We start from the raw sequence: 115,343 nt of genomic DNA on the forward strand, positions 1-115,343 counted from the left end.
ATTGCAGCAGCGTATTCTGGATTTACGTTCTATGGCTTAGGTATATCAGCTTCTATTCCGATATTGATTTCAACACCTGATCATTTCCTGGAAGATGCAATGGGTCTTGTTACACTTTCAGAAACGATTTTCAGTTTGCCGATGATTTTAACAACCATTGTTTTGTTGATTACGCTGCCGTTATTTAATACATTGCTCCATCCGAAGGATCCGAAAAACGTAGTGGAGATTGATCGGGCCCTTTATGCTGATAAGCCCAAACCAAAACTGGCTTTACTCGAAGACGACACCCTAGCAAGTAAACTGAATAACAGCAAAATCTTAGCATATACAATTAGTGCATTAGGTTTTATCTATATTGGTATTTACTTCTTGCAAGGCAATACGTTAAACTTAAACATTTTAAACTTTATCATTCTATTTCTGGGTATGGCACTGCTTGGCACGCCAGCTCGATACATTGAGCATTTAGCAGATGGCATTAAAACAATCTCTGGTATTATTCTTCAATTCCCATTCTATGCCGGTATTATGGCGATTATGGCGGCTTCAGGATTAGTGGATACAATATCAAAAGTATTCGTGGATATCTCGAATGAACAAACATTGCCATTCTGGGGATTAATCAGTTCATTCTTTATTAACTTCTTCGCTCCTTCTGCAGGCGGGCATTGGGCAGTTCAAGGCCCATTCATGATTGAAGCGGCAAAAGAATTAGGCTCGTCGATTGCAGAAACATCGATGTCAGTTATGTTAGGCAACGCCTGGAATGACTTAGTACAGCCATTCTGGATACTGCCGGCACTTGCATTATCGCGATTAAAGTTAAAAGATATCATGGGCTTCCTTGTCATGATTATGTTCTATGTAGGGATCGTTTACATTATTGCAACTTTAGCTTGGGCATATTTCTTCTAAAGGCAAAGCCTTTGTTTTCGGACAAAGGCTTTTTCCGTTTTCAACAAGCAGATTCTAGGGTCAGCTTCAGCACTCAGTCCCTCCAAAGTGCTTCGGTGCAGGTACGAAAAAAGGCCGCCCTTTCGTCATTTTTATATGACTTTTAGGACAGCCTTTTTTATTCGGTGTTTTGTTTTATATTAATGCCTTATAGCTAATAGGTCTTCCTAATTCGGAAAAGGTTCGGACTGAGTTCATTCAAAGCAATAGCGGCCAGTATGATGGTGATGCCAAACCACTGAAGCGGCGACACAACTTCTGACAGAATAAGACTGGCCGACAGGATGGCGATCGGCAATTCGATGGACGTTAATATATTGGCCACTCCACCTGACACCAAAGGGGCTCCAGCTGCAAAAAATAAGGGCGGCAGGACTGCTCCGAACAGTGAAACGCCAACAGCCGTTGCAAACAAGTCTTTCTCCAATGGCAGTACAGTTGGCATGTCACCCATGAATAGGACAAGCACTAAAATGGTTGAGCCTGTCACCATCAAAGAACTGCGTGTCCACGGATCCACATTTACAGCCACCTTGCCACTGCAAAAAATAAATCCGGCATAGGTGAATGCGGATAGAATTCCAAAAATAAACCCTTTAAGCGGCAATCCATGTATGTCGCCATTTACAAAATTCGAAGCAAAAAAGACCCCGAGTAAGATCAAAAGAATGGACAGTATGGTTACAGGAGCAGGTTTTATTTTACTGAAGATCCATTCCAAAATAATCCCGATCCACACGAATTGAAACATTAAAATAATAGCCAACGAAGCCGGCAAATACTGCATGGAACCGTAATAAAAAATACTTGTTAAGCCGATAAAACAGCCGGTCATCATAATTTGAAGAACATTCTTCTTATGGAGCCCTTTAAAACTGGAACGTTTAAGGAGCGTGAAAGACCACAATAAAAAGAAAGAAATCACCATTTGAACGATATTGATTTGGCCAAGTGAATAGCCGTGGCTAAATCCGATTTTGGCAAATATTGGAGTAAAACCAAAAAAAGACGCACCTATTAATATATATAAAACACCTTTATTAAAATTCATCAGACAACCTCCTTCGTGCCAAGGCACAACTAGATTATCATATCATAAATAAGCGGAAGATTAACCGTTCCTCCGGCAGATAATGTGAAAGAATAAACGATGCCTCATGGAGCAATCTTTAATGCAAAGCAAAAGGACTGTTGAAAGGAAATTAATTCCTCTCAACAGTCCTTACTTTTCTTTATACCAAAACAGGCACTTCACTTCTAATGAGGTGGTCGAACGCACTCAATGAGGCAGTGGCGCCGGATCCCATCGAAATGATGATTTGTTTATACGGGCTGTTTGTGCAGTCGCCTGCAGCAAACACGCCAGGTACACTTGTTGCTCCGCGCTGATCGATCACAATCTCGCCGAATTTATTGCGTTCAACGCTGTCGCCCAACCAGTCTGTATTCGGAACAAGACCGATTTGGACAAATACACCGGAGAGTTCAACATGTTTTACGTCTCCTGTTTCACGCTCAACATAAGAAATGCCGTTCACTTTGTCAGTTCCTGTGATTTCCTGCGTTTGGGCATTGGTTACGACCGTTACGTTCGGCAGGCTGCGCAGGCGGTCTTGCAGGACCGAATCTGCTTTCAGCTCTGAATTGTATTCAAGAACGGTAACGTGGTTCACAATGTTCGCCAGGTCGATGGCTGCTTCGACGCCGGAGTTGCCGCCGCCAATAACGGCTACATCTTTGCCGGCAAATAATGGACCATCACAGTGTGGGCAGTAAGCTACCCCTTTGTTCTTGAATTCAGCTTCGCCAGGCACTCCGACGTTGCGCCAGCGGGCACCTGTCGAAAGAATGACAGTTTTGCCTTTTACAACAGCGCCGTTTTCAAGTTCAATTTCGATGTAATCTTTCTTTTCTAAACGCTTGGCACGCTGCAGATTCATCACATCGATGTTGTACTCTTTCACGTGTTCTTCCAGACTTGCTGCGAACTTAGGCCCTTCCGTGTGCTTGACGCTGATAAAGTTTTCAATGCTCATCGTATCCAAAACTTGACCGCCAAAGCGTTCAGCGACAATACCCGTCCGAATGCCTTTGCGTGCTGCATAGATTGCCGCACTTGCACCGGCTGGTCCTCCGCCGACTACAAGAACCTCATAGGGCTCTTTGTCCGCAAATTCAGACGCATCTGGAGCACTGCCCAATTTAGCAAGCAATTCTTCCAATGACATCCGTCCGCTGGAGAAAGATTCCCCGTTTAGGAACACAGTCGGAACTGCCATGATGTCTTTGCTTTCGACCTCTTCTTTAAATGCCGCACCGTCAATCATGGTATGCGAGATATTCGGATTGAGGACACTCATCAAGTTCAGTCCTTGGACAACTTCCGGGCAGTTTTGGCAGCTTAAGCTAATGTAAGAGTCAAAATGGTATGTGCCTTCAATGCTCTTGATTTGGTCAATCACTTTCTGCTCGACTTTCGGAGCCCGCCCGCTAACTTGCAAGAGAGCAAGCACTAAAGAAGTAAATTCATGGCCAAGAGGGATGCCCGCAAATGTGATTCCGGTATCTTCTCCGACACGATTTACGCTAAAGCTCGGTGTTCTTTCCAACTCCGTGTGCTCAACTTTAATGTTGGCAGACATGCTGGATAGTTCATCTACTAGAGCCAACATATCACGGGAAACATCGTCTCTTCCTGCACTGACTTTAAGCAGCACATCGCCTTCAAGCAGTTGTAGATATTGTCCTAATTGTGCTTTTATATCTGCATCTAGTATCATTGTCAGAACTCCTTATATTTTCCCTACAAGGTCAAGGCTTGGCTTAAGTGTTGCGCCGCCTTCTTCCCATTTTGCAGGGCAAACTTCTCCTGGATTGTTGCGAACATATTGTGCTGCTTTAATCTTGCCGACAAGCGTGCTTGCATCGCGGCCAATGCCGTCTGCGTTGATTTCTGCTGCTTGGACAATACCTTCTGGATCGATGATGAATGTACCGCGTTGTGCCAAACCTGCTTCTTCGTCAAGAACATCGAAGCTGCGAGTAATTCTTTGTGAAGGGTCGCCAATCATAACGTATTCGATCGTGCTGATCGCATCTGAATGATCGTGCCATGCTTTATGAGTGAAGTGAGTATCCGTTGAAACAGAATACACTTCAACTCCTAGACTTTTCAAAGTAGCGTATTGCTTTTGAAGGTCCTCAAGTTCAGTAGGGCAAACGAATGTAAAGTCTGCAGGGTAGAAGCAAACAACACTCCATTGTCCTTTCAAGTTTTCCTCAGTAACTTCGATAAACTCACCGCTTCCAGCGTTGTAAGCTGAAGTTTTAAATGGTTGGATTTCTTTTCCGATCAATGACATATAAAATACCTCCTAGATGTTTTTTAGAATGATTATAGTCAGTGATTCAAAAAAATATTAATCAAAGCGTTTCACCTTAATTAATATAATTATTTAACTATAATGATTCTAATCATACTTCTATTGTTATATGAAATGGATTTTTTGTCAAAGGTAACCCCTTATTTAAGTTATTCTCTATAGATTCCTATAAAATCAATGCTTCAAGCCATAATTCATTAGACATGATTTTAGTGGAAGGCAGAAATATTGAGACCAAATCAATATTTCTTAATAATATTAATTTTCAATATTCTTGTGCATTTCTCAATCAAAGAGCATTAACTGATAGAAGGTCCACTGCGGGATACAAAGATGAGAACCTTGTAAAGCACAACAAGCAAACAAGGACACGGCTCCAAGTGCCGTATCCCTGTTCTTTGCCGCCGTTTATAAATGCAGTCCTGTCCATTGCCAATAAGAAAAATAAAACAGCATCATCACACCGATATAAAGAGGCATTAAAATGGCACTTAGCTTCAACAGGGTTCCGGCATCGTATGAGTTTCCTTCATCCTCGTAAAAGAGCAGCAACGCTTTTGAGCTGACAGGAAACGTCACGCAATAATTCATGCCGATCAAACTTAAAAACACGACGGTTGAAGGGTTTACTCCGATAGCTTCGCTGAACAACAGGAACCCCGGAATAAAGACGATGGCACGTGTGGTATGGGATGTAATATACAAATGGCTTGTCACCGATACGAGCAGAATGACCAAGACAATCTGCCAATCCGGGGCATCTGTGAACAAATTCAGAAAGGCCAGCATTTCTTTTTCCAGCCATTTGACGACTCCTGTTTCCACCAGTATTTTTCCAAGTGCGGCAGCTGCAGCGACAAATACAATCAAATTCCATGATACGGATTTCATGCCTTGTTTCCAGCTGATAATCCCGTAGGTCGGTGCCATCACTAAGATGGCACCGACCATCGCAACAAAAGCAATATCATAGCCATGTATACTTTCAGTCATCCAAAAGGCGATTAACGATATCAGCAAGATCAAGGTCTTTTTTTCTGTCCGATTCATCTGCTTTTTCAAGGAGGATGTTTCAGCGGAGGGAGAGTCCTTCAGCATTTTCCCATCATTTTTCGGCCAGAGAGCCCATTTCACAACTAAAAAGGAAACAAGCGTCATCACCAATGCGAAGGGGAGGCCCCATACAAACCATTGGATAAAGGAAATGGATTGATGAAAGGTGCTTTCAAGCAAGCCGATCCCGATCAAATGAGAACCTGCTCCGATAAGAGTAGCGGAAGTGCTCATTAAAATGATGATGGGCGCTAAAAGAACCAAAACATTTTGTTCTTTTTCCGTATACTTTTGGCGCAATTGATTGATAATCGGCATGGCTAACGCTGCCCGTCCGGAAGTTGAAGGGATGAAAAACACCGAGGCGAATAAAACAGAACTTACTCCGGCGAGTACATGTCCTTTTTCCTTTGATTTGCTCAAGAGTATCTGGATTAATCTTTGGGCTAATCCAGACTCTTTAACGGCATTGCCGATGATAAAAGAGCCAATCATCAACCAGACCACTTCTTCTGATAGGGATTCGTATAACAGTTCTGGTTCTGCCCCATTCATAATGATGATAAATGCAATGAGTGAGATGGCAACAAACCCAGCCGGTATTTTCGTGGCAATCCATAAGACCATCGCGGACAAGAAGGCGAATAAAGCAATCTTTGAACGATAGTCCAGGTCAGCGATCAAGACAATGCCTACGATGAAAAGAATATGTATGACAACGAGAACAAACGGCTTTGGATATGAACGAATCATCGATCGAAAGGAATAATCTTTAATTTGTTTTTCTAATCCCGAAATCATATTAGATGGACACCTTCTTTAATGCGCCTTTGTTTGCCATCCCCCAGCCAATGGCAACTTTACGCAGTGCGGAATAAGTGCTTTCCTCAATCCATTCCGGTGCATTTTCCATAGCCATTTCCAAGGAAACAGGCTTTTGGATAATGCAGCTATAGGCGTCTATGCCCGCCTGGTAGTTCAGGGCAGCGCCTTCTCCAATGGTGCCGGTGATGGCAATAACAGGGATATGGCTCGTTTTGGCAATCCGTGCCACTTTCGATGGGATTTTTCCGTTCGGAGTCTGGAAGTCCAAACTGCCTTCTGCCGTAAAGACAATATCCGCTGTCGAAATTTCTTCCTCGATATTGATAAAGTCCATGATGATATCAAAGCGGGGATGTAAGATGGCATTCGTAAAGGCTATCAGGCCGGCACCCAACCCGCCGGATGCACCGCTGCCTGGCAATGTGCGAACATCCAATCCAGTTCCTTTCTGAATGACTCCCGCATAATTTTCTAATGCGGATGACAAAGCTTCAACCTGCTCTGAAGTTGCCCCTTTTTGAGGCCCAAATACTCTGGCTACTCCTTTTTCTCCGCATAAGATGTTCTGCCAGTTGCAAGCCACATCTATGGATACATTCTTTAAACGGCTATCTATATTGGCAGTGGTAAGAGAATCTACTTCCAGTAAATCCTCGCCGCCTTTGATATGGACCCTTTGCTGTTCGTTATTAAAAAATTGAACTCCTAATGCTTCTGCCATTCCGGCTCCGCCATCTGAAGTGCCCGAATCCCCGCAGCCAATTAAGATATGGTCTACACCGAAATCAAGAGCAGCCACAATTAATTCTCCTACTCCGTAAGTAGTGGTTTTTAACGGATTTCTTTTATGGCGAGGCACAAGTTTCAGTCCTGCTACTGCTGCCATCTCAATAACAGCTATCCGTTTTCCATTCTCTCTGTAAAGGCCGAAATGACTGCTGATTTTCTGGCCAACGGGCCCTGTCACTTTTTTATTGATGATAGTGCCGCCTTTTATGTTGATGATTGTCTTAACAAACCCTTCGCCGCCATCAATCATAGGAATCACAACAGCGTTGATCGACGGATCAAAACGCCTTACGCCCTGTTCCATCGCTACCGCAACTTCTTCCGCATCCAAACATTCTTTAAAACCTGAAGGTACAATTACAATTTTCATCTCTAAACTCCTCCTCGAACTCTGATACTTTCTAAGTTACCTCCCGAATATTAGAAGAAGATGAGAGAGTCATGAGAATTTAAGTAGAAATAAGGAAAATATTAGAAAGACAGAAATTAGTAATTGCGAAAGGCCAATGCGTTACATCAATTTAACTGGCTGACGGCAAAAAACCTCATTTAGAGAGGATAGAATTTATATCCAAACTAAATGAGGTTTTTATTTTAATGCAAAAAAACGGATTTCTTCATCGGTACTTTTACCAAATACAAAACAGGGAAGTGGAGGCTCTACTTTCTATTATTCATAAAAGTATAAAACTGATTCAGAAATCCATTCTTATGATTCGTAATGGGTGCTGCCTAAAATATGCAAGCAGAAATCCAGGTCTGCTTGAAGATGGTTTTCCATCAGCCGTTTCGCTGCCTGGCTGTCCCTTGCTTTAATCGCTTCATAAATCTCTTCGTGCTCTTCGATTAAATGTGGACGCCGGTGCAGAACCACAGTCTTACGGAATAGATAGATGATGGACTGCATGCGGTTAATGATGTCGATGATTTGTGAATTGCCGCTTGCCTGGACAATAATTTCATGAAAACGTTCATTTGCCTTCATAACTTCTTCAGTTGTTCCTTCTCGCCCTACTTGAATGCAATGAGAAAGTGCATCTAACTCCCTTTCAGGTAAATAGATGGCTGCCGACTGGCTTGAAAAACCTTCCAGAAGAATCCTCACTTGAAATAAGTTCCGCAAATCTTTCTCAGTCGGCTGGACAACTTTTTTATTTACAATAAGGCCTTCATATTCTAACTGCCTTAGAGCCTCGCGAATGGGTGTACGGCTGCAGCCCAGTTCTTGGGCAAGCTTTTCCTCGACAATTTTTGTGCCGCTCGGAATAATCCCATTCAGAATCCTGTCACGCATCATTTCATACGCTTGATGGGAAGCAGGCCGAGAATTTTTAATGCTCTGGTTCATTCGATCACCTCTATTTTCTGCAAAACCTAGCTCTCCTTAACGTATCAAAAAAACAATAAAAAAGATAGTTCCTGTAATGGCATAAATTAGTATACAGAATTTCTATTAATGTGTACGAATTAAATTATAATGTATACAAATTGATATTAAGTGTATACAAAAATTTAAAAAGAGTATACAATAATTCGATGTAAGGGCTTTCTATCGTCGATTTTTAATAAAAAACATATATGAGTTATTTTTATGGAATAAAACAGGCAACTATTTGAGGAGGAATTTATGATGAAGAAAATAGGATTTATCGGTTTAGGAATCATGGGAAAACCAATGGCAGCAAATCTTTTGTCAAAAGGATATGAAGTAACGGTTAACGATCTTAACGAAGCAGCCGTTCAGTCTTTGGTGGAATTAGGCGCAAACCGTGCGGAATCTGCAAAAGTAATCGGAGAAAGCTGCGAAGTGGTCATTACGATGCTTCCTGCCAACAAACATGTGCAGCAAGTTGTTTTAGGAGAAAATGGTGTTCTTAGCGGAGCGAAACCAGGAACGGTCATTATCGATATGAGTTCCATAACTCCAGTAGTTTCAAAAGAAATTGCTGCATTGGCATTGGAAAAAGGTGTGGAAATGATGGATGCTCCTGTTAGTGGAGGAGAACCGAAGGCCATCGATGGAACTTTGGCAATCATGGTAGGCGGGAAAGAAGAAGTCTTTGAGCAAGTGAAAGATGTTCTTTACGCAATGGGCAGTGAAGTTACGTTGGTAGGCGGAAATGGCAGCGGGACGACAGCGAAATTAGCCAACCAAGTAATCGTTAATTTAAATATTGCCGCTATGTCTGAAGCATTGGTTTTAGCAAGCAAAGCGGGTATTGATGTGGAAAAAATGTACAAGGCTATCAGAGGCGGATTAGCAGGAAGTGCTGTACTTGACGCAAAAGCGCCATTGATTCTTGACCGCAATTTCGTGGCTGGCGGAAGAATTGATATCAACATGAAAGATATCACGAACGTCATTGATACGGCTCATGAAATCGGCGTGCCAATGCCGTTGTCAAGCCAATTGCTGGAAATCTTCCACGCATTGAAGGTTGATGGGAAAGCTGCAGATGATCATGGCGGAATTGTTCAATACTTTGAAAAACTGGCAAATGTTGAAGTAAGGAGAGGTTGAAAATGAGCGTGATTAAAAGTACGGATACAAGATTAGTTGACGATGTTTTCAAGGGAATTCCGGAAGTGGACAGAAATGCTGTAACGGAAATGCTGAAAAGCGAACTGGCTAATCTGAATAAAAAAATCATCGTGCTTGATGATGATCCTACTGGTGTACAAACCGTTCATAACATCTCCGTATACACGGATTGGTCGGTAGACAGTATTGAAAAAGGTTTCGCAGAGCAAAATGCAATGTTTTTCATCTTGACCAACTCCCGCGGGTTCACAGCAGCTGAAACAGAAAAAGCACATAAAGAAATTGCTGAAAATGCATTGGAAGCAGCAAAAAAGCACGGCAAAGATTTTATCATCATCAGCCGCGGAGACTCGACTTTGCGTGGCCATTACCCGCTCGAAACAGAGGTATTGAAAGAAACCGTCGAATCCGGTTCAAACCTCAAGTTTGACGGAGAAGTAATTGTTCCATTCTTTAAAGAAGGCGGCCGTTTCACTGTCGACAACATCCACTATGTGCAGAATGAAGACCATTTGGTGCCGGCTGGAGAAACGGAATTTGCGAAAGACCGGACGTTCGGCTATACGAAATCTCATTTAGGTGAATGGGCCGAGGAAAAATCAAATGGCAAATTCAAAGCTGAAAATGCTACTTATATCTCACTTGAAAGCTTAAGAGCGCTTGAAGTCGATAAGATTGCCGAACAATTGCTGGAAGTCAGTGATTTTAACAAAGTCATCGTTAACGCGGTAGACTACGTCGATATCGAAATTTTCACCATTGCACTCATCAAGGCGATGAAAGCCGGCAAACATTTCATGTTCAGAAGCGCAGCTGCTCTTACCAAAGTAATCGGAGGAGTCAGTGATAAAGGATTGCTTACGAGAGAAGAGCTGATCAAGGAAGAGTCTGGCAACGGCGGCCTGATAATTGTGGGTTCTCACGTTAAAAAGACAACGGAGCAGCTTGAGGAATTGAAGAAATGTGATTTTATTGAGTTTATCGAGTTTAATGTCCATCTCGTATTGGATCCGGAACAGTTTAAAGCTGAAACCAAACGGGTCATTGAAACATGTGAAAACCTTATCCGTTCAGGTAAAACAGTAGCCGTTTATACAAAACGGGAAAGAATGGATCTTGGCGAAGGCAAAAAAGAAGAGGAACTTATGCTGTCGGTCAGAATCTCTGACGCCGTGACCAGCATCGTTCAAACCTTGAGCGTAAGACCAAGCTATATTGTTGCGAAAGGCGGCATTACTTCAAGTGATATCGGAACAAAAGGCCTTCAAGTAAAAAGAGCAACTGTTGCTGGGCAGATTAAGCCGGGCATCCCTGTTTGGTTTACTGGAGAAGAAAGCAAATTCCCAGGTATTTCCTATATCATCTTCCCTGGAAATGTAGGAGCCAAAACGACCCTTAAAGAAACCGTTGAATTATTGGAGAAATAAGGGGATTACCAGGATCCGTTAAAATTTCATTCGTAAACGGCTGCATCCTAATTAAGGGGACAGCCGTATACAAAACGGAAAAAGTTTTGAAAACGAATACAATTGTCACCCCATTACATATAAACTAAGGAGCTCATCATGTTAGCGAATACAAAAGATATTTTACTGGATGCACAAAAAGGAAAATACGGCGTTGCAGCATTTAACGTATATAGCTTAGAAACGGTTCAAGCAGCGATAAAAGTGGCTGAAAAGGAAAACCAGCCCGTAATCATCGCTTTAGGGGAACGATACTTCCCGACAGTAGATGTGGAAGGATTTGCAGCAATGGTAAGGGCAATGGCAGAAAAAGCGAGTGTGCCGGTTTCCCTTCATTTGGATCACGCTTACGAGAAGCAATCAATCATCCGGGCGATCCGCTGTGGATTTTCATCAGTCATGTTTGATGGTTCAGCCTTTGACATCGAAAAAAATATGCGCCTGACAAAAGAGATTGTAGAAATTGCCCATATGGCGGGTGTATCAGTGGAAGCTGAAATTGGTTCTTTAGCGAAAGGGGCCTTCTCTGATGAAGAAGAAGGCGATGGGACACTTACGGACCCGGAAACCGCAAAGAAATTTGTTGAAGAAACAGGCGTAGACTTTTTAGCTGCTGCTATTGGAACGGTGCATGGCATGTATAAAGGAGAACCGAAAATCGACCTCGACCTGTTGGACAGAATCCGGCAAGTTGTGGACATTCCACTTGTCCTTCATGGGGGTTCAGGAACACCTGAAGAAAAAATTAGACAAGCCATACAATTGGGGATAGGCAAAATCAATGTCAATACCGAAGTATCCGTGGCTGCCGTTACCCATCTGCAAAAGTATTTTGAAAGCAAGGAAATCGCTCATCTCTCTTCTGTGATGGAAGGTATGCAGCAGTCTATGGAGCCTGTCATGACGAAATTTGTTAAGTTGTTTTCTGGAAAATAATATTAGTATGGGCGGGCAAAGTTTCCGCCTTGCTAGATTGCAGACACTTGAAGTCCTATGATATCCAATCTTTGCCATTGTTTCGCTGATGGCTTTCTAAAAGGAGTAAATAATATGCCGATAGTTTCAATTATGATAGGGGTTGCCCTATTGCTCGTATTGATGATGGTTTTCAAATTGAACGCCTTTATCGCTTTAATTCTTGTCGCTTTAGTTGTAGGTATACTGGAAGGAATGTCCCCGATTGACGCTATGGCATCTGTCCAAAGCGGTTTAGGCAGTACGCTTGGCAGTCTAACCATGATCATCATCTTTGGTGCAATACTCGGTAAGTTAATGACAGATTCGGGTGGAGCTCAAAGAATTGCCACAACACTTATTCGGGTATTTGGGAAGGACAGAGTTCAACTGGCTGCCGTTTTAACGGCATCTGTTACAGGGATTGCCCTCTTTTTCGAAACTGGTGTTGTCGTTCTGATTCCACTCGTATTTACAATTGCCGCTGCTGCGGGTGTACCTATTTTGTATGTGGGGATGCCGGTAATTGCCGCCCTTATCACAATGCATGGCTTTGTTCCGCCGCACCCTGGGCCAACGGCAATAGCGAGTGTATTTGATGCAAATATCGGTCAGACATTAATCTTGGGAATCATTATTGCGATTCCTGCAATTATTATTGCCGGACCTCTATTTACGAAGTTGTTTAAGAAAGAGGATTTGGAAGTTGAAATTCCAAAAGGATTATTTAATCCGAAAGAATTTACAGAAGAAGAAATGCCAGGATTTGCAACAAGTATTATTACTTCGTTGATGCCTGTAATCCTGATTGCATCACAAGTAATTGTAGAAATCTTTTGGCCAGAGTCGTCAGTTATGCCGTTCTTCGATTTCATCGGTAATCCGAACGTCGCCTTACTGATCTCTGTTCTTATTGCCTTCTTTACTTTTGGCCTCAACCGGGGCAAAAAAATGGAAGACGTCATGAAATCTCTGGCAGAGGCAGTCAGTGGAATTGCCTTGATTCTGCTTATCATCGCTGCAGGCGGTGCGTTCAAGCAAGTATTAATCGACAGCCATATTGATCAATACATTTCTGACATTATGATAGGATCGACATTATCTCCGTTGATTCTTACTTGGCTCATCGCTGCTATCCTAAGGGTTGCGGTAGGTTCTGCAACAGTGGCCGGAATGACCGCTGCGGGAATCGTAGCGCCTCTTATCGCGGCGACAGGAGCAAGTCCGGAACTAATGGTGTTAGCTGCTGGTGCGGGAAGTATCACCTTCTCTCATGTGAATGATGCAGGGTTTTGGATTTACAAAGAATACTTTAACCTGACCATCGGGCAAACGCTTAAAACTTGGTCTGTAATGGTGACTATAATTTCAGTCGTCGGCCTTGCCGGTGTATTGATTTTGGATCTTTTTGTAGGATAAAAAGATTGGAAATGGGAAGGCCAGCTTATTAAATTAAGCTGGCTTTTTTTTGTGTGGTTTAATTTGCATTTTGTTTTAATAAACATTTCCATTCGTTAATAATTAATCAAACGGCCATTATCATTCCACTGGCCGTACATTTTATTTTTTCTCGTATTTTCAATGAACTTATCCAGTTTTCTGTGGAAAACATCCGGTTCATTTTTATAACTTTGGATAGCATCAATCCGAATCTTCTTGTACAATTCCGGAAAATTGAGGAAGTTTTGATAAACTTGATCGTCTTCTTTTAGGCGAGCTTCGATTTCTTTGTCTATAGTAAAAGATTCGGGCCGCATATCAGGGAGAATCCTCAGCCCTTCTTCTTTCATCAAGCCTAATTTATCTAATCTCCGTACCCGCTCTTTGTTTAATTCTGTGAAGTTGCTGTTTTTCTTCCGCGGAGAAAGCCTTTGAGCTACTTCTGTATCTGATATTCTCTTCTTTGTGCTGTCAATCCAGCCAAAGCACAACGCCTCTTCAACGGCATCTAAATACTGGATGACTCCGGGTTGTTCAGTCATACTGACTATTACCCAGCAAAACTTTTCTGTCTTTGAATTTTCTTCAAACCAATCCCTTAGTTCCCGTCTGGTCTTAACCCGGATTAAATTCTCGATGTCCATTCTTCAACGTCTCCTTTCTAAATGGAATAGTTGCCCTTAGTATAACCCCTTGAATAGTTTGGTAGAAATACTGAATGAGAATGCCTTAGAACTGCCTGGCAGTGAAAGGGATTTTTAAGGTTCAGGTAATAAATTGCGCCTGATTATAAGTGAATTCTATAGGCAGGAGGCATAGGATGAAAGTTGAAAAGGAGATATCCAGCTGCAGAAAGATTATCCAACGGCATTTTGGTCAACGCTGCCAGCTCCGTGAATACAAAGTTCTCTTAAGAAAAACGGATTATTTCGTTGCAGACCTGACGCTTTCCAATCCATCTCAACGGGTGGTGATTAAACTGGCGGGATCGACTGCTCCCATATCGAGCCCTTTTGACCGAACCTTTGCGATTAACCAGCAAGTCCGGAAACAGTCGATGATTCCGACGTATGAAGCAATTGCATTTGGTATGTCGTATGAAACTGTTCCGTATCGTTACCTGCTGATGGCGCATGTTGAGGGGCAGTTGTGGCCAGAGGTTAAAAAGCAGGTGGCTCCGAAAGAGTTCCGAGCGGTTTATCGAGATTTTGGCCGTGCAGTCGCCCAGATTCACAGCATTCGATACAACTCTTTTGGAGAAATCGGCAGCAAAGGAGAAGTCATTGCCCTAGAAACCAATTATGCTTCCGCTTTATCAGAGCGAGCAACACTGCGTATCAGGAATCCGCGCCATCAAGAAGTGTTTTTGTCGCTTTTACAGCAAAATGAAGAGCTATTTAATGAAATCAGCTCGCCGCGATTAACACATGAAGATCTGAATCCTGGAAATATCCTTTTAACAAATCGCGACGGAAAATGGCAATTGGCAGCTATTGTTGATTTTGATAGCGCTTGGGCAGGTGGATTTGAGTCAGATTTAGCCCGCTTGGAATTATGGAGAGGAATGGTGGGGGAAGGCTTTTTTGAGGAATACCAAACCATCAACCCTATTCCGGTGGATTACCCGCAGCGCAGATTATTGCTTCAATTGCTTTGGTGTTTGGAATATGCAGATCCATCAGAGCAGCATTATCAAGATACGAAGAGAATTTGCGGCAAATTAGGCATCGCGCCTGTAGTTTTTAATGATGATTTTTAGCTGGGAATGGTAAATAAATACTGTTTGTTTTCTGTATATCAAGTCAATGAAAAGGGAAAGAGCACTACGGTAAGTGGAAAGTAAACAAAAAAGAGGAGGCGCAAAATCGTCCTCTCTTTTTTAGAGTCGAGAAATTCCTATGCTCTTTTATCATTGCGCTCCAGGGCGGACGCTTTCCGCGGGCGCGGCTTCAGTCTCCTCGTCGCTGAAAACACTGCTCCTGCATCGCTGCGCTAGCTTCGTCGCAAAGACTTGGCCTCACAGGTTTCGGCCAATGCCTTTCCTGCGGGGCCTTCAGCTCGCGCTGATTCCGCAGGAAGCGAATCGTGCAAAAATACTTTTGCACGGTTCGTTTGCGACGAAGCGCCTGGCGCTGCAGGAGCACATCTTTGCCCTTCACCGCCTTTCGCTACATTAAGATTCGGTTTCTTATCTTTAGCAGTTCTCTGCAATAGTGACTGCTTGAATAAGTTCTCTATTGTTTTTACCTGCTCTCTAGATATGGAGCCAAACAGCGAAGAAAACCGTACTGCTCCTGCAGTGCTGCGCACTTCGTCGCAAAGACTTGTCCTCGCAGGCGACGGCCAATGTCTTGCCTGCGGGGCAGCGTAGCGACGAAGCGGCTTGGCGCTCGCCCGCGGCAAGCGGAGCTGTTTGCTGGAATATCGGTTAAGGGATGATTCCTAATACAAATTTCAACTTTCTCGACAGCCTGAAGAAAGAGGGGCCATAAAAATCGGCCCCTCTTTCTTATTTTTATCTATTCAAGATTTTTTATGAGAAAAACGGAACATTCATCGTCGTTACAGCCGGTTTTGTTTCAACGATAACTTCGCCGTTCCGAATTGAGTAAAGCACAGGAGCCTGAGTCCGAATCGCTTCGTATTCGGATTCCGAATCGATGACAATCAGGTTCGCTTGATGGCCTTCTTTGACGCCATAGCCTTCAGTCATTCCCAAGGTTTTAGCGCCGTTTATTGTGATGAGATCAAGCGCCTTGACGATATGGGCGTGATCGGTCATATGGCAAGCGTGCAAACCGGTGTCAACGACCGACATCAAGTTGCCGTCTCCAAGCGGATACCAAGGATCCATGATTGAATCAAGGCCAAAACAGATATTGATGTCTTCTGCTACCATTTCTTTCACTCTTGTTAATCCGCGGCGGATTGGATGATTGTCGAATCTTCCTTGTAAATGCAAATTGGCTTTTGGCAATGCCACAAAGTTGATATTGGCCTTTTTCAAAGTTTGGAACAATTTATACGTATAGGCATTGCTGTAAGAAGCCATGGCGGTCGTATGGCTTGCTGTGACACGATGCCCAATGCCCAGTTTCAAGGCTTCACCTGCGAGCACTTCCAAATACCTTGATTGGTCATCATCAATTTCATCACAGTGAATATCGACCAATTTGTCGTATTTGACGGCCAATTCAAGCGCCTTAAACACCGACCGGACACCGTCTTCACGGGTCAACTCATAATGAGGGATTCCGCCAACGACATCGGCACCCATTTCGATGGCTTTAATAAGCAGTTCTTCGCCATCCGGTTTGGTGTATAAGCCTTCTTGAGGAAGGGCCACAATCTGCAAATCCATCCAAGGTTTGATTTCTTCTTTTACTTCCAATAAGGCTTCTAAGCCTTTTAGCGTCGGGTCGCTGACATCAACGTGCGTCCGTACATGCTGAATGCCATGTTTCAGCTGCATCTGAATCGCTTTCAAGGCACGCTTTTTGATATCATCTTTTGTTTCACTGACAATTTGCTTTCGCTCAGACCAAATTTCAATTCCTTCGAAAACAGAACCTGATTTGCTCCATCTTGGAGTTCCGGCCGTAAGCACATAGTCCAGATGAATATGCGGCTCTACATAAGGAGGCAGCACGATTTTTCCGTTCAAGTCGATGACTTGGCCATTAGTTGACTCCTGAGTGTTCGCTTCCTTTGTAATTGCTTTGATTTGGCCAGCTTGGATGTCGATATTCCATTTGCCTTCTTGGCCATAAAGTTTCGCATTTTTTAATAACACGTTAAAACCATCCTTTCGTAAAATTTTTTGGAGCAGTAAATAATTTGTTGCCTCATCAGCATCTTAACAAAATTCAGGGCTATGTGCAGGAGGGACCCTCTTTGGCTAATTTAAATTACCTCTTCGGTGCTAAGAAGGCATTTCAGTTGATTTGTGGAATATAAATAAGGAAAATCAATAATTTAATTAACAAACAAAATTCTTTCTTACACCCAATTCAATAAAGGAGGTCCACGATGGAGCAGCTTTATATAAAACAGAAGGTATTTAGCCTAAGCGGAAAATTTACGGTGAAGAATCAGCAGGAGCAGGACGTTTACTACGTGGAAGGCAGTTTTATGCAAATTCCGAAGACGTTTTCCATTATGAATACAACCAGGAATGAAGTTGCGCTTATTACTAAAAAGACGTTTAGTTTATTGCCGAAGTTTTTTGTAGAAGTGAACGGCCAAGAGGTGGTAACGATTGAGAAGGAGTTTTCATTCTTCAAAGCGCGTTACAGGATTGATGCAGCCGGGATTGAAGTGCAAGGAAACTGGTGGGATATGGATTTCCAAATATTGCGGCATGGCGAAGTGGTCGGCCAAGTGAGCAAGGAATGGTTCACGTGGGGCGATAGTTATCAGGTTCAAGTATTGGATGAAGAAATGGAAACCATCATTATTGCATTGGTCGTCGCCATTGATTGCGTAAAGGCGGATCAAGCTTCCGCTGCAGCAGCTTCGACGTAAAAGAAAGGCAGCTGATCCAATATGGAATTTGCACCAAAAAGTAGTGGAGAAAAATAAAAGGACGGCTCACATGCTGCTAATGCAGTGCGTGAACCGTCCTTTTTTCTCATCCTTAGCGGTGCTGATCAAATAAAATCGGATTTCCGTCAGGGTCTTCGATCATAAAGCTGGCGGGCCCTTGAGTGGTTTCATCGGCTTCACTGGCAAAATTTACACCGTTTGCCTTCAACTTTTTCTGAAGGTCACGGATGTCAGTAAAAACATCAAGGTTCTGCGCATTTTCGTCCCATCCCGGATTGAAAGTCAGGAGGTTCTTTTCAAACATCCCTTGGAATAACCCAATAACCGTCTGGCCGTTTTTCATAATAAGCCAGTTCTGGTCGATGTCGCCGCCGAATACCTCGAATTCAAGCTTTTCATAAAAATCTTTTGATGCGTGGATATCATTCACGTTCAGGCTGACTGAAAAATTACCCAATTGCATAGAATTGCCTCCGTTTCATTTAATGACTGCATTTCGTTTAAGAAAATGCGTTCTTTTTTGCGGACATGGTAGCGAGTGCCGTTTCATTGAAACCTTTGGCAATGAGCCACACAGCCAAGGTCATTTCAGTAGCGGCAACCGGCAATGCCAGAATGCCGCCCCAAAGAGAAACTTGTTCAAAGACATCGAACATCACTAACAAGGCACAAACAAAAACACATATTGCTCCTATTATACCTAAGATGGAGATAAACCTGGGTACGAGCTTCGTTTGATAAAAGATATAACTGTACATGATGGTGTTGACGCCTAAAAAGAAAAGCGGCCCAAGCATGAATGTCCAGTCATGGATGGCGATCAAAGATGTTCCGGCAGCTTCAAAAGAGGCGGTATCCGGAGAACCTGCTGCTATAAATGCCTGGCTCAAAGTCAGTAAAGCCAATACACTGATCAATCCGATCGTAATGACGACCGCTTCAAGAAACCGGAAGCACACATGCCACAACGCTATCGTTTCGTTATACTTTCTTAAAAATGGAAACATGGTCGTTGCCGTACCAACCGCTGAGATAACCAGGATCAATTCCATCAGCGCTCCTAATGCCACTTGATTGGCTTGTCTGGAACCTTCAACCAGGTAATCGGGATTGTTCAAAATCGGATTGTATAAAAGAACCCCTACTACCGCTGAAACAGCCGCAAGTAAAAACAGCACGCCTATGATTTTTGCCGCTCTTTTGTTTGAGAACATCTTTTCCCTCCTTTGATTAATGAATTCAACTCCATTTTACCTTTTGGAATTTAATTAGCTATACAATTTGACGGAAAATTCAAAAAAATAATTCAAAAAGAGATTTTAACGCAGATTGTTGAAGCAATCAATTGGAAATATAGTATGCGTTAAAATCACCTTTGATCCGATAATGAAAGAATGAGTTCTTAGAAACTAGAAACCATCGTCCGGACTTTACAAAAAGCAGGAGTTTGGGAGTGACTTTTCTGTTTTTTTAAGTCTTAGATACGGACTTTTTCCTTTAAATAGCTTATAATATTATATGTTTGAATGCGTAAATTATAGCTGTACACTGTGATATAGTTAGGATAAAGACAGAAAAGGTGTTTTTTTAGACCGCGTCCTGGTTCAATCAAGAAATCCGAACTGGAGCGTTTACATCCTATCTGCCAACAAAAGAGTAGAAAAGGAAGGGTATAATGGGCAACCTACAGAATAAGAAAGACATCATCTTGATCGGTGCTGGAGTCATGAGTGCGACTTTAGGGGCAATGATTAAAGAAGTGGCACCGGAATGGAATATCAAAGTGTTTGAAAAGCTTGAGCAAGCCGGAGCAGAAAGTTCCAACGAATGGAACAATGCTGGAACCGGACACGCTGCACTGTGTGAGCTTAACTATACACCGGAGCAAGCTGACGGCACTGTAGAAATCAAAAAAGCGATTAATATCAATGAACAATTCCAGCTTTCAAGACAGTTCTGGTCTTTTCTTGTAAAAAACAAACGAATCAGCAACCCCCAAGATTTTATCATGTCTCTCCCGCATATGAGTTTGGTGCAAGGGGAAGATAATGTAAACTTCTTAAGCAAACGTTTTGAAGCGCTTTCTAAAAATCCGTTATTCCACGGGATGGAGTATTCCGATAACCCAGAAAAATTGAAAGAATGGATCCCGTTAATTATGGAAGGCCGCACAGTAGATGAGCCAATTGCCGCAACAAAAATCGACTCAGGGACTGATGTAAACTTTGGTGCTTTAACCAAGATGCTGTTTGAACACTTGAAAGAGCAGAGTGTCGACATTAACTACAACCACAATGTTAAAGACATCAAACGCTCTGGCGACAATAAATGGGAAGTTAAAGTGCAAGATACGGCCAACAATAAAATTGAATACCATAGTGCTGACTTCGTGTTTATCGGCGGCGGCGGCGGAAGTCTGCCATTGCTTCAAAAAACAGGCATTCCGGAATCGAAGCATATCGGAGGATTCCCGGTAAGCGGGTTATTCCTTGTCTGCAAAGATCCGGAAATCGTTGAACAGCACCACGCGAAAGTATACGGCAAAGCGAAACTTGGCGCTCCGCCAATGTCTGTGCCGCATTTGGATACACGCTTTATAGACAATAAAAAGTCATTGCTGTTTGGACCATTTGCCGGATTCTCGCCGAAGTTCCTTAAAACAGGTTCAAATATGGACTTGCTTGGATCTGTAAAACCGAACAACGTTTTCACTATGCTTGCTGCAGGGGCGAAAGAAATGTCATTGACAAAATACCTCGTTCAGCAAGTTATGCTGTCAAATGAAAAACGCGTAGAAGAACTGCGTGAGTTCATCCCGACTGCCAAAGTTGAAGATTGGGATGTCGTAGTTGCCGGCCAGCGTGTACAGGTCATCAAAGATACTGACAAAGGCAAAGGGACCCTGCAGTTTGGTACGGAAATCGTAACAGCTGCTGACGGCTCAATCGCTGCATTACTGGGAGCATCTCCTGGTGCTTCAACAGCTGTCCATGCAATGCTTGAGATTTTCGAAAAATGCTTCCCTGAACAAGTCAAAGACTGGGAGCCGAAAATCAAAGAAATGATTCCTTCTTACGGCTTATCTTTAATGGGAAATCCGGAGCTTCTCCGGGACATCCATACTTCTACAGCCGAGGCGCTTCAATTAAACGAAGAACTTGCTTCTATGGCCAAAGAAAAAGTATTAAGCAAATAACCAAACAAAGAACCTTCAATCCTTACTGGAATGAAGGTTCTTTTTGGTTGCTGCTAAAGCAAATTCACATTGAAATATGAGGAGAATTGTTTTAATATTCAAGTTACATCGATGTGAAAACAATATAAGGAATAGACAAGGGAGGAACATAAATGATCAAACAAGTCGGCCAAATTATGCTGTATGTAAACAATCAGGACGAGGCAGTCAGATTCTGGACAGAAAAAGTAGGGTTTGAAGTGATTTCTGATGAAAGCAACGGAGAAATGAGATGGATAGAAATCGCACCGGAAAACGGCGCTGAAACCACAATTGTTCTGCACAACAAAGAACTAATCGCTCAAATGTCACCCGAATTGAATCTGGGTACTCCTTCTATAATGTTCTTCACAGAAAATCTCGATCAATTGTACAGCAAGCTGTCAGGGCAAAATATCACCGTCGGGGAAATTGTTGAAATGCCTTCAGGGAAAGTTTTCAACTTCGCCGATAGTGAAGAAAATTACTTTGCCGTGATGGAGAAAAGTAAGTGAAAAGGGGTTCAGGCATTTACTCAATTTGTTAAAAGCTGAGCAAATGCCTGAATTTTAATCGCCAAAACAGCGGCAAAGCATTTTCATGTCTTTAGGCTAGCACAAAGATGCGACAATCATCGTTGTTCATATGGAAGCAGTCAATACTGAATTTTATCGAAAGAAAAATTACAACACTTCGCGTATGAAAAAGGCAAGTCTTCCCGGGTGATGGCATTAACTGAAGGGAAGCTATACTTTTAAGAATGAAATTGGATCGTAATGGTTTTAAGATTTCACTTAAGTTGATGAAAAGACCCTCATGAGGGTCTTTTTTTGTTAGCTATTTCATTCTTTCGTCATCGTTAGTTTTTTAAAAACAGAAAAAATTACATTAAAATAAAACTGGCAGGTCCAATAAATTAATCAAAAAGATTGACGGTCCAAAATAGCCATGTTATGATTATCTCGAATTAAAGATAAACTAATTCAAGATAAACGAGGTGGACCAAATGGAATTGCCGAATCTTAACTTGAAAGCCTTGACCGTCCTAGTGAGGGCAACAGATGCCCTTCATGAGGTTATTAAAAAAGATGTTGCCCAATATGGGTTGAATCCAACCGAATTCTCGGTATTAGAGCTGCTGTACCACCAAGGAAGGCAGCCGATTCAGCTAATCGGGAAAAAGGTATTGATTGCAAGCAGCAGCATCACTTATGTTATCGACAAGCTGGAAGCAAAGAAGTACGTCGTTCGGAAAGCATGCCCCGAGGACCGGCGTGTGACTTTCGCGGAACTTACGAAGGAAGGCCGACACTTAATGGATGCCATATTCCCGGAGCACGAGAAAGCAATCAATGAGGTATTTCAAGGCATGGACCAATCGGAAGTGGAAGCTCTAATTGAAACCGTCAAAAAAGTAGGCTATCAAGCACAGAACGCCTAAACTTTTTTAATTATATATCTCGAATTAAAGATATTTTATAAAAGCTTTTATCGCTAAAATGCTATGTAAATGGAGCAGTAATAAAGAACTTTTAAGGAGGTGAAAGAATAAAATGGGATTTTTTAATAGATTATTCGGTACACAACAAGAGGAGGAAAAAACTATGACAAAACTAAACATCGGCATCATCTTGGGATCCACACGGGAAGGGCGCTTGAGCCCGCAGGTCGGAAACTGGGTTAAAGAACTGGCAGACAAACGCGGCGACGCGAACTACACGATCATCGACATCGCGGATTATAAATTGCCGCTATTGGGCGAAAACGGCGGCGACGCTACGGGTGCAGCCGCTTGGTCTCAAGCAGTTGCAGCACAAGACGGATTCGTCTTCATCGCTCAGGAATACAACCACTCGATCACGGGATCGCTGAAAAACGCACTCGATTACCTGCGCGCAGAGTGGAACAACAAAGCAGCTGGAATCGTGTCGTACGGTTCGGTCGGCGGTGCGCGGGCAGCAGAGCATCTGCGCGGCATCCTCGGGGAATTGTCGGTAGCGGATGTCCGCGTCCATCCGGCATTATCTTTATTCACGGATTTTGAAAACGGCGCGGAGCTGAAAGCGGCTCCGGTCCAGGCGGATTCGGTCAACCAGATGCTCGATCAGGTTATCCCATGGGCAACAGCCTTGAAAACAATCCGCTAATATTTTATCTACTTATATTAATCGCAACATGTGCGTGGGCACATGTTGTGCATTGATATAAATATAGGGACAGAGAAAGCAGATGATTTAGAAGGAATTTTGAGCAGAACTTCTTCAAATGAATTGAAGGTTATGCTGAAAGTTTACGCTAAACATTCTATATCGGTTTACTTTTAAAAAAGAAACGGGGCGTTCACCATGAAGAACATAGCAGGACACCATCATATTTCGATGATCACCAAAAAAGGCCAGCAAACCGATCATTTCTACCAAAAAGTGCTGGGGCTGCGCCGGGTGAAGAAAACGGTCAATCAGGAAGATACGCGCATGTACCATCTGTTTTACGGAGATCTGACAGGCAGCCCTGGCACCGAATTGTCGTTCTTTGAAATGCCGATGGCGGGCAAAACGAAACGCGGCACCAATGCCATTACACGCATCGGCCTGCTTGTTCCTTCCCATGACAGCTTGCTGTATTGGAAAAAACGGTTCGAACTGCTGGGTGTGGAACACGGGGAACTGACCGAGTATGCCGGCCGCGATGCCCTTCCTTTTGAAGATGGGGATGGCTTGCGGCTGATCCTATTGAATAATGACGGGGCGGATGTCCCTTCTTACTGGCAGACATGGGAAGATTCGATCGTTTCACCTGAACACCGGATTCTCGGAATGGGCGCAGTGGAAATGACGGTGCGGTCGCGGGAAAGCTTAGCGAATACCTTAACCGGTTTGTTCGGCTATGAACTCGCTTTACAAAAAGACCATACAGCCGTCTACCAATCGGTGAAAGGGCAGGCATTTGGCGAAATTGTCATTGTCGAACAAGATGGACCGAAGGAAAAACCGGGAAAAGGCAGTGTCCACCATGTGGCAATCCGCGTGAAAGATGGTGTGGAACTCAGAGAGTGGCACCAACGAATTCAAGATTTTGGTTTTCAAGTCATGAAAATCACCGACCGCTATTATTTTGAAAGCTTATATTTCCGGGAGGAAAACGGAATCTTATTTGAACTGGCGACGGATGGTCCTGGATTCACTGTGGATTCGACGATTGAATCGTTGGGAAAAGAGCTCGACTTGCCGCCGTTTTTAGAAGCCAGCCGTGTTGAAATCGAAGCGAATTTAGAACCGATTGAATAAAAAAGAAACGATTATTGAAAATTTATTAGCAAAGGAGCAATAACTTATGATTCCGATCAATTCAAAACAAAATACCGAACGAGACAATTACAAGCTGTTAATCGGCTCAATCATTCCGCGGCCAATTGCCTTTGTCACGACCCAATCGGAGTCAGGAGTCGTCAACGGGGCACCGTTCAGCTATTTCAATATCGTTTCCTCAAACCCGCCGATGATATCCGTAGCGATTCAACGGCCGACGGGCGAACTGAAAGATACAGCCCGGAACATTTACGATAACGGCGAATTTGTGGTGCATATCGTGGACGGTGAGAATGTAGCCAAGATCAACGAGACCGCAGCTTCCCTGCCTCCGATGGAAAGTGAAGTGGAAATGGCCAATCTGACATTGGTGCCGAGTACGGAAATTTCAGTTCCGGGTGTCCGGGAATCGAAAGTCCGCATGGAATGCCGCCTGGTGCAGGCGGTGCCGCTTGGCGGCGAAGGACCGGGCAGCGACTTGTTTATCGGTGAAATAGTCCAGTTCCATGTGGATGAAGCCATTTACGAAAACGGCCGCATCGACCCCCGAGGATTAGATGCCGTCAGCCGGTTGGCAGGAGCGAATTACGCCGCCATCGGTGAGATCTTTTCGATCGAGCGACCCAAATAAAAAGAAGAAAGAAGGAATAAATGATGGAACATATATTCAAAAAAGGATTTAACCCCGAAAAACCGGTCTTCCTGCTGTTGCACGGAACGGGCGGAAACGAGCAGTCGTTATTGTCACTGGCACCAATGATTGATGCAGAGGCATCCGTACTCAGCGTAAGAGGGAATGTCTCCGAACACGGCATGCCCCGTTTCTTCCGGCGTTTGAGTGAAGGCGTATTCGATGAAGAGGATTTGGTGTTCCGTACAAAAGAATTGAATGATTTTTTGGATGAAGCTGCGGTGAAATATGAATTCAACCGCTCGAACATTGTCGCCATCGGCTATTCGAATGGAGCGAATATTGCAGCCAGCCTGTTGTATCACTTTAAGGATGCGCTGAACGGTGCCATCCTGCACCATCCGATGGTGCCAAGACGCGGAATTGAGCTTCCGGACCTTACGGGCAAGCAAGTCTTAATCGCTGCCGGCACTAACGATCCAATTTGCCCGGTCCGGGAAGCGGAAGAACTTCAAGAAATGCTCGAAGCGGCACAGGCATCGGTTGACGTCCATTGGGAAAGCCATGGCCACCAGCTGACCGGCAGTGAAGTGGAAGCTGCAAGACAATGGTATCAGCAAAAATACTAAGTTTTATAGAAGAAACGCAAGGCAGAGCAAAATTAAAATTAATGGCGAAGCATTTCACAGCGAAGATAATTAAAAAAATTGGAGGAAAAAGAACATGATGGATACAGGTTTATTGATCATCCGTTTGGTGATCGGGTTGTTGTTTGCGGCTCATGGAGCTCAAAAGTTATTTGGCTGGTTTGGAGGATATGGATTAGCAGGGACCGGAGGCTGGATGGAGTCGCTTGGGTTGAAACCGGGCAAGACGATGGCGCTCACAGCAGGACTCTCCGAATTGGTCGGCGGGCTGTTATTGGCAATCGGTTTCTTGACACCGCTGGCTGCGCTATTGATTGCAGCAACCATGGTGATGGCCATTGTCAAAGTGCATCTGCCGAATGGCTTATGGTCTACGGCGAACGGCTACGAATACAACTTAGTGATTTTGGCGGTCGTGATCGGTCTGGCATTGACTGGCCCTGGCCAATATGCGCTTGACGCACTTTTGTTCTAATTGGATAGATATTGCTCTTTAGTCTAAGACATTGAAGAAATAATGAAAATATCATTGAAAACGTATCTTATAAATATTTTTAAAAAAGGAGGAAATAAAATGAAAAAAACAGCTGGAATTCACCACATTACAGCAATTGTCGGCCATCCGCAAGAAAACGTCGATTTTTATGCATGCGTACTGGGCTTGCGTATGGTCAAGAAAACGGTCAACTTTGATGATCCGGGGACGTACCATTTGTATTTCGGTGATGGCGGCGGAAAACCGGGAACCATCATCACGTTCTTCCCATGGGCAAATGCCTACCAAGGAAAAATCGGGGCCGGACAAGTCGGCGTGACTTCTTATATGGTCCCAACAGGTGCGTTGCCCTTCTGGGAAGAGCGGCTGAAAGGATTTAACATCCCGTTTGCGAAAGAAGCACGTTTCGGAGAAAGCTACGTAACGTTTGAAGATCCCCACGGTTTGCAATTGGAACTGGTCGAAAGAGAGGGCGGGGAACTAAATACTTGGACGTTCGGCGGTATTACGCCGGCCGTTGCCATCAAAGGATTTGGCGGTGCAACGCTGCTTTCCTCGCGCCCCGAACAAACGGCGAAGACCCTGGAAGAAGTCATGGGGCTGGAAAAAGTCGGAGAAGAAGGTGACTTGATGCGTTTCCGTTCGTATAGCGATATCGGGAATATCATCGATGTAAAACGGACACCGCTTGGCCGGGGACAAATGGGCGTCGGAACGGTGCACCACATTGCGTGGCGTGCAGAAGACGACCAGGACCAACTGGACTGGCAGGAACATGTCCGGAACCACGGTTACGGAGTCACAGAAGTAAAAGACCGCAATTATTTCAACGCGCTTTACTTCCGGGAACACGGAGAAATCCTGTTTGAAATTGCGACTGACCCACCAGGTTTTGCGCATGATGAAACATTGGAAACCATGGGTGAAAACTTGATGTTGCCTGAACAGTACGAAACTCGCCGCGAACAATTGGTGGAGGCGCTGATTCCGATCCAAGTCCGTTCGCTGGATTGAAAAATTCAGGTTTGATAACTGGTTAATTCTTTACTTATACAGCATCGGTTCTTTTACTTTCTTTAAAAGACGCCAAAGAGAATCACATTGAAATAAAAGGAAGGACAAAGGAGCAGCTCCTTTGTCCTTCCTTTTTAGATTTAAAATACGTTTTAGTCGAGAAGCTGTTTGATAATTTTTAGGCCCGTCTCCAGTTCATCCAAAGAATTAGTCGAAGAAAGCGCAATACGCAAGTACCTATTTGAAGTGGCTTGTCCGCTTAAAAAGCGGTCCGAATGAAATACCCGGATGCCGTGCTTTTCCATCTCGGCTTCTACTTCGCCATTTCCGATGTTTTCATCCATTTGAAGCCAGCGGTAAAAACTAAGCGGATGTCCGGTGTTTTCAGCAGAAGGAAAATAGCTGAAATACAATTCATTCGCCTGTTCGGCAAGTTTTTTCTTTTGTAAAACAATTTCCTGCGCTTTTCCTGATAAGATCAGTTCGGTGATGACCTCTGTGTCAAAAGAAGAAGTTTTTACATTGATATTGAAAATCGCCTGTGAGATTTTATCGCACATGCCATCACCAAAAACCATGTAGGCAACGCGCAAGCCGGAACAGATGGACTTAGAGGTGCCACAAATATAGACGGTTTGCTCTGGCAGTAAACTGAACATCGGCTGCTGGTAATCGGTGATGATGCCTGCTGTAAGAAAGGCGTGGATGTCATCTTCAATCAAGATTAATCGGTGTTTACGGATGATATCGGCCAATTCCTGCTTGCGAAAATCCGGAATCATAATAGTGGTCGGGTTGCTGCAGGAAGGCATCAGGAAAATACCATGAATAGTGATTTGGCTGCATTGTTTTTCCAGTTCCCCGGGCAGCATCCCAAACTCGTCTCCAAGAATGGGAACTAATTGGATATGAAACATTTTCGCCAATTCAATGAAATTTGAATACGTATATAAGTCAGTGGCGATTCGATTGCCCGGTTCGAACAAAGCCAGTAGCGTAACCGCTAAAGCATTTTGGGCTCCTGAAACGACGGCAACATGATCCGGGTCCGAATAGATGCCGAACGGCTCCATCCAATTGAGCGCCGCTGTTTTTTGATGGGGCATTCCCGTCGGATCATTATAATTCAGCAATTGTTCCACATAGTTTTTCTTCGCTGCTTTCTGAAGGGCATCCGTTACGCTGGCATTGGTCTGCTCAAAAGAGGCGACAAACCCCAGCTCGATGCGGTTGGATGTATGATCCGCTGAAATGGTGATGGACCGTGCCGCATTCGGAGCGACAAAAGTTCCGCTTCCGGTGATGGCATAGATCAAGCCTTTTCTTTCACACACTTTATAAGCGCGGGTAATGGTAGTGAAGTTCAAATCCAGAAAGTCGGCCAATTCCCGCTGAGGAGGCAATTTGGAGCCAGGAGCTAAAAATCCATTGGCAATGTCCTGTTCCAGCAAAGAGGCAAGCGAGGAAAAGATGGGGCGTTTCAGTGCTTGCTTATCTGGTTTCCAGGACATGGGGTATTGATCAAATGAATTGATGGGCATGCGAATCTCCTTACAGATTGATTTCTTATAATTATAACACTTTCGACACTTGGGAATATTGTAATCCATACAATTATTTCGTTCATTGTATGTTTTTTATGTGCTATAACTGAAGGAGAATTTATTGTAAGGACGTGAAATCATGAAAAGATATCCTCATATACAATTGGCATTTAAAGCGGCATTTCCACATACCGTCCCTATTTTTGCGGGATTTCTTTTCTTAGGAATCGCTTACGGCATCTTCATGAATTCATTGGGGTTCCATGCCATTTACCCAATTTTGATGAGTTTCTTGATATTTGCCGGATCGATGGAATTTGTAGCAGCAAATTTATTGCTTCTCGCCTTCAACCCGATCAATGCCCTTTTTCTGACACTTATGGTGAATGCCCGGCATTTGTTTTACGGTATTTCGATGCTGGACAAATTCAAGGGAGTGGGGAACAAGCGCTGGTATTTAATCTTCGGACTTTGCGATGAATCTTTTTCGATCAATTATTCAGCGAAGGTTCCAAAAGATGTAGATAAAGGCTGGTTTTTCTTTTTTGTGACTCTACTCAATCATTTCTACTGGGTGCTCGGCGCAACGATTGGCGGCGTTTTCGGTTCATTGGTCGTGTTTAACACCGAAGGTTTAGAGTTTGTCATGACCGCACTTTTTGTAGTGATTTTTATAGAACAGTTGATGATAGGAAAAAAGTACGCAAGTGCCTTAACGGGGCTTGGGCTTTCAGCTGCTTGCCTTGCAGTATTTGGAGGAACCAATTTCATCATTCCGGCAATGCTGGCGATTCTCGGGATCCTTACCGTATTTAGAAGACCAATGGAGAAGAAAGTGGAGGTGGCAGCATGACGATGACTTTGACGCAGCAAGTGGTAACGATTGCGATGGTGATTATCGGCACCATGCTCACGCGCTTTCTTCCCTTTCTCATTTTTCCGGCAAACAAAGCGACGCCGAAGTATGTTCAGTATTTAGGGAATGTCCTGCCTGCGGCTGTCATTGGCCTTTTGGTCATTTACTGCCTGAAGGATGTCAATCTGTTTTCGGGAAACCGGGGCATTCCAGAATTTCTTGCAATTGCTGTCGTAGTGGTGCTGCATGTTTGGAAGAGGCAGATGCTTTTATCGATTGCAGGAGGGACCATCGTCTATATGCTTTTGGTGCAAACGGTATTTTAAGGTGATTACATAGACTATTTATCCGAAAAAGAGCTGGCAATCGTGAAAAGAAAGTAAATGAACAGCATATTCATGAACAGCATAAAAGTAAAAATAGGAGGAAGAAACGAGACGGTAGTTTAATCTTGTCTCTTCCTTTTGTCTATTTGTTAAGAATGTTTTGGTATCCTAATATTACAGGAAGTAGAGCAATAAACTATGTCTCACTCTATTTGTTCTTAGGCCAATGTATAAGTATATTTAAAGAAAAATACAGTCAGCACAACCGAGAAGGAGAGGGTACACTATGAGGTTTGGAATTATCGGGACAAACTGGATCACCGACCGGCTGGTCAAAGCTGCGAGAGATTTGCCGGAGTTTAGTATCGGCGCTGTCTACTCAAGAACAGCAGAGCGGGGCAGGGAGTTTGCTGAGAAATATGGAGTGGCGGCAGTCTATACGGATATGGCAGGAATGTTCCAAAGCGGAGACATCGATGCGGTATACATCGCATCACCTAATACGTTCCACGTGGAACAAAGTGTATTAGCAATGGAAAATGGCATTCACGTTCTCTGTGAAAAACCTGCGGTCACTTCCGTGGCTGAAATGGACCGGATCATCGAGGCTTCGCGAAAGCATCAAACGATGTATATGGAGGCAATGAAATCGACAGTCACCCCCACTTTTCTAAACCTGAAAATGAATTTGGATAAGATTGGCCAAATCCGGCGTTTTGTCTTCCATTTCAATCAATATTCTTCCCGCTATGACAAATACAAAGAAGGCGTCATCGAAAATGCTTTCAAGCCAGAGCTTGGAAATGGCGCAAAAATGGACTTGGGCGTTTACTGCATCGCGCCGCTCATCCACCTCGCAGGTGAGCCGAAAAGGGTCCTGAAGAATAGCTATTCTTTATCTACCGGAGCCGATGGGCAAGGGAGTATGATCCTGAATTACAAACAATTTGAAGCGGTCGTCATGTATTCGAAAATCACCGATTCGTATGTGCCATGTGAAATTCAAGGCGAAGAAGGCGTCATCGAAATTGATAAGATCAGTGACCCCAAACAAGTGCTCATCAAATATCGGGGCGGGCGGACCGAAGATCTTTCTGTGCCTCAGGAATTTGACACAATGTATTACGAGTTGAAGGAATTCATGGATAGTGCGAAAAATGGGCAAATTGAATCCGCCATCAACACCCATGAAATATCCCGGCAAGTCATCAAAGTGCTTACATAAAGATGAGGGTAGAAACGCTCAAATAAGAGTTAAGGAAACAGCAGTTTGGCTGAATAGACGACGGTGGTGACCGTTGCCATGCTGAAGACAGTGGACATCAATACTACTTGCGCAGCGTAATCCGGATGGTTTCCATATTCCAGGGCGAACAGGGAACTGTTTCTGGAAGTTGGAAAAGAGCTGGCGATAAATAGAGCCTGAGCTGTAGTCCCTTCCAGGCCCAAAACAAGAATCACCGTGATGGCGATAATGGGAGAAAGAATCAGGCGGCCAACAAGGCTTAAAACCAAAGGCAAAGAAAATCGGATCAGTTTGAGCGATGCGCTTTGTGCGCCAAGTGTGATTAAGGCTACCGCCAAAAAAGCGTTGGATGTATTTTCGATAGGCGTCCAGATAAAACCGGGAATCTGAATGGACAAAGCGTGGCAAAGAAGTCCCGCTAAAAAAGCGTAGATGACCGGGTTTTTCAGAAAAACCTTCATTGCCTGCAACCCTCTGCTATTAACTGAGACGGAGTTATACAAGCCATATGTATAGGTAAGCAGGTTCTGGAAAATCAGGACGATAATTTGAATGGATAACCCTAAGGGATTCTGGTGGAAAACCAGCTGGCTGATTGGCAAGCCGAAGTTCCCAGAGTTGACGAGCACCACACTGTTCTTGAAGGTGGCAGAAAGACTGCTGTCAAATTTAGCGGTTCTCGCTATTCCTGAACTCAATGCCATCAAACAAAGGCTTTGAAGGATAAGAAAACTTAGGACGTGAAAAAGGGTATCTGCCTGCATGTCATTTTTATAAATATTGACAAAGCTCAGAGCCGGCATGAGAAGATAAGTATTTAATTTAGCTAATGTATTCATGTCCAATGAGTACTTGATATGAAGAATAGCACCTGCACCGATCAGCAAAAAGACCGGCAAAATGACGTTCATGATAATGAGCAACAAAACCTCCATATGCGCTTCTCTCCATTCAAAACCGGTCATCAAAACTCTTGGCTTTATGACTCATTCTTAATAGCTTACTAATTCATCATAAGCCCATTAGAGAGTCAGTTAAAATACCGATAGTAGATGGACAGTCATATAAAAAAAGAATGGCAGGAGATTGAAAAAGAAAAATATCCAGCAAAAAAAAGAGCGTGGCAAACGAATCCATGCTCTTTTTATAGCTGATTTTTAAAATCTATCTTGCGCACAAATTGTACAAACTCCTTAGCCGCTTTCGACTGGAGAGCTTCTTCGCGGTAAAGCAGCCAGGTTCTTCTGACCAGAGGATTGCCGGTTTCATCCTCCAAGTTAATTTGATGGAGGCCTTCATGATTTTCAACAAGGACACTTGGGAGAATGCCATATCCCAAACCATTCAACACCATTTCTTTGCAGGTATCCGCCTTGTCCACTTCCATTCCAAGCAAAGGCGGCTGAGAAAAAGTTCCGGTCCACCAATTATCAATCATCGTCTTCAACAGGCTGTCTGTTTCATAGTCGATTCTCGGCATGGAAGGCAAATCGTGCAGCCCTATTTTTTCTTTGGAAACGATACAGAGATTTTCTTCAAATAAAAGATGCTTCGGTCCAGGCCAATTGTAGTCACCGCGGACAATTCCAACATGGACTTCCTGATTATAAGCAAGATTGAACACATCCCGGCTCCAGCCCGTGCTCACTTTATAATTCACTTTCGGGAATTGTTCCCCAAAAAGCTTGAGCAGGGCCGGCAGTTTATGGCGGGTTATATAATTTGAAACGCCCAGCCGTAAAGTGCCGCTGACTTCCTCATTCATATTCAGGACCTGGTCTTTGATCTGGTAGAGGCGCTCGAGCATTTCATCTGCGCATTTAGCCAAATATTCTCCTTCAGGAGTAAACTGAACGCCTTTTGTACCGCGGACGACAAGGGTCCGCCCGTATTCCTGTTCTATTTGCTGAATCCTTTTGGTTATAGAAGGCTGAGAAATATATAAACTTTCAGCTGTTTTTGTGATGTTCTTTTTTTCAAAAAGCACCTTTAAGATAAGCCAATCACGTTCGTTCATTGCTTCTTCCCCTTATTCATAATCACTGCAAATCCTATACCGAAACATTACCACATCAAGCCGGAAAAAAGAGAGGAGAAGCTAATTTTACTAATGCTTAGGCAGTTTTTTTGTAAAATGACGAAAAATTTAGTTATCTTCTCCGTACCTTAGTATACTATAGAAAAAAGGTTCTCTAGTGGCAAAAGGCCACCTCAATCGATGTCCAGCCTGTTGGGAGGAAAAATAATGGGAGCAATCTTATTGGAATATGCCTGGGTCATGCTGGTTCTGGTTGGACTGGAGGGGATTCTGGCTGCGGATAATGCTGTGGTCATGGCCGTGATGGTCAAGCATTTGCCGGGGGAACAAAAGAAAAAAGCGTTGTTTTACGGACTGGCGGCAGCATTTGTGTTTCGTTTTGCTGCGTTGTTCATGATAACGCTGCTGGTGGGCGTCTGGCAGATTCAGGCGCTAGGAGCCGCCTATTTATTATTTATCGCTTTCAAGCATATTTATGACCAACGGAAAGGACAAGGCAGTGATTCCTTATTGAAAGCAAAGAAAGGTTCCGGTTTTTGGGCCACCGTTTTCAAAATTGAAGTGGCGGATATCGCCTTTGCGGTCGACTCCATGCTGGCTGCGGTAGCATTGGCGCTGACATTGCCGCACCTGGGTGATACCAATATTGGGGGCATAAACGCTGGACCTTTTGTGGTCATGCTAAGTGGTGGATTGATTGGTGTCATTATCATGCGGTTTGCAGCTCATAAATTTGTTCAGCTGCTTGAAACTTATCCGCAGCTTGAAACAGCTGCTTTTATCGTTGTAGGCTGGGTCGGAGTGAAGCTTTTGGTCATGACGCTGTCCCACGAAAAAATTCACGTTCTGCCCCATGATTTCCCGCATTCTTTTGCTTGGACAATTACTTTCTGGAGTGTGTTGGTTGGAATTGTTGTGATTGGTGCCTGGCTGGGCTTGAGAGAAAGAGAGAAGAAATCATAAAATTTATAAAAAACTCCGAATACCGGCATTCCATGACAGAGCTGGATTTCGGAGTTTTTAATGTATGAAAGAAATAGATGTGCTTTAAGAGAATATAACCTCAATAACTTTCCGAAAACTTTGGATCCTGCACAGTGTTTGGTTTACCTATCCGGAAAGAGTAGAATGGAGTCATATCAGTTCAGAGGAGAGGATTTAATGGATAGTATTATTTTTGACTTGGACGGAACGCTATGGGATTCGAGAGAAACCGTAGTCATGGCATGGAACAAAGCGATTGAGCAGAATGATAAAATAGATCATACCTTGACCAAGCAGCACCTGAAAGAAACCATGGGGCTCCAGATGCACGAAATCATGCAAAAGCTGTTTCCGCATTTGAATGCAGAGATGCATAATGAAATCATTCAATCATGCGGGGAAATCGAAGGCGATTATATAAGTGAGCGTGGAGGCACCCTCTATGAAAACTTGGAAGATGTCCTCAAGGCTTTGTCTGAGAAATACAAGTTGTATATTGTCAGCAATTGCCAGGAAGGATACATCGAAGCGTTCTATGACTATCATGAATTGGAAAAGTACTTTAAGGATTTCGAGAACCCAGGGAGAACGGGGCTTTCAAAAGGAGAAAACATTAAACTGATCATGGAGCGGAACGGCTTAAAAGACCCGGTTTATGTCGGGGATACAGCAGGGGACCGAAAAGCGGCAAAAGATGCCGGCATTCCTTTCGTCTATGCCAAATACGGCTTCGGTGAAGTAGAGGATTATGACTACGCCATCGACAAATTCGATGATCTGCTGGAGATTTTTTAATAAAGTGAAAGAAGAGGAAAAGCTTCCTCTTCTTTTTTATTTTCAGTAACGATATTAAAGCTTTTTAACCTTCTCAATAATTAGTCCAGGACTTTTCGTAAACCTCTATCAAGTTCGGCCGGATCAACGTATTGGGCTCAAGCGCAATCGTATCACCGTTGCTGTCTTCGATAACGGCATCTTCATCTTTTCCGAATGCCGTCAAGGCAGGCAGCAGCTCCGTGGTCAAGTACTCAGTGTCACCGATGATTTGGAGCTTATCTGCCTGTATTTCAGATCGGGACGCCAGCACGTAGCCCCAGCCGCCAAAGCTTGGAATATCGGCGTGCAGGTTTTCCGTCTGAAGGCCGGTCGCCTGGATGGTCTTATCGATCGTCCAGTAGACTTGCGGCGCAAACACCGGGCTTGTGGCCTGAACCATCATGGCACCATCCGGATGCAGATGATTGCGGGCAAGGGAGTAAAATTCCAGTGTATAAAGCTTGTTGAGCGATTCATTGTTCGGGTCGGGCAAGTCGATGATGATGACGTCATAAAAACCATCAGCAGCCTCTAAAAAGCGGAAAGCGTCTTCGTTGATCACATTTACTTTCGGATTGTCGAGGGAACCTTCATTGAGTTCGGTCAGTAAATGATGGGTCCGAGCAGTTTCCGTCATTTTCGGGTCAAGGTCGACAAGGTCTACATTTCCCAAATCTTCATATTTCAGCAATTCACGGACCGCCAGCCCATCGCCACCGCCAAGCACCAATACGCGGTCATGCCGGGCTGCAGCAGCCATCGGCGGATGAACCAGGATTTCATGGTAGCGGTGTTCATCCGAGGAGCTGAATTGCAGCTGGCCATCTAAGTAAAGCCGGGTATCGCCTTGCTGTTTCGTTAAAATGATTTTCTGGTAAGAGGTCTGCTCGGAGAAGATCACCGGATCTTTGTAGAGCTGCTGCTCAAAATGGAAGGCAGCCTGTTCTCCGAAAAGAGCCCCTAGAATTAAGATGCTTAAAAACAAAAAGCCGAAAGATGCGTGCAGTTTAAAACGTTTCAGCTCGTGCTTGAAGCGGAACACAATCCAAAGTGCGACCGTTACATTGATCAGTGCCACCAGGAAAGAGGTTTTCACTAGTCCGAAATACGGACGCAGCAAAAACAAAAAGAGCAGCCCGCCGACAAGCCCGCCGGCATAATCGGAGAACAGCACTTTGGCTGCGCTTTTTTGCAGCGACACACCGATTTCATTTGCTTTGCGGATCAAAATCGGCAGTTCCACTCCCGTCAAGGAGCCGACAATCAAAATCACACTGTATAAAAAAAGCGAACCGGTGCCAGGTGGCAGGTAAGCCGTAACCCCGAACAGCAGCATAGCGGAAAAGCCGCCGATAATGCCGATGGAGTATTCAATCCAGATGAACGATGCAATCAGATGCCGGGTCATTTTCTCGCTGAGGTATGCGCCAATGCCCATCCCGGTTAAAAAAAGAGAGATGGTGAGTGTGTATTGCTTCACTCCATCTCCTAAAATGTATGAACCGAGCGCTCCGAATAGAACTTCAAAAATAATGCCACAGATGGAAACAATCCCGGATGCATAGTAAATCGCCCGGCTTTGCCGGACGGATTCTTGTTCTAGTAGCATTCATAACACCGCCTTATGTAATAGAAGCGCCAATGACGAACGCCAATCCGACTGAAACGGCAAATGAAATGATGCCTACAGCTGTATTTCGGTCTTTCAACTGAACTTCTACTGAAAAGCGGGGAGTCAGCAATTCGAATAGGAAATAAGCGATAAACTGAAGAAGCAATCCGAAAAGCCCCCAGACGACCGTTTCGATAATGGTATCATTATGCAGGATAGAGAAGGTAAGAATGATGCATGTACCGATAATTTTTCCGGCAATCGACAAAGCGACTGCCGAATTGTTTGTTTTGATTTCTTCCCAGTCCTTATACTTTCTTGTCAGCAGTTCAAAAATGACTAGCCCCACAAGAATCACAGCAATCGCTGCAATGAAATATAAAAAAGTCAGTAAGAATGAATTCACTACTCAAGCTCCTTTGCTATGTTTTATTTTCCGACTCCTGGACCGCCTCCACGGAATGTTGAGCCGCGGCCAGTGGTAGCCGAAGGAATGGAATTATAACCGCCTCCGCCTGAATAGCATCCACCGCGTGCACAGCGGCTTGCCTGTGACTGGTTCCAACCCGATCCGAACCGGTTGCTTAAAAGCGACCCCAACAGCATCCCGGAGAAAAAGCCGGGATTGTAATGGTTCCGGACAAATTCCTCATCTGCCACTTCCACAAGCGTAGAGCCTGGATTGTCAGGATCTTCTGTCAAAATAATGAAATCGTCATTATAGACCATAACTTGCCGGCCTTCGATTTCTTCCCCCACTTGTTCGGGTTCCTGCACTTCACTCAATTCTGCTACAGTGCCCGCCAAATCTTTATCGGACCGGTACATCATGGCGCGGCTGTTTGAGCCGCTGTCACTTTGCACAGCATTTACGAACGTATAATTTTCTTCTACGTAGTCCTCTGCCAGCGACAGGCTGCCGCAAGCTGACAAGAAAAGTACTGCGGCCACCAGGCCCGTTAGCCAACGTCTATTTTTCATAATTTGAACACTCCAAATGAACGGAAACGGCCTGCCCGCAGAAGAGCAGACCGCGGTTCGTTATTCTTTTCCAAGCTGTTTTTTTAGTGCCGCCAGTTCATTGTCCACAGCGCTGCCTTTTTTTAAATCGTCAAACTCATCATCCAGGCTACGTGAGCCTGACCGTAAATCTTCCGAAGTTTCGGCTTCGGCTTCCAGGTGCATCACTTTTTCTTCCATCCGCTCAAAACCTTGGCGTGATTCATCGCTTCCTACAGAAGACATTGTGCGGTTGATTTTAGTCCGTGTTTTCGCTGATTCTGCACGGGCTTTCAACGAATCTTTCTTAATTTGCATTTCTTCATACTCGCGTTTCATTTCTGCCAGTTTTTCGCGCAGCACAGTCGAGTCGCTCGCTGCCCGTTCGTAGGCTTCTTTCATGGAATTGGCTTGGATCACATGATTCTGCTTGTCTTCAAGCGCGCGGCGCGCTAAGTCTTCGTTGCCGGCTTCAACCGCTTCAACCGCCTGTTGCTGGCGTTTTTCGACCATGCTGCTGGCGTCGTCGTATTTCTTTTTCAAAATCTTTTCATTGGCCAACTGTTTCGCAACTGCTGTTTCAGCTTCCCGGATATCGAGTGCCATGTCCCGCATAAATTGATCCAGCATTTTTACCGGATCTTCCGCCTTATCAAGTGCTGCATTCAGTTCGGATTCTACATAGGTCTGTACGCGTTTAAAAAATTGAAACATATTCTCTCCTCCAATTGGTTAGCTTCCCGCTAAAATGGTGATTTCGTATTCTTCAATTTCATATCCTTTGCTGACTTCCACTTCGCCGCCCCATACTTCAACGGATAAAAAGATCTCCCCTGACTCATCCACGTATTCGTAATAATCCATCTCTGCGCCGTTGATATTTTGGCTGCGGCCTTCTGACGTTACATAGGCTCTGCCTTGCTCTTCTAGAAAATAAGTTTTGCCGTCATGCGTAACCTGCTTTGTTCCAGGCTCAAGTCCCGGAATCCGGAACTTTTCATAAATGCCGACTTCAAGTTCATCATCCATTTCTACGCTGAGCCAAATGCTCTTGCCGGCAGATACCAGCTGATAGGCATCCCAGGTGTAGCCGCTGTCGTTATAGTGGATTTTGCCGGCCACTTCGTAATCGACAAGGTCATAAGTGACAAAATCCTTGACCCGCAAGTTGCGCAGCGTCCGTTTTTCCACTTCCGGCGACTTTTTTTCAGTACCATAAAATAAACGGCTTAAAAACCCCATCTTCTCACCTCTTTTAAAAATACGAGCTTTGTACAAAGAAGTTTCATTTTTTTGAATATAACAGATTCTTACAGCAAATTAAAGCGGGAGCGGACAGCTGGGGCAATCAATGAAACTGAAACTAATTTCGTTTTTGTTTACCCCATATGGAAGTGCGCTAAGCCCGGTTGAACCTTACTTGGAATAAAAAAAGCTACAGCCAAATCCGGTTGTACGGAAAGGGGCTGTAGCTTTTAAAACTTCTTTATCCGAGCTGCTTTTTCATGATGAAACTCAAATGCCGGCCGCTGTTTTTATTTTGACGATAGGAAAAGCCGTCCGGACTCTCAAATGTGCAAGTGCGGTCGATTCTGATCTGCTCCGGCGGAATGCCGGCCAGTTCACATTGCTTTCTCACAGTAAGCTGATTATCGATATGGTATTTTCTGGTTGCTTCGTTGTAATACATCAAGTCATCCGCATAGCCAAGGTTCTTGAATTTCAAATAGACGTCTTCATCCACTTCGAATTTCTCCTGGCTGAGAGCCGCTCCGAGCTGGACATGGAAATCTGCCGGGCTGCATTGTTCCGCTTGTTTTAAATGCTCGAACAGTTTCAGCGTGATTTCTTTGATGGTGCCTTGCCAGCCAGAATGGACAGCGCCAACCAAGCCGTTCTTTTCATTATAGAATAGCACCGGCACGCAGTCGGCGGAAAAGCTGCTTAAGAGCAGATTTGGCTCATATGTGTACAAGGCATCGGTATCTGCGATGGCCGTATCCTGGTGAACGGCACCGCGCCCTTTGTCGGCAGCCGTTACACGATGGAAATTCGCGCTATGCGTTTGGTTGGCACAGACGAAATCTTCCAGCTTCTGTCCCAAGGAAGTGGCCAGCTTTTTGCGGTTTTCTATAATTTGCTCCGGGTTATTGCAAACGTGAAGAGCCATATTGTTCATTTCAAATTGGGCTGCATCTTTCATGGTCATCCCGGCAATAAATTTTTCATTGTCTATGTACATTGTTGTTTTCATGTCATCACCTTCCTTTAATATATAATACCGCTTTAGGGTTGTATAGGAATGTATTGGAAAGAAGGCATGAAAAATAGCCGGCAAACTCTAATGGGAAACTGTTCCATCAAGCGGGTAGAACCCTAAGGGATAGATTGACCTATGTTTTCCGGAAGTATATGATAAAAATAACCTTCCAGATAGCATCTTAGAATAAAGAAAAACTGGATTCAAGCAGCGGGCTTCCCACAGAGTGTTGGTTCATATACTCAGAGCTTGGCTTGCTGTTAAAGTGGGATAAAGTTAAAACATGTTATTGAAGGTTTCTTATTTTTTTACTGTGTTCTGTGTGAATAGTTTGCTTACAGCTAAACCAATCAAGGACAGGGGGCCAGAAAAATGAGTACAAAAGAATACGTGAAGAACTTTATCAAGGACCGGAACATCGCCTCCATTACGCCAACTTCAAAAATGGGTGTACGGGAAGTGTGTGAAAAGATGGATTTGAGCAAAAAAGTGGTGATTGTCGAATACGGGCCTGCTACAGGTGTATTTACAAATTACCTGCTCGAGCGCATAACCCCGGATTCCATGATCATTGCGATTGAACTCAATGATAATTTTGTTGAATACTTAAAAGAAAACACCCGGGACCCGCGCTTGAAAGTTCATCACGACAGTGCGGAAAATGTACATGAGATCGTCAACCAGCACGGGATTGAAAAAGTGGATTATGTGATTTCGGGCATCCCGTTCTCGTTGATGGACGAAGAAACCAGGGAAAACATCGTGAAAAGAACAAGCCATGTATTAAGGCAGGGAGGGAAGTTTCTGCCTTACCAAACCTTTTTCCAAAAAGATGAACATTTGATGGTTTACCTGCAGGACTATTTTTCCAATGCCCAAGGTAAATTCTTCCTGCGCAACCTTCCTCCTATGCGGGTATATGAAGCAACTAAATAATCCAATCATATTAAAAGGCAAGCCTGCTCCATCAGGCTTGCTTTTTTCTTTTCCTCAAAAAGAGCGGAAGCTAATTTGATCAAGCCATGAAAGCTTATATATGGATTCAATGGGTGTATACTTGTAAATAAAACTTGAGGAATTTGAGACATACTATAGAGCCGCTTCAAGGCTTTTTGGGGGAGAAAGAATGTTTAGTAATATTAGGGTAGAAGAGCTGATTCCGGTCATCGAAAACGAAGAAATGGTGCTCATTGATGTCCGGTCGCCATCTGAATATAAAAACTTCACTATACCGGGAAGCATCAATATTCCTTTTTTTGATGATGCAGAACGGGCGGAAATCGGAACGCTTTACAAACAAGTCAGTGTAGAAGCCGCAAAAGAACGCGGGCTGGAAATCATTTCAGCAAAATTGCCGGAATTTGTGCGGGCATTCAAAGAAGTTGAAGGGGATAAGGTGGTATTTTGCTGGCGCGGAGGCATGCGCAGCAAAACGACAGCGACTCTGTTGAGCTTGATGAATGTCCATGTCCATCGCCTTGAAGAAGGTATCCGTGCTTACCGGAAATGGGTAGTCGCCGAGCTGGAGCAAAAGGAAACCCCTTCTCAAGCATTTGTCTTGAATGGCTTAACCGGAGCAGGAAAAACAAGAATATTAAAAGCGCTGCAGGGCGAAGGTTATCCCGTCATTGATTTTGAAGGGATGGCCAATCATAAAGGGTCTATTTTTGGCCAGATTGGGATGGAGCCGCATAACCAGAAAGTCTTTGATTCGCTTCTTGTTCATCAGCTGAGAAAACTGTGGAACTTTTCTTATGTGTTGTTTGAAGCGGAAAGCCACCGCATCGGAAAAGTAGTGATTCCACCATTTTTAAGCGATTTGAAAAACCGGAGCACCCATTTGTTCATTGATATGCCAATGGAAGAACGAGTGAAAGAAATTTTGGAAGATTATCGTCCTTCGGAATACAAGATAGAATGCATGGAAGCATTTCAGCGGATTAAATCGCGGATTCATATGCCCATCGCCAAGCAAATTGAATCAGATTTGGAAACAGGCGATTTTGCTTCGGCCATTCAGCTGCTGCTGGAGCATTATTACGATTCACGATACAAGCATACAGGACTCCAATACCCGGATTCTCAGAAAAAGTTCTTGGTGGTCCGCAATATTGAAGAAGCCATTCAAGCCGTAAAAGAAAGTATCCCACGCCCTTTCCAAATGAGGGAAACAGCAAGTACGAGCGAGCAGATGAATAGATTCAATCGATAAAATAAGCGCACTGAACTTTTTGCATGAATCCATCCATAAAAATAGGATTGACAGATAAAATTTATCAATGTAGACTATGAAAAACATGAATTGAATATGACCTCACACTTTTTGCAGTGAGGTAGAGGCGCGACGTTTAACGGTCCTTAGAGGAGTTCGAGAAAATGATGATTCTAAGGAGAAGGAAAGGTCGCCGAAGTGTGCAATAGCTCTCACTATTGCATGCTGGGTCTGCAGTTAATAGCTGCAGGACTGTCGCAATGGATTTCCCGATTTATTGCGAAGTGCTATCTCATCCAGGGACGAAGAAGAGGATTTAGGGCAACTATGTATAGTGCGATCTGAGTCTACCTCAGGTCTTTTTGTGCAGAGTTGCCCTTTTGTATATTCAATTGCCATCAAGGTGCCAAAAAACAAAAGGGGAGAGTTTAGTTATGAAGAAAAAACTGACGTTATTTTCAACCATGTTTCTGTCAACGATGTTGCTATTGTCAGGATGCGGATCAAACGAAGGGGCAGGCAGCGGCGGGTCATCAGAAGAATCTGAGACATTCAAAGTGGGAATGGAAGCAGCTTATGCGCCGTTTAACTGGACACAGGGAGATGACTCCAACGGTGCAGTGAAAATTTCAGGAAATGCTGAATATGCAGGCGGTTATGATGTGGAGATTGCCAAAAGAATTGCTGAAGATATGGGCAAGGAATTGGAAATTGTAAAAACGGAATGGGATGGCCTGGTGCCAGCCCTGACTTCTGGCAAAATTGATGCAATCGTTGCCGGTATGTCTCCAACAGAAGAGCGCAAAGCAACTATTGACTTTACAGACCATTACTATACGTCTGAGTTGGTTATGGTAGTTAAAAAAGGCGGCGAATACGAAGGGGCAACTTCACTTTCAGATTTCAAAGGAGCTAGAATAACTGCACAGCTAAACACATTCCATTATTCGGTTATTGACCAAATCGAAGGCGTTTCGAAAGAGACTGCGATGGAGAGTTTCCCTGCTATGCGGGTAGCGCTTGAATCCGGCGTTATCGATGGCTATGTGTCGGAACGGCCGGAAGCGGTAAGTGCTTCTGCTGCAAATGAGAATTTTGCCATGGTGGAATTTGAAGATGGCTTTGAAACCTCTCCAGAGGATACAGCAATTGCAGTCGGACTTGAAAAAGGCAGTGAATTAGCTGAACAAATCAATGAAACATTGGCTGGCATTTCTGAAGAAGAGCGCCAGGAAATCATGGATGTTGCAATCCAAAATCAACCAGCTGCCCAATAATGATCAGGTGGTGCCGGCTGCATGTGCATGCAGCCGGTTTTACTTATTTTTAGGAGGAAAATTATGAGCGTTGACTGGATTATCACTATACTTACCAATAACTGGCCGATGTTCCTGCGCGGAGCAGTGATGACATTATGGATTTCAGTAGTCGGAACCTTGATCGGGGCCGCAATCGGATTGATTATCGGCATTATCCACACCTTTCCGATGCCGGAGCGGGGCATAAAGAAAATTATCTTAAAAATAATCAATGGACTCCTTTCAGCCTATATCGAATTTTTCCGGGGAACACCGATGATTGTACAGGCGATGGTCATTTTCTATGGATCTGCACTGGCTTTTGGCATTGACATGGATGTCTTTACCGCAGCTGTATTCATCGTCTCGATCAATACCGGGGCCTATATGGCGGAAATCGTCCGGGGCGGCATCATTTCCGTCGATAAAGGGCAATTCGAAGCGGCACAGGCCATCGGGATGAACCATTTCCAGACCATGATCAACGTCGTTTTGCCACAGGTAATCCGCAATATTTTGCCGGCAACCGGCAACCAGTTCGTCATTAATATCAAAGATACAGCGGTGTTGAGCGTTATCGGGGTAACAGAATTGTTCTTCCAGACAAGAACCGTATCCGGAAATAATTTCCGTTATTTCGAATCATTCTTTATCGCCTGCGTTCTTTACTTCATCATGACTTACAGCATCACGCTCCTATTGCGCAGACTTGAAAGAAAAATGGAAGGCCCGAGCAACTACAGCATGATTGGCGGACTGCCGATGCAAGTAGTGAACCCGGAAGACACTTCACATAAAATCAAAGAATAGACAGGTAAATAAGCAAACATGGAAGAGGAGAGCTTATGGAAAAAGTAATTGAAATTCAGCATTTAAGTAAATCCTTCGGTACGCATGAAGTGCTAAAAGACATCGATTTTTCCGTGCACAAAGGAGAGGTGGTCTGTGTCATCGGTTCATCCGGATCCGGAAAATCGACGCTTCTGCGCTGCATCAATCTGCTTGAAAAGCCAAGCGGCGGGAAAATCATCTATAATGGAGAAAATATTTTAGACGATCGCCATGACATTCATGCTTACCGCACAAAACTTGGGATGGTGTTTCAGCAATTCAATTTGTTCAACAATCATAATGTCCTGAACAATTGTACGGTTGGGCAAGTAAAAGTGATGAAACGGCGGAAAGACGAAGCGGAAAAAGTGGCATTGAAATATTTGAATGTTGTCGGCATGGACCAGTACATCAATGCCAAAGCCCAACAGCTCTCGGGCGGACAAAAACAGCGCGTGGCGATTGCACGGGCATTGTCAATGGAACCCGACGTCATGCTGTTTGACGAACCGACGTCTGCTCTTGATCCGGAAATGGTCGGAGAAGTGCTGAAAGTAATGAAAGACTTGGCCAAAAGCGGTCTGACAATGCTGATCGTGACACATGAAATGGAGTTTGCAAAAGAAGTGGCCGACCGGGTCGTGTTTATGGATAAAGGCGTCATTGTCGAAGAAGGACCGCCTGAACAAATCTTCAACCAGCCGCAAAAAGAACGGACACGGGAGTTCTTGAAACGTACATTACGATGAAAACAAACCCTCTGATTAGCCGGGCTATGCCTGTTTTGTCAGAGGGTTTGCTATGTCTGAAGTCTTTTTGATAGAAAAAGTTTTTGTTTTAAAATAGCTGAAGAAATAGCAGCCCATGATTACTAAGGCACTTCCGAGCAATTGGCTCCTCGTCATTTGTTCGTCCAGAATGAGGAATGCTAAAACGGCCGTAAAAATTGGGTTGAAATTTAGAAACAGCCCGGAAGTGGTAGCGCCAAGTTTTTGGACACCTATGTTCCAAAGGACAAAACATACTACTGTGGAAATCACACCGGTGTATAAGATGGAATAGATAAAAGAGACGTTGATGTTAGTTACGGAAAAATCGGCCATACTAAAGGGCAATAAGGCAGCCACACCGAATACTCCGGAATACAACGTAGCCATCATGGGAGAAGTGGACGCCATCGCCCATTTGCTGCAGATTGAATAGATGCCCCAGATTGCTACAGCAGCGAGCATATACAGATCGCCTTTATTGAATTGCATGGAAAACAGCAAGCCGGCATTTCCTTTAGTCAGCACCAAAATGACACCGAACAGCGAAAGGCCCATAGCGGCTGTCTGCAGCGGACGAATTTTTTCCTTTAAGAGAATGGCTGAAAAAACAGTGATGGAAATCATATTCAACGTGGAAATCAGCCCGATATTCGTAGCTGAAGTATTTTCGAGTGCGATGAACTGCAGGATATTGAACAGCACAACACCGGTTATGCCCATCAGCGCCAGTGGAAGAAGGGCTTTACGCGGGGGCAGGATTTTTTTCTCAGTAACCCAAACCAGTGGAATCAGGCAAAGGACCGCAATGATCCAACGCAGGCTGGTCAACGTCATAGGAGAAGCATGTCCAACCAGCCACTTCCCGACGACGAAGTTTCCTGCCCATAAAAAACTGGTGAACAGCAATAATAAATAATAATAATAGCGCATGGGCGGCTCCTTTCGGATAGATTATGACAGTCAATTATAATGAAATCTCTATATCGTGTATTAATAATTTTATCATTTTATAGTATAATTCGAATTGTTATTTTGTTATTTTCATTAAATTTAAAATAAATTAAGGTTATTTTAAGTTATACTTAAATTTATTCAAAAATGGTTATGGAAGATAAGCGATTTTCGAAAAATTAAAAGGAGGAGAAAGAGTGGAATCAATCGTCAGCAAAGTGCTGGACCAAACGGATCTCCAAATTTTAGACATTTTGCAAAAGCAGGCAGACTTAAGCAACACTGAAATAGCGAAGCGTGTGAACTTGTCATCTCCAGCGGTCCACGCAAGAATCAAACGGCTGGAAACCGAAGGATACATCAGCCGGCAAGTCGCCATCTTAAACCAGGAAAAGCTTGGATTCGATTTATTGTGTTTTATTTTCATCAGCACCAATCTTCATCAAGCCGAAGAATTGGATGTGCTCGAAAATGCGCTGGAAAAAATGCCGGAAGTGCTGGAATGTCAATGTATTACGGGAGAGTATGATTATCTTTTGAAAGTCGCAAACCGGAACCGCAGCGAGCTGCAAACATTTATCCGCAAACTGAACAGTCTAGGCGTGACCAAAATCCAAACGAATCTGGCGCTTCGGGAAGTTAAATATTCGACGGTGTTGCCGATAGGAGAAAGTGCAACCGATAAAGATATGGAGGTGTGAAATGAAGGAGTTGCAGGAATTTGCCAAGCAGTATCAAAAAGAAATGGGCTGGAGTATTGAAGGCGGCAATTACAAAGAGGACCGGGCTTCGCTGCTGAACAACTACATGCTATTGACGACAGAAGTGGCCGAAGTTGCTGAGGAATTGCGCAAAGCTTTCAATTTAACCCATAAATATGTACAAAACGGGATGGAAGAAGAAGCGGCGTTCCGGTTGGCATCACAGGCGGTCAAAGAGGATATCGGAAAAGAACTGGCGGATTGCCTCGCTTATATCATGAAATTCGCGAACTTCTTTGATATCAACCTAGAGGAAAGTTTTTACGAAAAGATGGAGGAAGTTAAGAATCGGCAGAATAAAGATGCAGTAGCTAAAAAATAATTGATAAAACAACGAGCAAAGCCCGTCAAATGAGACGGGCTTTGCTCGTTGTTATTTTTTCAAGTGGAAAGGCACGGTAATGACAATCAGGTTTTTCCGGAGCAGCAAAGCAGCGCGGATGAGAAAACCTGACTGGTTATGAAGGATATTCTGCCAGCCCTTTTTAGGGATAAACTGCGGAATCACTACGGTCACCCGGTAATTCAACTCATTGGCCTTGTGCTCCACGGTATCCAAAAATTTCATCAATGGATGAATAATGCTCCGGTAAGGAGAATATAAGGTGGCGAGCCGGATATCGGGCTGCCACTTCTTCCATTTGGCTTCAAATTTCTTTTCATCTTCTTTATCAAAAGCGACATAAACGGCAATTATTTGATCTACTGACAGCGAACGGGCGTAGTCGATGGAAGTTTCCACGACTTGTGTGATACCCGCAACCGGAATGATCATCACGTTGCCTTCAACAGATACGGCTTTAGCATGGGCCGAAATCCGGAGCTGATCGGCCACCGCGTTATAATGATTTTTGATGCGATGGAAAATATAAATGATCACCGGCAGGAAAACCAGAATGGACCATACTTGAGTAAATTTCGTTAAGAAAAAGATAATGGTCACTGTAAAGCAGATCAAGGCACCAGCCGAGTTGATGAATAGCTTCGTCTCCCAGTCTTTCGGTTTTTCACGGATCCATTTTATCATCATGCCGGTTTGCGACAAGGTAAACGGGATGAAAACCCCTACCGCATAAAGCGGAATCAGCCGTTCTGTATGGCCGCCAAATGCCACAATCAGCAAAATGGAGGCAAGTCCGAGAATGAGAATGCCATTGGAATAGCCCAGCCGGTCTCCTCTGACAGTAAACATCCTTGGAATGAATTTATCTGTTGCCAAATTGACAGCCAGCAAAGGGAAAGCGGAATAGCCGGTGTTGGCTGCCAAAATCAAAATCAATGCCGTGGTCCCTTGGACAAAAAAGTATAGGAAGTTCCGGCCGAATGTTTCTTCGGCAATTTGGGAAACCACCGTTACTTCAGCAAGGGGCGAAATGCCATAGTAATAGGCCAGGAAAACGATTCCCGTGAACAAGAGGCCTAACAGGATCCCCATCGCCGCCAAAGTTTTAGCGGCATTGACCGGAGCCGGTTCTTTAAAGTTGGGTATCGCATTGGATATCGCTTCGACTCCTGTCAGCGCCGAACTTCCTGAGGCAAACGCACGCAACAGGATAAATAAACTGATTCCCGCAACAGGCGTGCCAAGCTGCGGATGCAGATCAGAAGGCACTGTGCCGGTCAGAATATGATAAATGCCGGCACCGATCAAAACAAAAAGGGCGAATACGAATAAATAGACAGGGTAAGCCAAAATCGAAGCCGATTCTGTGACTCCCCGCAAGTTCAAAAGCGTGAGAAAGACCACAAAAGACACAGCAATTGCAATATTATGGCCATGGAGGCCGGGGAAAGCAGATGTCAGGGCATCCGTGCCAGCTGATACACTAACCGATACGGTCAAAATATAATCAACCAGCAAGGAGCCTCCGGCAACCAGACTGGGATTGATTCCTAAATTTTCTTTTGCCACCATATAGGCGCCCCCGCCATGGGGATAGGCAAAAATGATTTGCCGATAAGATAAAATCAGCACAGTCAAAAGCACCAACACTGCGCAGGCAATCGGAATAGTATACCAGAACGCTACCGCACCTACCGTGATTAAGACAATCAATATTTGTTCAGGTCCATAGGCTACAGAAGAAAGAGCATCTGAAGAAAGAATAGCTAAGGCTTTCTTTTTATTGAGTCTTTGTTCGCCCAGCATATTTGTTTTTAACGGCCGGCCGATCAATAATCGTTTTATCATAGAAACCATTGTTTGCACCTTCCATAGTCAAAAATGATTTTTTTATAAAAAACACTCTATGATTTCAGGTAAATTCTTGTCTGCTCTAATGAAATGCTCCGCATCCCGGCTCTCTTTAAGATTTCTGGACATACCTCCTGTTAAAAGCAGGCATAATAAAAAGACCTGCTTTTACTCAATCCGCTTGTTTTGATGCAAAAAAGCTTCCCGAATAAAGGGGGTCCTTGGACCTCCTTCGCTTTAGCCGACGAAGTTAGCTGACGGGCAGGATGGCGAAAGAGTTGCTCTCATCCCTTCTGCCAAAGCGCAGAATTAGCCCCAAAAGATTGGTTCCTCCGTTCCTGTTTCCAGGATTTAGCCGAGGTATTTAGTTGTTGATGAACGTTATTCTACTCCGCTTTTTATAAAAGTCAACATTAAATAATCGGAAGGAAAAAGCTTTTGAAAGGCATAGAAACGATAAAAAAACGGTCCTGCTTTTAGGGCAGGCGCCGGTCTTTGGCTATGGATAAAATCAGTCTTCAAAGTAATAGCTATTTCTTAGTTCTTTTAAATTAATGCACAAAACTAAATAATAATCGAAGCTCTTTATGGAATTTATTCATACAATTTTTATGGGCTACGGTAAAAGATGCAGGCATGGTAGGATAGAAGAAACTTCTCGTTGCATCTGAAGAGAACGGAATGGAGGAAACGAAACATGGAAGCTTTGCCGAATTGCCCGGTATGCGGTTCTGAATACACATACGAAGATGGGAATATGCTTGTTTGCCCGGAATGTGCGCACGAATGGACGCCAGGTGCAGAAGCGGAAACCGCTGAAACCGAAAAAGCCGTCAGAGACGCTAATGGGAATATCCTGGCTGATGGCGATTCTGTCACAGTCATCAAAGACTTGAAAGTAAAAGGCAGTTCGTCCATCCTGAAAATCGGCACGAAAGTGAAGGGGATCCGATTAGTAGAGGGCGATCACAACATCGACTGCAAAATTGACGGTTTTGGCCCGATGAAATTAAAATCAGAGTTTGTTAAAAAAAATTAATGCCGTTTTACATGACGCGCAAATCAGTACCATGGAAAACCGGGCCGTGCGCCTGGTTTTTTTCTGTAGAAGGAATCTGCCCAAGAAAGGGTAAACATTGTTTAACTCGGCTGATTTAGCGATAATAATAAGTATCTGATATGGATTGAAAGAAGGATCAGCTGATGAATGTGGTGCTGAATAAAACAAAAATCAAAAACTTATGCGGCGACGCAGCTTATAAAAAAGGGAAGTCCTATTTCCTGAGCGGGAAAGTTGAACTGGATCCGGGGACGCAAAACAGCTCTTCAATCACAGGGACTGTAAAAGCCGGAAGCCGTTTTCAAGTAACGGTGCAAACAAACATAAATGAACAAATAGAAGCTACATGCAGTTGCCCTCCAGTAGGGTTCATCAAGACTTACTGTCAGCATATCGCAGCGGTTTTGCTGGCCATTGAAGAACGGCAGCGTGCAGAAAATCCGATGGCGGACAGGCTGCTTGGGCTATTCGGCAATCAGCCGGTGCAGCCGAGCGGCAAACAGCTGCATTTCGATAAACGGCAGACGCTTCATGTGGAATTCCTTTGCTCACCTATTGATCTTGGGGATGCGGGATTTGTAATAGGGGTCAGGCTGAATGTCGGCGATAATTCCCTGAAACGCATTCCGGAGCCTTTGGAATTTTTGCGGAAAGTTGGCATGCGCCAGCCGTTCGAATACTCCCCGGGCCGCATCTATAATCCAGAGCGCCATAACTTCAGCCGGGAAACCGATGCTGTGCTGAGTTTATTAACGAAAATGCAGCCGATCAAAGCTGACTTGGCGAAAGGGGCGCTGCTGATTTCAGCGGCTGAATGGGAACTCCTGCTGCCTTTATTGGAAGCTGCTCCTGCTGTGGCATTTGAGCAGGAAGGCAGGTTGTACGACGGTGTCCATTACGGTGACAGACTTCCACTGGCTTTTGAGCTGGATAATACAGCAGATGCAGGTTATCGGCTTGAAATGGAGGGCCTTGAACGAATTACCGTTTTTGAGTCCTATGGTTATGCTTTTTCAGAAGGCCAATGGTTCCAGATGGAAGCAGAAGACGGCAAGCGGCTTGCGGAGCTGAAAAAAATGTTCGGTGAAACCGGGAAACAGGAACTGCTGATTCCGGAAGTGAAAATCAGCCACTTCATGGAGACGGCCATTTCCGGCTTAATGCGGCTCGGTCAAGTGGATATTGCGGAAAGGGCATCGAGAGGGCTGAAAGAAACCCCGCTGAAAGCGAAGCTGTTTCTGGACCGTGTCAACAATCGGCTGCTGGCGGGGCTGGAATTCCATTACGGCCGGCAGTCCATCAATCCATGTGAAGAGATGGAGCAGGGCTATCAATATTTGCCGGGTGTAAGGCGCCAGCTCGATAAGGAACAGCGCATTTTGAAAAAGATTCAGGATAGCCAGTTCACGCAGACTCCGGGCGGCTTTTACCTGCAGGATGAAGAAGCTGAATACGATTTTCTTTATCACGCTGTTCCGGAACTGGAGGAGCTGGTGAAAATCTATGCGACAACTTCAGTGAAACTGCGTGTCCAAAAGGCGTATATGGGTCCGAAAATTAAAGTGGAAGTCAAGGAACGTACAGATTGGCTGTCATTCCGATTTGACATGAAAGAAATTCCGGAAAAGGAAATTCAGCAGCTCCTGAAGGCGATTGCCGAGAAAAGGAAATATTACCGGGTTCCGAACGGCACGTTGATGTCACTGGAAACGCCGGAATTCTGGGCGATGGGTGACTTTATCGGTGAACTCGGGCTTTCCGCAGAGGAACTGGACGAAGAAGAAATCCGCGTACCGCTGATTCATGGCATGCAATTAGCGGAGGGCCTTGAAGAACACGGTCTGGCAGAGCCCGGTGAAGCATTCGCAAAGCTCATGAAAAACCTGGGAGACCCCGATAAGCTGGACGAAGCTGTGCCGACGTCTTTAGAGCCGGTGCTCCGTAACTACCAAAAAACCGGCTTCAGCTGGATGAAGCTATTGGCGGCTTATCGCTTCGGCGGTATTCTGGCAGATGATATGGGGCTCGGAAAAACATTGCAGAGCATCGCTTATATCGTGTCGGTGCTGCCGGAAGTGCATAAGCGCAAACAGCCAGTCCTCGTCGTTTGTCCTTCATCGCTTGTATACAACTGGCTCAACGAGCTGGAAAAATTCGCTCCTGAAATCCAGGCGAAGATTATCGATGGCAACCGGACGTCAAGGGTGTCGGCGCTGAAAAACCTGGACGCTTGCGACGTCGTCATCACATCCTATCCTTCCTTGCGGATGGACGGGACGCTTTACCGGGACAAGCAGTTCCATACCGTCTTTTTCGATGAAGCCCAAGCATTTAAAAACCCGGTGACCCAAACGGCAAAATCGGTAAAAGCCATTCAAGCGGATTATCGATTCGCATTAACGGGAACACCTATAGAGAACTCACTGGATGAGCTTTGGTCCATTTTTCGGGTGGTATTTCCGGAACTGCTGCCGAACAGGCAGGCATTTAGCGAATTAAGACGCCAAAATGTGGCCAAAAGGATCCGGCCGTTTATCCTGCGGCGCACGAAAAAAGAAGTGTTAGGGGAATTGCCGGAGAAAATAGAAACGGTGCAATTCTCAGAACTGCAGACGGAACAAAAAAAGCTGTACGCGGCTTATTTGGCGGAATTGAAACACGATGCGTTGAAACATTTGACAAAAGGCAGTTTCCGGAAGAACCGGATAAAAATCCTCGCCGGATTGACCCGCCTGAGGCAGATTTGTTGCCATCCGGCGTTATTCGTCGAAGGATATGCCGGCGGATCGGCAAAATTTGATCAATTGATGGAAATCGTGGAAGAATGCCGCCTTTCCGGCCGGCGTGTGCTGATTTTCTCGCAGTTTACCCAAATGCTCGGAATCATCGGGCGTAATCTCGGAAAGCATGGCTTGCCTTATTTTTATTTGGACGGGCAAACCCCGCCTTCGGAGCGGGTGGCGATGTGTGAGCGATTCAATGAAGGGGAAGGGAACCTGTTTTTAATTTCCCTGAAAGCGGGCGGAACCGGCTTGAATCTGACGGGAGCCGATACAGTCATTTTATATGACCTCTGGTGGAATCCAGCTGTCGAACAGCAGGCTGCGGACCGTGCACACCGCATGGGGCAGGAAAATGAAGTGCAAGTCATCCGGATGCTCGCGAAAGGCACCATTGAAGAAAAAATCAGCGAACTCCAGGAGAAAAAGAAAAACCTTATTGACGAAGTCATCCATTCGGGGCAGGAGTCGCTTACTGCCTTGACGGAACAGGATATAAGGGAAATACTGATGATTAAATAAGAGGTGATTGGATGGATGCCAGAAAGATTACCGAAAAGATACAAACCCATAAGCCGGAAGTGCTTGGAAGCCGGGATTTTGCGAAATTTGCGATTCTCTTGCCATTGATTGAAAAAGATGGGGAAATCCATGTCCTGTTTGAGAAAAGAGCAGAAACGCTCCGGAAACAGCCGGGGGAAGTATGTTTTCCAGGGGGCAGGATTGATCCGCAGGACCCTTCGCCGGAATCTGCTGCTTTGCGCGAAACCGATGAAGAACTTGGAATCAGTGAAGACGAAATTTCGGCCGTGTTCCCGCTTGATTACATGGTGTCCCCGTTTGGTATGATCATTTACGCGTTTGCGGGTTTTATTGACCCGGCAGCGGAGTTCAAGCCGAACCCTGCAGAAGTGGGAGAGCTGTTCAGTGTGCCACTGTCTTTTTTCCTTGAAAATCCACCGCGGGTCTACCAAATCAACTTTGATGTCCAGCCGGAGGAAAGTTTTCCTTATGACCTGATTGTGGGGGGACGGGATTACAGCTGGAGAACGCGGAATTTGGAGGAATATTTTTATCTCTACGAAGACAAAGTAATCTGGGGACTGACCGCCAGAATCCTGTCGCATTTTATTGATATCATCAAATAAGGAAGTGTTGCAGCGAAAGCCTGTTAATAGGTTTCGAAGCAACACTTTTTATTTATCATTTCAAACAATGGGTTCGGGTCTTTTTTCTTAATTTTTTCAGTATTTCAAAAGATGCCTTTCGAAAACTTGTATATAAGTGTATGATTATTCACATTACGTGATAATATTGTTCATTTTGGAAGGAGTGCTTCATCTTGTTGACCATCAATGAATTGGAAATCGTACAAAGCACAACGAAGAAAGATAAGCCATCACAAGACCAGGTCTCTTTTGGAACCATATTCACTGACCATATGTTCACGATGGAATATGAAACGGGCAAAGGCTGGCATGAACCGAAAATCGTTCCTTACGCTCCCATTACATTAGATCCGGCGGCGATGATTTTTCATTATGGCCAAACGGTTTTTGAAGGGCTGAAAGCTTACCGTACAGAAGAAGGACGCGTCTTATTGTTCCGTCCGGAAAAGAATTTTGAACGCCTGAACCTATCGAGCGAACGCTTAAGCATCCCGCCGATTGATGAAAAGGCAGTGCTGGAATATCTGACGAAGCTGATTGAACTTGAAAAAGACTGGGTGCCTTCAACGGCAGGAACGTCGCTGTATATCCGCCCGTTCATCATCTCAACAGAAGCCAATCTCGCTGTTGGACCGTCCCGGACTTATAAATTCATGGTCATCCTGTCACCTGTCGGTTCATATTTCACAGGCGGATTAAAGCCGGTGACGATCCATGTGGAGGATCAGTTCACAAGAGCCGTAAAAGGCGGTACCGGAATGGCGAAGACAGCCGGCAACTATTCTTCAGGCTACCAGGCGCAGGCCAATGCGAAAAAGCTTGGCAATGCGGATGTGCTGTGGCTTGATGGTGTAGAAAAGAAATACATCGAAGAAGTCGGCAGCATGAACATTTTCTTCAAAATTAATGGTGAAGTGGTGACACCTGCGCTAAACGGCAGCATCCTGAAAGGGATTACCCGCATGTCGATTATTGAATTGCTGGGTACTTGGGGAATTTCTGTCACTGAGAAAAAAATCTCCATCGATGAACTTTATCAGGCATTCCAGGACGGTTTGATCGAAGAAGTATTCGGCACCGGAACGGCAGCCGTCATTTCACCAGTAGGCGAGCTTAACTGGCAAGGCAAGAAAATGGTCATCAATAACCATGAAATCGGGGAATTGTCCCAAAAACTATATGACACAATCACTGGCATTCAGACCGGAAAAGTGGAAGATTCACTTGGCTGGACAGTGGAAGTGAAATAAAAAAAAACAGCCGACCCCTTAAGGGACCGGCTGTTTTTCTGTTTATTTCTTAATGCTGAATAATGGCGATTCTTTAATGATTTTCTGGCCGTCAAGCGTGATGGTGATAACGGCTTTGTACTGGGCAACATCCAGATCCTTTGTTCCCAGGTTAAAGATGTACTGGTTGTCGGACAGGTCATAGCGGAACAAATTGCCGATTGTTGCGTTCGAAGTGGAAGTCGCTTGAGTTTCATTGCCGACAGTGTCTTTTGGTCCTTTGACCAGATGGATGGTAGCAGATGCATCTTTCACAAACTGGCTGCCGTCCGAAATCTGGAATTTAACCGGAACGGTTCTGTTTTTCTGGAATGCGCTCGTGCCATCAGCTTTGACCGGATCAAGAACACCACTGAAGTTGTAGACGTGGTAAGACATGGTATACGTGCTTGTGTTGCCGGCTTTGTCGCTGACTGAAACAGAAACCGTCTGCTTGCCTGTTTTAGATGTATCCAATTTGGTTGACGTGATTTGAAGCTTGGAATCGTATTCGTCAGCAGCAAGTGGAGTGACTTCTACCACTTGGTCTTTGATAAAGCGCTGTCCGTCAAACAAGCCCTGCAAACCGCTGATGACTGGAGCCGTGTTGTCCACCGTATAGCTGATCGAACCGGTTGTTTGGTTGCCGGCTGCGTCCAGCGCCGTAACGTTCAGCGTATGGGTGCCTTCAGAAGTGACCAATTCATCCGCTTGCACTTTTCCTAAATGGGCATCTGTTGCTGTGTAGTAAGTTCCGCCAGCCAAAGCTTCAGCCAGTGACTTGCTTGTGTAATGGTCACCGTTTTTCAACTGGAACGCGATTTCCGGATTTTTGTTGTCCACTGTATACGAAACGCTATCAGTTGCGCTGTTGCCTGCTGCGTCCATGACGGTTAATGTCAAAGTATGCGTGCCTTCAGCAGCATCAATTTTATCTGCAGAAACTACGCTGACGACGCCGTTGTTATCTGAAGCAGTAAAATAATCTTTCGGCAGATTTGCAGATTGGTAGAAACCGCCGTTCTTCAAGTTGAATGAAACTTCAGGAGCTGAATCATCCACTGTGTAAGTGACGGTTTCAACAGAAGCGTTGCCCGCTTTATCTGTAGCTGTTACAGAGAAAGTGTGAGTGCCTTCTTCAAATTTCAATGAATCGGCTACAATTTTTTCGTCATCCAGGTTGGCGTCTTGGGCTGTGTAGAATTCAGCAAGCTGTTTCAAGTAAGCGGACGTATAAAAGCCGCCGTTCGCCAGTTTTTCGGCATCAATCGCAATAACCGGAGCAACCGTATCGACTGTATAGTTTACAGTTTTTGTTGTTTCATTGCCGGCCAAGTCTACGGCTGTCACAGAAGCCTGATGGTTGCCGTCTGCTGTTGCAAAGCCGTCCGTTTTCGTACTGTAGAGGTTGGAGTCAGTTACGGAATAAAATTCTTTTACGGCGCTTAATGCGCTTTGGTTATAGAAACGACCTTCTTCCAAGTAAATCGCCACTTCGGGTTTGGTATCGTCAATGGTATAAGAAGCTTTCGCGCTGTTTGTATGGCCAGCAAGGTCAGTCGCTTCAACCGTTAAAGACTGAAGGCCTTCAGTCAAAACAGGATCTGCCGAGACAGTTTTCGATTTGTCCAAGTTGTCATCCTGTACGTCAAAGTACGGGCTGAATGTCTTGAAATGGGAAGATGTATAGAAACCGCCGTCTTCAAAGTTAAATGAAATCGTCGGCACGTCGTTATCAACGATATATGTGATGGATTTCTCCACTTTATTGCCGGCTTTATCTTGAGCGGAGATAACAACTGTGTGCTCACCGTCTGTCAAATCCAGCGGGTCTGCCTGGGAAGAAGCCAGGTTTTGTTCGCTGATTGAATAATAGTCGGCTTGCAATGCTTTTAAAGCATCCGCGCTGTAAACGCCGCCGTTTGCCAATTGGGAAGTGATTACCGGAAGCGTATTATCAACCGTGTAATTAACAGAGGCATTTCCAACATTTCCGTAAGCATCAGTTGCCGTAACTTGCAGGGAATGCGCTCCTTCTTCTCTGCTCCAACCGGCAATGCTGGCGTTCCAACTGCTTTCATCTTTCACGCTGTATTCCGGCTGTTCCGGCAATTGGCTCGACTGGTAAAAGCCGCCGTTGATCGGATTAGCTATTGAAACGGTTGGGGCAGTGGTGTCGCTGGCAAAAACTAAAATCGGTAGATTGTCTACATCAACGTTATTAAGGTTATTACCGGAACCTTTGCCGCTTTCATTTACTATAGTTACTTTGACTGGCACGCTAAAAGCTTTAGGTGAAGCCTTGCTCGCATCGACCGTAATTTCAACGTTCAGAGCTGAAAAAGTTTTCCCTTCAAAATTGATTGCTTTAGGCGTGTCTGAAACAATTTTATCGCCTACCAAATAATATTTGGTATCAACAAACAATTTGCCTTTTGTGTTCGGAGTTCCATCTCCGTACGATAAAGTGATATTAAACTTCTTCGATGTGCCTTGTTTGATTTGGACATTCCCTTGGCTGATGGCTGTAAACTCCGCCGCCGAAACCAATTCAGCTGCCAAAGTCGTGCTCGTTGAAATAACCCCCGATAACAAGACCGCTGACAATACAGTTAATCCTTTTGCTGCTTTTTGACTCTTTTTCTTTCCCAATTCTTTTCCCCCTTTTTAGTAAAAGCTTTTTCTCCCAGATCACAATGCCAGTTGGTGAATCGATAATCATGAACTGGTTTTAAGAAATTAAATATTGAGTAATTTATGATAAACAATGACTTATGAACTAAGTTAGTAAAGTAAATGACTTAATCCTTCGCTCATTTAATATAAATTACCTATTGAATGGATTATAGCACCATATATTTTGAAAAAATAGCTAAATTTAATAGAAAATTCACTAAAATTTGTTATTGTTATAGTGACATAAGTATTATCTTTTTATTAAGAGTCGGGACTGCGGGATTCTTTGAATATTTTATTCAAGAGAAATTATAGGAGATGAAAAATTAGAAAGCATTTGCTTTAAAGGGATTTCTAAAAAAGAGGGGAATTACTACTTAAACACTTAAATAGAGAAAGGGGACAAGTGGATGGAGAATGTCACGGAAGGATTTATTCCAGTCAAAGGAGGGAACGTCTGGTACCGGATCACTGGCAATGGTCCTGGCATCCCGTTGCTGTTATTGCACGGCGGGCCAGGCGGAAAAAGCAGTGACAAAGATCCGCTGCGGCAATTGGGGATGGAACGCTCGGTAATTCAGTATGATCAGTTGGGCTGCGGAAAATCAGGGCACCCCGTAGATAAGGATCTATGGACAGTGGAGCGTTATGTAGAAGAGCTGGAGCATGTTGTCGAGGCGCTTGAGCTGGAAGAATTTCATCTTCTCGGCCATTCCTGGGGATCCATGCTTGCGGCTTCTTATCTATTTAAAAAGCCTCCCGGCGTACGAAGTGTCATTTTTTCGGGACCGGCGTTGAGCGCCCACCGATGGGTTACGGATCAGCGGAATTATTTGAAAGAATTGCCGGAGGAATTGCAGGACGCCATCGAGCAAAGTGAACGGGACGAAACGACAGATTCAGAAGAATACCAGCAGGCGATGATGGCATTCTACAAGCGCCATATGTGCCGCCTCGATCCTTGGCCAAAAGAGATGAAGGAAGACTTTGAAGGAACGAACAACCGCATCTATCATTATATGTGGGGAGCTTCGGAATTCACTGTTACTGGTACGTTGAAGGATTTTGATGCGACCGAACGTCTGCATGAAATTGAAATCCCGGCTCTTTTCACTTGCGGACGCTACGACGAAGCGACGCCTGAAACAACTGAATACTACGCAAATCTGGCTCCGGATTCGGAATTCCATGTCTTTGAGAAGAGCTCCCATATGCCGTCGCTTGAAGAACCGGAAGCTTATGTGGAAACGATTCGGGAATGGGTAAACCGCCAGGAATTGCGGCCAGGCGCATAGAAGAAAGAGTTTTGACGAAGAACCGGCATCCTGAAACGAATAGCTGCGTTGCGAGATGCTTCTGATTTATCAAAGGCTCTAAAGAGTTGGGAAGCAGTAAAGTGACATATTTATAAGAATGGTCATTTCCCGGGAAATAGTAGTAGAAGGGGAAATTCAAAAATAGAAAGCAAAGAGCAAAGCGTTTTCCTTAAAAAGGGAAAGCGCTTTTTCATTATTTAAACTTCAACTTTAAAAAAGCCTTTCCTATGTTTTAAACATTCTGATCAGATTTTATAAAAGGAAAATATACTCTTAATTTATTCTTACAACTGAAAAAGTAAATCAAGCTGAGAAATGGGATCTTTACTTCCCGATAAACATGCCATAAGCAATCTCCAAGAAGAATAGATTAACGGTTAAAATCTGTAAAAAAGTATTGGAATAATGATTTTAAGGTTTCACCAAACAATAGATAAGGTGAATCCATAAATTACAATGCTTTAAATTTAAAGGAATAAAGCCTGTATTCTAGGCAAATACTCCTTATTATAATACGAAAAAAATTAAAAAAGAGTATGGCTCGTTACCATTGTCGGAAAATATATTTTTTTCTAAATATTATATTTATATTAAGAAAATACATGTTATCATTGCAATAATATAAAGCAAGGCAACAGGAGGCGAAGCAGATGATCACTTTTTTCGGAGCACTTTTATTACTGGTTCTAGGGTATGCGCTTTATTCAAAATTTATTGAAAAAGTATTCGGAGTTGATGACGATACACCGACACCCGCTTATACGAAAAGGGACAACCTTGATTTTATTCCAATGAGCTGGTGGAAAGGCAACTTGATCCAACTATTGAATATTGCGGGGCTCGGACCAATCTATGGGGCAGTGGCCGGAGCCTTATATGGTCCAGTGGCATTTATTTGGATTGTGGTGGGCTGCATCTTTGCTGGCGGAGTACACGATTATTTCTCTGGAATGATGTCATTGCGCCATGGAGGCGCACAATTCCCGACCATTGTCGGGCGTTATCTTGGCAAGCATATGAAGCTTTTCATCAACGGGATTTCATTGGTGCTAATGCTATTAGTTGCAGCTGCATTTACTGCGGGGCCGGCTCAGCTGATTTCCCAAATCTCACCGCTTAGTTTTATAGCAGCTTTAGCCCTTATCTTCTTTTATTTCATTCTTGCTACGATTTTGCCGATCAACCGTATTATCGGCCGCATTTATCCGCTTTTGGGAGGCATTCTTCTGTTCATGGCCATTTCGGTGGCGATTGCACTGGTATTCTCTGGAAAACCAATGCCGAACCTGACGTTAGCCAATTTGCATCCTGGAGAGCTGCCGATCTGGCCGCTCTTGATGGTGACCATTTCATGTGGAGCCATTTCTGGATTCCATTGCACACAAAGCCCTATCATCGCATGTACGATGAAAAAAGAAACAGATGGTCGTAAGATTTTCTACGGCGCTATGGTCATTGAAGGAATTATCGCTTTGATTTGGGCAGCAGCGGGAATGACGTTTTTCAACGGCACTGGTGGACTTCAAGCGGCTTTAGCTGCTGGAGGACCTTCAGGTGTGGTTAATGAAATCTCGATCTCCTTATTGGGATCAATGGGAGGTATTCTAGCAATACTTGGAGTCATCATCTTGCCGATTACAACAGGTGATACGGCATTGCGCTCATCCCGCATGATTGTTACAGACATCCTTTCGAAATTCACCGACATGGAGGGCAAGTGGAAAATCCTTTTGGTGACGATTCCATTGGCAATTCCAACGTTTTACCTGTCAACAATTGATTATACATTCCTGTGGAGATACGTTGGATGGACCAATCAGGTCGTAGCGACCGTTATGCTGTGGACAGCGACCGTCTTTTTGCTGAGAAGCTATAAATTTCATTGGATTGCGGGAGTCCCTGCAAGCTTTATGACAGGTGTTATATCCACTTATATCTTTTACGCACCTGAAGGGTTGAACATGGACTACCAAATTTCCATGATCATCGGTTCCTGCATTACTTTAACTGTTCTGCTCTGGTATGCGGCACAAATCATCAAATACAGAAGCTTTAAGGCAAGCGATTCCGAATATGCAGCTTGAAAGAAGAGGCTTGGATTTAATTCCAGGTCTCTTTTTTTTTCGGCTTAATAGTTCCACCAGATTTTAGGACGAAACAATCTACGATGCAGTCTGGTTTTCCTTATGGCCGTTAAAGTGAAATCAAAAAGAAACAAAAATTACTGATTATCTATTGAAAGAATTATCAGAATTCAATTGTTATAGAAAACATAATAGTGTATGATGCATAGTATATATAGTGTATGTCACATAGTATAGAGGCGGAGGTGTACAAATGGACGATTCCCTGTTCAACAGTCTGTCGACAGAACTTCGCAGAGGAACATTGACTCTCGCTGTGTTGAGCCAGCTTCGAAAGCCTCAGTATGGTTATTCACTGGTTCAAATATTGGAACGCAACGGCATTGCAATGGAACAAAGCACGCTGTATCCGTTATTGCGCCGTTTAGAAAAGCAGGAACTCGTAACAAGTAGCTGGGATACGACAGAAAGCCGGCCGAGGAAGTATTATGTGCTAAGTGAATACGGAGAAAAGGTTTTCGAGCAATTGAAAAATGAGTGGGAGAAAACCTCGCAGGAACTCTACAATTTGTTAAAGGGAGAGGATCAAGATGAACTTGATTGACCTGTATATCGGCGAAGTGACAAGGAGACTGCCTGAAAAGAACCGACAGGACATTGCGCTGGAATTGCGTTCAGCGATAGAAGACATGCTGCCGGAAAATTACTCGGAACAAGATATTAAGATTGTGTTATCTGAAATGGGGAACCCGGCTGTTCTGGCAAGTGCTTATCGGGACCGTCCGATGCATCTGATTGGGCCGCGCTATTTTGACCTGTACGTCAGCCTTCTGAAGCTCGTTCTGCCGATTGCTGTTATGGTGACGCTAATTGTGGTCTTTGTGATTGCCATTTTTTCGAATAGTGTAGAAGCGACAATTGTAGAAGCGGCTATTTCTTTAATTGGCGAGGCGATTGCCGCGAGTATCAACACAGCCATTCAAACTTTCTTCTGGCTGACGTTGATGATTGCATTGATTGAACGTGCCGACCGTTCTTCGTCACAGGCACCTTTGACCATGAACAGTAAAGAATGGACACCGGATGATTTAAAAGAAGTGGTTAATATTCCGAAGGAAAAGGCGATTTCCCAATTTGAGATCGCAGGCAGTTTAATCTGGACCGTTATTTGGACGGCTGGCTATTTCAATGCGAACCGGCTGGTTGGTGTTTATCATAATAGAGGCGAGGGCCTTGAATTTGTGGCACCAACATTCAACCAGGATATTCTGCTGTCTTATTGGCCACTTGTGATTTTAATGATTGTTCTGGAAATCGCCTTAGCGGCTTATAAGTGGCGGGAAGGGCATTGGACCAGACGCCTGGCAATATTCAATGCTAGTGTCCAAGCGATATCTACTGGCATTGTTATTCTTATTCTGACCAATTCGGAACTGATCAATGATGCATTTCTTAATGAAATCGCCGCTGTATTTGGCGGGACTACCGGACTCAACTGGATAGTGGGATCGATTATCTTAATGGTTGCTATTTTTGCAGCCACTGATGTGTACCAGGGCTTTCGGAAAGCCATGATCCATACAGCGAAATAGGATGGACTATTGAAGAAGCGGTTGCGTTCATTGCTCAACCGTTTTTTTATACTTACTTCCCCTCAATGACCGGCATTTGCAGAAAAGCGCCGAAAGCCTTAGCAGCCTGATTCCAAGAAGAAGGCAAATCGCGTTCTGGAGAAAAAAGATCGAACTTCAAGACAATGCCTTTTCTTAAGAGTTCTTTTTTCCAAGTGCCAATCACTTGCCCATCTTCAACAACAATAGGAAAGAAAATGCCGTTTTTGCCCGGAGCTACTTTGCCGGAGTACTCAATCGGCAAAACACTGCTGCGGTCTTTATAGCCTAATAAAAATTCGTCAAAAGCCGGAAGCAAATGGATTGCTGATTTATGGGGAGAGGGAAAACAGGAAGCTTCTTCTGAAAACCAATACTCAGCATCACTTTGCTTTTGTGAAACCAAGAAAGACTTGGCTAATTCCAAGCCGGCACGTGCTTCTTTCATCGTCAACCCTGACCACCAGGCAAAATCGTGCACCGTTGCGGGGCCATGGCTGGTAAAATAGCGCTTGGCCAGTTCCTGTAGGGATTCTTCACGAGATAGTTTCATGGCGTGAGGCGCCCATTCTTCGAGCAAGACAAATGCCTGCTGGGCTCCTTCAATTGGACCAAGGCAGATCAGGCCACATTGAGACCAGTGCCATAAAATATGGTAACCACGCTGGCCATGTGTAGATATTCCTGATTGCTCCAGCAGCTTTAACATGGCAGAACGGGAAAGACGCTTGCCGCCGCTGAGGGAAGCCTGGAAAACTTCCGCCGAACGCTGCAAAATCTCATCATCCAGCTCCAGCTGCTTCAAGCGCCCTTTGCTGGAAGCCAAAATGCGCGGGGCCGTTAAGCCTAGAAGCCAGTTGCTGTCTTCGGAAGCCACAAAATGAAGTGTTCCCCGCATTGGCCAAGTACGAATGATTTTCCCTTCCGATAAAGCCTGTTCAATAGCTGTCAGCGTGCCGGATTCCATCCGTTGCCCTATAGCCCATAACGCTTGCGGATAGTTTTGTGCCTGCATGGCGCCCAGCCACTTCACTGCATCCTCGGGTTCCTTGAATTTCTTTCCTTCGATGTGCTGGGAAGCTAATCGCCGCCAGCCGATTTCCAGATTGCCCATAATTCATTGCCTCCGTCCTGTCTGATTTTATTTCATTCAAATGAGGTTATTCTATTATTGGGTCCTCTATCGCTTTAGCTTTTTCATCCAGTATACCGTTAGAAATTAAAAAGAAAATATTAAACAGATGATTTTAATGGTAGTAAATTGAATTGGATGGTGTTAAAATAAGGAAAAAATATACTAATAAATAGCTTTTTTTACCTTATTTTATGTAAGAATGCTTAGAAAAAATCGGCAAGATTTTTGCAGTTTCAAGTTAAATGCTGGGGGGATGAAGAGTGAAGAAAGTATTAATGGGGGCTGTTTTGCTAATGATGCTGGTATTTTCAAATGGATCGTCCGGTGAAGCCGCTGAAGCGGAAGTCCGGGCAACTTGGCTTTGGAATCCTTGGGAACTTGCCAATGATGAAACTGGAACCTTGGCATTTCTTGAAAGCAAGAACGTGAACAAAGTCTATATTCAAATAGATCGGGATATCCCGGTAACTGTTTACCAAAGCTTTATCGAAAAAGCAGCGGCAAAAGGTATGGGTATCTATGCATTGGATGGAGCTCCAAGTTGGGTGGCGAAAAAAGGGTATACCAGCCAGGATCAGCTAATGGCATGGATCAAAAGTTACCAATCGAATGCAAACACCGTGCAGAAATTTTCAGGCATCCATCTAGACGTTGAGCCTTATTTGCACAGTGGTTGGTCAACAAATCAAAGAGCGACCATTCTGGCTTATCAGGACTTGATGAAAAAAGCGAGAGCCAGTGCCGAAAGCCTCGGTCTTCCTTTAGAAGCAGATCTGCCTTTTTGGTTTGATGAAATTTCCTATAAGAACATCCATGGAAGCGGCATACTGGCTGAATGGATGATTGCGAACACCGATAGTGTGACGCTCATGGCTTATCGCGATGCAGCGCCTTTGATCATCGACTTGGTGAAGAATGAAGTAAACTTCGCCGCTAAATATGGCAAAACAGTAGTAATTGGCGTGGAAACCGATCAAACGGATGAAGGAGACACCATTTCATTTTATGAAGAGGGAGAAGCATACATGGAGGGCCAGCTAGCCGAAGTTCGAACTCATTATGCAAATGTGCCTGGCTATGGAGGCATTGCCATCCATTACGTGGACAGCTGGAAAGCTATGGCCCCTTAAGAAGTTAAAAGCAAAGGAATCCGTAAATTCACGGATTCCTTTTTTAATGTGCTTCAATTTCGCTCATTAACGCATGTGTGTTGCCTTGTGTATCAGTAAAAAACGCCATCCAAGTTTCGGTTTGGCCTATTTTAGCAACCCTATGCGGCTCATCAATAAACGAAACTCCCTTGCGTTTGAATTCCTCAAAAGCTTCATGGATTTGGTTCACCTTAAAATACAAAATTGAACTGGAATGGGCAAACTCCTCTTTTTCAGGAAGGCTCAACAGCAGGCGAATGCCGCTGCAGTCGAAAAAAGCCAGCGAGCCGGTATTGAATAACAAAGGCAGCTCTAAGACATTCTGATAAAATTGCACTGCTTTCTCCAAGTCCTTTACCGGCAATCCAATTTGCCCGATTTGCTGTATAGAATGAATTCCCATCGATTCGCTCTCCTTCGCCGATTAATTTTATTATCTAACAGAATATTTAAACTATACCATAGTTGATTGCCCTCTAAAGCTTTGAATTATAGTTTTGTGTTTCAAATGATATGCAACCGGAAGCTGCATTCACAACTAGAAGATGAAGCCTTTAATGAATAATGCTTGTTTGCTATCAAATGATGAAAGTTAAAGTTTTGTTTATTTTCTTGAATATTTCTGAAAATCGGTTGATTAAAAATTCAATGTAATGCATAATAATGCTATTAAACTTTTTTGAATGGTCTTTGGCGATTAAAAACAGGTGGTGACTGTAAGTGAAGAAGAAAAGGATTGTCGTTAAAATAGGCAGCAGTTCGTTAACCAATCTTAACGGCGGGCTTAGCCTTGAGAAATTGCAGGAGCATGTCGCAGCATTGGCCCGCTTAAAAGAAGCAGGACATGAAGTCATCTTGGTTTCCTCAGGGGCAGTGGCGGCAGGATTCACGGATCTGGGTTATGCTGTCCGCCCAGTCAGCATTGTAGGCAAACAGGCTGCAGCTTCTGTCGGCCAAGGGCAATTACTGCAGGCTTATTCAGAGGAGTTCAAAAAGCACGGTGTGGTGTCGGCTCAAATATTGCTGACGCGGCAAAATCTATTGGCAAAAGATTTGTATCAAAATGCCGAAGCTACTTTAAGTGAACTGTTAAAGCGCAATGTTTTGCCTATTATCAATGAGAATGATTCAGTCTCTGTAGAAGGACTGACATTTGGCGACAACGACATGCTGTCAGCATTGGTAAGCGGACTTGTCCAGGCGCAGCTTCTCATCATTTTAACCGACATCAATGGAATTTACCGTGAAAACCCGCGCAAATACCCCGATGCTGAAAAATACGATTTTCTTACCGAGATTCCAAATGAATTGATTGAGGCGACTTCAAGTGAAGGCTCGAAACTTGGGACTGGCGGAATGAAATCAAAAGTGGAAGCAGCACAGACGGCATTAGCCCTAGGTGCACAAGTATTTATCGGAACGGGTTCCGGCAATGAAAAACTGCTGAATATTCTTGAAGGAAAAGGGGACGGAACTTATATCGGAGACGAGCCTCAAGCGACGGTGAAGAACTCCAAACAATGGCTCGCTTTGCATTCCATCCCGCTTGGGAAAATCAAAGTCGACGATGGCGCAGCACTGGCCATATCCGAGCAAGGGAGAAGTTTGCTTCCGGTCGGGGTCATCGATATCGCCGGAAGTTTTACGGCCAATGATGTAGTGGAAGTTATCGATCCCTCAGGGGAAGTGGTGGGGCGCGGCCAAGTGAATTATTCCTCCGAAGAACTTTTGGAGATTAAAGGTTTATGCAGCAAAGAAGCCAGTGTCATCACCAAAACAGGCAAACGGCAAGTCGTCATTCACCGCAACCAATGGTTCAGCCATTCAGGAAAGGGGCAATAACAAATGAGTGAAATACTTCAAGCTGGCAAGACAAATGACTTGCTGCAAAAAGCACAGCTGGCCAAAACAGCGGCAGCAGTTATGGCTAAAACAACGACAGCCCAAAAAGATGAAGCATTGCGCTTGATATCCAGTCAATTGCTGGAGGAGCAGGCGTTTATTTTAGCTGAGAACGAAAGAGATATAGCTGCAGGAAGAGCAAGCGGGATGAGCGAGTCGCTGATTGACCGCCTGAAGTTAGATGAAGGACGGCTAAGCGATATAGTAGCGGCATTGATTCAGTTGACCGAACTGGATGATCCGGTCGGCGAAGTGCTCGAACAATGGGAACGCCCGAACGGTCTCGCAATGACCAAAATCCGCGTGCCGCTTGGCGTAATTGGCATGATTTACGAAGCGCGCCCCAATGTGACCGTAGATGCTTCAAGTCTGTGCCTGAAAACCGGCAATGCAGTCGTGCTGCGCGGTAGTTCAACCGCCATCCATTCCAATAAAGCCTTGGTGAAAGTGATTCATCATGCTTTGGAGAAAAGCGAATTGCCGGCAGAAGCGGTTCAGCTGATCGAAGACACGAGCAGGGAAACAGCAACGCAAATGTTCAAGCTGAACTCGCATCTGGATGTGCTGATTCCAAGAGGCGGTGCAAAACTGATTCAGACTGTTGTTGAAAATGCCAGCGTGCCGGTCCTTGAGACGGGTGCCGGAAACTGTCACGTTTATATCGATGAAACAGCCGACGCAGAAATGGCCATCTCTATCGCTCTTAATGCGAAAATCCAGCGTCCGTCCGTCTGTAATGCCTGCGAGACCATCCTGGTACATAAAGAATGGGCCAAACATCATCTGGCTGAACTTCTTGAAGCGTTGCAGCAGCAAGCAGTCCAAATCCATGGCGACGAAGCGACTCAGCAATACGGCGAAGTGATTCCTGCCAGTGCAGAAGATTGGGGCACAGAATACCTGGGCCTCGAAGTAGCCGTCAAAGTGGTGGACACGGTCGATGAAGTGATTGAACACATCAATTTATACGGTACGAAACATTCGGAAGCGATTATTTCGGAAACCCTCGAAAACGTGGATAAATTTTTTATGGAAGTGGACGCTGCAGCCGTTTACCATAACGCATCTACGCGCTTTACTGACGGTTTTGAGTTTGGGTTCGGAGCTGAAATCGGCATCAGCACGCAAAAACTTCATGCGCGCGGTCCGATGGGGCTGCCTGCTTTAACTTCCACAAAGTACTTGATCCAGGGCAATGGTCAAGTGAAATAACCAGAGAAAAAGGCCAGAAGCAATCAGCGCGATTGGATTCTGGCCTTTTTCATATGTAAGAGCTTAATTTGCAGCCTTTGCTCTTTTATGTCGCCACATCAGATACTGGTAGCGGATTGTGCAGCCGATGCAATAGCCCATCAACGCAACTCCGGCTGCTGCAACAACCATGATACTGAAAGCATAGCCCGCGAGCGTAAAACCGAATAAGAAAGCTAACAGTGATATACCCAGGCAAATGGTGGCAATCCATTGATTGAAAATCTGCTGGGCGCGGTCTTCCTGAATGTATTGGTTTATCGGTTTTTTCAAAAATCGTCTGGCAAATAAAATCACCGGGTTCTTGCCGGTGATAAGCGTCAAGACGCCTGCGGCAAATGGCAGGAGCAGAATCGCTTTATGGAAAATCAGCGCCAAGATGACGGTAAAGACAATAAACAATTGATTGGACTGAACAAGTGGTTTTGGAATCGTCATGCGGAAGCCTCCTCGGATTGTCCATTAGTATACCAAGCAGTCAGGTAAGAATAAAGAAGGAGGACTTGGGTTTTATAGCCCGTTGGAATAAAGGAGATTCCGTTCTCTGATCAAAATAGAGTCTGCATCACCCTTTTATCTTTGATGAAGCTGCGGCGAAATTTACGGATAACAGTTTCATAAGTTTCAGCCGAAAAACACCGGCATTCCTATGCCGGTGTTCAACTTCAATCAGTTAGTTCTGCACACTTTCTTCTTCCTGATAAACAGGAACCCAGCCTTCAGTCGTAACGAAAATGCGGACAGCGACAACTTTGCGGTCATCGGCCAATGTGAAGTAATGCGTGATATTTTCAGGAACCGAGATCAAGTCTCCCGGAGACAAATGAACTTCAAAAAAGCGCTCGTCTTTTCCTTGGATAATGAAAACACCGTGTCCACTGACAATGTAGCGCACTTCGTCATCTGTATGGATGTGTTTGCGCTGGAAGTTCTTCAGCAGTTCATCCAATTTCGGATTCGAATCGGAAAGCGAGATGATGTCGGCTGCCTGATAACCGCGGCGCCCTGAAATATCGTCGATTTCCGCTTTGAAGGCTGCCAGGATTTCTTCCTTTTCTTCATCGCTAAGATTGAATTTTTCGTGCAGATGCTCCGGCAATTTGTTGATGTCCCAATGCTCGTAAATAACTTCCTGCTGTTCCAGGAATGCTGCCACTTCGTTTTGTGCTTCGATTGTTTCATTTGTTCCTTGAATTTTGATGATTGCCATTATGAATCTTCCTTTCTGGTTTAAGTTTTAATGTGAATGTACTTGATATAAAGCCATTTGGTACTGGAATAGAAATTCACTGGCCTCCAGCAGCTTTTTGGCTTCAAAGCCGTTTTTGCCCCACACGGTAATGCCATGGTTCCGAATCAGCACTGCGCCGCTATCGGAGGTCAAGTTTTTTTGGAACTCTGCCGCTAGGTCAGGGATGTGTGCGTGATTTGGAATGATCGGGATGGTCAATACTGCATCTTCATCCCATAAGCCGAATGCTTTGATAAGTTCAAGGCCTTGGAAATCAATTTTTCCACGGTCCCCGTATATTTCCGAAATGACGTTATTGGCAACGGTATGAACATGGAGGCTGCATCCCGCAGCCGTTTTTGAATAGACTTCACAATGCAGCAAGGTTTCAGCCGATGGCTTCAGATGTGTATCATCGACTGCCTTGCCGGCGGCATCCACCAGCAAAAAATCTTCTGCAGTGCGTTTGCGCTTGTCTTTGCCGCTGGCCGTCACCAGAAATTCAACAGGTGAATCTTGAACTTTGATGGCGAGGTTGCCGCTCGTTCCCATGAACCAGTCGCGGAGCGCCAATTCGTCTTTGATATCTGCGAGTTCCTGCCACCGTTCCTGAAGCGCCGTCATAGTTTCACACCCAGACGCGCATCGATGATGGAAGTGACATCCCGGAAGTTTTCAAACGGTTCATACGGCAAGCCGAGTTCTTCGCATTTTTCGATTAAAAAGTCTCGGGCAATGACGAGGTCAGCCCGTTTCGCTGCTTCGAGATCGGTGATGGAATCTCCGATGACGATGCTTTTCGCGCCGTCTTCGAGCAATTCGCGGATGATGGACGGCTTGCAGCAGCCGCAGCCTTGGCTTGTGCATTCTCCGTCGCAGCCATGCGGAAAAGTGATGTTGATTGTCTCTCCAGAAAAATCCGCTTCGTTGCAATAAACGCCTGCGAAAGGGCCGAACGGTTCAAGGAGTGGATGGACAAAAAAGTCAATGCCGCCGCTGACGATGTATAGCGGAATATCCTGTTCTTTGGCATATGCTATGAATTCGGAAAAGCCGTCACGGATTTGTGCCTGCTCGAGCACATAGCGGATAATGTCCTCTTTTTTCGATGATGGCAGCAGCGAGAACATCTTTGCCACGCCTTCTTTTATAGAAATCCGTTGGGCCAGGATGTCGTCTTTAACCGGTTCCCAGCCGGATGGATTGAATTTTTTCATGATTGCGATGATGTTGTCGTTGTTGGTGACGGTGCCATCAAAATCGCAGAAAATTACTGGTTTACTCAACATGCTTACCCCCATATTGCCAATGCTGTTTTTAATTCTTCATGCTGTTCGGAAGCGTCGGCGAGTGTTGTTTTGCTCAGAATGGCATCAACTGCCTGGCGGAATGCTTTTCCGCCTCCCACTGCACCGTCCGGGTGGCCGTGCACACCGCCTCCGGCATTGATGATGCTGTCGATCCCGAAATCGTTGATCAATAATGGCACCAGCCCAGGATGGATACCTGCAGAAGGCACCGGGAAGCTCCGCTTTAATGGGCCATCCTTTACCAATTCCTCGCCGAGTGCCAGTGCCTGCGCCTTTTCAAGTGCAACACTGCCGTAAGGGGAAGGGAACAAAGAAAAGTCAGCGCCTGCGTAGCGGACCAGTTTTCCAAGTGCTAGAGAGCTAGCCAGCCCGTAAAAGTTCGAAGAAGTGAAAGCACCGCTGAACGCTGGATGGGCCATGAGCGGCAACCGGATATCCGGGTCTTCTGCCAGCTCCTGCAGAACATCAAGTCCGTATGCATGGACATTGAACAGCAGCGCATCCGCACCAAGTTCGCGCGCTTTTTTCGCCTTGTCCCGCAAGTTCGAAGTACGCCCCGATAAATTCACTGCATAAAGCGTCCGGTGCCCGGTTTCTTCAAAGACCTGCTGTAAGACGTTCTTCCCGGTCGTAATCCGCTGTTCAAAAGGCGTCAGCGGATTGTCAAAGAGGATTTCATCATCTTTTACCAAATCCACTCCGCCAAGCGCCTGCTGGCGGAGCTGTGAAGCGAGGAAATTCAAGTCGCGGCCAATGACGCCTTTGAAGATACTCATGACAAGCGGCCGTCCGTCTACTCCGAGTAATCCCCGAATGCCGTCGATGCCGAACCGCGGTCCGGGAAAATGGGCAAGCAATTGCTCATCAAACTCCAAATCGAGCAGCTTAACTTCCCCATCCAGCGATAATTTGCCGAAAACGGTAGTTAAAATCGCCGGCAAATCCGCCGAAAAATTAGCGTTTGGGTATGAAATCTTCACCACCGCTTTGATTTCATCCGGCTTTAGCGGATGCGGGGAATCTTCAAATTCCGTTACCGAAACAACATTTCCTTTATGCTGCTTTAATTGCTGCTGTTCCAATAATGGCAAGTCGGTCCATGATCCGATTGTGAGGCCAAGGGCGATTCCTTCGGCCTTTTTCCCGAATGAACCGGCTTTGCCGTATAACTGGTAAGTCGCTGTCAAATTGCTCACTGCGTTCACGCTCCTGTTAAAAATCAAAATAAAAAACCTCTTCAAACAAGAAGAGGTTAATAGGCTTAACAACTTCTTATTTCTCAGCCGCATCAATCGGCTGCAAGAATTAGCACCGTGTCCGTTATGGACCGGTTGCCGGGTATCATAGGGCTTGTCCCTCCACCTGCTCTGAATAAGAATGTGTATTCAATTGGATTAATAAAGAAATTAATGTTGATTATTTCATGCCTTAAACTTTCTGTCAATAAATATTCGCAAAATTATTTGTAGTGAAAAAAGTTATTGACAGTCAATTCTGAACCGTGATAGGATTCTTTTCAAACAGCATACAGTTACTCAAATAGTACTCTTATCAAGAGCAGGCAGAGGGATATTGGCCCTATGACGCCCAGCAACCGACCGTAATACCTTCGTGAGAAGGGGCGCTTTTGCGCCGGAATGCAGATTCCGCAAGGCACGGTGCTAATTCCATCAGAAATGACCATTTCTGAAAGATAAGAGGCATGGAATCTATCATTCTAGGCCTCTTTCTTGCGGAAAGAGGCTTTTTCTATTGACCCGGAAAGGTAGATGAATGATGACCATAGCATCCAAACAATACGAAGCATTAACATTAGAAAGAGCCATTGCAATGGCTCAGAGCCTATATCCATTCCCTGAAGGGGCCGAACTTGTATGCCGCGAAATCGGCGATGGCAACTTGAATTACGTGTTCCAGATCAAAGATCAGAAAAGCGGAAAGGGCCTGATCATCAAACAAGCCTTGCCGTATGCGAAAGTTGTCGGGGAAAGCTGGCCGCTGACTTTAAAACGCGCAACAATTGAAGCGAACGCTCTTCAAAAACACGGAGAATTTGCACCTGGGCTTGTACCATTCGTTTATGCAACCGATGAAGAACTTGCGATTACCGTGATGGAAGACTTGTCTCACTTGACGATTGCGCGCGATGGACTGATCCAGGGTGCGGCATATTCAAGACTGTCGGAAGACATCGGTGAATATTTGGCGCGTACGCTGTTCCATACTTCCGATTTCGCACTGCACCCGTTCGAGAAAAAGCGCTTAGTGGCCGAGTACTCCAACCCGGAACTGTGCAAAATCACAGAAGACCTTATTTTCACTGACCCGTTTTTCAATAACGACACCAATAATTACGAACCGGAGCTGCAGCCGACTGTCGAAGCTATCTGGAAAAACGGTCCTTTGAAACTTGAAGCGGCAAAGCTGAAGTTCAGCTTTTTGACGGAAGCGGAAGCACTATTGCATGGTGACCTCCATACCGGCAGTATTTTCGCCAGTGAATCGGAAACGAAAGTCATCGACCCGGAGTTTGCTTTTTATGGTCCGATCGGCTTTGACGTCGGCTTGTTTCTCGCAAACTTGATTGTCCAGTCGCTTACACGAAGCGGCGAAGAACGCCAAGTGATCGTGAACCACATCGAACGCACATGGAAAGTTTTCTCAACCCAGTTCTCAGAGCTTTGGGATCAGAAGGGCATTGAAGCATTCAAAGAAACGGCGGGCTATAAAGAGTTTGTACTGGAAAAGATTTTCCGTGACACACTTGGCTTTGCCGGCTGTGAATTGATCCGCCGCACAATCGGCCTGGCACACGTCAAAGACCTGGACGGCATTGAAGATGCGGAACTGCGAATCGGTTTAAAGAAACAAGCTTTACAAACTGGCGAAGCGTTGATTTTAAAACGTTCCGAGTTAGGCTCAATAGATGCAGTAACCGGTCTGCTTGAGGAGTTGGAGCAATGACCATTCCTTTATCAATTGCCTGGACAGACGGGCAGTTGGTCATCTTAGATCAACAGAAACTGCCACATGAAATCGACTATATAACACTTGAGACAATCGAAGATGTCTACGAAGCCATCTTCACGCTGAAAGTGCGCGGCGCACCGGCCATCGGCATTGCCGCCGCATACGGCTTAGCCCTTGCAGCGCAGCGCCATAACGCTGGAACGCTGGAAACATTCCTGCATGATGTCCGTAAAAAGGCAGTTTATCTCGGAGAGTCACGCCCAACAGCGGTCAATTTGATGTGGGCGCTTGATCGGCTGCTTGAAAAGGTTCAGAAAGCTGAAACTGTAGCAGGCGGAAAAGCACTGCTCATCCAAGAAGCGGTACGCATCCATCAGGAAGATGAAGCTTCTTGCCGGCAAATCGGCGAATATGCCTTGTCGCTATTGGAAGGGCATAAACGGGTTATGACCATCTGCAATGCCGGCTCGATCGCCACGGCGAAATACGGAACAGCATTGGCGCCGTTTCATCTTGGAAGCGAGCGCGGCCGTCAATTTGAAGTGTTTGCATGTGAGACCCGACCGGTATTCCAAGGTTCGCGGCTGACCGTCTGGGAGCTCCAGCAGTCAGGAGTGGATGTCACACTCATCACCGATAGTATGGCGGCCCACACCATTGGAGCAAAAGACATCGAAGCCATTATCGTCGGTGCAGACCGCATTGCGGCGAACGGCGATACCGCCAACAAAATTGGAACACTTAATCTGGCAATTCTCGCTGATGCTTACGGGATTCCGTTTTATGTAGCGGCACCCGCATCAACATTTGACCTCACTATTGAAAGCGGGACAGAAATACCGATTGAAGAACGAAAATCGGAAGAAATCACCCATATCGGAAACCGCCCGGTGGCACCTCTGGGCACCAAAGTATTCAATCCGGCTTTTGACGTGACCCCGTCCCGCTTTATCACCGCAATCATTACTGAAAAAGGGATCATCAAACCCGATTACCATCAAAACATTCCTGGAGTTCTCAACTTGTATGCAGGAAAAGGAGAAAAATCATGAAAAATTTCTAACGATAGGACAGAAAGCTATAGCTAGAAATTTCCCAAATAGCCGTTAATTTTTAGAGTAGCAAAATGAACAACGCTGCCAACAGTTTATGACAAGCTAAAAAGAACCGATTCAGTAAATCGGTTCTTTTCTTATATCCAACGGTCTTTCACAAATAACACAAAATGGATTTCTCTATCCAATAGGTAAAGACTGTTTCAGGACTTAGTTTTTCGTACTCCTTCAGCTTCAGGTACATATCCAGTCCGTCCGAAACGTCATGCCATAAATCCATAAAGGCGAAATCAAAATGCCCTTCAGCCATGCGAGTTTGTGCATATTCAAAAGCATCCGCTTTAATGATGTTGATTTTGTGGGCATTTTTGAATTGCGGAAGAATATGCCTTTTAAATAAACGGATAACGTTCTCGTTACTATCGACAATGGTAACGCTGTCCACATTATCTTTTTCTGAAACCATATAGGCATAATAACCAAGCCCCAGACCAAATGTAAGCACCTTGCCAAAAGCCTGCTCAATCGGTTCTTTCATTGTTTCAATTTCATTTGGTGTGATGGTCATCCAAACCCGGCCATTTTCCAGGACAGCCGGAAACGGGAATTCCGTTTCAAAAAAGCCGACTTGCGGAATCTGCCTGCCTTCCTTTGTTCTGATGATATCGTTGCTGACAAACCCTTCAAAAGGCTTATATTTCTCATACGTTAATTCGCTGTTGCCAATTTGTATCCGTGGTATTTTGATGTTTTGGTAATAGGGATTATTGGCGTAGTCAGAGGCTTTAAACATATGGAGCATCTTATTGAAATAGTTGTGGAATAAGGCTTTGTCTTCAGGATTGTCGACAATATCAAGCCCGAAAGCGGCAGCGAGTATCACGGCAAAGGCATATTCAGAAGACACTCCGGCACTGACTATCTCATCCATTTCTTCTTGGCTAATAAAGTCTGGTGCATTGTTCAAATAATTGCTCAGCAAGGCAAATACTTTGTAATTGTCTTGTTTTATTTTCTCATCCATTTGATGATTGCGTTCCATCTTCTCACCTGATTTAAAATTATTTATTGTTTTCTTCAGGCCCACTTATATAAGGCGCTTAGTTATCATTTAACCAGAACAAAAAAATTTTCTCTAATCATTTGCTGAAAGTGCAGATTTCCATGTGTTCTTGCCAATACAAAAAGACTGCTGGTCAACGAAACATCGAGCAGTCCTTTACTATTCTTTTCGAATGCTTCTATTTATCAGGCACGTAGCTCGAGATGACTACTCCGGAATCGGTAGTCCGGCTGTCTGTCAGCATGAATTTCTTCTGATCCATCCCTTCTCTAAACAAGCGCTTGCCTTCGCCCAGCACAAGAGGGAATGTTAGCAGATGCAATTCATCGATCAAGTCATGCTCTATTAGCTTCTCAACCAAAGTTCCACTTCCATAAACCAGCAATTTCTGTTTCGCTTTCTTTAAATTTGCAATCTCTTCTGCAGCATTTTCTTTAATGAACGTTGCATTCCATTCCGCTTCAGTTAAGGTTGTCGTTGCGACATATTTGGCCATTTCGTTTATCCGATGGGCAAATCCTTCTTCATCTTCCCTCTCTGGCCAGCGTGCTGCAAATTCCTCATAGGTGATCCGTCCAAGCAATAAAGAATCGCTCGCAAAAAGCAAATCCAACTCGAACTTGGCAATTTCATCGTTCCAGTAAGGGGCGGTCCAGGAAGGCGATTCCATGACTCCGTCCAGCGTCACATACATCGACACGACAATTTTCCCCATATGAACAGCTCCTTTTTGTCGGCTTTAAAGAAACAGCAGATAATAATGTATAGATTCTCCACTGGCAAAAGAATTCCTTTATTTTGAGAGGTGCAATTGGATAGAAAACAGGCCAATATACTGTTAAAATTAATAGAGGAAAACAATTTTGAATTTTCCGAATTAAATATAGAGAGAACAGGGAAATTTGATTTCCAAAAATAAATATGTGAAGAAATTCAAACTAATCAATATGGCTAAGCCACCTGTAAGAAACCAGCCATTGAAAGGAGGTATGGCTTTCCCTTGCTCGACAAAAAAGTGTGAACCGCGGCGTGACTCCAAGGACAGCGTTGTATTTCGTAGAAGCTATGGTTGATGCGAAAGGAGTCTGGAGTAAGATGGGCACTGCTTTTATTAAAGTAGCCGCTGTTTATCTGTTGATCGGTCTTTCTTTAGGGATTTATATGGGGATAGCCGAAAGATTCGAATTTACCCCTGTACACGCCCATATCAATTTGGTTGGCTGGGCTACTATGGGGATATTCGGGCTAATCTATAGCGCTTTTCCAAGAGCAGGAAACAGTGCGTTAGGCAAAACTCATTTTTGGCTCCACAATATCGGAGCACTGCTTTTATTGGGAGGCATGACTCTGTTTTCCATTGGAGAAGCAGGGACAGCCTTACCAATTGCCATTATTGGAGCACTGACCGTAATAGCTGCCACTTTAGTATTTATCGTGAATCTGTTCCGGAATGTTAAAGCACATGAAGCTTTCAGAAGAAATGAATAAAGAAAACAAGTTAATTGGAGACACTTTATTTCCCAGGAAATAAAGTGTCTTTTTCCTTTTAGAAGGAATTTCCTTTTCTATCTATTGCTAATCGAGTAGACTTTATTTAACAGGAAAAGGGAGGACTACCGAATGCAATGCAAAAATTGCTCCGTAACGGAGTTGAAGTTTGAGATTAAGGTGGAAGGCGAATCCAATCTGTCGGCATTGCCGCAAATATTTGACCATATGGAAAGGCGAGGCATTTCTGTGAAAGCGAAAAAGCAGGGGCTTATCGTTCCTGAATCCGGCGCAAAAGAATTTATGGATTTCTGCCGGCACTTTATGGAACTTGAACAAGTCACGTTCAGAGTTAATACCGAAGTTTGGAAGCCGTTTGCCGAAATTGAAACGGTGATGGATATGCAATGGATCGATGAAGTGATCCAGAAAGAATTGCTCACGTGCCATTACCAGCCGATCATCGATGCCACTGGGAAGATTTTTGCCTATGAAATGCTGGCTCGTTTCCAAAACGAGGATGGTTCGGTCATCTATCCAAGTGAGATCTTTCCCGCTGCCAAAAACCGGGGGCGCCTGTACGCGCTTGACCGGGTTTGCCGAATGACCGCGGTTAAATATGCTGCAGCTTTAATAGATGTAAAAGCATTTATAAATTTTATCCCGACTTCAATTTATTCCCCGGAATTTTGTCTGCGTTCTACTACGGGTTTGGCAAAACAATTGGGTGTGAACCCGGAGCAGCTGGTATTTGAAGTGGTCGAAACTGAAAAGGTGGAAGACTTGGAGCATTTGAAGACCATCCTGGCGTATTATAAAGAAAAAGGATTTGAATATGCACTTGATGATGTTGGGGAAGGCTACAGTACGATAGAAATGCTGGCCGATTTAAAGCCGAATTACATGAAACTGGATATGCAATATGTACAAGGAGTCTCAAGTGACTCCATTAAGCAAAAGGTAGCGCTGCAGTTTCTTAAGAAAGCGCTTGAAGTCGGTTCTGTACCCCTCGCTGAAGGGATTGAAGAACGGGCCGACTTTGACTGGCTGAAACAGCAAGGCTACCAGCTTTTCCAAGGCTATTATTTCGGTAAACCCGCTGCCAGTCCGCTGGAAGTGAATTTTGCCTTCTCGGTTTGATAAAAACATGTTTTAAAGTAAAGTTTCTAGAGTTAATCATTAAAAATACTATAATATTAAGAACAACCATAGAGAAAACAAAAACCAGGAGGAATGGTTATGCTTTCATTCGATCCAAACCAACAAACAGAACGTGAAAATTATAAATTGCTGGTCGGAAGCGTCATTCCTCGGCCGATTGCTTTTGTCACCAGCATGTCAGCAGACGGCACCGTTAACGCAGCCCCATTCAGTTACTTCAATATTGTTTCATCCGACCCGCCGATGCTGTCGGTTTCTGTCCAAAGCAGAGCAGGAACGCCGAAAGACACAGCGCGCAACGCCATGGAAACCAAGGAATTTGTCATCCATGTTGTCGATGAAACGAACGTTGGGGAAGTCAATAAAACAGCAGCATCCCTGCCGCCAGAGCAAAGTGAAATCGATCTGACGGAACTGACGCTTATTGATAGTGAAGTAGTGAAAGTTCCATCGGTCGAGCAGACAAAAGTACGCTTTGAATGCCGGCTGGAGCAGGCAGTGGAACTTGGGGGGACCAGCCTCCTTATTGGCAGAGTCGTCCGGTTCCATATCGACGAGTCCATTTATGATAACGGGCGCATCAACCCGGAAATTCTGAAGCCTGTCAGCCGCTTGGCGGGAACCAATTATGCCAGGCTCGGCGGAATTTTTTCAATGAAAAGACCTGATTAAACCTAAAATACCCTTTGAGAACAGTAAATTTCTCAAAGGGTATTTCTATTTTTTCAACAGCAAGTACATAAAATAAGAGGCACCGATCAAAGCAGCCATTATGTCGGCAGGAATGCCATTCGGCTCCAGCAAGTTGCGGCCGACAGTATCAGCCAACAGCAGCAGCCAGCCGCCAATCAAGATGGCAAGCGGCAGAAACAGTTGGTTGCGCGAGCCTGCCAGCACCTTGGTGATAACATCGACATGAAGACAATCTAAAGTTGTGATGAAAGCGGAAGAAATGAAGAAAAAGGCATCCTCGCTTAGACGAGGATGCCTTTTTTGTATTTATTGCACTGAAGTAACAATAGTTTTGGCATGTGCTTTTTTGCCATGCAGGAAGTAGTAGAGAACCGCCGTAGCCAGTGTCACGCCGCTGAGCATGACATATAAAGTGCTGTAGCCGGTCAGTGGAATAATCAGCCCCAATACATATGGCCCAAAACCGAATCCGGCATCCAAAAAAATAAAGAACGTGGATGTAGCAAGTCCCATCCGATGCGGCGGTGTCAATTTAACCGCAATTGCTTGCGTGCTGGACTGCATATTGCCGAAACCAAGACCAATAAGCGCAGCAGAAAACAATAACGTTGCGCTATTGCTTACGGTGCTGAGAAGCAAGAAACCAGCTGCTAAAGTCAGGAAAGCAGGATACATCACAAAATTCGCGCCTTTACTGTCCAATAACCGGCCGGTAATTGGCCGTGACAGCAAAATTACTACAGCATAGAAGACAAAAAAGAAACTAACTGCTTTGGTCAAGCCGATTTCAATGGCATAAAAATTGATGAACGACAAGACACTTGAATAGCAAAAAGCCAAGAGCAAGACAATGACAGCGATAGGCAATGCTCTGGGTTCAACAAAATGCGACAGCTTGAATCCTTTTGCATCTTCTTCCTTAACAGGTTCTAATAAGGGAGCTTTTACAAATATTCCAGTAATCAAACAAAAAAAGGCCAGGACGAGACAAAGATTGAAAATCATTGAAAAGCTTGTATGCTGACTCATGTATATCCCGAGGAGAGGACCAATTGCTGCAGACAAAGTTGTACTCATACTAAAATAACCGATGCCTTCCCCTTTTTTCGATTCGGGAATGTCTGGGCAGCTATTGTTCCAGAGGCAGTGGCAGCAATACCTAAAGTCAAGCCATGAAGAAAACGGGTAATCATCAGAAATGTAAGGCCGATGTTTAAAAAATACAAAAGCGATGTCGCCGTAAATAGGATGAGTCCAATGAGCAATGTTCTTTTGCGGCCAATTTTGTTCATTGCACGTCCAATAATCAACCGGCCGCTTAAAGTGCCGATGATGGAAATGCCCGAGACCAGTCCGCCTTCACTGGCAGAAGCTCCAAATGATTCTACTGCGTAAACAGCGATGATGACGACCAATAGATAAAAGACAAGTGTCAGAAAGAAATTGACGGTGCAAACAGCGATAAAATTCTTTGTCCATAATCTGGAGTTCGATGAGTTCAACTTCAGGCTTCACTCCTCTTTCTCTTTTTATTAGTTTCCCAGACAGAAGAACTGAAAGCAAACCAGGTGCTTACACAAAATAATGGAGATAAACACAAAAAAGCATCCTTTTTTAAAAGGATACTTTTTGTGCTCATGAAACTGTAATTGTGTGGTTTGCTTGATGCTCTTTTTTTCCATGCAGGAAAAAATACAAAAAAGCGGTAGCCAGTGACACAAAAGCCACAATGACATACATAGTGCTGTAGCCGGTCATCGGAATGATAAAACCGAGAATATAAGGACCAAATCCGAGTCCGGCATCCATAAAGATAAAGAAAGTGGAAGTGGCAAGACCCATCCGATGCGGTGGCGTCAATTTTACAGCCACCGCTTGCGTAGTAGATTGCATATTGCCGAAACCAAGGCCTATCAAGGCGCCTGATAACAATAACGTTACGCTATTGTCTGCAGTGCTAAGTAAAAACAGTCCAAGGGCAAAGATGATAAAAGCTGGATACATAACGTAGTTGGCGCCTTTTATATCCATCAGCCGGCCAGTGAACGGGCGGGAAACCAGTACGGCTGCTGCGTACACAACGAAGAACAAACTGGCAGTGTCGACGAGATCGATTTCTATGGCATAGAAGTTGATGAACGATAACACACTGGCATAGCATAAACTGACCGACAAAGTAATTAAAGCGATGGGGACCGCTTTGGGTTCAAGAAAGTTAGAAAGTTTAAATCCTTTTGTTTCTGCTGAAGCTGGCCTTTCTTCAATAACGGGAACCTGAACAAATAAGGAAATGATCAAGCTGACGATACCTAAAACAAGGCAAAGCCCGAATATAATTTCATAACTGGTGCGCTGGCTCATGAACAGGCCGATAAAGGGCCCGAAAGCAGTGGCCATGGTGGCACTCATGCTGAAATAACCGATACCTTCGCCTTTTCGGGTCATGGGAATAATCTGAGCGACAATAGTTCCGGCGGCAGTACTCGCCATCCCAAGCGTCATTCCGTGCAAAAGACGGTTGATCATCAGGAATGAAAGGCCTAGATTTACAAAGTAGAATAATGTGGTCAATGTGAATAAAGAAAGCCCGATGACGAGTGTCCGTTTCCGCCCGATGCGATTGATGGTGCGGCCAATCACTAGCCGGCCGATCAAAGTGCCGATGATGAATATGCCGGTGACGAGTCCGGCTTCACTTGTAGTGGCATCGTATTCTTCTACGGCATATGCGGCAATGGTGACCATTAATAGATAAAAGATAAGGATAAGAAAGAAATTGACTACGGAAGATACGATAAAATCTTTCGTCCATAATTTAGGTTTGTTTTGATTCACTTTATTGACTCCTTGCTGTTTAAGTTGTTGCGTATTTCTTTCATTACACCGATCGCTTCTTTTTGCCGCGCTTCAGATACACCTTCAAGGATATCCTGTTCAAAACGGTCGACACTGATCCGGACATCTGCATAAACTTTTCTGCCGAGTTCAGTCAGCTGCATCGGCTTTTCGCGCCGGTCTTTGCCTGGAATATGCTCGATATAATCCAATTCTTCCAAGCGGCTGACAATCCGTGTCACCGTCGGTTTTTCGACTTGCTGGTATTGGGCAAGTTCAACAAGTGTTGCTGAACCGTTATTGGCAAGGTAATACAGGACAGACCATTGCGCTCTGTAGAGGCCATGTTTGCCGAGTTCTATATTAAGGTGATGTTCAAAAGGGCGATATAGCAATAAAAATTGCTGGAAAAATTCCTGGTACGTTTTGATGGAAAGGCCTCCTTCATAAATGGTTAGCAAAGATAACTAATAAACAATAACAAACTATCCTTTATCTGTCTAACTTCTTACTGGAATTTTATAAGCAGAAAATCAGGGAATTTGTTCCATTTTTTAGGCATCTCGCTTATAATTTTAGAAATATCGAAATGGGGGATGCTATTTGAAGACAATAGCTGAAGAAATTAGTTGGGCCGGCAGCCGGGAAAGTTTTGTCGATCGGCCGGACGTTTTGGAATTGAGCCGCATTGTCGTCGGGCGCTTCGGCGGCAATTCATCAGCGGGACAGGTTAAAAATGAAGATGGCTGCCTGGTATGGATGAATGAACAGGAAGACTGGGAATTCGTCATGATGCTCGATGCCCACAATACGGCTGAAAGTGCCGAAAAAGTATTGGAGCAAATTGGGGCCCACAAAGTTTCAATAGAAAATTTGTTAAATCGGCAAATTTCTGCTGAATTTTTTATAACGCTCGAGAAAACAATACTGTCTCTTTTTCAAAACGAAGAGTTTCGCTCAGTTTGCCGAACTATCCGAGGAGAAACGGCTTGTCTGATTGCAGCAAGAAAAGGGCGGTACATCTGGTGGTTTTCGGTCGGCGATTGCCTGTTGTATTTATTCCATCCGGAGTTGGGTGAATTCGGACAGCATCAGCTGAATCAGCGCCAGTTTTACGAATGGATCGGCCAAGTCAATACGTTTGAAGGACCGGTGCCTTGCTATTCAAGCGGCACGAGAGAGTTAAGGCAAGGTGATAATCATCTATTCATCACGACTGATGGGCTGGTTGAATGCCCGAATGAGCCGTTTGCACAACCGCAAGCGATATTGGAACAGTTTGCTGGCAATTCAAATGAACAAGGCGTTAAACAGTTATTGAAAACAATTCAGGAAAACGGAGTGCGCGACAGCACGACTATTGTTTCCTGGAAAGTCCGGGTTGCCGAAAAAGCGGCTATGGCAAGCAATCAAGCATAAAGGAGAGATGGCGATGAGTGGGACGGAAAAAATTTACGCCAATTTGCCGGTTTTAGAAACAGAGCGCCTGATTCTCAGAAAACTGACAATCGAAGATGCTGAGGACATGTTTGAATATGCATCCGAACCGATTGTTTCCCGGTTCATGCCATGGGAAGTGCATAATTCAGTGGAAGATACGAAGGAATTTATCCGGGTTGTCTTGCAGGGCTACGAACAGAAAAACAAGCTGACGTGGGCGATAGAATTGAAAAGTGAAGGGAAAATGATCGGCACCATCGATTTTGTAAAATGGCTGCCGAAATATGCGCGTGCAGAAATAGCTTATGCTTTGTCCCATCTTTATTGGGGCAATGGCTTTACCCAGGAAGCGGCCAAAGCATTGATCGCTTTCGGTTTTGAAAAGATGCAGTTGAATAAAGTGGAAGCACCGATTGTACCGGACAATTTCCAGTCACAGCGTGTGCTGGAAAAAGTGGGGATGGTGTGTGAGGGAATTGCACGCCAACATTTTGTCATAAAAGGAAAGTTCGTCGATTTGGCGATATACTCGATCTTGAAAAAGGAATTTGAATAATTGGATGGATGGTCAGCAGTCCGCAGAGAGCACAAAATGACAGGATAACTATATATAGAAGGAATAAGATAAAGGCAAGGAGTGAGCGATATGGGCTGGGTGGAATCGTTGCAGCAGGCAATCGACTATATGGAAGACCATTTGGATGAACCGCTGGCTATAGAGCAAATAGCGAAACGGGCGAATGCTTCGGTGTTTCATTTTCAGCGGACGTTTACCATCCTGACCGATATGACGGTGGGTGAATATCTGCGAGGGAGGCGTTTGACTTTAGCGGCCCATGAATTATCAAGCTCAGACAATAAGATCATCGATATCGCCTATAAATATGGCTATGACACTCCGGAAGCGTTCTCCAAGGCTTTTCGGCGGCAGCACGGCATCACGCCAAGCGAAGCACGAAGAAATCTGGGGGGGCTGAAATCCTATAACCGCCTGGTGATCCAGGTGAAATTGAGAGGAGCAGAACCGATGAAGTACAAAATTGTGGAGAGAGATGGATTTAAAGTAGTGGGATTCAAGCGGACTTTCTCAACGGCCAATGATGAAAACATGAAAGGCATCCCGCAAATGTGGCGGGAAACCAATGCTAACGGTTTGGACGAGAAGCTGTTTAAACTGAACCGTGGAGAAATTGAAGGTGTTTTGGGCGTTTGCGTGGCTGGAGAAGGAGCCAATATGGATTATTGGATTGCTGCTGAGACAGACAGCGACGCAACAGAAGAATTTGAGCAGATGGAAATTCCACCATCCAAATGGGGCGTATTTGAAGTCCATGGTCCAATGCCGGATGCTATGCAAAACGCCTGGAAGAAAATTTTCACGGAATGGTTCCCATCCAATCCTTACGAATACGCCGGTACTCCAGAACTGGAAGTATATCCGCACGCAGACCCGTATCAGCCGGACTCCTACTCAGAGATCTGGATTCCGTTGAAAAACAAATAAAAGTTGAATGAAGAAGCAGCTGCAGCGACTTGCGGCTGCTTCTTTTTTGCCTGTAAATGATGACGGCTAAACACAGCAATAAAGGGTTCTGCAGCCGTATAGAGAAAAGTAAGGTAGCGGGATTGATTCTGGAAAAATAAATTGGAGGGATAACTATGCAAATCGGAATGATCGGCCTTGGAAAAATGGGCTTCAACCTGGCACTCAACCTGACAGAGCATGGCCATACCGTCATCGGCTATGACAGCCAAAGGGTGAGCGGAGATGGCGCTTTCGAACAGGCATTGTCCATAACGGAATTGGTGGAGAAGCTGGATGCGCCGAGGATTGTATGGCTGATGGTGCCTGCTGGAAACGTGACTGAATCTGTCATCGAAGGATTGGTCCCTTTTTTAGCTGAAGGGGATTCCATCATTGACGGCGGCAACGCGAATTACAAAGACAGCAAGCGAAGGGGACAAGCACTGAAAGAAAAGGGCATTCACTTTTTCGATTGTGGCACGAGCGGCGGCACGGAAGGGGCACGGAACGGCATCTCGGCGATGATTGGCGGCGATGCACAAAAGTTTGCGGAAGTTGAACCGCTGTTCCGGGATATTTCAATAGAGCACGGTTATTTATATGCCGGTGAACCGGGAAGCGGCCACTTTCTGAAGATGATCCATAACGGCATTGAATACGGCATGATGCAGTCGATTGCTGAAGGGTTCGAAATTCTTCATAAAAGCGATTTCGATTTTGATTACGAAAAAGTGGCGAAAGTATGGAACAACGGATCCATCATCCGTTCCTACCTTATGGGACTGACGCAAAACGCTTTCTCGAAAGACGCGAAGCTGGACGGTATCCGAGGAATCATGAATTCTTCTGGTGAAGGCAAATGGACCGTTGAAACTGCACTCGACTTGAATGTTTCGGCACCGGTTATCACCTTGTCGCTGATGATGCGCTACCGTTCACTCGAAGACGATACTTTCACCGGAAAAGTTGTGGCCGCCCTTCGCAATGAATTCGGGGGGCATGCAGTGGAGAAAAAGGAACATTGAAAAGACTGCACACTCAATTAGAGAGGGGGGATTCCTATGCCGGAGCCTTCGTATTATCTCGGAGTAGATATTGGAACAACTTCGACAAAAGCGGTGCTGTTCAATAAACAAGGCGAAGTGATTGAAAGCGATACGATTTTGTATCCTCTCCATACACCAAACCAGCTGATCGCTGAGCAGGATCCGGAAGAAATTTTCCAAGCTGTACTGGGCACTGTGCGTGAAACGATCCGCAAAAGCGACATTCGACCTGAATTTCTAAAGCTGGTATCGTTCAGCTCTGCGATGCACAGCTTTATGGCAGTGGATGAAAATGATGAGCTCTTGACACGCAGCATCACATGGGCGGATGCAAGAAGTGCGCCTTACGCGAAAAAAATCAAAGAAGAAATGGACGGCCACGGTATTTATCTGCGTACAGGCACACCGATCCATGCGATGTCGCCGCTCGCAAAACTGGTTTGGCTAAAAGAGGAACAGCCGGAAGTATGGAAAGCAGCTGCTAAATTCATCGGAATCAAGGAATATATTTTTCACCAATTATTCGGGGAGTATGTCATTGATCATTCCATTGCCTCAGCTACCGGATTATTTAATCTAGAACAGCTCGACTGGGATAAAGGAGCTTTGGAAGTTGCGGGAGTGGATGCCAGCCGATTGTCAAAGCCTGTTCCGACCACTTATCAGATGACAGGACTGGCTGTGGAATACGCCATTTCCATGGGGATTCCTGATAATGTGCCTTTTATCGTCGGAGCAAGCGACGGGGTGCTGGCGAACCTGGGAATGAATGCCATCGAACCGGGGATCATTGCGGTAACCATTGGAACGAGCGGCGCCATCCGGACAGTTTTTCCGGTTCCGAAAATTGATCCGAAGGGGCGCACATTCTGCTATATCTTGACGGAAAACGAGTGGGTGATCGGCGGACCGGTCAATAATGGAGGTATCGCATTGCGCTGGCTGCGGGATGAATTTGCCGCCTTTGAAGTGGAGACGGCCACGCGTCTTGGCATCGATCCGTACGACGTCATGATCAATATTGCTTCGGAAATCCCTGCAGGATCGGAAGGTCTGCTGTTTCACCCGTTTTTGACAGGAGAGCGGGCACCGTTGTGGAACGCTGATGCACGCGGTTCGTTTTTCGGACTGAATCTCCATCACCGAAAGCCGCATATGATCCGAGCGGTCCTTGAAGGGATTATCTTTAATCTATATACGGTACTTCTGGCAGTCGAGGAATTGGCAGGGGAACCGGTGCACATTCAAGCATCAGGCGGGTTTGCCCGTTCGGAGATGTGGTGCCAGCTGCTGGCAGATATTTTTGATAAACCAGTGACCATCCCGGAAACTTTCGAAAGTTCCTGCCTGGGTGCTGTAGTCCTTGGCATGTATGCACTTTCAGAAATTCAAGACTTCAGCATTGTTTCAGAGATGATTGGAGAATCCCGCACGTACTATCCGGAAAAAGCGGCAAGTGAAACCTATAGGGAACTGTTGCCGATTTATATCCGGCTATCCCGGCTTTTGGCAGAAGAATACGAAAGCATCTCCGAGTTTCAGCGCAAGCATTTGGAATGAAAAAAGTGGTTCTGAAATTGTCTGCAGACAATTTCAGGTCGCTTTTCTAGTGATTTGGCTAGTTGGGCATAACACAGACAGAGTTGGGCATAAATAAGGAAAACTTGAGCATAAAACATTAGGAGTTGGGCGTAAACAAGAGGAGCATGGGCATAATCAAAATCCAGCCAGAGCGTAACTAGAAAAAATTCTCCAGCATAAAAATGAATTCCACCCTATTTCTTTCCTGCCTTGCTGTATAAAATATTTTTATGCTTTTATTATCAGAAAATACTAAAAATATCTATAATCTTCCAAACGCTTCTGCTACGATGGAAATAAGACAGAGATCTGGGGAACAAAGGGGATGTTGGAATGGAGTTTGATGCAATTGTAGTGGGAGCAGGGCTCGCAGGATTAGTGGCGACAACAGAAATTGCAGACAGCGGAAAGAGAGTGCTGCTGCTCGACCAGGAACCGGAAGCTTCACTAGGCGGCCAGGCGTGGTGGTCATTTGGCGGATTGTTTTTGGTCGGCTCACCCGAACAGCGGCGTCTGGGAATAAAAGATTCAAAAGAGCTTGCCTGGCAGGACTGGCTCGGTGCAGCAGGTTTTGACCGGCAAGAAGATGAAGATTATTGGGGCAGAAAATGGGCAGAAGCTTATGTTGATTTTGCTGCAGGTGAAAAGCGGGCTTGGCTTGCCGCGAAGGGCATTAAATTTTTTCCGGTGGTCGGCTGGGCGGAGCGCGGCGGTTACTTGGCGGAAGGGCACGGCAACTCCGTTCCCCGTTTCCACATTGTCTGGGGAACGGGACCAGGGATTGTCGAACCGTTTGAGCGCCGCATGCGGCAGCATATCGAAACGGGCTTAGTGGAGTATCGTCCGCGCCATCAAGTGGATGGTTTGATGACAAGCGGCTCTTCTGTAACAGGAGTGTCTGGTTCGATTCTTGTTCCAAGCGAAGCACAGCGCGGAGAAGCCAGTTCCCGGGAAGCGATTGGCGAATTTGCCTATCATGCAAAAGCAGTCGTTGTGACAAGCGGGGGCATTGGAGGAAACCATGAACTGATCCGGAAAAACTGGCCGGAGCGGCTGGGCAAAGCACCTGAAGAAATGCTGTCCGGCGTGCCGGCGCATGTAGATGGGCGCATGCTGGAAATTACGGAGCAATCCGGCGGCCGCATCGTCAACCGGGATCGCATGTGGCATTACACCGAAGGCATCAAAAACTGGAATCCGGTGTGGAGCCGGCACGGCATTCGCATCTTGCCTGGCCCTTCGTCGATTTGGCTCAATGCCAAAGGGGACCGTTTTCCGTCTCCGAACTTTCCGGGGTTCGATACGCTGGGCACACTGGAAACCATCCAGAAAACCGGCTACAGCTATTCATGGTTCATTTTGACGCAAAAAATCATTGAAAAAGAATTTGCCTTGTCCGGATCTGAGCAGAATCCGGATCTTACGGGCAAAAGCATACGCCAAGTGCTGGCGCGCATCCGGCCTGGTGCGACAGCACCAGTCCAGGCGTTCATGGATAAAGGCGAAGACTTTGTCATTGCCGAAACATTGGATGAACTGGTTGACGGGATGAACCGCTTGACCGGTAAAGCGCTGCTCGATGCCGAGCATATACGGCGCCAGATTAAAGCACGCGACAATCAGCTCACCAATAAATTTGCAAAAGACCTGCAAGTGACCGCATTGCGGGGAGCCCGAAAGTACATTGGCGATAAGTTGATCCGTGTGGCAAAGCCGCACAATATACTGGATCCGGCAAATGGTCCGCTGATTGCCGTTCGCCTGAATATCGTCAGCCGCAAAACGCTTGGCGGTCTGCAGACAGACTTGTCGGCCCGTGTTTTGAACGATGCCGGCCAGCCAATTCCGGGTTTATACGCTGCAGGTGAAGTGTGTGGATTCGGTGGTGGCGGCGTGCATGGCTACCGCTCTCTTGAAGGGACGTTTCTTGGGGGCTGCCTGTTTTCGGGAAGAGTGGCAGGAAGAGCAGTGGCAGAAAGGGGGATGGAGTAATGGCAAAGCATGTTAAAGGATTAAGTTGGATTGCTTGTTTATTAGTATTGGGAGGATTAATCCTGACTTTTTCAAGTGCCCGCTTTGGAGTAGCAAGAGGGAATTCTTGGTTGGCAAAGCAAGGTGATGGAAGTGATACCGAAATTTATTACCGAGTCGTCGAGACTTACATGACCGGCTTTATGATGCTAGGCAGTATTCTGTTTGGAATGGGGTTATTGATCGGAATACTGACTTTCTTTACTTCAGTATTATTTGATGAAACAGAGGAAAGCAGCAACACGGAAGGGCAACTAACGAAAAGTGGGAGGCGGAATCCTGGCAATCGATTTTCATGACCCGCAGAACCGGTCGTCTTATGCAAAGAGAACAGCGGATGAAACCTGGGCCGAAAAAATCAGAGAAACTTGCCTGGTGGAAGGGAAACGGATTGCAGATATCGGCTGCGGAGGCGGCATCTATACGAAAGCGCTGGCAGAAATGGGAGCCAGCTATGTTACAGGTGTCGACTTTTCAGAAGCGATGATTAAGTCTGCGAAAGGCAATTTAAAAGAGTATTCGAATGTGGACTTTAAGCACGGAAATGCCTTGAAAACAGGACTCGAAGGCGGGCAGTTTGATATCGTGCTGGAAAGAGCGGTCATTCATCACATCCGAGACTTGGAGGCTTGTCTCAAAGAAGCGTTCCGGCTGCTGAACTCGGGAGGCGTCTGCCTCATTCAGGATAGAACGCCGGAAGATTGCCTGTTGAAAGGCAGCACCACTCATATTAGAGGATTCTTTTTCGATAAATTTCCTGAACTGGCTGCAAAAGAAATGGCCCGCAGACATTCAAGCGAACATGTAACAGCGGCATTCCAGAAAGCTGGATTCAAGAAAGTGGAGGAGCAAAAATTGTGGGAAATCCGCAAAACTTATGAACACAAGAAAGAGCTCGAAACCGATCTGCTGAACCGGACGGGGCGGTCAATTCTTCATGAATTGGATGATCTGCAGCTGCAAGAACTGGTTTCCTATATATCCGGACAATTTCCGGCTGACGAGAAGCCAATTGTTGAAAAAGACTGCTGGACAATCTGGTGGGCAATAAAGAACTAAAAATGGAATATGAGAGTTCATAATGCGCAATTCAATATCGAATTATATACTTCCGATCTGCTTGTCTTGTGATTCCGGCTCCTTACCATAGAGCTGGTATCACTGATCAAAGTTCACAAGGAGGAAAATGAATGGGCGACTTGATTGGAAGCATGGGCGTTTTTATCGTCCTTATTTTAGGGGCTTTTATTTTAAGATGGCTCCGCATCATTCGGATCAATTCCGAACAGCAGGTCCGGCAAAGCGAAGAAATCATTGCTTTGCTGCAAAAGCTAAGTGGCTTGCGTTAAACAACAAAAAACGGCAATTACCCGAAAGGATAGATTTAATCATGGAATCCATCAACATACTTATTATTCGCCGTTATGAAGAACGTGATTTTCCTGCCATCCACAAACTGAATAAAGCGGAAGGCTGGAGCAATCTGGTGGAAAAGCATGAGGACACAAAAAAAGCATGGGATCATTCCAATGCGGCTTTTGTAGCAGAAAAAGGAGGAGAATTGGTAGGCTGCCTCCGTGGTTTGACTGATGGCCACATTACATTCTATATCGCCGAACTGCTCATCCATCCGGAACGGAGAGGACAAGGGATTGGAAAACAGCTTCTCACCCATGTCCATTCCCTCTATTCCAAAACCCGATTCGAACTCCTTGCAAGCCAGACATCCCAATCATTTTATGAAGCCCTTGGTTATCGGGCTTTCCATGGTTTCCGGAAAACCCTTGAAGAGTAAACTGCCTTATCGGATGGTTTTGTAAGCTGCATATCAGTTTGTATCAAAAAAGCGTTTATGGATCACATAAAAGAGGGAACTTAAAAGAACATCCATAATACTTTTAATGCAACTTGTGTTTGGGAGGAATATAAAATGAGGGTTTGAAAAAGCCGATAAAAAGAGGGATTGTGATGAGCCATCTAAGATTGTATATCATCCTCGTCATTGTCATGTTCGTATGGGGCATCAATTTGCCAGCAGTCAAATACTTGACGACTCAAATGGAGCCGGTCACGATGACATCTTTCCGGCTATTCCTGGCAGCCATTACTGTCTTCAGCGTGCTGTTCTTTACCGGATTGATTCGCAAACTGACAAAAACGGAATGGCGCTATGTCATTGCAGGATCTGCATTAAACGTGGTCATCCACCATTATTTTATCTCCGTCGGTTTATCACTGACTTCAGGAACAAATGCCGGACTGATTATCGGGACTGGACCGATTATGACAGCCATCTTCAGTTTGTTTCTTTTGCGTTCAAAACCTTCAAAGCTTCAATGGGTCGGGTTCATTCTCGGGTTGATTGGCGTGACAGCGACGGTTTTGGCAGGGAATGGAGAAACAAGCAGAATTTCTATAGGGGATTTTTACATATTCCTGGCGATTCTTGGCCAAGTTTTAAGTTATATGGTCATCAGCAAAGCGTCTAAAACACTCGATCCACGCTTGCTTACCGCTTATATGTTCCTGGTTGGATCAGCTGGTTTATTCCTGATCAGCCTTTTCCGGGAACCGGGGGAATGGCGCATGTTCGGGGAAATGGACAGTTTGTTCTGGTTGCTTGTCATCGCTTCCGGTATTCTAGGCACAGCAATCGGCCATATGCTGTACAACTATTCAGTAGGTGAAATAGGGCCGACAAAAGCGGCAATTTTCATCAATCTGAATACGCTGTTCGCTTTATTGGGTTCCGCTTTTTTCCTTGGAGAAGTCTTGACACAAGCGCATTTGATCGGTTTTGTCCTGATCGCGTTCGGAGTACTGTTCGGCTCTGGTGCTGCAGAAGAGCTGTGGCGGCTGAGAGTACAATCAGTGAAGCAATGAAAACCGCTCCTTTTAAAAGGGGCGGTTTTTATGGCCGTAATTAAAAGATTCATATGTTTCACGTGGAACGTGGACTAAAAAAGAGATCGAGATTCATTGAAGCGGAATAACTTAGAGATAAGGAAGTGGGAAATGATGAAAGGGAAGAAAATTTACTTGCGCAGATTGACGTTTGATGATTTGGAGAGCCTGGTTGACTTGGAAACAAGGAACAAGGAATTATTCGAGCAATTTTCCGTCACTCGCCGTTCGGATTTTTATTCGATTGAAGGGCAGGCGCTCCGCTTGCAGATGCAGGAAGAGAACTGGCAGAAAGACGACCAGTACAATTTCGGGATATTTTTGAATGGCGAAGATGTATTGGTCGGGTCAATCAATCTGGTTCAGGTAGTCCGCGGCCCGGTGCAAAGTGCCATCATGGGCTATACCATTGACCAGCTCCACAGCGGCCAAGGCTATGCAACAGAAGCAGTCAAACTGCTTGTGGATTTCACATTCCAGGAGCTTCAGCTGCACCGGATTGAAGCAGGCGTCATGCCGCATCACGAGGCTTCAATGCGTGTGCTTGAAAAAGCAGGATTCCATAAAGAGGGCATCGCCATAAAGAATGTCCAGATCAATGGCAGTTGGCAGGATCACCAAATACTCGCCATCCTCAACCCGGAAGATTAAACAGAAGCCTCAATCATCTGTATGGTCAGGAGGGAGAGCAACTCCTTTGACACTTTATGTAAGTGGTGATAAGTTATTTTCAGTGACTTACTAAAAGTAAGCTGATTTTAAGGAGGATCAACATGACGGTAAATATAGAATCACCCATAGTTAAAGTAATGAAAGAAAGAAAATCGGTCAGAGCATATGATCCTGACTTTAAAATTTCAAAAGAAGAACTGGAGGAAATGTTGGCGCTTGCGACTTCAGCCCCTTCTTCAAGCAATTTGCAGGCTTGGAATTTCATCGTCATCCAAGACCAGGAAGTGAAAAAAGAATTGCGTGCCATTGCCAATAACCAGGCGCAGGTAGAGACGTCTTCCGCCATCATCGCGGTTCTCGGCAATATCGATGCTTATAAAAACGTAGAAAAAATCTATACGCAAAATGTGGAAGAAGGCCATATGGACGAAGCCGTCAAAGAACGTTCTATCGCAAATACCTACAAGGTCTATCCAAATGCTCCGGTAGAAGCACGCGTGAACATTGCAGCATATGATGCCGGGCTTGTGTCGATGCAATTGATGCTGATTGCGAAAGACCGCGGCTATGACACCATTCCGATGGGCGGTTTTGACAAAGCAAAATTTGCAGAGCGTTTTGATTTGCCGGAACATCTTTTCCCGATCGTCCTGATAGCAATAGGAAAAGCAGCAGCTCCAGCTTTTGGGACATCCCGCTTGCCGCTTAACGAAGTTGCCCGTTTTATCTAAAAATGCCTGAAGATCCGAAATGCTTAAAAGCATTTCGGATCTTTTTTATTCCTTAAAAGTGCAGGAGAGTATAGAAGAAACGGCGAAGAGGTGATACATGGAATTAAAGGAGGAGACATCATGGAATTTCCGATACTTGAAACCGACCGGCTGCAACTGGTCCAAATCGGCCAGCAATACGCCGAACACTTTTATGAAATCATGTCACGGGAAGATGTGACTCAATATTACGGGATGGACAAATTAGTCAATTTGCAGGAAGCGGCTGCAATCATCAATTCATTCCAAACTGCATTCGACAGCAAGCGAGGGATGCGCTGGGGGATCGTTTTAAAAGAAAACAAAGATTTCATCGGCACAATCGGCCTCAATAATTTGAATGTAAAAGCAAAGAAATCCGAAGTCGGTTATGAACTTCATCCCAACTACTGGCGGCAAGGCATCATGAAAGAAGCTATTAAAGCTGTACTGCAGTATGCATTTGAAGATTTGGACCTGGTGCGTATGGGCGCTGTGACGTTCCCCGAAAATAAGCCTTCAAGCCTGCTGCTGAGAAAGATGGGTTTTATAGAAGAGGGAAGGCTGCGAAGCTATTTGTATCAAGGCGGCCAATCGCACGATGCCTTGATTTTTTCATTATTAAAACCGGAATGGGTGAAGTAGGATGAGGCAAATCATTGCGCTTGGCGGCGGCGGATTCTCAATGGAACCGGAGAACCCTCTGCTCGACCGATACATAATGGACCAAGCAAGAAAGACGGATCCGAAAATCTGCTTTGTGCCTACAGCGAGCGGAGATTCGGACCAATACATCTCCAACTTTTACGGTTTTTTCAATGAACAGCATTGCGTTCCTTCGCACTTATCGCTATTTAAGCCGCCGACAAAAGACTTGGAAGCGTTTGTGTTGGAAAAAGACATTATTTATGTGGGTGGGGGGAATACGAAAAACCTCCTGGTTCTCTGGAAAGAATGGGAATTGGACATCATTTTACGGAAAGCCTGGGAACAGGGCATCGTGCTGGCTGGAATCAGTGCGGGTTCCCTTTGCTGGTTTGAGGACGGTGTGACGGATTCATATGGAGAACAGCTTGAGCCAATTCAAAGCCTTGGTTTCCTGAGCGGCAGCAATTGCCCCCATTATGATGGCGAAGCGGAAAGGCGCCCGACCTACCAGAAGCTGATTGCCTCCGGAACGATTCAGAACGGAGTGGCGGCAGATGACGGGGTGGCCATCCATTATATCGATCAGAAAATTCACCGGATCGTGAGTTCGAGGCCAAATGCCAAAGCTTATCGGGTATCATTTGACGGGCAATTGTTTGAAGAAGAACTTCCGACTGAGTTTCTGGGCTCCTAATAGCGGGAAAACAGGAATTTACAAGATTTAAATATCACTCAAAAAAACGAATAAGAGGGCGCATTATGCTGAATAACGAACAAGAAATCATTTCGGCCATTCAAAAAGATGCTTGGATGATGGAAATCCTGTCAGCGGCAAAAACCCTCGGGCTGCCGGACTGGTGGATATGTGCCGGATTTGTGCGCTCCAAAATCTGGGATACACTGCACGGGTATGGTGAACGCACCGCTTTAGCGGATATCGACGTCATTTATTTCGACAAAATCAATACGGAGAAATTCCGGGAAAAGCAATTTGAACAAATATTGCATGGGCTCATTCCGGAGGTCCCATGGTCCGTCAAAAATCAGGCGCGCATGCATCGCATCAATGGTTTGGCCCCTTACACTTCCGCTGTTGATGCTATTTCGAAATTCCCTGAAACGGCGACGGCTCTGGGCATGAAACTGGACGATGCAAACCGGCTCGTTTTAACGGCCCCATGGGGAATCAAAGACGCTCTGGCTTTGAAAGTGAAACCGACGCCGCTCTTCAAGGCAAACAGTGAGCTGTCAGCTGTTTATGAAAGCCGTTTGCAGAAAAAAGAGTGGGAAACCAAATGGCCAAAAGCGACAATTTATCCGCTAGTTCGCTCAAAGGCTGATGGGAGAGGAAAGCCAGCCATGAAAATTGAAACTGAAAGACTCGAATTCCGGCAGTACCGGGATGAGGATTTTAATTTCCTTTATTCCCTTTTAGCCGACCCGGAAGTGGTCCGTTATATTGGAAACGGGCAGATTCGCAACCGTGAAAGGGCTATGGAATTTTTATACTGGATTTACCGGTCCTATAAGGAAAATCCTGAACTGGGACTTCGAGTGCTTGTCCGCAAAGAAGATAACGTACCGGTAGGCCATGCAGGGCTTGTGAAACAAACAATCGAAGGGACAGAGGAACTGGAAATCGGCTATTGGATTGCAAGGCGCTACTGGGGTCGAGGCTATGCCAAAGAAGCGGCGAAAGCACTTTGTGATTATGGAATTGAGCAACTTGGCAAGAAGCGCTTTATTTCTTTAATTCAGCCGGGAAATAAAGGATCCCGGAAAGTAGCTGGACATATAGGAATGAAATTGGAAAAGGAAATTCAGTTATCCGGCAAAGACGTTGGTGTGTATTCTTTGGAATTATAGCGGAAGCAATCGAGGAGAAATTAGGGGGCAAGTATTGGAGGAGTTAACGTGGATCAATTCATGGAAAGAGCAGTAGAGCTTTCGCTCGCTAATGTCCGCGAAGGCGGCCAGCCATTCGGAGCGGTATTGGTGAAAGACAATCAAATCATAGCGGAAGGCGTCAATGAATTGCATAAAATCCAGGACGTCAGCGGCCATGCTGAAATGCTGGCAATCCGGCGCGCCCAGCAAGCGCTGAAGGCAGATAGCCTGGAAGGAAGCATCATGTACGCGAGCGGCGAGCCGTGCCCGATGTGTTTGGCAGCGATGTACCTGGCTGGAATAGAGAAAGCTTATTATTGTGCTTCAATCGAAGAAGCGGTGCAAGCAGGCCTTGGAAAATCCCAAATTATCTATGAGGATTTGAGAAAACCAAAGGCGGAACGCCGCTTGTCCATGGCCCAGATGCCGCTTGCAGGGAACCGGGAAAATCCGCTGGAGCTATGGGGAAAGCGCAACGGCGAAATATAAAAAGAAGAAATATCAAGCAAATACCGATTTAAGGAGGGGTTAATATGGTCAATGATCAGTTCAATTCCAGCAGTCGGCCTTTTGACCAGACGGAGCTTAATACAGGAAAGTTCCGCCAAGTAATTTCTGAAAAGGAGAAGGGTGGAAGCTGGAATGCGAAAGCAGCCAATCATCCTTTACTTACAGCAGCAGCCATAGCAGGTATAGGCTCATTGATTTGGAACCTTGTCATTAAGTTCAATAGATACTAGAATCAGCTTGAAGAAAAGCATCATCCGTTTATAGGGATGATGCTTTTCTTATTGAAGGGAATTTCTGATAAAGAGAGTCGGGATGATAAAAAGGGTTTGCTTTTTTGGTAAAAGGGAAAAATACGAGCAATACAAGATTGGCTAAAAATTTTTGAAGTTTTTTACGAGGAAATGCAGACTTATTAAAACGGGAGATGCTACCGTATGCCTAAAGAAAAAACATTGCAAAGTGAAATCGGAGGCTACCTTTCTACATTATTGCGCACTCATTTCGGCAAAGGGCCAACATCGACGTTTGTGACGATTGCCCCGCCATTTATCGCTATCCACCTCCGCGGCTTTTTAGCGCCGACAGAAAGAATTCTGGTGGAGCAAAAGGAATGGAAACGGGTGCTGGAAACAAGGGATTTGCTGATGAATGAACTAAAGCAGGAGATCAAACTGAACTTATGGAAAATTGCAGAGCTGGATGTCAAAGAAGTTTATGCAGACTGGCATCTTGAACAAAAGACAGGGTTGATTGTAGTTGTTCTTGACGATGAACAAGAACAGGGAAAATGGCAGTGGCCGCCAGACATAGACGAAGAAGAATTCTACAAGCAAATAATTATTGGAAGCCAGGAAGCCCAGAAAGAGCCGGCAGAGACATATATTTATTGGCTGAATGACCGGACTGTCTTAATCAGGCGGTTTGGTATTCTGCTGCAACTCGAAAAGGAACTTATAAAGAATGGATTTGAAGAAGAACTGAAGATAGCGAAACGGCCGCTGGAATACAAAATAATAGCGGAAGCAAATTTGCAGAAGGTATTGAACCGGAATATTACTGAAACATTTGTTGACTGGAATTTTGAAGCGGACATCGGGTATATGGTGCTGATCTTGGAATCAGTAGAAAAGCAGGATCAGTAAGCAGTTCTTTTGAAAAAGGAGGGATGCCATTATTGGCACCTCTCCTTTTTATGGCTATAGAACATCGTTAATCAATTAGAAGGGGAACTTCATGGCAGTATGGGCATTTCACATAGGCTCGGCTATTTTCAAGTTGGCTGATGTAATCATGTGAGTCTGTATGCTCCACAGCATCTGAAGGAATGTTGTCCACTCCGCAGCGGCCTAAAGCATAGTGCTGTTCATGGACATGTTTTTTATCATGGTCAACAATATACTTCATTGTACTCACCGTCCTTTCTTTTTTAAATGCAAAAAAAGCCGAAAAGAATCCCCAGACTCTTTTCGGCGTTGTTTACAGCTCTAATGTCTGCCACATCCAACCAAAGGTAAATTCCTCTATTTAAATCATGAGCAGCTCTTGACCCTAACTCCGGGTTCCAAATCAGAAACGCTATAGTTTTCTGATTATTCACATTCTACTCGCTCTTGCTGTAGAAGTAAAGCTAGGAAACTTTGCCTTTCTTTTTGTTAAAAACTGAAGTCTGTAACTCTGTTACGACATCTGATATAGTGAGTGTGAGGGCAGTATCCTAACCGAACTGCACCAGTAAAAACAATAATATCAGCAATTGCATAGTTCTGCCTTGATCTGAAATTGACAGGGACGGAGAAACCTACTTTTTAAATTTCTGCCCGTCTGTCCAGTTTGGGACCGACGGGCTTTTTTGGCTGGTTTTCCTCCCGGAAGGAGAGAAAAAAATGAAGAACACAGCATCATTTATCAAAATGAAGGCGCAAGGCGAGAAAATTGCCATGCTTACCGCTTATGACTATCCGTCTGCTAAACTGGCGGAAGAATCAGGAGTGGACATCATTCTGGTTGGCGATTCACTGGGGATGGTTGTTCTGGGATATGATTCAACTGTAAAAGTAACAGTTGAAGACATGATTCACCACGGAAAAGCAACGCGGCGAGGAGCCCGGGATACATTTCTGCTGGTCGATATGCCGTTTGGCTCGTATCACGGAAGCCTCGATCGGACACTTGAGCAGGCGATTCGGATTTTCCAGGAAACCGGGGCGGAAGCATTGAAACTAGAAGGCGCCGATGAAGTGATCGATGTCATCAAACTGCTGACGCACACCGGGATCCCGGTAGTAGGGCATCTCGGATTGACACCGCAGTCTGCTGGTGTATTGGGAGGCTATAAAGTGCAAGGGAAAACAGCCCATGCCGCCCAAAAACTGATGGAAGATGCAAAAGCATGCGAAGCCGCGGGAGCCTGCATGCTGGTCCTTGAATGTATTCCTTACCAACTGGCGCGCGAAGTAACGGCAGCCTTATCGATTCCGGTAATCGGCATCGGAGCCGGCGCTGAAACAGATGGCCAGGTGCTGGTGTACCATGACACATTGAAATACGGCTCGCACCATCTGCCGAAATTCGTCCGTTCCTATGCAGAGACGGGTGAAATTATGAAAAACGGCCTTAGTGCTTACGTGGAAGAAGTAAAATCAGGCGCGTTCCCGGCCGAAGAGCACCGCTTCACGATGAAAGAAGAAGAACTGCAGCAACTATACGGCGGTAAATGACAGCAAAAATAAAACCAGCAGGCATCTTTGAATGCCTGCTGGTTTTTAGCTGTTTAGAAAGTTGGAAATTGAATTAGCTATCATTCCTTAACCGATATTCCGCCAAACAGCTGCGCTTGCCGCGGGCGAGCGCCAAGCCGCTTCGTCGCTTTTGCTCCTGTCTCTGTCTCTGCATCGCTTCGCTAGCTTCGAGACATGAAAAAGCGTTGCAGGGTCTCGGCTGTCTCGTCGCTTACGCTGCCCCGCAGGCAAGACATTAGCCGAAGCCTGCGAGGCTAGGTCTTTGCGACGAAGCAGCGAAGCGATGCAGGAGCAGTAGGGTTTTCTCCGCTGTTTGGCTCTATATCTGGAGAATAGGAACAAATAAGAGAGAGCTTTCTCGAACAATCACTGTTATTAGAGAATCACAAAAGATGAGAAAATAAAATTGAATGCAGCGGAAGGCGGCGACTCCTGTGGGAATAGTGTGAGTCCTGAGACCCCGCAGTGAGCGTTAGCGAACGAGGAGGCTTAGGGCCACACCCCACGGAAAGCGTCCGCCCTGAAGCGAAATGAACAAGGCTGCCGAGAGTTTCTCGACAGCCTGCTGGTTTTGATTATCGGATATATGGTGCCGGGTTGACTGCGTTAGAACGGGCACCGTTCCAAGAGCCGATATGGATTTCAAAGTGAAGGTGAGGGCCGGTAGAGCGCCCTGTGCTTCCCATTTCACCGATTTTCTGGCCTTGGGAAACGGCTTGTCCAACAGAAGTGCCGATGCGGTTCATATGGCCATACACAGTCGAATATGTACGCCCGTTGATCGAGTGGGTCAAGATGACAACATTTCCGTAACCGCCCATATAGCCGGCGTATGAGACATACCCGCTTGCAGAAGCGACAATTGTTGTCCCGGTAGGATTTGCGATATCAAGCCCTAAATGGTTTTCTGCTCCTGCACCGATATTGCGTCCACCGAAACCGGATGTATATCGGCCCGCTGCCGGTTTGATGAATGTCGAGCTGCCGACTCTCGCCATTGAAGCCTGTGAAACAGATGAACTGCGTGCCGCTTGTGCTTTTCTGGCAGCTGCCGCTTCACGCTGGCGTTTCAATTCCGCTTGTCTTGCCACTTCGGCAAGGCGGGCTTGTTCTTTAGCAATCTGGCTTTCCAAGCCAGCGCTGATGTTCATTTGTTTTTGATGCTCTTTTTCCAAAGCCGCTTTTTCATTAGCCAAGCGTTCTTGCTCCGCTTTCAATTCTTTCTCAAGCTGTGCCTGTTCTTTTTTCTGGCCATCGAGAGATGTTTTCAGATTCACAAGCTCTGCTTTCCGGACTTCCTGTTCCGCCAGTTTCGCTTCCACTTGTGCTTTTTGTTCAGCGAGCAGTTTTTTATCTTCCGCTTGTTCCCGCATGATTTCGCGGTCCGCTTCAATTAATGTGTTTACTGCTGAAAATCGGTCGATAAAATCGATAAAGCTGTTAGCGCCTAACAATACATCTATGTAATCCACTGATCCGCCGCTCAATTGAATCGCGCGTGCACGTTCTTGCAGCAAGACCGTTCTTTCATCAATTTTGCGCTGCAGCTCTGTAATGGAAGCCTGCAAGGCCTCTATTTCTATCTTTGTTTGATCGATTTGAGCTTGGACTTCATCAATTTTTGCTTGTGTTTCTTGGATTTTATTGTCCAATTCAAAGATTTTACCGGCAATTTCTTCAAGCTTGGTTTGGTTTTGCGAAATTTCGCCCGCTTTTTCTTGAATGCCTGAATTCAATTCGTGTTGTTTCTGTTCCACTTGCTGTTTCTTGCTTTCCAAATCGCTTAGCTTATCCGCATTCGCTTCAGGAATCGAAATCGACAAAGCCATGATGGCTGCAATGACAGCGGTTGTGCATTTGGTTAATAAATTCACTATTCTTTTCCCCTTCCAACTATGTAACCCTATAATAAATCTTTAGGTAGATTGATATTTGAAAATCTATAATGGATGAACGGCCTAAAAAAACCGACAAAAGTATTGTACCATCATAAAAAACTATTTTTTGTTACAGTTATGTATCAAATTTTTATAATAAAATAGTCTTAAGTAATGCAGATGGCTCTAAGACTCGCATAACACCATGAAAAAAGCCATTTTCCTGTCTAAAAGGAAAATGGCTTTTTTGAAATTATTTTAGAATTATTGCTCTTCTTTCTCTTCTGTCCGAACAATCAAAACATCGCATTTTGCGGCGCGGACAATACGTTCAGAGACACTTCCCATAAAGATGCGTTCAGCGGAATTGGTTCCTGTCGCACCACAGATGATCAGGTCAATATTAAAGCGGCGGACCAAATCCACCGGAATCAGCGTTTTAGGAGAACCCATTTCAATTACAATATGGACCTCAGGGGCTCCGGCAGCAATCGCCTTGTTTTTATATTCTGCCAGCAAATTTTCCGCTTGTTTCTTGGATTCTTCGGCAAATTCGCGGCCATAAGATTCGATTGTGCCAAATGAGCGGTTATCAATGATGCTTGTTAAGTATAAGGCCGCCTGGTTACGCGCTGCGATTCCTATGGACTTTCTAAAAGCCAGTTCAGCTTCCTTAGAACCATCTACAGCGACTAATATCTTTTTGTATAGCATAGTCATATCAGATTCCTCCTTCTCTATACGGGTATATTTCGACTAATAAGCTTAGGTTTCCTTCTTTTTATAAATTTTTAAGGAAAATATGTCCAAAAATAAATAGGACTAAAGCTCCCAGAAAATTGTAAAGCTAATAAATATAGATTATGTTACTCTTTATTCAAATAGAAAGATGTGAAAATTTAAATAGCAGCGAGGTGATTGTATGAATGGAAAAACGGCGAGTTCAAATATATCCGATGAGTTAAAAGAGCTGCTGTCTATACGCCATATGATTAAAGAGTATAAAAAAGGCAGCTATTTATTCCGTGAAGGGGATGCCGTCAAAGGCATTTACATCATTCGCTCAGGCAAAGTGCAGATTGGAAAAATCACGCCTGACGGAAGAGAGCTGACTTTGCGGATTTGTGGACCGAGCCAATTGGTGGGAGAAGTCACTATCTTTTCAGATCACCCGCTTTATATGCTGGATGCCAAAGCAATTGAAGACGTTGTATGCATAAAAATTGCCATAGAAGATCTGGAAGACGCCTTGCTTGAAAACTCCAGGCTGGCTGTGGCGTTTATGAAATGGATGGGAATCGATCAGCAAAAGACGCAGACAAAATTCCGTGACCTGATGCTTCATGGCAAAAAAGGGGCGCTGTATTCCACATTGATCCGTTTATGCAATAGTTACGGAGTGGAAAAAGAAGGCGGCATCTTGATCGATATGGCGCTGACCAATCAGGAGCTGGCCAATTTTTGCGGGATGACACGCGAAGTGGTAAACCGCATGTTGAGCGACTTGAAAAAACAAGGGAAAGTTTCGACGGTGGAAGGGAAATTGCTGGTCCGTGATCTCCGCCATTTAAAAGATGAAATCAATTGCGAAAACTGCCCGATTTCTTTTTGCAGAATTGATTGAGAAATGAAGGAAACAGTCAGTTGGGCATAATCCGCTCCGAGTTGGGCATAAACCCTTCAGAGTTGGGCATAAATTAGCAAAAGTCGGGCATAAACTCTCTGAAGTTGAGCATAAGCAAAAAATAAGGCATAAAAAGAAGCTAATCGGAATAAAATCCGGTTGAACTGACCCAAAAAAGTTAGACAGGAAATTTAAGCTACCCCAAAGGCATGTGTCCGGTATTCCACCGGGCTCATGTCTTTTAATTTGGTCTTCATGCGTTTTTCGTTGTAGTACACGATGTAGTCATCCAGTTCAGCCAGAAAGTGATCGACGCTTTCGAACGTCTGGAGGTAAAGCAGTTCGGTCTTCAAGATGCCGAAGAAGTTTTCAATGACCGCATTGTCCAGGCAGTTGCCCTTGCGGGACATGCTTTGGGTGATGCGCCGGTTGGCTAATGTTTTCTGGTACTTGGCCATTTGGTAGTGCCAGCCTTGATCGGAGTGGAGGACCGGCTCGTCCCCAGGAAGTAATCGTTCAAACGCCTGGTCTAGCATCTCGGAAACCAGCTCATAGCTTGGCCGGCGTTGGACGGTATAGGCGATGATTTCGCTGTTGAACAGGTCGAGCACCGGAGACAGGTACAACTTTTCCCCGAAAAGGTGGAATTCGGTCACATCCGTCACCCACTTCTGATTCGGTTTCTCGGCAGAGAAATCCCGTTCCAGGAGATTCGGGGCGATTTTTCCGGCATTCCCGCGGTACGAACGGTACTTCTTCATCCGGACCTGGCACTTGATGCCAAGCTGCCCCATCAGCTTCAACACGGTCTTCGGATCGAGAAAGATCAGTCGCTTCACCAATGCCTTCCGGATCTGCCGGTGTCCGTAGCGCCCTTTGTGTTCGTGGTAGATTTCCGCAATCGCTTCTTTCGCCGCTTGATATTTGTCGGGACGCTCCTGGTGCTTGACCCAGTAGTAATAGGTGCTTCGCGGGATGGCGGCCACTTGGATCAGGTCGACGACCTTAAACTCATGCCTTAGCGCATAGATCACTTGCGCTTTGAGTTGCGTTGTGACGCTTCCTTTTCCTTCACTAAGGCATTCAACTTTTTTAGGTAGGCATTCTCCATGCGCAGCCGTTCGACTTCTTCTTGGAGTGATTCTTGCGAATCCTTGCCTGGCACTGGCTTTTTCGGTTTTTCTTTCATGGGTGGACGCCCCTTTTTCTTTGGAATGAGGGCGTCGCTCCCGCCTTGCTCAACCGCTTCCTTCCATTTCACCACCGTGGTTCCGGTAGGAATATTAAAAACGGCAGCTGCTTCAAAAGGGGACGCCCCAGTATCGTTCATAAAGTTCAATACGTCCAGTTTAAACTCGGTCGTGTAGTTTGTATACCGTTTCCGAAACCCTTCTTCGCCGTGATGCCGATAACGTTCAATCCATTGTTGGAGCACTTTCCGGTTAACGCCATAGCGTCTGGCAATTTCATTTTGAGAATCTGGGCCGGCTAAATAGGCTCGAGCAGCCTGTATTTTGGTTTCAACCGTAAATTTTGCCATAGAAAAACTGCACCTCCATTGTTAGTTGTGTCTAACAATTTCGGTGCAGTTCAGGTGCGGCTTCTTTTTTTGTCTAAAATTTGACAGTTGCCGTAAAAAAACAGCTCGGGTGTGAGAAATGTCACAATGCTTGATTGCCCAAAGGATTACTCTGAACACAAGAGAAGGACAACAAGAGGTGAGGGAAAATGAGCAAAAAAATCCAGGAACATGAAGTCGATTTAAGAGGGACATTGGTCAGTGTGTTTTTCGTCGGCATCGTCATTATCGCCATGTGGGTCATAGTTTATTTAATGTATGTAGCAAGATGAGCCCGACGGTTTATCTAGGTGGAAAAGAAAAGGAGTAGATCAAAATGCATCTTCACAAATATGAAAAAATCTGGCTGTCTTTCGGGATAGCCGCCCTCATTGTATTTTTGAGTGTGGTGGGAGTCAGCGCATTTTCCCATGACCACACACCGGCAGGCGGGATGGAAACCATCGACCCTAAAAAAGTAAAGGAAACGGCTCCTTTTGACAAGCCCGGAGTGACACAGCTTGATGATGACACGTATCAAGTGGCAGTTATTTCCATGGCATTCGGTTATGATGCACCAGAACTGAGAGTGCCAGCCGGAAAAGAAGTCATTTTTAAAGTGACCAGCACAGATGTCGTCCACAGTTTTACCATTGATAACACAAAAGTCAATTTAATGGCCGTTCCTGGACAGGTTACGACAAAGTCCTACACATTCGAGAAACCCGGTAAGTATTTGATTCTCTGCAATGAATACTGCGGTACAGGCCACCATATGATGTTCAACGAAATAGAGGTGTATTGACATGATTGCTGCACAAGATCGGAAAATCGCAATATGGAATATCGGTGTCGCATACATGGCATTTCTAATAGGTACATTATGCGGTTTGCTTCAGGTTTTTATCCGGAATGACGCTTTGCAGTTGCCTGCCTGGCTCGATTATTATCAGATTTTAACGGCACATGGTGTGCTGCTGGCCCTTATTTATACAGCATTTTTCATTTTTGGATTCTTCATTACGGGCATGAGCAAAACCCTTGGAACATTCGGTCCGAAAGTCCGACTGTTTTCCTGGATCGGTTTCTGGGTCACTTTACTAGGTACGGTGATAGCAACAGTCATGATTGTACTCGGAGAAGCTTCCGTACTTTATACATTTTATGCACCGCTGAAAGCGAGCGGCTGGTATTATGTCGGACTGGCTCTTTATGTGGTCGGCACATGGATCAGCAGCTTTGCCTTAATCGGACATTACCTGGTATGGCGCAAAAAGCACAAAGGTGAATTAAGTCCATTGTTTGCTTTCATGACCATCGCGACCATCATTTTATGGCTTATTGCTTGTCTTGGGGTAGTGGCAACGGTTCTGTTCCAATACATTCCTTGGGCATTTGGCTGGACTGATACGATCAACGTTGAGTTGAGCCGTTCCCTCTTCTGGTATTTTGGCCACCCGCTTGTGTACTTTTGGCTGCTGCCGGCTTATATGGCCTGGTATTTGATCGTGCCGAAACTGCTCGGTGTGAAAGTATTCAGTGATTCACTGGCACGTTTGTCATTTGTCTTGTTCATTCTGTTCTCGATTCCGGTCGGTTTCCACCACCAACTGACTGAACCCGGCATTTCGAACTTTTGGAAGTTCCTGCAGGTTGTGCTGACATTCATGGTTATTATTCCGTCACTCGTGACTGCGTTTTCAATGTTTGCAACGTTTGAAACATCTGGACGCAAAAAAGGCGCAAAAGGTCTGTTTGGCTGGTTCAAAATGCTGCCTTGGAAAGACGTCCGCTTTACATCAATTTTCATCGCGATGGCGTTCTTCATTCCCGGCGGCGCCGGCGGTATTATCAACGCAAGTTTCCAATTGAATGAAGTCGTCCACAACACGCTATGGATTGTCGGGCACTTCCACATTACAGTCGGCACGCCGGTGGCAATGACATTCATGGGAATGACATTTTGGCTGATCCCTTATTTGACCGGGCGTAAATTCACCAAATCAATGCAGACACTCGGTTTTGTCCAAATCATCACTTGGTCAATCGGAATGCTGCTAATGTCAACGGCCCAGCACGTACTCGGCCTTCTTGGTGCACCGCGCCGGACAGCTTATTCAGCTTACAACAATCATCCTGCCGCATTGGAATGGTTCGACGGCATTTTGACAAGCCATGTCACCATGGCGATCGGGGGCAGCATCTTGTTCTTGTCCGCGATGATTCTGATGTATATCGTTGTCATGACGATGTTCCTTTCACCGAAAGCTGTAAAGCCGGAAGACATAGTCGAGTTTCCGCTGGCTGAAAGTGACAGGGAAAACGCGCCGAAGTTCTTGGAAAACTGGAAGATCTGGATCGGCATCGCATTTGCTTTAATCTTCATCGCTTATGCTATTCCGCTCAGCAGTATGATTCAACATGCACCGCCTGGCTCAGAAGGATTTAAAACTTGGTAGGAGATGAGGGAAATGTTTGTAACCTTGTTATCATTAATGATCATCTTTATCGTATTCACCGCAATGCTCGTTGAAACCAGCACAGAAGAATATTAAAAGCAAAAAAAACTGCCTGTTCCGGAAGAATTCGGAACAAGCAGTTTTTTGATTGTTAAAAATAAATAACAGAATCTTCAAAAATATGGTATTCTACAACTTATTAATATGGTTAAGAAAAGCGAGGGAGTCTTATGAAAATAACGCTGGAAAAAGCGGAAGTAAGGGATGCGACATCCATTTTCAAACTGCAAGTGGCGGCTTTCCGACCGCTGTTGGAAAAGTATCAGGATTACGATACCAGTCCGGCCAATGAAACTGTAGAGAAAGTAATTTCCCGCATCACTCGCCTCGATAGTATGTTTTTCAAGATTATTGCGGATGGCAGCTTATGCGGGGCAATCCGCATCCATTGGAAAGAAGGAAATCGATTTTGGGTCAGCCCTCTTTTCGTCCATCCAAATTATCAGGGCCGGGGAATAGCGCAGGAAGCGATGAAATTGGCTGAGGGCTTATTTCCGGAAGCCGTTACATGGGAACTTGCGACCTTGCTTGAAGAGGAAGGCAATTGTTATTTATATGAAAAAGCCGGATATGTCCAGACAGGTGTCAGCCATAAATTGAACAGCAAAGCGACACTTGGCTATTTTAAAAAGATGCGAGAGGGAGTGAAGTGATGGAGTACACGGTGAAGCCGCTGGAAGGATTTACTGAAAAAATAGGGGAACTGGCGTTTTTGCTTGAACATACGCGGGCTGCAACATTGAATGACCTGGCAGGGCTTAAGCAAAGCGATTTGGACTATATAGACGATGTTGGCAGCAATTCCATTGGGGCGCTGCTTGCCCATATCGGCGCCATCGAGAAAGTCCATCAGCTGATTTCATTTGAAAGACGGGACTTTACGGAAAAGGAATGGGAACAGTGGGGAGCGGCGATAGAACTGGGGAACAAAGCCCGAGCAGCAATTCAAGGCCATTCTTTGGATTATTACTTGAAAGGGTTGGAGCAGGTCAGAAAATCGACGTTGGACAAGCTCCGTTCCAAAGACGACAGCTGGCTTTATCAGGAGCGCCATTGGCCGAATGGCGTGCCTTATAATAATTACTATTTATGGTTTCATGTAATGGAAGATGAGATCAACCACCGGGGGCAAATCCGGATCATCAAGCGGAAATTAAGGGGAGGATGAGCAGCATGGACAGCATACTGGCAACTGGCCGGTTTTTCTTTCGGGAGTTTGAAGAAAATGACTGGCCAGCCGTACACCTTTATGCCGGGCAAGAAATAGTGAGCCGTTACCAGCCTTGGGGGCCGAATACAGAAAAAGAAAGCCGGACCTATGTCCAGCAAATAATTGAAGGAGCGGCCAAAGCTGAAAGAACCCAATTTGCTTTTGCGGTGATTTGGAAAGAAAGCGGCGAACTGATTGGGGCAGGGGAACTCTATCTTAAGGATTCAGCCAATCGAGTGGGAGAAATCGGTTATATCCTCCATCCGGATTTTTGGGGGCGGGGGATTGCAACCGAAGTGGCAAGGCTGCTAATCACTTACGGTTTTGGCGATTTGGGCCTTCACCGCATTTTCGCTACGTGCAATTCAAATAATATGGGTTCACAGAAGGTGCTGGAAAAAGCAGGCATGACCTGGGAGGGAACGCTGCGGGAAAATATGCTCATGAAAAACGGCTGGCGGGATTCAATGATCTATAGTGTGCTGGAACAGGAATGGAAATGATATGGCTCTGGTATGCAAAACCTGTTAATTGCCTGCAACTATTAACAAAACTCCCCAAATGCCGATATTAAATTATGAAGTGAATTTGTACACGAAATCAATGTGATAAAATGAATTCCTCTTTAATAACATTCGATAAAGCAAAATACATTAAGAACCTTTGGGAGAAAAATATGAAATTAAAGATGAAAACTGCAGGAATGATCGGACTCACTATGGCAGCGTTTATTACCTTGCTTTTCCTTTTCATTCGTCCGGTCATATTGGAAGATGCCAAATTGATGGATGAGGAGTCTCTTAACATTGACCGGGAACGTGTGAAGAGCTATATCTCAGGAGAAGCAATGGATTTGAAACGGCTGAATCGGGATTGGGCGGTTTGGGACGATACTTATAAATTTATACAAGACCAAAATCCGGAATATATCTATTCGAATTTAATGTCGGAAACGTTTAAGAACAACGCCATTAACTTTATATTGTTTATCGATAATGAAAATCAAGTCATTTATTCAAAAGGATACGATTTAGAAACCGGAAAACAGCTGGATCTGAATAGTTTTTTTCCTGTAGTTTCGGAGATAAAGCGCCACACAGAACAACAGGGCGGGACGGCCATAATGGATAATGCTAAGTTGGGGCATGTTCTGATAGCGGGCAGTGCAATTCTGACAAGTGAAGAAGAAGGTCCTGCTGCAGGATATTTGCTTACGGGAAATCTCTTAACTGGCTCCTTTTTTGAAGAAATGAGAGAAGATTTAAGTGTCAATGTTGAGATTACAGAAGATGCAAAAGATTTAAGTATTCAAGAGCTGAATGAGACTACAATAAGCGGAATGGTGGCCATTGGCGACGACTTGAATTTAGAAGTGCAAAAAGACCGGAGATATTTCCAGCAAAAGTCGCGGAGTACAAATGATTTATTTTGGGCCTTATCGCTTGCCTGCTTACTGCTCGTTTTCCTTGTGTATTATCTGCTAGACCTTTTTGTCTTGTCGCGCATTTCAAATCTCTCTAGCCAACTGAAAGATGTAGATTTTGATAAGGAGCAATCTTTAGAAGTACATAGCACCAGGGACGTTCATGATGAAATTACCGATTTGGAAAATTCAATTCGAGAGATGCTGAGCAGCTTGGAGAAAGCTCATGCGGATGTATCAAAACTGGCTTTCTTTGATCAGTTGACGGCTTTGCCGAACCGTTTCAGCCTGTATAAAGATTTCTTGAGCAGGATTGAACAGAAAGATGCTGCTTTTGCCGTCTTATTCTTTGATTTGGATGGCTTTAAGCGCATTAATGATTTGTATGGCCATGGCAACGGAGATGAATTGTTGAAGCAAATCGGCATGCGGCTTAGTGGGAAATCCCTGAAGACAGGAAGCCGTTTGTTCCGAATTGGCGGGGATGAGTTCATCCTTTTGACTCAAGCTACAGAACGGAACGAGCTGATTGCGGAAATCGAAGAAACAATGAGTTCCATCCGAAAAGTCTTTACACTCGATAAAGTGACGGCCAGTATTTCGACGAGCATCGGTGTCAGCCTGTATCCGGCAAATGCGACAACCCTTGATGATTTATTGCAATTCGCGGATATCGCAATGTATGCCGCAAAAAAGAATGGCAAGAATCATTATGTGTTTTATGAAGACCTGACGGATAAGCACCTTTATAAGTATTTACAGAATTTAAAAAACGATTTGGTGGATGCGGTAACTCAAGGCGAGTTCTTTTTGGAGTATCAACCGATTATGGACAACAAAGGCCTTCATATTCAAACCGTTGAAGCATTGATCCGTTGGAATCATCCTACAGAAGGAATGATTCCACCGTTGCGGTTTATTCCATTAGCGGAAGAAACGGGTATGATGAGGGAGATCGGGGAATGGGTTATCCGGAATGCCGTAAAAGACATTCAGCAGTGGAATATGGATAACAAGCAATCGCTTGCCTTGGCAGTGAATGTTTCAAAAGCTCAATTGCGATTTAAAGATGAATTGATCGGTTTAATAGATGAAGTGTTAGAAGAATATAAATTTCCAGCATCACTTTTGCAGATTGAGATTACGGAAAGTGATACAGTAGCTGAGCATGATGAAATCGTTTCTTTCATCCACGAATTGAAAATACGGAATATCCAAGTAGCCTTGGATGATTTCGGGGTCGGCACTTCATCGTTATATCATTTGCTGGAATTGGATGTCGATATTGTGAAAATCGACCGCAGTTTCTTGCGCCAAGTGCCGGCAAGCAAAAAAGATACGGCATTATTAAAAGGAATTTACAGCACTTTTTATGATTTGAACATTCAATTGGTCACAGAAGGAATTGAAACAGCCGAACAGCGAGATTTTGTGTCAGCTAAAAATGGCACTTATCTGCAAGGCTTTTATTTCAGCAAACCGGTTCCGTTGAAGGACTTGCGGAATATGCAAGATGCATGGGAAAAAACTTTAAATTAATTGTGCAAATCGCTTTTCGTTCCCTCATCTATTGTTCTTATGCCATAAAGGTGTAGAAATGGCCAGAACCTGTTATGATATAAGGAATTCACAGATAGTAACGGAGTGATAACATGACTAAAAAAGACAAAGCAAAAAGCGGCATCGGAAGAGGAACCGGCAAAAAGGGTTGGACCCGCTGGCAGGCAGGCGCCAAAAAAGCCAAGAGCGCAAAGCCTTATACCAGCAAAAATAAAAAAGCAAACGAGCCAAAAACCGACGGCCAGCCTAAAGAAGAAGGATCAGGCTGGGTTGATATGGATTGATGGATTAAGAGCTGCCCCTATGGGCGGCTTTTTTTATGGCCAGAATAAAAAAACAAATCATTTTACATCTTTTGGGGTTTGGAATATTATATATCGTGTACGATATAATCACATTGGAGGAATGAAGGATGAAACCACTTTACGAAACGGCCATCATCAACACAGGCGGCAGACAAGGGGAAGTCTATTCTGAGGATAATATTTTCCACATGGATGTAGCAAAACCGCAGGCACTTGGAGGAGCAGCGACAACGGCCACCAACCCTGAGCAGTTATTTGCAGCAGGTTATAGCGCATGCTTCAACAGTGCCCTGGAAATGGTACTGGAGCAGGATAAAGTAAAAGTGGAAAAAAGCGAAGTTAAAGCGACAATTTCCCTTATCGGAGATAAACAAAACGGCGGCGTGAAATTAGCAGCCAAGCTCGAAGTGGACATTACCGGCATTGATGAGGAACTAAAACACAAATACGTGGAAAAAGCCCATCAATACTGCCCATATTCCAAAGCGATAAAAGATTCTGTCGATGTGGAGATTGTCGTTATTTAAAAAGATGATAGGTGTGATCAAAATGGGCAAGCCTTCAAAACTTGAACAGCAATTATGCTTTGAAGTCTATAAAGCATCGAGCAATTTCACAAAAATGTATGCACGGGTGCTCGAACCATTCAACCTGACATTCACCCAGTATCTTGTGCTGCTTGTTTTATGGGATGAAGACCATTTGCTGATGAAAGATATCGGAGACAGGCTTGGCCTTGGAACAGGGACGCTGAATCCAATCATCAACCGGATGATGGAACGGGGGCGGCTTGTGAAGGAACAATCGCCTGAAGACAAACGGGCTTTTATTGTATCACTGACAGAAAAAGCAAAAAGCGAGCAGCAGCCGATTGAACAAGCTGTTGTGGAGAAACTCACGAGCTGCAACTTCCTGAACGTCAACGCTATTACGTTGATGAAAAACTTGAAGGAATTGAATGCGTTTTTCGGCGAAATGGACTTGTAGCCGGCCGAGCCAAGAAAGGGAAGGGTTCAAATGGGCATATACGATTTAACCGTAACCGATTCAAGCGGGAAAACTTATCCGTTGAGCGACTACAAAGGAAAAACGATGCTGATTGTCAACACAGCGACCAAATGCGGCCTCAGTGATCAATTTGAAAGTCTCGAGAAGCTGTATACGGCTTATAAAGACCAAGGGTTTGTCGTTCTTGGCTTTCCATCCAACCAGTTTGCACACAGGAACTGGCAAACGCGAAAGAAGCGGAACAAGCATGCCGAATGAGCTATGGCGTGACTTTTCCGATGCACGAAATCATTAAAGTCAACGGCAAAGAAGCTCATCCGCTGTTCAAATACTTAACAGAACACAGCAAAGGGTTTCTCGGCAGCAGCATCAAATGGAATTTCACGAAATTCCTGGTGGATCCACAAGGGCGTGTCATTGGAAGATATTCGCCAAAAGACAAACCGGAGTCATTTGAACAGGAAATTCAAAAGATGCTGGCAAAATAAAGCGCGACAAGAGAACGCCCCAGAGCAGCAATTGCTTTAGGGCGTTTTGTCATTTTATGCTTTGCCAGCGGAAATGGCTTTCTGAGAAAGCCACTTGGAAACCACTGCTGCAACTTCAGCCGGTTCATCCCATTGCACCATATGGCCGGCACCGCCGATTTTCCGCACAGTCAAATCTTTCACATGGGCCGTTAATTGGGAAATTCCCAAAGCCCTTGCTGCATTCAACTCCTTAGGCGAGTCGCCATACACCAGCAGCAATGGCATGCGGATAAAAGGATATGCTTCCGTAAACGGCTCCCGGAAAAATGCCTTGATGATCGATAGCACCGTGAATTTGGAAGTCCGCAACTCAAATTCCCCGATTTCATTTTGCCGGAAAACCGTTTTGAGACTGTTTTCTTTAACCGCGTTCCACTTGCTGGTGTAATCTTTGTATTCCTTGATCACATCTTCCCAATGCGGAAAAGCAGAATTATCCATATAATAGTTCCAGCCGGAAAGCGTGTAATCGAACGTCATTTCAGGCTGGTTCTGTGGAAACGTAAAGCCGCCATCAAGCAAAATAACCCCCAGCACTTTCTCCGGATAACGCCTTGCAAAATGTAAAGCGGTGTCCGCTCCCCAGGAATGCCCCATTACAAAAAACGGCTTTTCTGAAAGCTGCTGCAGCATGCTATCAAACCAAACAGCCAAATTCGAAAACAAATAATCTTCTTCATTGCCAAACGGTGCTGTTTTTCCATGCCCGGGACTATAGAGAACGATCAGGTGGAACTGTTCTTCCAATAGCGGAATCAGCTCACCGAAACTGTACAGCCCAGTGCCTGCCAGTCCATGAAAATAGACCAAAACCGGATTGCTTTCGCTGCCGTATTGCCGGCATTCCACTTTTTGGCCGTTAATCAGTAACTTTAAGTTCTCCATTGTCCAGTCCTCCGTCGATAAAGCCGTATCTCCTATCTAAGTTCGTGTTTTGTTCCAGCAATCCTGCTCCGGAAATAAAAGGATTTTGGCATTGAAAAGAAGAAAAGGTAAGCATTAAGGTTTTCAGGAGGAGAATAGATGGAAAATGAAAAAACTTCGCTAATATTAGTGGATGTGCAAAAAGCTTTTGACGACCCAAAATGGGGACAGCGAAACAATCCGGAAGCGGAAAAAAACATCGGGAGAATTTTAACGCTGTGGAGAGAAAAAGGAGGATCCACGGTTCATATCCAACACCAATCGGAAGATCCCGAATCCCTTTTCCATCCATCAAAAGAGAGTTTTGCCATAAAAACACCGATGCTGCCATTCGATGGGGAACCCGTCATTACTAAGAACGTGAACAGTGCATTCATTGGCACGGATTTGGAACAGCATTTGAAAGTGAACGGAATCACCACAGTGATAATTGCCGGTTTAACAACACCGCATTGCGTCTCCACAACGACAAGAATGAGCGGCAACTTAGGGTTTGACACCTACCTGGTTTCCGACGCCACTGCCGCTTTCGCAATGGAAGACCAAAACGGTGTCCGCTATGATGCCGAAACGGTTCATGCGGTATCGCTGGCTACTCTGCACGGGGAATTTGCGACAGTACTGACGACTGAGCAATTAATAGAGAAGTTGAGATGAATCAAGACAAACCAGCGGGTTATACGCTTCGGAAAGACCCGACGCCTTTATAAATCCAGATGACGAAGAAAAATTAGGAAAAGGAGTTTCAATATATGACGGAACAAGAATTCTATGACAAAGTCGGCAAAACAAACGGTTGGGATTTTAGCAGCATCCAGTGCATTTCAGAAGGTGTCGGCTGGGATTTCTACGAAGAAGTTGTAAAACGAGCCGCAGCTGCAGATATTCTTCTCGATATTGGCAC

Annotated in this window: 115 protein-coding genes, 3 pseudogenes and 4 riboswitches (2 of these 122 cut by a window edge); of the genes and pseudogenes, 78 read left to right on the plus strand and 40 right to left on the minus strand. The window is 44.9% G+C overall.

What is annotated here, in order from left to right:
- Positions 1-918, plus strand: the 3' portion of a protein-coding gene (locus AC3AQ9_RS11515) for a short-chain fatty acid transporter (RefSeq protein ID WP_488307631.1). 414 nt of this gene lie to the left of the window's left edge; the window shows 918 of its 1,332 coding nt (coding positions 415-1,332); its start codon lies off the left edge, out of view; its stop codon occupies positions 916-918.
- A gap of 193 nt (positions 919-1,111) precedes the next feature.
- Here AC3AQ9_RS11515 and AC3AQ9_RS11520 read toward each other — a convergent pair whose 3' ends face one another.
- The 6 genes from AC3AQ9_RS11520 to AC3AQ9_RS11545 all read right to left on the minus strand — a co-directional run bounded on the left by AC3AQ9_RS11520 (position 1,112) and on the right by AC3AQ9_RS11545 (position 8,355).
- Positions 1,112-2,008: an EamA family transporter gene (locus tag AC3AQ9_RS11520; protein ID WP_488307632.1), complete on the minus strand. Its 897-nt coding sequence runs from the start codon at positions 2,006-2,008 to the stop codon at positions 1,112-1,114.
- A gap of 181 nt (positions 2,009-2,189) precedes the next feature.
- Positions 2,190-3,737 (minus strand): alkyl hydroperoxide reductase subunit F, encoded by a 1,548-nt coding sequence (gene ahpF, locus AC3AQ9_RS11525; RefSeq protein ID WP_488307633.1) that lies wholly within the window; start codon positions 3,735-3,737, stop codon positions 2,190-2,192.
- A 12-nt stretch (positions 3,738-3,749) separates the two neighbouring features.
- A complete protein-coding gene (gene ahpC, locus AC3AQ9_RS11530) occupies positions 3,750-4,319 on the minus strand; it encodes an alkyl hydroperoxide reductase subunit C (RefSeq protein WP_437149098.1) in 570 nt (189 codons plus the stop codon).
- Between the two features lie 429 nt (positions 4,320-4,748).
- The gene (locus AC3AQ9_RS11535) at positions 4,749-6,194 is read right to left on the minus strand and encodes an SLC13 family permease (RefSeq protein ID WP_488307634.1); all 1,446 of its coding nucleotides are present in this window, start codon (positions 6,192-6,194) and stop codon (positions 4,749-4,751) included.
- Position 6,195: 1 nt separating this feature from the next.
- On the minus strand, positions 6,196-7,377 hold the full coding sequence (locus AC3AQ9_RS11540) for a glycerate kinase family protein (RefSeq protein WP_488307635.1): 1,182 nt from the start codon (positions 7,375-7,377) through the stop codon (positions 6,196-6,198).
- A gap of 339 nt (positions 7,378-7,716) precedes the next feature.
- A complete protein-coding gene (locus AC3AQ9_RS11545) occupies positions 7,717-8,355 on the minus strand; it encodes a GntR family transcriptional regulator (protein WP_488307636.1) in 639 nt (212 codons plus the stop codon).
- 279 nt (positions 8,356-8,634) lie between these two features.
- On the opposite strand from AC3AQ9_RS11545, the gene garR reads away from it, so the two are divergent.
- The 4 genes from garR to AC3AQ9_RS11565 all read left to right on the plus strand — a co-directional run bounded on the left by garR (position 8,635) and on the right by AC3AQ9_RS11565 (position 13,388).
- Positions 8,635-9,528 (plus strand): 2-hydroxy-3-oxopropionate reductase, encoded by an 894-nt coding sequence (gene garR / locus AC3AQ9_RS11550; protein ID WP_488307637.1) that lies wholly within the window; start codon positions 8,635-8,637, stop codon positions 9,526-9,528.
- Between the two features lie 2 nt (positions 9,529-9,530).
- Positions 9,531-10,976: a four-carbon acid sugar kinase family protein gene (locus tag AC3AQ9_RS11555; RefSeq protein WP_488307638.1), complete on the plus strand. Its 1,446-nt coding sequence runs from the start codon at positions 9,531-9,533 to the stop codon at positions 10,974-10,976.
- Between the two features lie 138 nt (positions 10,977-11,114).
- Positions 11,115-11,951 carry a class II fructose-bisphosphate aldolase gene (locus AC3AQ9_RS11560; RefSeq protein WP_488307639.1) on the plus strand — a complete coding sequence of 279 codons (837 nt, stop codon included), beginning with the start codon at positions 11,115-11,117 and terminating at the stop codon, positions 11,949-11,951.
- A gap of 114 nt (positions 11,952-12,065) precedes the next feature.
- Positions 12,066-13,388: a gluconate:H+ symporter gene (locus AC3AQ9_RS11565; RefSeq protein ID WP_488307640.1), complete on the plus strand. Its 1,323-nt coding sequence runs from the start codon at positions 12,066-12,068 to the stop codon at positions 13,386-13,388.
- A 95-nt stretch (positions 13,389-13,483) separates the two neighbouring features.
- Here AC3AQ9_RS11565 and AC3AQ9_RS11570 read toward each other — a convergent pair whose 3' ends face one another.
- Positions 13,484-14,053, minus strand: coding sequence for a YdeI/OmpD-associated family protein (locus AC3AQ9_RS11570; protein WP_488307641.1), 570 nt, complete (start codon positions 14,051-14,053; stop codon positions 13,484-13,486).
- A gap of 176 nt (positions 14,054-14,229) precedes the next feature.
- On the opposite strand from AC3AQ9_RS11570, the gene AC3AQ9_RS11575 reads away from it, so the two are divergent.
- Entirely contained in the window at positions 14,230-15,168 is a 939-nt protein-coding gene (locus tag AC3AQ9_RS11575; protein ID WP_488307642.1) for a phosphotransferase family protein, read from the plus strand.
- A gap of 774 nt (positions 15,169-15,942) precedes the next feature.
- On the opposite strand, the gene codA is transcribed toward AC3AQ9_RS11575, so the two are convergent.
- Positions 15,943-17,202, minus strand: a complete 1,260-nt coding sequence (gene codA, locus AC3AQ9_RS11580; RefSeq protein ID WP_488307643.1) for a cytosine deaminase — start codon at positions 17,200-17,202, stop codon at positions 15,943-15,945.
- A 236-nt stretch (positions 17,203-17,438) separates the two neighbouring features.
- Between codA and AC3AQ9_RS11585 the strand changes: the two genes are divergently transcribed.
- Entirely contained in the window at positions 17,439-17,933 is a 495-nt protein-coding gene (locus AC3AQ9_RS11585) for an LURP-one-related/scramblase family protein (protein WP_488307644.1), read from the plus strand.
- Between the two features lie 112 nt (positions 17,934-18,045).
- On the opposite strand, the gene AC3AQ9_RS11590 is transcribed toward AC3AQ9_RS11585, so the two are convergent.
- Entirely contained in the window at positions 18,046-18,417 is a 372-nt protein-coding gene (locus AC3AQ9_RS11590) for a VOC family protein (RefSeq protein WP_488307645.1), read from the minus strand.
- 37 nt (positions 18,418-18,454) lie between these two features.
- The gene (locus AC3AQ9_RS11595) at positions 18,455-19,168 is read right to left on the minus strand and encodes a DUF4386 domain-containing protein (RefSeq protein ID WP_488307646.1); all 714 of its coding nucleotides are present in this window, start codon (positions 19,166-19,168) and stop codon (positions 18,455-18,457) included.
- Between the two features lie 461 nt (positions 19,169-19,629).
- On the opposite strand from AC3AQ9_RS11595, the gene AC3AQ9_RS11600 reads away from it, so the two are divergent.
- The 9 genes from AC3AQ9_RS11600 (at position 19,630) to AC3AQ9_RS11640 (ending at position 27,264) form a co-directional block, all read left to right on the plus strand.
- A complete protein-coding gene (locus tag AC3AQ9_RS11600) occupies positions 19,630-21,150 on the plus strand; it encodes a malate:quinone oxidoreductase (RefSeq protein ID WP_488307647.1) in 1,521 nt (506 codons plus the stop codon).
- 152 nt (positions 21,151-21,302) lie between these two features.
- Positions 21,303-21,683: a VOC family protein gene (locus tag AC3AQ9_RS11605; RefSeq protein WP_488307648.1), complete on the plus strand. Its 381-nt coding sequence runs from the start codon at positions 21,303-21,305 to the stop codon at positions 21,681-21,683.
- Positions 21,684-22,174: 491 nt separating this feature from the next.
- Positions 22,175-22,609 carry a MarR family winged helix-turn-helix transcriptional regulator gene (locus tag AC3AQ9_RS11610; protein ID WP_488307649.1) on the plus strand — a complete coding sequence of 145 codons (435 nt, stop codon included), beginning with the start codon at positions 22,175-22,177 and terminating at the stop codon, positions 22,607-22,609.
- 112 nt (positions 22,610-22,721) lie between these two features.
- Positions 22,722-23,315 (plus strand): NADPH-dependent FMN reductase, encoded by a 594-nt coding sequence (locus AC3AQ9_RS11615; RefSeq protein WP_488307650.1) that lies wholly within the window; start codon positions 22,722-22,724, stop codon positions 23,313-23,315.
- Between the two features lie 198 nt (positions 23,316-23,513).
- Positions 23,514-24,455, plus strand: a complete 942-nt coding sequence (locus AC3AQ9_RS11620) for a ring-cleaving dioxygenase (RefSeq protein ID WP_488307651.1) — start codon at positions 23,514-23,516, stop codon at positions 24,453-24,455.
- A gap of 46 nt (positions 24,456-24,501) precedes the next feature.
- Positions 24,502-25,107 carry a flavin reductase family protein gene (locus AC3AQ9_RS11625; RefSeq protein WP_488307652.1) on the plus strand — a complete coding sequence of 202 codons (606 nt, stop codon included), beginning with the start codon at positions 24,502-24,504 and terminating at the stop codon, positions 25,105-25,107.
- Positions 25,108-25,127: 20 nt separating this feature from the next.
- Positions 25,128-25,736, plus strand: coding sequence for an alpha/beta hydrolase (locus AC3AQ9_RS11630; RefSeq protein WP_488307653.1), 609 nt, complete (start codon positions 25,128-25,130; stop codon positions 25,734-25,736).
- 94 nt (positions 25,737-25,830) lie between these two features.
- Positions 25,831-26,229: a DoxX family protein gene (locus AC3AQ9_RS11635; RefSeq protein ID WP_488307654.1), complete on the plus strand. Its 399-nt coding sequence runs from the start codon at positions 25,831-25,833 to the stop codon at positions 26,227-26,229.
- Positions 26,230-26,328: 99 nt separating this feature from the next.
- Positions 26,329-27,264, plus strand: coding sequence for a ring-cleaving dioxygenase (locus AC3AQ9_RS11640; RefSeq protein WP_488307655.1), 936 nt, complete (start codon positions 26,329-26,331; stop codon positions 27,262-27,264).
- 152 nt (positions 27,265-27,416) lie between these two features.
- On the opposite strand, the gene AC3AQ9_RS11645 is transcribed toward AC3AQ9_RS11640, so the two are convergent.
- Positions 27,417-28,805, minus strand: a complete 1,389-nt coding sequence (locus tag AC3AQ9_RS11645; RefSeq protein WP_488307656.1) for an aminotransferase-like domain-containing protein — start codon at positions 28,803-28,805, stop codon at positions 27,417-27,419.
- 142 nt (positions 28,806-28,947) lie between these two features.
- On the opposite strand from AC3AQ9_RS11645, the gene azlC reads away from it, so the two are divergent.
- From azlC to AC3AQ9_RS11660, 3 genes are all read left to right on the plus strand, one after another.
- Entirely contained in the window at positions 28,948-29,661 is a 714-nt protein-coding gene (gene azlC / locus AC3AQ9_RS11650; RefSeq protein ID WP_488307657.1) for an azaleucine resistance protein AzlC, read from the plus strand.
- Positions 29,658-29,990, plus strand: coding sequence for a branched-chain amino acid transporter permease (locus tag AC3AQ9_RS11655; RefSeq protein WP_488307658.1), 333 nt, complete (start codon positions 29,658-29,660; stop codon positions 29,988-29,990). Before azlC ends, AC3AQ9_RS11655 begins: the two co-directional genes overlap by 4 nt.
- A 286-nt stretch (positions 29,991-30,276) precedes the next feature.
- On the plus strand, positions 30,277-31,215 hold the full coding sequence (locus AC3AQ9_RS11660) for a Gfo/Idh/MocA family protein (RefSeq protein WP_488307659.1): 939 nt from the start codon (positions 30,277-30,279) through the stop codon (positions 31,213-31,215).
- A gap of 29 nt (positions 31,216-31,244) precedes the next feature.
- Here AC3AQ9_RS11660 and AC3AQ9_RS11665 read toward each other — a convergent pair whose 3' ends face one another.
- Both AC3AQ9_RS11665 and AC3AQ9_RS11670 read right to left on the minus strand, forming a co-directional pair.
- Positions 31,245-32,171: an AEC family transporter gene (locus AC3AQ9_RS11665; protein WP_488307660.1), complete on the minus strand. Its 927-nt coding sequence runs from the start codon at positions 32,169-32,171 to the stop codon at positions 31,245-31,247.
- A 209-nt stretch (positions 32,172-32,380) separates the two neighbouring features.
- Entirely contained in the window at positions 32,381-33,253 is an 873-nt protein-coding gene (locus AC3AQ9_RS11670; protein ID WP_488307661.1) for a LysR family transcriptional regulator, read from the minus strand.
- Positions 33,254-33,481: 228 nt separating this feature from the next.
- Here AC3AQ9_RS11670 and AC3AQ9_RS11675 point away from each other — a divergent pair, with 228 nt between their 5' ends.
- Both AC3AQ9_RS11675 and AC3AQ9_RS11680 read left to right on the plus strand, forming a co-directional pair.
- Positions 33,482-34,237 (plus strand): TerC family protein, encoded by a 756-nt coding sequence (locus tag AC3AQ9_RS11675; RefSeq protein WP_488307662.1) that lies wholly within the window; start codon positions 33,482-33,484, stop codon positions 34,235-34,237.
- Positions 34,238-34,435: 198 nt separating this feature from the next.
- Complete coding sequence (locus AC3AQ9_RS11680; protein WP_488307663.1) at positions 34,436-35,053, plus strand: HAD family hydrolase; 618 nt, start codon at positions 34,436-34,438, stop codon at positions 35,051-35,053.
- Between the two features lie 73 nt (positions 35,054-35,126).
- Here AC3AQ9_RS11680 and AC3AQ9_RS11685 read toward each other — a convergent pair whose 3' ends face one another.
- The 6 genes from AC3AQ9_RS11685 to pgeF form a co-directional block, all read right to left on the minus strand.
- On the minus strand, positions 35,127-36,683 hold the full coding sequence (locus AC3AQ9_RS11685; RefSeq protein ID WP_488307664.1) for a polyamine aminopropyltransferase: 1,557 nt from the start codon (positions 36,681-36,683) through the stop codon (positions 35,127-35,129).
- 13 nt (positions 36,684-36,696) lie between these two features.
- Positions 36,697-37,092 carry a DUF350 domain-containing protein gene (locus tag AC3AQ9_RS11690; protein ID WP_488307665.1) on the minus strand — a complete coding sequence of 132 codons (396 nt, stop codon included), beginning with the start codon at positions 37,090-37,092 and terminating at the stop codon, positions 36,697-36,699.
- 23 nt (positions 37,093-37,115) lie between these two features.
- The gene (locus AC3AQ9_RS11695) at positions 37,116-37,667 is read right to left on the minus strand and encodes a DUF4247 domain-containing protein (RefSeq protein ID WP_488307666.1); all 552 of its coding nucleotides are present in this window, start codon (positions 37,665-37,667) and stop codon (positions 37,116-37,118) included.
- A 60-nt stretch (positions 37,668-37,727) separates the two neighbouring features.
- On the minus strand, positions 37,728-38,399 hold the full coding sequence (locus AC3AQ9_RS11700; RefSeq protein WP_488307667.1) for a PspA/IM30 family protein: 672 nt from the start codon (positions 38,397-38,399) through the stop codon (positions 37,728-37,730).
- A gap of 18 nt (positions 38,400-38,417) precedes the next feature.
- Positions 38,418-38,927, minus strand: coding sequence for a DUF4178 domain-containing protein (locus tag AC3AQ9_RS11705; RefSeq protein ID WP_488307668.1), 510 nt, complete (start codon positions 38,925-38,927; stop codon positions 38,418-38,420).
- Positions 38,928-39,171: 244 nt separating this feature from the next.
- Complete coding sequence (gene pgeF, locus AC3AQ9_RS11710; RefSeq protein ID WP_488307669.1) at positions 39,172-39,939, minus strand: peptidoglycan editing factor PgeF; 768 nt, start codon at positions 39,937-39,939, stop codon at positions 39,172-39,174.
- 378 nt (positions 39,940-40,317) lie between these two features.
- Here pgeF and AC3AQ9_RS11715 point away from each other — a divergent pair, with 378 nt between their 5' ends.
- The 5 genes from AC3AQ9_RS11715 (at position 40,318) to AC3AQ9_RS11735 (ending at position 45,035) form a co-directional block, all read left to right on the plus strand.
- A complete protein-coding gene (locus AC3AQ9_RS11715; protein WP_488307670.1) occupies positions 40,318-40,881 on the plus strand; it encodes a class I SAM-dependent methyltransferase in 564 nt (187 codons plus the stop codon).
- A 190-nt stretch (positions 40,882-41,071) separates the two neighbouring features.
- The gene (gene mnmH / locus AC3AQ9_RS11720) at positions 41,072-42,157 is read left to right on the plus strand and encodes a tRNA 2-selenouridine(34) synthase MnmH (protein WP_488307671.1); all 1,086 of its coding nucleotides are present in this window, start codon (positions 41,072-41,074) and stop codon (positions 42,155-42,157) included.
- Between the two features lie 114 nt (positions 42,158-42,271).
- A riboswitch (Lysine riboswitch) is annotated at positions 42,272-42,455 on the plus strand.
- 136 nt (positions 42,456-42,591) lie between these two features.
- The gene (locus tag AC3AQ9_RS11725) at positions 42,592-43,434 is read left to right on the plus strand and encodes a transporter substrate-binding domain-containing protein (protein WP_488307672.1); all 843 of its coding nucleotides are present in this window, start codon (positions 42,592-42,594) and stop codon (positions 43,432-43,434) included.
- Positions 43,435-43,497: 63 nt separating this feature from the next.
- Positions 43,498-44,265: an amino acid ABC transporter permease gene (locus AC3AQ9_RS11730; protein WP_488307673.1), complete on the plus strand. Its 768-nt coding sequence runs from the start codon at positions 43,498-43,500 to the stop codon at positions 44,263-44,265.
- A gap of 35 nt (positions 44,266-44,300) precedes the next feature.
- Positions 44,301-45,035: an amino acid ABC transporter ATP-binding protein gene (locus tag AC3AQ9_RS11735; RefSeq protein WP_488307674.1), complete on the plus strand. Its 735-nt coding sequence runs from the start codon at positions 44,301-44,303 to the stop codon at positions 45,033-45,035.
- Between the two features lie 24 nt (positions 45,036-45,059).
- Here the strand turns inward: AC3AQ9_RS11735 and AC3AQ9_RS11740 are convergent, their stop codons facing one another.
- Positions 45,060-45,986: a DMT family transporter gene (locus AC3AQ9_RS11740; RefSeq protein ID WP_488307675.1), complete on the minus strand. Its 927-nt coding sequence runs from the start codon at positions 45,984-45,986 to the stop codon at positions 45,060-45,062.
- Between the two features lie 218 nt (positions 45,987-46,204).
- On the opposite strand from AC3AQ9_RS11740, the gene AC3AQ9_RS11745 reads away from it, so the two are divergent.
- A complete protein-coding gene (locus tag AC3AQ9_RS11745; protein ID WP_488307676.1) occupies positions 46,205-46,708 on the plus strand; it encodes an Lrp/AsnC family transcriptional regulator in 504 nt (167 codons plus the stop codon).
- A 1-nt stretch (position 46,709) separates the two neighbouring features.
- The gene (locus AC3AQ9_RS11750) at positions 46,710-47,090 is read left to right on the plus strand and encodes a MazG nucleotide pyrophosphohydrolase domain-containing protein (RefSeq protein WP_488307677.1); all 381 of its coding nucleotides are present in this window, start codon (positions 46,710-46,712) and stop codon (positions 47,088-47,090) included.
- Between the two features lie 51 nt (positions 47,091-47,141).
- On the opposite strand, the gene kimA is transcribed toward AC3AQ9_RS11750, so the two are convergent.
- Entirely contained in the window at positions 47,142-48,968 is a 1,827-nt protein-coding gene (gene kimA, locus AC3AQ9_RS11755; protein ID WP_488307678.1) for a potassium transporter KimA, read from the minus strand.
- Positions 48,969-49,186: 218 nt separating this feature from the next.
- Positions 49,187-49,329: riboswitch (cyclic di-AMP (ydaO/yuaA leader) on the minus strand.
- Positions 49,330-49,659: 330 nt separating this feature from the next.
- Here kimA and AC3AQ9_RS11760 point away from each other — a divergent pair.
- The 4 genes from AC3AQ9_RS11760 (at position 49,660) to AC3AQ9_RS11775 (ending at position 55,221) form a co-directional block, all read left to right on the plus strand.
- Positions 49,660-50,001 carry a zinc ribbon domain-containing protein YjdM gene (locus AC3AQ9_RS11760; protein ID WP_488307679.1) on the plus strand — a complete coding sequence of 114 codons (342 nt, stop codon included), beginning with the start codon at positions 49,660-49,662 and terminating at the stop codon, positions 49,999-50,001.
- A 164-nt stretch (positions 50,002-50,165) separates the two neighbouring features.
- Positions 50,166-53,324 (plus strand): DEAD/DEAH box helicase, encoded by a 3,159-nt coding sequence (locus tag AC3AQ9_RS11765; RefSeq protein ID WP_488307680.1) that lies wholly within the window; start codon positions 50,166-50,168, stop codon positions 53,322-53,324.
- 11 nt (positions 53,325-53,335) lie between these two features.
- Positions 53,336-53,950, plus strand: a complete 615-nt coding sequence (locus AC3AQ9_RS11770; protein ID WP_488307681.1) for an NUDIX hydrolase — start codon at positions 53,336-53,338, stop codon at positions 53,948-53,950.
- A 197-nt stretch (positions 53,951-54,147) separates the two neighbouring features.
- Entirely contained in the window at positions 54,148-55,221 is a 1,074-nt protein-coding gene (locus AC3AQ9_RS11775; RefSeq protein ID WP_488307861.1) for a branched-chain amino acid aminotransferase, read from the plus strand.
- Between the two features lie 42 nt (positions 55,222-55,263).
- On the opposite strand, the gene AC3AQ9_RS11780 is transcribed toward AC3AQ9_RS11775, so the two are convergent.
- On the minus strand, positions 55,264-57,891 hold the full coding sequence (locus AC3AQ9_RS11780) for an Ig-like domain-containing protein (RefSeq protein WP_488307682.1): 2,628 nt from the start codon (positions 57,889-57,891) through the stop codon (positions 55,264-55,266).
- 434 nt (positions 57,892-58,325) lie between these two features.
- Here AC3AQ9_RS11780 and AC3AQ9_RS11785 point away from each other — a divergent pair, with 434 nt between their 5' ends.
- The 4 genes from AC3AQ9_RS11785 (at position 58,326) to AC3AQ9_RS11800 (ending at position 62,907) form a co-directional block, all read left to right on the plus strand.
- The gene (locus tag AC3AQ9_RS11785) at positions 58,326-59,210 is read left to right on the plus strand and encodes a proline iminopeptidase-family hydrolase (RefSeq protein WP_488307683.1); all 885 of its coding nucleotides are present in this window, start codon (positions 58,326-58,328) and stop codon (positions 59,208-59,210) included.
- A gap of 671 nt (positions 59,211-59,881) precedes the next feature.
- Complete coding sequence (locus AC3AQ9_RS11790) at positions 59,882-61,315, plus strand: carbon starvation CstA family protein (protein WP_488307684.1); 1,434 nt, start codon at positions 59,882-59,884, stop codon at positions 61,313-61,315.
- 253 nt (positions 61,316-61,568) lie between these two features.
- Positions 61,569-61,919 carry a PadR family transcriptional regulator gene (locus AC3AQ9_RS11795; RefSeq protein ID WP_488307685.1) on the plus strand — a complete coding sequence of 117 codons (351 nt, stop codon included), beginning with the start codon at positions 61,569-61,571 and terminating at the stop codon, positions 61,917-61,919.
- Positions 61,906-62,907, plus strand: a complete 1,002-nt coding sequence (locus tag AC3AQ9_RS11800) for an HAAS signaling domain-containing protein (RefSeq protein ID WP_488307686.1) — start codon at positions 61,906-61,908, stop codon at positions 62,905-62,907. The genes AC3AQ9_RS11795 and AC3AQ9_RS11800 overlap by 14 nt, the downstream gene beginning before the upstream one ends.
- A gap of 52 nt (positions 62,908-62,959) precedes the next feature.
- Here AC3AQ9_RS11800 and AC3AQ9_RS11805 read toward each other — a convergent pair whose 3' ends face one another.
- Complete coding sequence (locus AC3AQ9_RS11805) at positions 62,960-64,039, minus strand: winged helix DNA-binding domain-containing protein (RefSeq protein ID WP_488307687.1); 1,080 nt, start codon at positions 64,037-64,039, stop codon at positions 62,960-62,962.
- Positions 64,040-64,320: 281 nt separating this feature from the next.
- Here AC3AQ9_RS11805 and AC3AQ9_RS11810 point away from each other — a divergent pair, with 281 nt between their 5' ends.
- Positions 64,321-65,190 carry an amidase gene (locus tag AC3AQ9_RS11810; RefSeq protein WP_488307688.1) on the plus strand — a complete coding sequence of 290 codons (870 nt, stop codon included), beginning with the start codon at positions 64,321-64,323 and terminating at the stop codon, positions 65,188-65,190.
- Between the two features lie 43 nt (positions 65,191-65,233).
- Here AC3AQ9_RS11810 and AC3AQ9_RS11815 read toward each other — a convergent pair whose 3' ends face one another.
- Entirely contained in the window at positions 65,234-65,614 is a 381-nt protein-coding gene (locus AC3AQ9_RS11815) for a VOC family protein (protein WP_488307689.1), read from the minus strand.
- 317 nt (positions 65,615-65,931) lie between these two features.
- On the opposite strand from AC3AQ9_RS11815, the gene proB reads away from it, so the two are divergent.
- Positions 65,932-67,053 (plus strand): glutamate 5-kinase, encoded by a 1,122-nt coding sequence (gene proB, locus AC3AQ9_RS11820; RefSeq protein ID WP_488307690.1) that lies wholly within the window; start codon positions 65,932-65,934, stop codon positions 67,051-67,053.
- Between the two features lie 3 nt (positions 67,054-67,056).
- Complete coding sequence (locus AC3AQ9_RS11825; protein WP_488307691.1) at positions 67,057-68,325, plus strand: glutamate-5-semialdehyde dehydrogenase; 1,269 nt, start codon at positions 67,057-67,059, stop codon at positions 68,323-68,325.
- A gap of 63 nt (positions 68,326-68,388) precedes the next feature.
- Here the strand turns inward: AC3AQ9_RS11825 and AC3AQ9_RS11830 are convergent, their stop codons facing one another.
- The 5 genes from AC3AQ9_RS11830 to mtnW all read right to left on the minus strand — a co-directional run bounded on the left by AC3AQ9_RS11830 (position 68,389) and on the right by mtnW (position 72,101).
- Positions 68,389-68,802 carry a DUF4395 domain-containing protein gene (locus AC3AQ9_RS11830; protein ID WP_488307692.1) on the minus strand — a complete coding sequence of 138 codons (414 nt, stop codon included), beginning with the start codon at positions 68,800-68,802 and terminating at the stop codon, positions 68,389-68,391.
- Between the two features lie 235 nt (positions 68,803-69,037).
- Complete coding sequence (locus tag AC3AQ9_RS11835) at positions 69,038-69,574, minus strand: acireductone dioxygenase (RefSeq protein ID WP_488307693.1); 537 nt, start codon at positions 69,572-69,574, stop codon at positions 69,038-69,040.
- A 27-nt stretch (positions 69,575-69,601) separates the two neighbouring features.
- Positions 69,602-70,219, minus strand: a complete 618-nt coding sequence (locus AC3AQ9_RS11840) for a methylthioribulose 1-phosphate dehydratase (protein WP_488307694.1) — start codon at positions 70,217-70,219, stop codon at positions 69,602-69,604.
- Positions 70,216-70,881, minus strand: coding sequence for a 2-hydroxy-3-keto-5-methylthiopentenyl-1-phosphate phosphatase (locus AC3AQ9_RS11845; RefSeq protein WP_488307695.1), 666 nt, complete (start codon positions 70,879-70,881; stop codon positions 70,216-70,218). The genes AC3AQ9_RS11840 and AC3AQ9_RS11845 overlap by 4 nt, the downstream gene beginning before the upstream one ends.
- Positions 70,882-70,886: 5 nt before the next feature.
- Entirely contained in the window at positions 70,887-72,101 is a 1,215-nt protein-coding gene (mtnW, locus tag AC3AQ9_RS11850) for a 2,3-diketo-5-methylthiopentyl-1-phosphate enolase (protein ID WP_488307696.1), read from the minus strand.
- 73 nt (positions 72,102-72,174) lie between these two features.
- A riboswitch (SAM riboswitch) is annotated at positions 72,175-72,283 on the minus strand.
- Positions 72,284-72,450: 167 nt separating this feature from the next.
- A riboswitch (SAM riboswitch) is annotated at positions 72,451-72,605 on the plus strand.
- A 73-nt stretch (positions 72,606-72,678) separates the two neighbouring features.
- Here mtnW and mtnK point away from each other — a divergent pair.
- Both mtnK and mtnA read left to right on the plus strand, forming a co-directional pair.
- Positions 72,679-73,869, plus strand: coding sequence for an S-methyl-5-thioribose kinase (mtnK, locus tag AC3AQ9_RS11855; RefSeq protein WP_488307697.1), 1,191 nt, complete (start codon positions 72,679-72,681; stop codon positions 73,867-73,869).
- The gene (mtnA, locus tag AC3AQ9_RS11860; RefSeq protein ID WP_488307698.1) at positions 73,866-74,927 is read left to right on the plus strand and encodes an S-methyl-5-thioribose-1-phosphate isomerase; all 1,062 of its coding nucleotides are present in this window, start codon (positions 73,866-73,868) and stop codon (positions 74,925-74,927) included. The genes mtnK and mtnA overlap by 4 nt, the downstream gene beginning before the upstream one ends.
- A gap of 157 nt (positions 74,928-75,084) precedes the next feature.
- On the opposite strand, the gene AC3AQ9_RS11865 is transcribed toward mtnA, so the two are convergent.
- Entirely contained in the window at positions 75,085-75,972 is an 888-nt protein-coding gene (locus AC3AQ9_RS11865; RefSeq protein ID WP_488307699.1) for an O-methyltransferase, read from the minus strand.
- A gap of 199 nt (positions 75,973-76,171) precedes the next feature.
- A complete protein-coding gene (locus AC3AQ9_RS11870) occupies positions 76,172-76,708 on the minus strand; it encodes a dihydrofolate reductase family protein (RefSeq protein ID WP_488307700.1) in 537 nt (178 codons plus the stop codon).
- 380 nt (positions 76,709-77,088) lie between these two features.
- Between AC3AQ9_RS11870 and AC3AQ9_RS11875 the strand changes: the two genes are divergently transcribed.
- The 3 genes from AC3AQ9_RS11875 to AC3AQ9_RS11885 all read left to right on the plus strand — a co-directional run bounded on the left by AC3AQ9_RS11875 (position 77,089) and on the right by AC3AQ9_RS11885 (position 79,314).
- Positions 77,089-77,481, plus strand: a complete 393-nt coding sequence (locus AC3AQ9_RS11875) for a cbb3-type cytochrome c oxidase subunit I (protein ID WP_488307701.1) — start codon at positions 77,089-77,091, stop codon at positions 77,479-77,481.
- 132 nt (positions 77,482-77,613) lie between these two features.
- Positions 77,614-78,621, plus strand: coding sequence for an EAL domain-containing protein (locus tag AC3AQ9_RS11880; RefSeq protein WP_488307702.1), 1,008 nt, complete (start codon positions 77,614-77,616; stop codon positions 78,619-78,621).
- A gap of 99 nt (positions 78,622-78,720) precedes the next feature.
- Positions 78,721-79,314: a flavin reductase family protein gene (locus tag AC3AQ9_RS11885; RefSeq protein ID WP_488307703.1), complete on the plus strand. Its 594-nt coding sequence runs from the start codon at positions 78,721-78,723 to the stop codon at positions 79,312-79,314.
- 45 nt (positions 79,315-79,359) lie between these two features.
- On the opposite strand, the pseudogene AC3AQ9_RS11890 reads toward AC3AQ9_RS11885, so the two are convergent.
- The 4 genes and pseudogenes from AC3AQ9_RS11890 to AC3AQ9_RS11905 all read right to left on the minus strand — a co-directional run.
- Positions 79,360-79,548: pseudogene (locus AC3AQ9_RS11890) on the minus strand (iron chelate uptake ABC transporter family permease subunit); the annotation flags it as partial.
- 93 nt (positions 79,549-79,641) lie between these two features.
- Positions 79,642-80,837: pseudogene (locus AC3AQ9_RS11895) on the minus strand (MFS transporter).
- 133 nt (positions 80,838-80,970) lie between these two features.
- On the minus strand, positions 80,971-82,170 hold the full coding sequence (locus tag AC3AQ9_RS11900; protein ID WP_488307704.1) for an MFS transporter: 1,200 nt from the start codon (positions 82,168-82,170) through the stop codon (positions 80,971-80,973).
- Positions 82,167-82,631: a MarR family winged helix-turn-helix transcriptional regulator gene (locus AC3AQ9_RS11905; RefSeq protein ID WP_488307705.1), complete on the minus strand. Its 465-nt coding sequence runs from the start codon at positions 82,629-82,631 to the stop codon at positions 82,167-82,169. The genes AC3AQ9_RS11900 and AC3AQ9_RS11905 overlap by 4 nt, the downstream gene beginning before the upstream one ends.
- A 142-nt stretch (positions 82,632-82,773) precedes the next feature.
- Between AC3AQ9_RS11905 and AC3AQ9_RS11910 the strand changes: the two genes are divergently transcribed.
- The 19 genes from AC3AQ9_RS11910 (at position 82,774) to AC3AQ9_RS12000 (ending at position 98,305) form a co-directional block, all read left to right on the plus strand.
- Complete coding sequence (locus AC3AQ9_RS11910) at positions 82,774-83,589, plus strand: PP2C family serine/threonine-protein phosphatase (RefSeq protein WP_488307706.1); 816 nt, start codon at positions 82,774-82,776, stop codon at positions 83,587-83,589.
- A gap of 13 nt (positions 83,590-83,602) precedes the next feature.
- On the plus strand, positions 83,603-84,166 hold the full coding sequence (locus AC3AQ9_RS11915; RefSeq protein ID WP_488307707.1) for a GNAT family N-acetyltransferase: 564 nt from the start codon (positions 83,603-83,605) through the stop codon (positions 84,164-84,166).
- A gap of 90 nt (positions 84,167-84,256) precedes the next feature.
- Positions 84,257-85,114, plus strand: coding sequence for a GyrI-like domain-containing protein (locus AC3AQ9_RS11920; protein ID WP_488307708.1), 858 nt, complete (start codon positions 84,257-84,259; stop codon positions 85,112-85,114).
- Between the two features lie 155 nt (positions 85,115-85,269).
- Complete coding sequence (gene gnd, locus AC3AQ9_RS11925; protein WP_488307709.1) at positions 85,270-86,160, plus strand: phosphogluconate dehydrogenase (NAD(+)-dependent, decarboxylating); 891 nt, start codon at positions 85,270-85,272, stop codon at positions 86,158-86,160.
- Between the two features lie 36 nt (positions 86,161-86,196).
- Entirely contained in the window at positions 86,197-87,741 is a 1,545-nt protein-coding gene (gntK, locus tag AC3AQ9_RS11930) for a gluconokinase (protein ID WP_488307710.1), read from the plus strand.
- Positions 87,742-88,095: 354 nt separating this feature from the next.
- Positions 88,096-89,754, plus strand: coding sequence for an FAD-binding dehydrogenase (locus AC3AQ9_RS11935; RefSeq protein WP_488307711.1), 1,659 nt, complete (start codon positions 88,096-88,098; stop codon positions 89,752-89,754).
- Entirely contained in the window at positions 89,754-90,092 is a 339-nt protein-coding gene (locus tag AC3AQ9_RS11940) for a hypothetical protein (RefSeq protein ID WP_488307712.1), read from the plus strand. Before AC3AQ9_RS11935 ends, AC3AQ9_RS11940 begins: the two co-directional genes overlap by 1 nt.
- Positions 90,073-90,852, plus strand: coding sequence for a class I SAM-dependent methyltransferase (locus AC3AQ9_RS11945; protein ID WP_488307862.1), 780 nt, complete (start codon positions 90,073-90,075; stop codon positions 90,850-90,852). The genes AC3AQ9_RS11940 and AC3AQ9_RS11945 overlap by 20 nt, the downstream gene beginning before the upstream one ends.
- A gap of 131 nt (positions 90,853-90,983) precedes the next feature.
- Positions 90,984-91,142: a hypothetical protein gene (locus tag AC3AQ9_RS11950; protein WP_488307713.1), complete on the plus strand. Its 159-nt coding sequence runs from the start codon at positions 90,984-90,986 to the stop codon at positions 91,140-91,142.
- Positions 91,143-91,183: 41 nt separating this feature from the next.
- Complete coding sequence (locus AC3AQ9_RS11955; protein ID WP_488307714.1) at positions 91,184-91,588, plus strand: GNAT family N-acetyltransferase; 405 nt, start codon at positions 91,184-91,186, stop codon at positions 91,586-91,588.
- 173 nt (positions 91,589-91,761) lie between these two features.
- Entirely contained in the window at positions 91,762-92,676 is a 915-nt protein-coding gene (locus tag AC3AQ9_RS11960; protein ID WP_488307715.1) for a DMT family transporter, read from the plus strand.
- A gap of 132 nt (positions 92,677-92,808) precedes the next feature.
- Positions 92,809-93,348, plus strand: coding sequence for a GNAT family N-acetyltransferase (locus tag AC3AQ9_RS11965; protein ID WP_488307716.1), 540 nt, complete (start codon positions 92,809-92,811; stop codon positions 93,346-93,348).
- Positions 93,349-93,470: 122 nt separating this feature from the next.
- Positions 93,471-94,100, plus strand: coding sequence for a nitroreductase family protein (locus AC3AQ9_RS11970; RefSeq protein WP_488307717.1), 630 nt, complete (start codon positions 93,471-93,473; stop codon positions 94,098-94,100).
- A gap of 120 nt (positions 94,101-94,220) precedes the next feature.
- A complete protein-coding gene (locus AC3AQ9_RS11975; protein WP_488307718.1) occupies positions 94,221-94,763 on the plus strand; it encodes a GNAT family N-acetyltransferase in 543 nt (180 codons plus the stop codon).
- A 1-nt stretch (position 94,764) separates the two neighbouring features.
- Positions 94,765-95,460 (plus strand): Type 1 glutamine amidotransferase-like domain-containing protein, encoded by a 696-nt coding sequence (locus AC3AQ9_RS11980; RefSeq protein WP_488307719.1) that lies wholly within the window; start codon positions 94,765-94,767, stop codon positions 95,458-95,460.
- A 65-nt stretch (positions 95,461-95,525) separates the two neighbouring features.
- The gene (locus AC3AQ9_RS11985; protein ID WP_488307720.1) at positions 95,526-96,632 is read left to right on the plus strand and encodes a nucleotidyltransferase family protein; all 1,107 of its coding nucleotides are present in this window, start codon (positions 95,526-95,528) and stop codon (positions 96,630-96,632) included.
- Positions 96,633-96,680: 48 nt separating this feature from the next.
- On the plus strand, positions 96,681-97,142 hold the full coding sequence (locus AC3AQ9_RS11990; RefSeq protein ID WP_488307721.1) for a nucleoside deaminase: 462 nt from the start codon (positions 96,681-96,683) through the stop codon (positions 97,140-97,142).
- A 44-nt stretch (positions 97,143-97,186) separates the two neighbouring features.
- Positions 97,187-97,393, plus strand: a complete 207-nt coding sequence (locus AC3AQ9_RS11995; protein WP_488307722.1) for a hypothetical protein — start codon at positions 97,187-97,189, stop codon at positions 97,391-97,393.
- 204 nt (positions 97,394-97,597) lie between these two features.
- Positions 97,598-98,305, plus strand: a complete 708-nt coding sequence (locus AC3AQ9_RS12000) for a Na-translocating system protein MpsC family protein (RefSeq protein WP_488307723.1) — start codon at positions 97,598-97,600, stop codon at positions 98,303-98,305.
- Positions 98,306-98,372: 67 nt separating this feature from the next.
- Here AC3AQ9_RS12000 and AC3AQ9_RS12005 read toward each other — a convergent pair whose 3' ends face one another.
- Positions 98,373-98,567 (minus strand): hypothetical protein, encoded by a 195-nt coding sequence (locus AC3AQ9_RS12005; protein ID WP_488307724.1) that lies wholly within the window; start codon positions 98,565-98,567, stop codon positions 98,373-98,375.
- Positions 98,568-99,046: 479 nt separating this feature from the next.
- On the opposite strand from AC3AQ9_RS12005, the gene panB reads away from it, so the two are divergent.
- A complete protein-coding gene (gene panB / locus AC3AQ9_RS12010; RefSeq protein ID WP_488307725.1) occupies positions 99,047-99,880 on the plus strand; it encodes a 3-methyl-2-oxobutanoate hydroxymethyltransferase in 834 nt (277 codons plus the stop codon).
- 596 nt (positions 99,881-100,476) lie between these two features.
- Here panB and AC3AQ9_RS12015 read toward each other — a convergent pair.
- Positions 100,477-101,775 (minus strand): murein hydrolase activator EnvC family protein, encoded by a 1,299-nt coding sequence (locus AC3AQ9_RS12015; protein ID WP_488307726.1) that lies wholly within the window; start codon positions 101,773-101,775, stop codon positions 100,477-100,479.
- Positions 101,776-102,042: 267 nt separating this feature from the next.
- Entirely contained in the window at positions 102,043-102,498 is a 456-nt protein-coding gene (locus AC3AQ9_RS12020; protein ID WP_488307727.1) for a universal stress protein, read from the minus strand.
- Between the two features lie 202 nt (positions 102,499-102,700).
- On the opposite strand from AC3AQ9_RS12020, the gene AC3AQ9_RS12025 reads away from it, so the two are divergent.
- A complete protein-coding gene (locus AC3AQ9_RS12025) occupies positions 102,701-103,402 on the plus strand; it encodes a Crp/Fnr family transcriptional regulator (RefSeq protein ID WP_488307728.1) in 702 nt (233 codons plus the stop codon).
- 191 nt (positions 103,403-103,593) lie between these two features.
- Here AC3AQ9_RS12025 and AC3AQ9_RS12030 read toward each other — a convergent pair.
- Positions 103,594-104,942 (minus strand): IS3 family transposase gene (locus tag AC3AQ9_RS12030; protein ID WP_488307729.1). Its coding sequence is split into 2 segments (ribosomal slippage): positions 103,594-104,498 and positions 104,498-104,942, totalling 1,350 coding nucleotides; the frame shifts between segments, so codons are not numbered across the junction.
- Positions 104,943-105,130: 188 nt separating this feature from the next.
- On the opposite strand from AC3AQ9_RS12030, the gene AC3AQ9_RS12035 reads away from it, so the two are divergent.
- The 11 genes and pseudogenes from AC3AQ9_RS12035 (at position 105,131) to AC3AQ9_RS12085 (ending at position 113,473) form a co-directional block, all read left to right on the plus strand.
- Positions 105,131-105,253: a cytochrome C oxidase subunit II gene (locus AC3AQ9_RS12035; RefSeq protein ID WP_488307730.1), complete on the plus strand. Its 123-nt coding sequence runs from the start codon at positions 105,131-105,133 to the stop codon at positions 105,251-105,253.
- Positions 105,254-105,297: 44 nt separating this feature from the next.
- On the plus strand, positions 105,298-105,765 hold the full coding sequence (locus AC3AQ9_RS12040) for a cytochrome c oxidase subunit II (protein ID WP_488307731.1): 468 nt from the start codon (positions 105,298-105,300) through the stop codon (positions 105,763-105,765).
- 1 nt (position 105,766) lies between these two features.
- Positions 105,767-107,419, plus strand: a complete 1,653-nt coding sequence (locus AC3AQ9_RS12045) for a b(o/a)3-type cytochrome-c oxidase subunit 1 (protein ID WP_488307732.1) — start codon at positions 105,767-105,769, stop codon at positions 107,417-107,419.
- A gap of 230 nt (positions 107,420-107,649) precedes the next feature.
- Complete coding sequence (locus AC3AQ9_RS12050) at positions 107,650-108,132, plus strand: GNAT family N-acetyltransferase (RefSeq protein WP_488307733.1); 483 nt, start codon at positions 107,650-107,652, stop codon at positions 108,130-108,132.
- Positions 108,129-108,647 carry a DinB family protein gene (locus AC3AQ9_RS12055; RefSeq protein ID WP_488307734.1) on the plus strand — a complete coding sequence of 173 codons (519 nt, stop codon included), beginning with the start codon at positions 108,129-108,131 and terminating at the stop codon, positions 108,645-108,647. The genes AC3AQ9_RS12050 and AC3AQ9_RS12055 overlap by 4 nt, the downstream gene beginning before the upstream one ends.
- A 5-nt stretch (positions 108,648-108,652) precedes the next feature.
- The gene (locus AC3AQ9_RS12060; protein ID WP_488307735.1) at positions 108,653-109,192 is read left to right on the plus strand and encodes a GNAT family N-acetyltransferase; all 540 of its coding nucleotides are present in this window, start codon (positions 108,653-108,655) and stop codon (positions 109,190-109,192) included.
- Positions 109,193-109,365: 173 nt separating this feature from the next.
- Positions 109,366-111,651: a bifunctional diguanylate cyclase/phosphodiesterase gene (locus AC3AQ9_RS12065; protein WP_488307736.1), complete on the plus strand. Its 2,286-nt coding sequence runs from the start codon at positions 109,366-109,368 to the stop codon at positions 111,649-111,651.
- 113 nt (positions 111,652-111,764) lie between these two features.
- On the plus strand, positions 111,765-111,956 hold the full coding sequence (locus AC3AQ9_RS12070) for a DUF3934 domain-containing protein (protein WP_488307737.1): 192 nt from the start codon (positions 111,765-111,767) through the stop codon (positions 111,954-111,956).
- 128 nt (positions 111,957-112,084) lie between these two features.
- A complete protein-coding gene (locus tag AC3AQ9_RS12075) occupies positions 112,085-112,504 on the plus strand; it encodes an organic hydroperoxide resistance protein (protein ID WP_488307738.1) in 420 nt (139 codons plus the stop codon).
- A gap of 22 nt (positions 112,505-112,526) precedes the next feature.
- Positions 112,527-112,964 carry a MarR family winged helix-turn-helix transcriptional regulator gene (locus AC3AQ9_RS12080; protein ID WP_488307739.1) on the plus strand — a complete coding sequence of 146 codons (438 nt, stop codon included), beginning with the start codon at positions 112,527-112,529 and terminating at the stop codon, positions 112,962-112,964.
- Positions 112,965-112,994: 30 nt separating this feature from the next.
- A pseudogene (locus AC3AQ9_RS12085) lies at positions 112,995-113,473 on the plus strand (glutathione peroxidase).
- 54 nt (positions 113,474-113,527) lie between these two features.
- Here AC3AQ9_RS12085 and AC3AQ9_RS12090 read toward each other — a convergent pair.
- Positions 113,528-114,400 carry an alpha/beta fold hydrolase gene (locus tag AC3AQ9_RS12090; RefSeq protein ID WP_488307740.1) on the minus strand — a complete coding sequence of 291 codons (873 nt, stop codon included), beginning with the start codon at positions 114,398-114,400 and terminating at the stop codon, positions 113,528-113,530.
- A 138-nt stretch (positions 114,401-114,538) separates the two neighbouring features.
- Between AC3AQ9_RS12090 and AC3AQ9_RS12095 the strand changes: the two genes are divergently transcribed.
- Both AC3AQ9_RS12095 and AC3AQ9_RS12100 read left to right on the plus strand, forming a co-directional pair.
- Positions 114,539-115,096 carry a cysteine hydrolase family protein gene (locus tag AC3AQ9_RS12095; RefSeq protein WP_488307741.1) on the plus strand — a complete coding sequence of 186 codons (558 nt, stop codon included), beginning with the start codon at positions 114,539-114,541 and terminating at the stop codon, positions 115,094-115,096.
- A gap of 95 nt (positions 115,097-115,191) precedes the next feature.
- On the plus strand, positions 115,192-115,343 hold the beginning of the coding sequence (locus tag AC3AQ9_RS12100) for a class I SAM-dependent methyltransferase (protein WP_488307742.1). It continues 589 nt past the right edge of the window; only the first 152 of its 741 coding nucleotides appear in the window; it begins with the start codon at positions 115,192-115,194; the stop codon falls past the right edge of the window.

It is taken from the genome of Planococcus sp. VCh962, assembly GCF_057748275.1.

Coding starts and splice junctions, on each gene's coding strand:
- AC3AQ9_RS11520 (WP_488307632.1), bottom strand. CDS start 2,008: ATGAATTTTAATAAAGGTGTTTTATATATATTAATAGGTGCGTCTTTT.
- ahpF (WP_488307633.1), bottom strand. CDS start 3,737: ATGATACTAGATGCAGATATAAAAGCACAATTAGGACAATATCTACAA.
- ahpC (WP_437149098.1), bottom strand. CDS start 4,319: ATGTCATTGATCGGAAAAGAAATCCAACCATTTAAAACTTCAGCTTAC.
- AC3AQ9_RS11535 (WP_488307634.1), bottom strand. CDS start 6,194: ATGATTTCGGGATTAGAAAAACAAATTAAAGATTATTCCTTTCGATCG.
- AC3AQ9_RS11540 (WP_488307635.1), bottom strand. CDS start 7,377: ATGAAAATTGTAATTGTACCTTCAGGTTTTAAAGAATGTTTGGATGCG.
- AC3AQ9_RS11545 (WP_488307636.1), bottom strand. CDS start 8,355: ATGAACCAGAGCATTAAAAATTCTCGGCCTGCTTCCCATCAAGCGTAT.
- garR (WP_488307637.1), top strand. CDS start 8,635: ATGATGAAGAAAATAGGATTTATCGGTTTAGGAATCATGGGAAAACCA.
- AC3AQ9_RS11555 (WP_488307638.1), top strand. CDS start 9,531: ATGAGCGTGATTAAAAGTACGGATACAAGATTAGTTGACGATGTTTTC.
- AC3AQ9_RS11560 (WP_488307639.1), top strand. CDS start 11,115: ATGTTAGCGAATACAAAAGATATTTTACTGGATGCACAAAAAGGAAAA.
- AC3AQ9_RS11565 (WP_488307640.1), top strand. CDS start 12,066: ATGCCGATAGTTTCAATTATGATAGGGGTTGCCCTATTGCTCGTATTG.
- AC3AQ9_RS11570 (WP_488307641.1), bottom strand. CDS start 14,053: ATGGACATCGAGAATTTAATCCGGGTTAAGACCAGACGGGAACTAAGG.
- AC3AQ9_RS11575 (WP_488307642.1), top strand. CDS start 14,230: ATGAAAGTTGAAAAGGAGATATCCAGCTGCAGAAAGATTATCCAACGG.
- AC3AQ9_RS11585 (WP_488307644.1), top strand. CDS start 17,439: ATGGAGCAGCTTTATATAAAACAGAAGGTATTTAGCCTAAGCGGAAAA.
- AC3AQ9_RS11590 (WP_488307645.1), bottom strand. CDS start 18,417: ATGCAATTGGGTAATTTTTCAGTCAGCCTGAACGTGAATGATATCCAC.
- AC3AQ9_RS11595 (WP_488307646.1), bottom strand. CDS start 19,168: ATGTTCTCAAACAAAAGAGCGGCAAAAATCATAGGCGTGCTGTTTTTA.
- AC3AQ9_RS11600 (WP_488307647.1), top strand. CDS start 19,630: ATGGGCAACCTACAGAATAAGAAAGACATCATCTTGATCGGTGCTGGA.
- AC3AQ9_RS11605 (WP_488307648.1), top strand. CDS start 21,303: ATGATCAAACAAGTCGGCCAAATTATGCTGTATGTAAACAATCAGGAC.
- AC3AQ9_RS11610 (WP_488307649.1), top strand. CDS start 22,175: ATGGAATTGCCGAATCTTAACTTGAAAGCCTTGACCGTCCTAGTGAGG.
- AC3AQ9_RS11615 (WP_488307650.1), top strand. CDS start 22,722: ATGGGATTTTTTAATAGATTATTCGGTACACAACAAGAGGAGGAAAAA.
- AC3AQ9_RS11620 (WP_488307651.1), top strand. CDS start 23,514: ATGAAGAACATAGCAGGACACCATCATATTTCGATGATCACCAAAAAA.
- AC3AQ9_RS11625 (WP_488307652.1), top strand. CDS start 24,502: ATGATTCCGATCAATTCAAAACAAAATACCGAACGAGACAATTACAAG.
- AC3AQ9_RS11630 (WP_488307653.1), top strand. CDS start 25,128: ATGATGGAACATATATTCAAAAAAGGATTTAACCCCGAAAAACCGGTC.
- AC3AQ9_RS11635 (WP_488307654.1), top strand. CDS start 25,831: ATGATGGATACAGGTTTATTGATCATCCGTTTGGTGATCGGGTTGTTG.
- AC3AQ9_RS11640 (WP_488307655.1), top strand. CDS start 26,329: ATGAAAAAAACAGCTGGAATTCACCACATTACAGCAATTGTCGGCCAT.
- AC3AQ9_RS11645 (WP_488307656.1), bottom strand. CDS start 28,805: ATGCCCATCAATTCATTTGATCAATACCCCATGTCCTGGAAACCAGAT.
- azlC (WP_488307657.1), top strand. CDS start 28,948: ATGAAAAGATATCCTCATATACAATTGGCATTTAAAGCGGCATTTCCA.
- AC3AQ9_RS11655 (WP_488307658.1), top strand. CDS start 29,658: ATGACGATGACTTTGACGCAGCAAGTGGTAACGATTGCGATGGTGATT.
- AC3AQ9_RS11660 (WP_488307659.1), top strand. CDS start 30,277: ATGAGGTTTGGAATTATCGGGACAAACTGGATCACCGACCGGCTGGTC.
- AC3AQ9_RS11665 (WP_488307660.1), bottom strand. CDS start 32,171: ATGGAGGTTTTGTTGCTCATTATCATGAACGTCATTTTGCCGGTCTTT.
- AC3AQ9_RS11670 (WP_488307661.1), bottom strand. CDS start 33,253: ATGAACGAACGTGATTGGCTTATCTTAAAGGTGCTTTTTGAAAAAAAG.
- AC3AQ9_RS11675 (WP_488307662.1), top strand. CDS start 33,482: ATGGGAGCAATCTTATTGGAATATGCCTGGGTCATGCTGGTTCTGGTT.
- AC3AQ9_RS11680 (WP_488307663.1), top strand. CDS start 34,436: ATGGATAGTATTATTTTTGACTTGGACGGAACGCTATGGGATTCGAGA.
- AC3AQ9_RS11685 (WP_488307664.1), bottom strand. CDS start 36,683: ATGCTACTAGAACAAGAATCCGTCCGGCAAAGCCGGGCGATTTACTAT.
- AC3AQ9_RS11695 (WP_488307666.1), bottom strand. CDS start 37,667: ATGAAAAATAGACGTTGGCTAACGGGCCTGGTGGCCGCAGTACTTTTC.
- AC3AQ9_RS11700 (WP_488307667.1), bottom strand. CDS start 38,399: ATGTTTCAATTTTTTAAACGCGTACAGACCTATGTAGAATCCGAACTG.
- AC3AQ9_RS11705 (WP_488307668.1), bottom strand. CDS start 38,927: ATGGGGTTTTTAAGCCGTTTATTTTATGGTACTGAAAAAAAGTCGCCG.
- pgeF (WP_488307669.1), bottom strand. CDS start 39,939: ATGAAAACAACAATGTACATAGACAATGAAAAATTTATTGCCGGGATG.
- AC3AQ9_RS11715 (WP_488307670.1), top strand. CDS start 40,318: ATGAGTACAAAAGAATACGTGAAGAACTTTATCAAGGACCGGAACATC.
- mnmH (WP_488307671.1), top strand. CDS start 41,072: ATGTTTAGTAATATTAGGGTAGAAGAGCTGATTCCGGTCATCGAAAAC.
- AC3AQ9_RS11725 (WP_488307672.1), top strand. CDS start 42,592: ATGAAGAAAAAACTGACGTTATTTTCAACCATGTTTCTGTCAACGATG.
- AC3AQ9_RS11730 (WP_488307673.1), top strand. CDS start 43,498: ATGAGCGTTGACTGGATTATCACTATACTTACCAATAACTGGCCGATG.
- AC3AQ9_RS11735 (WP_488307674.1), top strand. CDS start 44,301: ATGGAAAAAGTAATTGAAATTCAGCATTTAAGTAAATCCTTCGGTACG.
- AC3AQ9_RS11740 (WP_488307675.1), bottom strand. CDS start 45,986: ATGCGCTATTATTATTATTTATTATTGCTGTTCACCAGTTTTTTATGG.
- AC3AQ9_RS11750 (WP_488307677.1), top strand. CDS start 46,710: ATGAAGGAGTTGCAGGAATTTGCCAAGCAGTATCAAAAAGAAATGGGC.
- kimA (WP_488307678.1), bottom strand. CDS start 48,968: ATGGTTTCTATGATAAAACGATTATTGATCGGCCGGCCGTTAAAAACA.
- AC3AQ9_RS11760 (WP_488307679.1), top strand. CDS start 49,660: ATGGAAGCTTTGCCGAATTGCCCGGTATGCGGTTCTGAATACACATAC.
- AC3AQ9_RS11765 (WP_488307680.1), top strand. CDS start 50,166: ATGAATGTGGTGCTGAATAAAACAAAAATCAAAAACTTATGCGGCGAC.
- AC3AQ9_RS11770 (WP_488307681.1), top strand. CDS start 53,336: ATGGATGCCAGAAAGATTACCGAAAAGATACAAACCCATAAGCCGGAA.
- AC3AQ9_RS11785 (WP_488307683.1), top strand. CDS start 58,326: ATGGAGAATGTCACGGAAGGATTTATTCCAGTCAAAGGAGGGAACGTC.
- AC3AQ9_RS11790 (WP_488307684.1), top strand. CDS start 59,882: ATGATCACTTTTTTCGGAGCACTTTTATTACTGGTTCTAGGGTATGCG.
- AC3AQ9_RS11795 (WP_488307685.1), top strand. CDS start 61,569: ATGGACGATTCCCTGTTCAACAGTCTGTCGACAGAACTTCGCAGAGGA.
- AC3AQ9_RS11800 (WP_488307686.1), top strand. CDS start 61,906: ATGAACTTGATTGACCTGTATATCGGCGAAGTGACAAGGAGACTGCCT.
- AC3AQ9_RS11805 (WP_488307687.1), bottom strand. CDS start 64,039: ATGGGCAATCTGGAAATCGGCTGGCGGCGATTAGCTTCCCAGCACATC.
- AC3AQ9_RS11815 (WP_488307689.1), bottom strand. CDS start 65,614: ATGGGAATTCATTCTATACAGCAAATCGGGCAAATTGGATTGCCGGTA.
- AC3AQ9_RS11825 (WP_488307691.1), top strand. CDS start 67,057: ATGAGTGAAATACTTCAAGCTGGCAAGACAAATGACTTGCTGCAAAAA.
- AC3AQ9_RS11830 (WP_488307692.1), bottom strand. CDS start 68,802: ATGACGATTCCAAAACCACTTGTTCAGTCCAATCAATTGTTTATTGTC.
- AC3AQ9_RS11835 (WP_488307693.1), bottom strand. CDS start 69,574: ATGGCAATCATCAAAATTCAAGGAACAAATGAAACAATCGAAGCACAA.
- AC3AQ9_RS11840 (WP_488307694.1), bottom strand. CDS start 70,219: ATGACGGCGCTTCAGGAACGGTGGCAGGAACTCGCAGATATCAAAGAC.
- mtnK (WP_488307697.1), top strand. CDS start 72,679: ATGATGACCATAGCATCCAAACAATACGAAGCATTAACATTAGAAAGA.
- mtnA (WP_488307698.1), top strand. CDS start 73,866: ATGACCATTCCTTTATCAATTGCCTGGACAGACGGGCAGTTGGTCATC.
- AC3AQ9_RS11865 (WP_488307699.1), bottom strand. CDS start 75,972: ATGGAACGCAATCATCAAATGGATGAGAAAATAAAACAAGACAATTAC.
- AC3AQ9_RS11870 (WP_488307700.1), bottom strand. CDS start 76,708: ATGGGGAAAATTGTCGTGTCGATGTATGTGACGCTGGACGGAGTCATG.
- AC3AQ9_RS11875 (WP_488307701.1), top strand. CDS start 77,089: ATGGGCACTGCTTTTATTAAAGTAGCCGCTGTTTATCTGTTGATCGGT.
- AC3AQ9_RS11880 (WP_488307702.1), top strand. CDS start 77,614: ATGCAATGCAAAAATTGCTCCGTAACGGAGTTGAAGTTTGAGATTAAG.
- AC3AQ9_RS11885 (WP_488307703.1), top strand. CDS start 78,721: ATGCTTTCATTCGATCCAAACCAACAAACAGAACGTGAAAATTATAAA.
- AC3AQ9_RS11915 (WP_488307707.1), top strand. CDS start 83,603: ATGAGTGGGACGGAAAAAATTTACGCCAATTTGCCGGTTTTAGAAACA.
- AC3AQ9_RS11920 (WP_488307708.1), top strand. CDS start 84,257: ATGGGCTGGGTGGAATCGTTGCAGCAGGCAATCGACTATATGGAAGAC.
- gnd (WP_488307709.1), top strand. CDS start 85,270: ATGCAAATCGGAATGATCGGCCTTGGAAAAATGGGCTTCAACCTGGCA.
- gntK (WP_488307710.1), top strand. CDS start 86,197: ATGCCGGAGCCTTCGTATTATCTCGGAGTAGATATTGGAACAACTTCG.
- AC3AQ9_RS11935 (WP_488307711.1), top strand. CDS start 88,096: ATGGAGTTTGATGCAATTGTAGTGGGAGCAGGGCTCGCAGGATTAGTG.
- AC3AQ9_RS11940 (WP_488307712.1), top strand. CDS start 89,754: ATGGCAAAGCATGTTAAAGGATTAAGTTGGATTGCTTGTTTATTAGTA.
- AC3AQ9_RS11950 (WP_488307713.1), top strand. CDS start 90,984: ATGGGCGACTTGATTGGAAGCATGGGCGTTTTTATCGTCCTTATTTTA.
- AC3AQ9_RS11955 (WP_488307714.1), top strand. CDS start 91,184: ATGGAATCCATCAACATACTTATTATTCGCCGTTATGAAGAACGTGAT.
- AC3AQ9_RS11960 (WP_488307715.1), top strand. CDS start 91,762: ATGAGCCATCTAAGATTGTATATCATCCTCGTCATTGTCATGTTCGTA.
- AC3AQ9_RS11965 (WP_488307716.1), top strand. CDS start 92,809: ATGATGAAAGGGAAGAAAATTTACTTGCGCAGATTGACGTTTGATGAT.
- AC3AQ9_RS11970 (WP_488307717.1), top strand. CDS start 93,471: ATGACGGTAAATATAGAATCACCCATAGTTAAAGTAATGAAAGAAAGA.
- AC3AQ9_RS11975 (WP_488307718.1), top strand. CDS start 94,221: ATGGAATTTCCGATACTTGAAACCGACCGGCTGCAACTGGTCCAAATC.
- AC3AQ9_RS11980 (WP_488307719.1), top strand. CDS start 94,765: ATGAGGCAAATCATTGCGCTTGGCGGCGGCGGATTCTCAATGGAACCG.
- AC3AQ9_RS11985 (WP_488307720.1), top strand. CDS start 95,526: ATGCTGAATAACGAACAAGAAATCATTTCGGCCATTCAAAAAGATGCT.
- AC3AQ9_RS11995 (WP_488307722.1), top strand. CDS start 97,187: ATGGTCAATGATCAGTTCAATTCCAGCAGTCGGCCTTTTGACCAGACG.
- AC3AQ9_RS12000 (WP_488307723.1), top strand. CDS start 97,598: ATGCCTAAAGAAAAAACATTGCAAAGTGAAATCGGAGGCTACCTTTCT.
- AC3AQ9_RS12005 (WP_488307724.1), bottom strand. CDS start 98,567: ATGAAGTATATTGTTGACCATGATAAAAAACATGTCCATGAACAGCAC.
- panB (WP_488307725.1), top strand. CDS start 99,047: ATGAAGAACACAGCATCATTTATCAAAATGAAGGCGCAAGGCGAGAAA.
- AC3AQ9_RS12020 (WP_488307727.1), bottom strand. CDS start 102,498: ATGACTATGCTATACAAAAAGATATTAGTCGCTGTAGATGGTTCTAAG.
- AC3AQ9_RS12025 (WP_488307728.1), top strand. CDS start 102,701: ATGAATGGAAAAACGGCGAGTTCAAATATATCCGATGAGTTAAAAGAG.
- AC3AQ9_RS12035 (WP_488307730.1), top strand. CDS start 105,131: ATGAGCAAAAAAATCCAGGAACATGAAGTCGATTTAAGAGGGACATTG.
- AC3AQ9_RS12040 (WP_488307731.1), top strand. CDS start 105,298: ATGCATCTTCACAAATATGAAAAAATCTGGCTGTCTTTCGGGATAGCC.
- AC3AQ9_RS12045 (WP_488307732.1), top strand. CDS start 105,767: ATGATTGCTGCACAAGATCGGAAAATCGCAATATGGAATATCGGTGTC.
- AC3AQ9_RS12050 (WP_488307733.1), top strand. CDS start 107,650: ATGAAAATAACGCTGGAAAAAGCGGAAGTAAGGGATGCGACATCCATT.
- AC3AQ9_RS12060 (WP_488307735.1), top strand. CDS start 108,653: ATGGACAGCATACTGGCAACTGGCCGGTTTTTCTTTCGGGAGTTTGAA.
- AC3AQ9_RS12065 (WP_488307736.1), top strand. CDS start 109,366: ATGAAATTAAAGATGAAAACTGCAGGAATGATCGGACTCACTATGGCA.
- AC3AQ9_RS12070 (WP_488307737.1), top strand. CDS start 111,765: ATGACTAAAAAAGACAAAGCAAAAAGCGGCATCGGAAGAGGAACCGGC.
- AC3AQ9_RS12075 (WP_488307738.1), top strand. CDS start 112,085: ATGAAACCACTTTACGAAACGGCCATCATCAACACAGGCGGCAGACAA.
- AC3AQ9_RS12080 (WP_488307739.1), top strand. CDS start 112,527: ATGGGCAAGCCTTCAAAACTTGAACAGCAATTATGCTTTGAAGTCTAT.
- AC3AQ9_RS12090 (WP_488307740.1), bottom strand. CDS start 114,400: ATGGAGAACTTAAAGTTACTGATTAACGGCCAAAAAGTGGAATGCCGG.
- AC3AQ9_RS12095 (WP_488307741.1), top strand. CDS start 114,539: ATGGAAAATGAAAAAACTTCGCTAATATTAGTGGATGTGCAAAAAGCT.